Consider the following 115,343-nt stretch of genomic DNA (forward strand, 5'->3'; position numbering starts at 1 on the left):
GACGATCATCGCCGTCGACCGCGACAAAGGAAAACTCGACTGGGCTCTCGACCTCGGTGCCACCCACACCGTCGACGCCTCCGCCGTCGACGCGGTCGAAGCCATTCAGGAGTTGACCGGCGGGTTCGGTGCCGATGTCGTCATCGACGCCGTCGGTCGCCCGGAAACGTGGAAACAAGCCTTCTACGCCCGCGATCTGGCCGGGACCGTGGTCCTCGTCGGGGTCCCGACCCCGGAGATGACCCTCGAGATGCCGCTCATCGACTTCTTCTCCCGCGGCGGATCGCTCAAGTCGTCCTGGTACGGCGACTGCCTGCCCGAGCGCGACTTCCCGCAGTTGGTGGATCTGTATCAGCAGGGCCGGTTGCCGCTCGAGAAGTTCGTCTCCGAACGCATCGGCATCGACGACGTCGAGGCCGCGTTCGACAAGATGCATCAGGGCACCGTGCTGCGTCGAGAAGTTCGTCTCCGAACGCATCGGCATCGACGACGTCGAGGCCGCGTTCGACAAGATGCATCAGGGCACCGTGCTGCGTTCGGTCGTGGTCCTGTGAGCGGGACCTTCCGAGTCCAGAACGTCGTCACCTCCGGGACGTTCGCTCTCGACGGCGGCGAGTGGGATGTGGACAACAACATCTGGCTGATCGGCGACGACGACGAGGTAGTCATCGTCGACGCCGCCCACACCGCCGCACCGATCGTCGACGCCGTCGCCGGCCGAACCGTCCGCGCGATCGTCTGCACTCACGGTCACAACGACCACGTCACCGTCGCCCCGCAACTCTCGATCGAGTTGGATGCGCCGATTCTGCTGCACAGCGCCGACGACATGCTGTGGGAGCAGACCCATCCCGGCGTCGGGCACATGGTCCTCGAGGACGGCCAGCGGATCACCGTCGCTGGAACCGACATCCTGGCGCTGCACACCCCCGGGCATTCACCCGGCTCGACGTGCCTGTACCTACCCGAAGCAGGGGAGTTGTTCTCCGGCGACACCCTCTTCTCGGGCGGCCCGGGAGCCACCGGACGCTCGTTCTCGGATTTCCCGACCATCATCGGATCCATCCGCGATCGGCTCTTCGCGCTGCCCGTCGACACCCGCGTCAACACCGGCCACGGTGACGGAACCCGCATCGGCGACGAAGCACCGCACCTCGAGGAGTGGATCGCCCGCGGGAGCTGAATTCGCGACACCGCGGCGGGTCGCCTGCCGCGTTCGAGGTCGTCGGAATGAGACAGTGGTGGGGCGCCGGAGCGTGTGCTGCGGCGTCCCACCGACCCGAAGAGGACGTCTTGTGAGCCCCGCCGCACGCAGAACCCGCCTGTCCATCGCCGCGACCCCGGCAGCGATCGCAGCTCTCGTGCTGGTCGGCTGCAGCTCCACCGTCACGGGCACTCCCGAGCCCAGTGCGGGTGCCCCCACCTCGTCGTCGCAGTCCGGCGTGGATCTGAACACGTTGCTGATCGACCCGTCCAGCTTCCCGGCACCGTACGACGCCCTGGTGCTGCCCCAGCAGGCCATCTCGCAGGCCGCCCCCGACCTCAGCGGGATACCGGCCGGTGCCGAGGTCAGTCCAGCCGGATGCAAACCTGCCGATCAGGATTTCGGCCCCACCGGTACGGCCATGATCGTCGGCACCGACAACGACAGCCGGTCGACCATCTCGATCGAATTGACTGCAGTGGACGAACCGCTCTCGGCGCGCAAGGAGCAGCTCGAACAATGCGGCGAGGTCACGGCAACCAAATCGGGCGCAACCTCGACGGTGACCTCCACGTTGACCCCTGCACCCCCGATCGATGCGGACGACACGTTGGCCGTCCGTCAGACGGTGGCGTCGGGAGCCGGTGGCGACGCGGTCACGCAGTCGATGCTGACGCTCATGGCACAGATCGACAACGTCCGGGTGTCGGCGACCTTCATGTCGTTCGGTTCCGAGACGCCCGACGCGATGACGCTCGACGAGCTCTTCACTGCGGCGGTGCAGAAGGTCAAACAAAGCTGATGCGCGCCTAGCAGAAGTGGCAGACAGACAACGGTCGACAACTGCGCGTGGGCACGGTTCGTGCACAGGAGGCCGGTGCTCCACAGGGCAGTACGGAGGCCCAGCTCACGCCGAATTCTACGAAGCCGGTGCCGCGAGAATTTCGGTTCATGAACACACCGATGAATTCTCACGACAATGTCCACTCTCGCCGCCACGTCCGACTCGGCGACGCCGGCGATCTGATGGCGGCGGTACCGGCCATGCTCGGCTTTCATCCCCACCGTTCGATCGTGCTCATCGCGGTCGAGGACGGTGGCGCGGGCGTCGGACCCACGATGCGCCACGACTTGGTGCTGGCAGGTGAGCACATCGATCGTCGCGCCGGCAGCGGCACTCGTACGACCCCGGAGATGCTCGACGTCATCGGCTATCTCGCGGGCTATTGCGCGTCGGAGAACATCCCGGCCGTCATTGCGGTGTTCGTCGACGACCGGCTCGATCGGGCCGTCCGCGGTGTCCATCTGCTCGATGTCGAGGCCGTGGTGGGGGAGCTCGTCACCACTCTTGCATCGTTCGGGATAGAGCTCAGTTGCGCCCTCGCGACGGCGGAGATCGCCGACTCCGCCGTGTGGTGGTCGCTGTCCGGGCCCCAGCGGCACGGCCGGATGTCCGATCCGTCGACGTCGCCGCTGACCGTCGCCCGCGTACTCGACGGCTACTCGGTACGACGGTCGAGGCGAGAGCTGGCCGAGACCATCGCGCCGGGCCCCGAGGGCACAGTACGGGCCGTGGCCGCCGAAATCTCGCGGCTCGGTCGAAGCGGACGTTCTCGCAGCGACGAGTTGACGGCTGTCCTGTCCTACGTTGCGCGGGCCCCGTACGACACCGAATTGGACCCGGTCGACATTGCTCGGATCGCTGTCGCGATTCGTGTGGTTCAGGTTCGCGACGCGCTGCTTGCCTTGACGCTCGGCGACGATGCGGGGTTCGTCGAGGAGTTCTGGGCGATGATCTCCCGTGTGCTGCCCAGGCGCGAACGAGCGATTGCTGCAACGCTTCTGGCGTTCAGCGCGTATGTGCGCGGCGACGGACCGATGGCCCGTATCGCGATCGATGCGGCCCTGGAAGTGGATGAGAAGTACAGCCTGGCGCTCTTGCTGGACAGATCCCTCAGTGTCGGTGCCGGCCCGGAACTCGTTCGCGAAGTCGCCGAAAGTGGATTCGCCTGTGCACGTGCGTGCGGCGTTCGGCTACCCGGCGATCCGTTCGGCCGACGCTGATCGCGCTGCGAGCGCGTCAGTGTGCGGCGTGGGAACGATCGCCGAGTTGCTGCAGAAAGGCCCAGGCGTCGGCCACGATCCGATCGAGATCGGCGAGCTCGGGCGACCACTTCAGCTCCTCCATCGCTCGTGCGCTGGAGGCGATGAGAACGGCAGGATCGCCCGCGCGACGGGGAGCGTGGTCGACGGTGATGGGCAGCCCGGTGACCCTCTCGCAGGACGAGATCACCTCGTGCACAGAGAATCCGGTACCGCTACCGAGGTTGTAGACGGTGTGCTCACCCGGTTGCGCCGCGTCGACCGCAAGAATGTGCGCTTCGGCGAGATCAGCGACGTGTATGTAGTCGCGGACGGCCGTGCCGTCGGGAGTGGGCCAGTCCGTGCCGAATACCGAGATCTTCTCGCGCTGCCCGAGCGCAACCTGCAGCACGAGCGGGATCAGATGGGTTTCGACGACACGATTCTCACCGAAACCGTTGTACGCACCGGCGACGTTGAAATAGCGGAGGCTGGTGGCGGCCAGACCGTACGCCGACGCATAGGACGTGATCGCATGGTCGATCGCGAGTTTGGTGGCACCGTAAGGATTGGTAGGCCGGGTAGGAGCATCCTCGGTGATCGGCGTCTTCTCGGGTTCGCCGTACGTGGCAGCGGTCGAGGAGAACACCAGTTTCGGAGTGCCGGAGGCACGCATCGCGTCGAGCAGGGCCAGCGTGGTGACCACATTCCCGCTCCAGTACTTGTCGGGTGCGACCACCGACTCGCCCACGAGCGACTGCGCGGCAAAATGCAGAACGGCATCGAACCCGCCGCCGCTCAGCACCTCCGCAGCCACATCTCTGACGTCACCCTCGACGAACGTGGCACCATCGGGCACAGCGTCCCGGTTCCCGGTGGACAGGTTGTCCACGACGACGACGTCGTGGCCGCGCTCGAGGAGCACGGCTGCACACACACTGCCGACGTACCCTGCACCACCGGTAACCAGAAGCTTCACTGTTCGCTCTCCCTCACACGCTCGCGGCGCAGCCGGCAGTGTGAGGTCAGACCCTCTTCACCTGGACGGCATGCGCCATTTCGTCGGATATGTCGACACCGCTGTGTCCTGGCACGGTGATCGTGACGGACCCGGGCTTGGCCTCGACTGTAACCCGCGCGTCGGGAACGACGCCCGCTTCACGAAGCTGGGCTATCACTTCGGGATCGGACTGAACGTGCTCGGCCAGACGGCGTACGACCACTGCGGTCGGCTGGCCGACCGGCACATCGGTGAGACGGATGAGGGCCTCGGGTGCAAGGGTCGACTGACCGAGACCGAGCTCGGCCAACCCGGGGATGGGGTTCCCGTACGGCGATGTGGTCGGGTTGTTCAGCACGGCGACCAGACGACGCTCGACTTCCTCGCTCATCACGTGCTCCCAACGGCACGCCTCGGCGTGTACGTCTTCCCAACGCAGACCGATGATGTCCACCAGCAGCCGTTCCGCCAAGCGGTGTTTACGCATGACGGCAACTGCCAGACTGCGACCTTTCTCGGTCAGCTCGAGGTGCCGATCTCCTGCGACGGACAGCAGGCCGTCGCGCTCCATTCGCGCAACGGTTTGGCTGACGGTGGGACCACTTTGTTCTAGCCGTTCGGCGATTCGCGCGCGAAGCGGAATCACACCCTCTTCTTCCAAATCGTAGATCGTCCGGAGGTACATCTCCGTGGTGTCGACCAGATCCTTCACACTCAACCCCTTCGTCGGGCTCGATCCTACCGTCAGCGCCCCGAAATCGGCGCTGCACCCAACCGGCACGGGCGCGGCGCACCACAACGGTGCTCATCGTTTCCCGTGGCTTCTCACAGGGGGACATGAAGGACAACACCGGAACCGTGCCACACCATCCCACCCGACAACGTAGTTTTGTCCGTATGTCTGACAAGGCGACACGCGCCGCCGAGTACATCCCGAACGACCCCGCGGACATCGTCGTGTGGAGCAAGGATTATCTCGGCTACCGGTGGAGCGACGACCACCCGATGAATCCCACTCGACTCGATCTGACCATGGCACTGGCCACCGACATCGGAGTGCTCGCGGGAGTCGAACTCGTCGAACCCTCGGCCGCCCCGGATTCCGAGCTGCTCCGATTTCACACGAGCGCCTACATCGAGGCGGTCAAACGAGCACCGTCGCAGGGCCCGGCCCTTCGTGATCCCGACGATGTCGTCCATGGGCTCGGTTCCGACGACAATCCGGTGTTTCCGCAGATGCACGAGGCCAGCGCCATGCTCGCCGGTGGATCCCTCGCCGCAGCGCGCGAGATCGCGTCGGGTCGTGCTCGCCGCGCGGTGAGTATCGGTGGCGGCATGCACCATGCCATGGCGGACTGGGCCTCGGGCTTCTGCGTCTACAACGACGCCGCGATTGCCATCTCGTGGTTGCTGGACAACGGATTCGACAGAATTGCGTACATCGACGTCGACGCCCATCACGGTGACGGCGTCCAGGCAGCGTTTCTCGGCGACCCCCGCGTACTCACCGTCTCCCTGCACCAACATCCGGCGACACTGTGGCCGAACACCGGTTGGTCTACCGAGGTGGGAACCGAAGGCGGTGAAGGAACCTCGATCAACGTCCCGTTGCTGCCGGGCACCGCAGATCGGTTGTGGTTGCGTGCGTTCCACGCGATCGTCCCCGGCGCCATAGGGGCGTTCAAGCCCCAGATCATCGTCAGTCAATGCGGTGTCGACAGTCACCGCGAGGATCCCCTCGCGGATCTCGCCCTGACCGTCGACGGCCAGAATGCCGCATTCCTGGCCATGCGCGATCTCGCCGACAAGCACTCCGAGGGCAGATGGTTGGCCGTCGGCGGCGGCGGATACGGCCTCGTGCGTGTGGTCCCGCGCTCGTGGACGTACCTCATCGCCGCTGCGCTCGGCCGCGAGATCGATCCGACATCAGCGCTGCCGGACACCTGGCGTGAGCGAGTGCGGACGATGGCACCGAGTGTCGACCTCCCGCAGACCATGGGTGACGGGGGAGATGTGGACTATCCCGCCTGGGACGGACCCGGTGGGTCGCTCGCCGGAACCGACGGCACCGACAGGGCGCTCGAACGCGTCGACTCGGCGATCACAGCCACCCGTCGAGCAGTGTTTCCGCTGCTCGGACTCGATCCGGAGGACCCGCGTGACTGATCCGACCGGCACCTCGTCGCCGGATTCCCCGTCCGACGAACCTGCCGCTGAGCCCAGCGCACACGACCTGGCACGAGAGCGCGCGGAAACGTCGTTCCCGCGCCATTGGGTTGCCGACGTACTGACATCCGACGGTGGCGTCGTGCACCTTCGCCCTATCGTCCCGTCGGACTCCGAGCGCATCGTCGCCTTCCACGGGCGACTCTCCGAGCGGACCAGGTACCTCCGGTATTTCGGTCCCTACCCCACCATGCCCCAGCGCGACGTGCTCAACTTCACCACCGTCGATCACCACGACCGGGTTGCGTTCGTCGCCGTACTCGGTGACGACATCATCGCGGTCGGCCGGTACGAACGTCTGCCCGAGGGCGACGGCAACTCGGCCGAAGTGGCCTTCGTCGTCGCCGACGCACACCAGGGCCGCGGACTCGGACCGATTCTGCTCGAACATCTCGCAGGGGCTGCGGCCGAGAACGGCGTCGACATGTTCGTGGCCGAGGTGCTCGCCGAGAACCGGAACATGGTCACGGTCTTCCGAGAGGCGGGCTACCAGGTCAGCAGGTCCTTCGAGGGCGGCGTGCTGCGGCTGGAATTTGCCATCGATCCGAGCGAGGCACTGCTGTCGGTGCGCAATTCACGTGAGCGAGCCGCCGAGGCCCGCAGCGTCCGCAACGTGCTCAGTCCCCGTTCGGTGGCCGTGATCGGAGCGTCGACGGACAGCTCGAAGGTGGGCAATGCAGTGCTCGCGAATCTGTTGGCCGGCAACTTCACCGGCCCCGTCTATCCGGTCAACGCAGACCATCGATCGGTCCGCGGCGTTCGTGCCTACGCCACGGTGCACGACATTCCCGACCCCGTGGATCTCGCGATCGCCGCGGTTCCGGCCGACGCCATCGACGCAGTACTCGACGACTGTCTCGACAAAGGTGTGAAAGCACTGTTGGTGGTGTCGGGTGGATTCGGCGAGACCGGTCCTGCGGGGCAGGAGAGCGAGCGCCGACTGGTGCTCGCAGCGCGGGCGCACGGGATGCGATTGATCGGGCCCAACGCGCTCGGAGTGGCGAACACCGACCCCGAGTTCGGTTTGAACGCCACGCTCGCTCCGCATCTGCCGACGCCCGGCAACGTCGGTTTCTTCTGTCAGTCCGGCGCTCTCGGCATCGCGATCCTGGACGAGGCGGCCAACCGCAGGCTCGGTCTCTCCACATTCGTCTCGGCAGGCAACCGCGCCGACGTGTCCGGCAACGATCTGCTGCAGTACTGGGACTCGGACCCGGCTACCGAGGTGATCCTGCTGTACCTCGAGAGCTTCGGTAACCCCAGAAAGTTCACCAGAATCGCCCGTCGGGTGGCGCGTAGCAAGCCCATCATCGCCGTCAAGAGTGGACGCGGAGCCGTTCCGCCCGCACATGCGATCGGTGCCGACATCGACGATTCGATCGTCCGCGCTCTGTTCGCACAGGCCGGAGTCATCCAGGTCGACACGATCTCCGAGTTGTTCGACTGCGCCGTTTTGTTCGGTAATCAGCCTCTCCCGGTCGGGCCGAGAGTCGCAGTCGTCGGGAACTCGACGGCGCTCGGTGTGCTGGCGGTCGATGCTGCGCGGGCCAAGGGTTTGCACGCGAGTACACCCATCGATGTGGGGCCCCAAGCCGGTCCCGAGAATTTCGCCGAGGCCGTCTCGTCAGCGCTCGCCGCGTCGGACATCGACGCTGTCATCGTCGTGTTCGTGCCCCCTGTTGCCGTCGAGGTCGAACCGTTCGCGGCGGCCCTGGGAAACGCCGTCCGGGGATCCGACAAGCCCGTGCTGTCCACGTTCCTCGCCACCGAGGGTATTCCCGACGTACTGGCCGTACGAGGGCCGAGCGGTCATCCGATTCGTGGTTCGGTTCCCTCGTACTCGAGCCCGGAGCGGGCGGTTGCTGCTCTCGCCGCGGCATGGCGCTACTCCTCGTGGCGTTCGCGACCGGTGTCGAACCTGGTTCGGCCCAAGAGCATCGATTCCGAGGGTGCGAAGAACCTGGTCGAGCGATGGCGTTCGGCCGGTGATCGTGGACGCTGGCTCTCGGATGTCGAGACCGCAGAACTGCTTGCATGCTACGGGTTGGAGGTGGTCCCGTTCCGCGTCGTGACCGACGAGGACGAGGCCGTTGCCGCAGCCGACGAGCTGGGCTACCCGGTGGCGGTCAAGGCGACGGGGGAACGGTGGCGGCACCGACCCGATCTCGGGGGAGTGCGGCTGGATATGGCGGACGCTTCCGCAGTCCGGGTGGCGTACCGCAATCTGGCAGCCGATTCGGGCGAGCCGCTGCTGCACGTGCAGCGGATGGCGGTCAAAGGAATCGGCTGCGTCGTACGGGTTCAGGACGACCCGTCGTTCGGCTCGCTCATCTCGTTCGGTCTGGCCGGAGTCATCTCGGACCTGTTGGGCGACCGGGCGTTTCGGGTCCTTCCGTTGACCGAGGACGAAGCTGCCCAATTGATCGACGCGCCCAAGGCTGCGCCGCTGCTGTCCGGGTATCGCAATGCGGTGCCTGTCGACAAGAAGGCCTTGATCGACCTGGTTCAGCGGATATCCGCACTCGCAGAGGACATCCCCGACATTCGGGAAATTTCGTGCGAGCCGGTGCTGGCGTCCGCCGAAGGCGCGCACATCACCGATGCGCGCGTGCGCATAGGGCCAGAACCGACCAAGGCAGATCTCGGCCCACGTCGGCTGCGCTGACCGAGACCGGCTTCGAAACGGCGGAAGCCGAGTCGACGTCCCCGGGTGGGAAATGTCGACTCGGCTACCGCATGCGTCGGCTGGAACCGGGATGGTTACCGCTGCTCCACCGGTCGGTGGCTGCGCTCAGCTGGCGTAGGACCGCAGCTTCTCGGCGCGATCGCCCTGCCGCAGCTTGACCATCACCTCGCGCTCGATCTGACGAACACGCTCGCGGGAGAGCCCGAACAGTTTGCCGATCTGGTCGAGGGTGCGGGGCTGCCCGTCGTCCAGGCCGTAACGAAGCCGAATGACCTGCTGCTCACGCTCATCGAGCGTGCCGAGTACTACTCGAACATCGCTGTGCAGCAAACCGGCGATGACGGCATTCTCGGCCGACGTCGCTTCCGAGTCCTCGATGAAGTCGCCGAGGGGCGCTTCCTCGTCGCTGCCGACCGGCATGTCCAGGCTCACCGGATCGCGGCTGTGGTCGAGCAGGTCGGCGATCTTCTCGACGGCGATGCCCGATTCGCTGGACAGCTCCTCGTCGGTCGCCTCACGGCCGAGTTGCTGATGTAGCTCACGCTTGATTCTGGCCAGCTTGTTGACCTGTTCCACCAAGTGGACAGGTAGCCGGATCGTGCGACTCTGATCTGCCATGCCGCGGGTGATGGCCTGCCGGATCCACCAGGTGGCGTACGTGGAGAACTTGAATCCCTTGGCGTAGTCGAACTTCTCCATTGCGCGAATCAGGCCCAGGTTGCCTTCCTGGATCAGGTCGAGCAAAGGCATACCGCGACCGGTGTACCGCTTGGCAAGGGAGACGACCAGGCGCAGATTGGCCTCCAGCAAGTGGCTGCGTGCGGCGCTTCCGTCGCGAACGATGATGGCGAGGTTGCGCTTCTTGACAGCGCTCAGGCGCTTGGTGTTCTCGAGAACCTGCTTGGCGTACAGACCAGCCTCGATCCTCTTGGCGAGATCGACTTCTTCGGCAGCCGTCAGCAGTGCCGTGCGACCGATGCCGTTGAGGTAAACGCGAACGAGATCGGCTGCCGGGCTCTGGGCGTCCAGATCGGCATCGGTGGGCCGTGGACGAATCGTGGTGCTGGGGCTGGTCATGACTTGCCTCCTGGTCGGTGGTGTCTCACAGGGTTCAACGCTCGGGAGACTCCGATAAGTTCCCACGCCGATCCTTCTGATACCCGCGTGACCAGGGATTACGTCAGGGTTGTCCTGAGAAGTTGCTGAGAACTGAAGGCGGTGGGAACGGCACCTCGCACCACGCGGTCCGCGGCGGTCTCAGCGGACCGGCAGAACGAGACCGTGCCGGACGAGCCCCTGCATCATCGTCACGGCATGCGCAGCCAGATCTTCTGGATCTTCGTCGTGCGCAGCAGCGAGCAGCTCGACCAATTCACCGACCGGCAGGCCATCGGGTCGAAGCCCGGCGAGCAGTGCTGCACCGAGTTCGTCGACGTCGTGCTGCCACTGCGGGCCGTTGCCTCGGTGAACTCGCACCGCCACCTGAGCCCAACCCTCGTCGCCGGGTAGATAAACGCGTTCGAGTGCCGTGTCGGGGTCCAGTGTGAGCACCGAATCGAGAATGTCGTGCTCCCGCAGCCAATCCAACCGCGCGAAGTACTCGACCGATTCGTTACCGAGGGGGTCCGAGAAGCCATGAGTGAGCTCCTCGGCCAGAAGATCGCTCGGTGTATCGGTAGCGCGAAGATAGACGAAGCCGAAACCGATTCCCTCGACGTCGGCGGCAGCGAAATGGTCGAGCCAGGACTGTGCCACCTCGGCCGCGTCGGGATCACGAGGGTCGAGGCCTCCGTCGCGCATCCAGGTGCCGACGTAGAGAGCAGGATCGGCGACGTCGCGTTCGACCACCCAGGCGTCGACCCCGTGCGCAGGCAGCCACGACGCGACCCGTGTGCGCCAGTCCTCACCTCGGACATGGACCCAGGACGCCAGGATGGCAGCCGTGCCACCCGGGGCAAGGTGTGCCGGGGCCTGCCCGATCATCAGCGCGCTTGCACCGTCGAGATCGAGGCCGGAATCGCGATAGGAATGCTGCACCTCGGCGCGCCCGACGACGAACGGTGGATTGGCCACGATGCGATCGAACCTGCGCCCCGCCACCGGCTCGAACCACGACCCGTGGAGCAGCTCGACCCGAAGGCCGTTGAGCGCCATCGTCGCTGCGGCGAGATCCATGGATCTGGGGCTGATGTCGGTTGCAGTCACCTGCTCGGCATAAGCGCAGGCGTGGACGGCTTGGACGCCGCAGCCGGTGCCGACGTCCAGAACGGTCGAGACCGGTGACGTGGGCGTCCCCCGCAGCAGTGACAGGGAGGCCTGGCCGACGCCCAACACGTGGTCGGCTGCGGTCTCGGCCACTCGCATGCTGCCGTCCGGATCCGAGACGATCCACCGCGTACCGTGGCCGGCATCGAGCGGTCGAATGTCGAGCAATGTCCGCACCGTAGACCCGGTGCGGTGGAGAATGCCCGCCTCGATCGCGGCGCGGACAGTAAGCGGCGCAATGGCGTCGGCGACGTCCGATTCGGGACAATCGTCCACGAGAAGAAACAGGCGCACCAGAACGCCGAGCGGGCCGCCGTTCTGGCTGGCGTTGCGAACCGGCACCGGCTCACTGCGCCCCAGAGCGGCATGCGCGTCATCTCCCAGCAGCGCCAGGACGCCATCGGCGTCGTAACCTGTCCGCTCGAAGGCCTGCCTGAGTTCGACGGCTGCGGCGGCGAGCAAGGATCTGGAGTTCGATGCGGTCACGGGGCAAGTGTCGCATCGAGTGTCGCCGAGCTGTCAGTCGTCGCCTGGTTCGATCACGCGGTGGTTGCTCGACTCCAACTGCGGCGCGTCGATGGTTCGATAGTCGTACCGGCTCATTTCGTCCTTCGTGCGCGGCGGTCGATCGTTGGCGATCAGCACCGCCATCCACGGGAGCGGAATGGACACGCCGACTATCGCCATGGAGATCCACGGATTCATCCACATTCCGTAGGCGAGGGCAGCCAACACCAACGCCGGGATGCGGAAGGACATGATGAACATGTACTTGCGTACACGCTTCTTGTGTTGCTCTTCGACCGACTGCTGTGCCTCGGTGATCAGGACAGGCCCATCCGGCGAGTCGCTGTACGCGCTGCCGTCGAACCCTGGGGTTCTTGTCATAACTCCACTGTGGCACTACTGCTCACAGAATGCTTGCGACGAGCGTGTGCAACCGGTTACCCCTCGCTGGATCGACGGATTAATCTGTGTCCATGAGCACTCAGACGAAGGATCGTCCCGATATCGCACCGGACGAAACCACCGAGGACGACCGGCCGAAGTTCTTCCACTACGTCAAGAAGAACAAGATCGCCGAGAGCGCGGTCATGGGTACGCACGTCGTCGCTCTGTGCGGTGAGGTGTTTCCCGTCACCAAGTCCGCGAAGCCCGGTTCTCCCGTGTGTCCCGACTGCAAGAAGATCTACGAGGGCTTGAAGAAAGGCGAGTAACGACCTATTCGGCTGTGGTTTCGGGGCGATCCGGCCGAACTCTGTCTCCCGCCAGCTTGATCGGACCCGCGGCGAGCCGTCGAGCAACGGCCGTCACCGGTCCCGACGGCTTCTCGTCGGTGGCCGCCTGCGCGGCGATCCACTCGCGCATCTGATCCATCCGAGTTGCCCGAGCCGGCCAGAACTCCTGAATCGTGGCGTTGAACTCGGCTCCGAGGACGACGGCAAAGCCGAGGAAGAACGTGAACAGCAAGAATGCGATCGGCGTGGCCAGCGCGCCGTAGGTGTACCCCGTGCTGGTCACCCAGGTGAGGTATCGGCGGAGCACTGCACTGGCGATCATGAAGAACACGCCGGCGAGCAGAGCTCCACCGAGCAGCCGGTGCCACGGCAACGAGGTGTGCAGCGCGAGCTTGTACAAAGTGGTCAGTCCCACGATCAGCAGCAGCCCGACCGCCGGGTAGTAGAAGAAGTCGATCAGCTCGCTCCCGAAAGTGATCCACGAATCGGGCAATATCTGCTGGACGTAGACCGGCCCCAGTGCGACGAGCGGGAGCACGAACACCGCAATGATGAGAAAGCCGACGTACAGCAGCAGCGCAAAGAACCTTTGCCAGACGGGGTTTCGCGCGTCGGCCTGCCCGTGCGCCTCCACGATCGAGTCCACGAACGTCGATATCGCCGACGAGCCGGCCCACAGCGAGAGCAGGAAGCCGACCGAGACGATCTCGCCGCTACCCTGCGCGAGGACGTCTCGGACGGTCGGCGCGATGATCTGATCGACCACGCTGCTGCTGAACAGCGTGTTGCTGAAAGTGATGATCTTGGACTCGATGATGCCGACGGTGTTGGGCCCGAACCATCCGCCGACGAATCCCAGGCTGCCCAGCACACCGAGTAGGAGGGGCGGCAACGAGAGGGTCTGCCAGAATGCCGCCGTGGCGGCCTTGCTGAAGATCGAGTCGTCCCACGCTTTGCTCAGGGTGCGGAGCGTCACTTTCCACGCCGCACGTATCGGCTTTCTCGCCGACATCCGTTCCGGTGTCGGCGTAACCCCTGTTGACTCGGTCATGGTCACCCCAGCATTCCTGACCGATGGCGTCTTCGCCTAACGACCGACCCGCCGTGTCGCGTCCGATTCACCCCAGTGATGCGGGATCGGTCGGTGTGGAGCGATAGGCTCCTCCGCGGACACTGCAGGGCTACCGAGAGCGCGAGGAACTACATCGATGCCAGGAACCGGCGGCCAGTGAGCGCTGACATGTTCGATCCCACACCACGATCCGAGCAGGTGGCCGCCCCCGTGAGCGGGGGAGCGCCGCTGCGCGCGTGGCAGCGGCGTGCGCTGACGAAGTACCTGGTGGCATCACCGAAGGACTTCCTGGCCGTGGCGACACCCGGTGCTGGTAAGACGACGTTCGCTCTGCGCGTTGCTGCGGAGTTGCTGGCCCATCGCACGGTCGATCAGGTGACCGTCGTGGCACCCACCGAGCACCTCAAGCATCAGTGGGCGGAGTCGGCGGCGAGGGTGGGGATCGCTCTGGACTCACGCTTCTCGAACTCGACCGGGCAGACCTCCAGCGACTATCACGGCGTGGTCGTGACGTACGCACAGATCGCCTCGCATCCCTTCAAGCATCGGGTACGGACCGAGGCGCGCAAGACTCTCGTGATCCTCGACGAGATTCACCACGGAGGCGACGCGAAGAGCTGGGGAGAAGGCATCCGTGAGGCTTTCGGCGACGCCACCCGACGTCTCGCACTGACCGGTACGCCGTTCCGTAGCGACGACAGTCCCATCCCGTTCGTCAACTACGAACCGGACCAGGACGGGTTGATGCGGTCCAAGGCGGACCACTCGTACGGGTACTCCGACGCATTGGCCGACGGCGTCGTCCGGCCGGTGGTCTTTCTCGCGTATTCGGGTGAGGCGCGCTGGCGAGACAGTGCGGGTGAGGAATACACCGCCCGACTGGGCGAGCCGCTCAGCGCCGAGCAGACCGCACGGGCGTGGCGCACCGCGCTCGACCCGCAGGGCGACTGGATGCCTGCCGTGTTGTTGGCTGCCAACACACGTTTGGCTCAGCTGCGTGCGGGCGGAATGCCCGACGCGGGCGGGCTCGTGATCGCCACCGATCAGACGGTGGCGCGGGCGTACGCGAAGCTCATCGAGGTGATCACGGGGGAGACGCCGGCCATCGTGCTCTCGGACGATCCGACGTCCTCGGCCCGCATCGCCGAGTTCGGCAAGAGCGATCAGCGGTGGATGGTTGCCGTTCGCATGGTGTCCGAGGGCGTCGACGTTCCGCGTCTGGCCGTCGGCGTGTACGCAACCAGTGCGTCGACTCCGCTGTACTTCGCGCAGGCGATCGGTCGATTCGTGCGTTCACGTCGGAAAGGTGAGACGGCGAGTGTCTTCCTGCCGTCGGTACCGGTGCTGTTGGATCTGGCGTCGCAGCTCGAGGCGCAACGCGATCACATTCTCGGCAAGCCGCACCGTGAGAAGGACGGATTCGACGACGAGCTTCTGGCCGACGCGAACAAGCAGAAGGACGAACTCGGCGAAGAGGAGAAGGCGTACACCTCACTGGGCGCGGACGCCGAACTCGACCAGGTCATCTACGACGGTTCCTCGTTCGGAACCGCCACGTTCTCGGGTAGCGACGAGGAAGCGGACTACCTCGGATTGCCCGGTTTGCTCGACGCCACGCAGATGCGCGATCTGCTGCGTCAGCGCCAGCAGGAACAGATCGACAAGCCCGCGGCCGGCCCTGCCGTTCCGGCTCCTCCCGTCGTCAACGACAGGGCCGCCAGTGCCGGCCAGCTGGCCGGCCTGAGGCGTGAACTGAACAGTTTGGTCGCGGTGTACCACCATCGCACCGGAAAGCCGCACGGTGTCATTCACGGCGATCTGCGACGCATCTGTGGTGGCCCGCCGACGGCCATGGCGTCGGCGGATCAGTTGGGTGAGCGGATCGCCCAGCTGCGAAAGATGTAGAGCGCGATTGCGAAAAATGTGTCGCCGACACGAAAAAACGGACGGTCTGCAGACCGTCCGTTTTTTCGTGAGATTCGATCGTGGCGAACCTGCGGCCCCCGACGTCTCGGTGGGTTACACCGTGGAGTCCGATTCGGTCATCACCGTTGCGTTCACTTCACGCAGACGGGCTTCGTGCTCGGCGGCGTGGTGACCGCAGAAGAGAAGTTCTCCACCGGTCGAGAGCACGACTCGCGCGCGAGCCCCTGCACCGCACCGGTCGCACCGGTCCGCTGCTGTCAATTGTGGGCTGGTCAATGTTCCGGGCATGACTCCTCCGTACTGGCTTGCGGGTTGTCCCGTTCGCCTGGGGCCGGTCCGCCGCGTCGGTATGGCGCGGTTCGTTCACTCTGTCAGACGTATGGCGGTCACGCGTTGTTCCCGAGCGCGTTTCTTTGTGTTGTCACTAACACGAAACATGCCTCACGAGCTGGAACGTCGTGAAATCTGTTCGCTGAGAGCAGACACGGCTCGCAGCGAGCCGCGGCAGTAGGGTCGCCTTTGTGGCTTCGACTTCTCCTTCGCTCTCCGGCGCATCGAAGCTGGGTATTCCGTCGCTGTTCGTGATCGGCGCGGTGTGCATGTACGTGGGTGCGGCGATCGGTGTATTCCTGTTCGACACCGTCGACCCGGCCGCAGTGGCATGGCTGCGCGGTTTCGGCGCGGCTCTGGTGTTGGTGATCTGGCGGCGGCCCTGGCGGCACCGCGCGGGTGCGGGCGGCACGTGGTCCGGGCGGCGACTGTGCACGGCAGCCGCGTTCGGCGGTGCCACGATCGGCATGAACGCGATGTTCTACGAGGCCATTGCCCGGCTACCACTGGGTGCGGCCGTAGCGATCGAGTTTCTCGGGCCCATCGCGGTCGCAGCAGCCGGGTCGAGGAAGCCGGCCGACGTCTGTGCGCTTCTCCTGGTAGTCGGGGGCGTCGGTGCCATTGCCTCGGCGCAGTTCGAGGGCGGCGAAGTGGGCCTCGTAGGAATCGCCTTCGCGCTGGGATCGGCGGCGCTGTGGGCCGCCTACATCGTCCTGGGCAAGTCCGTTGCCGATGCGGGTCAGGGTCTCGACGACATGGCGGCCGGGTTCGGCATCGCCTCGCTGGTTCTGGCCGCGCCGTTGTTCGGTCCGTTTGCGCTGGCTCATGCCGATGCCCTGGGTGACTGGCGAATCTGGGTTCTGGGGTTGGGCGTCGGTCTGCTGTCGAGTGTGGTTCCGTACGTTCTCGATCAGTACGTTCTGGTGCGAGTCGGGAGGGCGCGATTCGCTCTGCTGCTGGCGCTTCTACCGGCGACGGCCACGGTGGTCGGCGCCGTGGTGCTGACTCAGATTCCCACGACCCTCGAGGCCGTCGGAATCGTGGCTGTCATCGCGGCGGTGGTGGTCGGTGGCCTCCCATCCGGCAGAGATCGAGGCGTTGTCGACGTTCCACCGCCCTGACAGGGGCGCAACCCGGCAGAATGAAACGGTGACAAGTAAGCAGGACGACCTCGTTCACATCTGCACTGCAGGGGAGTGGCTGTCGATGCGGGGGCAGTCCGAATACGTACCGGACTCGTACGGCGATGTGGGTTTCGTTCACCTGTCGACGCCGCAGCAGGTGCATCTGCCTGCGAATCGACTGTTCCAGGGGCGAGAGGATCTCGTTCTGCTTCGTCTGGATCCGACTCGACTGAATTCACCCGTTCGATGGGAACCCGGCGTGCCGTCCGATCCGGAGTCCATGCGCTTCCCACATCTCTACGGGCCACTACCGATCGCGGCCGTCACGGCGGTGCTGGACTACCGGCCCGGGCCGGACGGGACATTCGTAGAACCATCGATGTAACGCCGCCGACTGGGTGACGACGCCGACTAGGAGGCGACACCGCCGCCACCCACATACCGTCCCCCCCGAAAACGACGACGACCGCCGATCTCGAGGATCGACGGTCGACGTTCGTTGAATCGGGTCACTCAGTCCAGGTAGTCGCGGAGAACCTGGGAACGGGACGGGTGACGCAGCTTGGACATCGTCTTGGATTCGATCTGGCGAATTCGCTCACGGGTGACCCCGTACACCTGGCCGATCTCGTCGAGGGTGCGCGGCTGGCCGTCGGTGAGGCCGAACCGCAGACGAACCACGCCGGCTTCGCGCTCGGACAGGGTCTCGAGCACAGACTGGAGCTGGTCCTGCAGCAGCGTGAACGAGACTGCGTCGACGGCGACGACAGCTTCGGAGTCCTCGATGAAATCGCCGAGCTGGCTGTCGCCCTCGTCACCGATGGTCTGGTCGAGGGAGATCGGCTCACGCGCGTACTGCTGGATCTCCAGCACCTTTTCGGGCGTGATGTCCATTTCCTTCGCGAGCTCTTCCGGAGTGGGCTCGCGACCCAGATCCTGAAGCAATTCGCGTTGGATGCGGCCGAGCTTGTTGATGACCTCGACCATGTGAACCGGGATACGGATGGTGCGGGCCTGATCGGCCATGGCCCGAGTGATGGCCTGTCGGATCCACCAGGTGGCGTACGTGGAGAACTTGTAGCCCTTGGTGTAGTCGAACTTCTCGACCGCGCGGATGAGACCGAGGTTGCCCTCCTGAATGAGGTCCAGGAAAGCCATACCGCGACCGGTGTAGCGCTTGGCCAGGGAGACGACGAGTCGAAGATTGGCCTCGAGCAGGTGGTTCTTGGCGCGGTTGCCATCACGGCAGATCCACGTCATGTCTCGACGCTGCGCGACGGGGAGCTTCTCGCCCTTCTCCGCGGACTCGCGCATCTTCTCGACCGCGAACAGGCCTGCCTCGATGCGCTTGGCCAGTTCGACCTCTTCCTCCGCGTTGAGGAGGGCGACCTTGCCGATCTGCTTGAGGTACGCACGGACCGAGTCCGCCGACGCGGTGAGCTCGGCATCCTTACGAGCCTGACGCAGGGCCTCGGATTCCTCCTCGTCCCATACGAAGTCGCCCGACGCCTTGTCCTCGGCGGTCGGCTCGCTGGTGGCGTCTTCTTCGGTATCGTCACCCGCTGCAACGACCTCGACCACATCGTTGGCGGCAGCAGCCAGATCGCCTTCGGAGATGTCGATGTCCTCGATTCCGGGTGCGCTCTCGTCGGCGTCGTCCCCGGAAGCGGGAGATGTTGCTGTCTTCTTCGCTGCGGCTTTCTTCGCCGGTGCCTTCTTGGCCGCGGCGCGCTTCGCCGGAGCCTTCTTTGCCGGTGCCTTCGCAGCGGGTGCCTTGACAGCAGGTGCAGGTGCCGCAGACTCGGTCTCGGAATCTACGGTCTGACGGATATCGGTGGCTGCCACGTACGCCCTTTCGTGACGAAGTCGTGCGGCGTCACGCCAGAGTTGTTTCCGGCGGAGAGGTCTTCGGATTCTGGCCGGCTGCGTACCGGCACACACCATTGTAACGACCTCTCAGGAGTTTGTTACCGACCCTCGTCCTACGCGAGTGGCGACGCCGCGTGTCAGTGGGCCGATCCAGCGGATGTGCCGGTCTCTGCGGACGGCACGGCGCTGTCCGCAGCGAGGGCGGCACCGACGATCCCGGCAGTGTTCAGCAGGGTTGCGGGCACCACGGGAGTGCGGTTCGTCAGGTGCGGAATCCACTTCTCGCTCTTGCGACTGATGCCGCCGCCGGCAATGAACAAATCCGGCCACAGCAGCGCCTCGAACGTCTGCAGAACCTTCGAGACTTCCTTGGCCCATTCCTTGTACGACAACCCTTGATTTTCCTTCACCGACGACGCTGCCCGGTGCTCGGCTTCCTTGCCGTTGATCTCCATGTGTCCGAATTCGGTGTTGGGCAGCAGCACCCCGTTGTGCAGCACCGCCGAACCGATCCCGGTGCCGAATGTCAGGAGCACGACGACACCGTCCTTGCCCTTGCCGCCGCCGTACTTGTCCTCGGCGATTCCGGCCGCATCGGCGTCGTTGAGAACGGTGATGTTCTCTGTTCCGATGGCCTCGGCGAACAGTGCTCGGGCGTCGGTGTCGATCCAGGACTTGTCGATGTTGGCCGCTGAACGAGCCACGCCGTTGGTCACCACGGCGGGAAGTGTGACTCCGACCGGACCGGTCCACTCGAAGTGCGCGGCGATCTCCGCGACGGTACGAGCGACGGCATCCGGGGTGGACGGCTGGGGAGTCTCGATCTTGTAGCGGTCGCCGACGAGGTCCCCGGTGCTCAGGTCGACGATCCCGCCTTTGATGCCGCTGCCGCCGACGTCGACGCCGAATCCGTGGCGTGCTGCCCCGCCGAGGGGGTTGTCCGAACCTGCCTGTGTCATGTGGATGCCGCTCCTGGCCTGATCGAATCCGTGTGGTGCCGTCGCTTCCGAACAATAGTGCCGTTTCGTTCTTCGCGGAACGTCGACGTGTTCGGTGAGTCGCTGCAGTGGTGCTCGGCCGTCGGTGTGTGTTGCGATGTACGTGTGCCGAAATCAGACGGATCGCAGAACGACACCGCCAGTACGCAATTGCCCGGCACGACGGTGCCGCCGGGAGAGCTGGACACCGAATCGAACACGCGAGACGTGGACGTATTGCGCGAGGTTGCCGAACGCGTCGCGATGCGTGCCGCCGAGCACGTGCGACTGCGGCGACCGCAGGTGTTCGGTGACGGTTCGAGCGCCGATGACGACGCAGTGCAGTCCAAGAGCACGCCGACCGATCCGGTGACCGTCGTGGACACCGAGACCGAGCGTGTGCTGCGCGAGATGCTGGCGCAGGTGCGGCCGTCGGATTCCATTCTGGGGGAAGAGGAAGGGAGCGAGGACGAGTCGCTCGACGGTGTGCGGTGGGTACTGGACCCGATCGACGGGACCGTGAATTTCATGTACGGAATCCCGGCCTACGCGGTGTCGGTCGCCGTTCAGATCGACGGCGTCAGTGTGGCGGGGGCTGTGGTCGACGTTGCTCGCGATCTCGTCTACTCCGCGGCGAAAGGTCGCGGTGCCACCGTACGGGGGCCCGACGGCACACTGGAGCAACTGCGGTGCTCGGACGTGGCCGAATTGTCGATGACGTTGTTGGCCACCGGATTCGGCTACGGGTCGGGTCGTCGTGCCGTACAGGGCGCGATCATCTCGGAATTGTTGCCTCAGGTACGCGACATCCGCCGGATCGGATCGGCAGCATTGGATCTGTGCATGGTCGCGTCCGGAGCGGTCGACGCCCACTTCGAACACGGGCTCAGTCCGTGGGACTGGGCCGCTGGTGCGCTGATCGCCGCAGAGGCCGGAGCAGTGGTGCGGCTGCCCGCTGCCAACTCGACGAGTGCGCACGGCTCTGCGACCGTGGCCATGGCACCCGGAATATCCACCGCATTCCTGGCCGCGTTGCGCAGCGCAGGCGCGCTCGATCCGATTCCTGGTTGAGAAGTCGCGTCGACGTCAGCAGCGCGATTCGCGCGCTGCGGCGAGTAGGTCGGCATCGAGCGGCTGCGGCTCGGCATTCGGTGCTGTACCGGCAAGTGTGCGCAGCACTTCTTCGGCGTCGTCGTTGGGCTGGATCGCGCTGAAGTAGGTACCGAGAGCGAGATCGACCGAGTCGTCGGTGCGGGCATCCTCGATGAGCTCGGCGCAGGGCGCGACGAGCCACACCGCACTCGCCGCGGCGACTCCGGCTGCACCGAAGCGAATCTGGCCCTGGCACTGCATGTTCTGATCGACATAGACCGGATCGTTGCCCACCTGAACGTCCGGTGCGCTCGCGAAACCGTAATCGACGAGCTGGGCCGCCACCAGAGCTGCCTGGCCGCGCTCACCGTTGGCGTTGAAGACACGCACCTTCGATGCGGACAGAGCCGCGGGCGCGACGTCGAGCAGCGTGTCGGGGTCTACTTCGTCACCCAGGGGTGCGGGCTGCGTGCCGTCGGTGGCGGCCGTCGTGGTCGGCGTATTGCACTCGGCGGTTGCCGAGGTGGCCTCGGATGTGGTGAACACCTTGACCCAGACGACCACGCCGAGCAGTGCCAGCACCGTGAACACGGCGATGATGGGAAATGCCCGGCGGCGACGGAACGGACGACCTCGATCGTCGGTCGAACGGCCTTCGGTGATCAGAGAAACCACAGTTGATCTTCGCCTTTCCTTCGGCTGTCGCCGAGACCGGTCACAGGGTCGGTTCAACCGACGCGTGCCTACTGTAGATGCCCGCGCTGCCGGGCGGCGGCACACTCGGCCCAGCCCTTTCCGGATCCGGAGCGCAACTCCCGTTTCGGAGCCGAAAACCCGCACGGGGAAGCCTTCGATGAACCGGGAATGAAGACGGCCGCCTCGGTGTTGTTGCGGCGTGCATGCAGGTAAAGGACTGACCGGCGATTCGGTTTCGAGTTTGTGACCGGCTTCGGCTATTGTCTGGCGGCCGCGGTGCTTCGAGAAACGGACGCCGGTGCACCATCGATCTGGTGAGCGAGGTCTCGATCGGGTTTCAACCGGCGAGTATTGGGAACTACCCGGTGTAGTTTCGGGCACCGCGCGACGACGAACGATTCGATCAGTTACGAACAATCGGTGGGAGTGAGCAAGCGCCCTCTTCACAGCCGACGGCCACAAGCCGACCACAACGGCAGCTCCCACCACACACACGCACGAAGATGAGGGGTACGAGAACAATGGCAACCGACTACGACGCACCGAGAAGAACAGAATCCGACGACGTCTCGGAGGATTCGCTCGAAGAACTGAAAGCTCGGCGCAACGAGGCCCAGTCAGCAGTGGTCGACGTGGACGAATCCGATACCGCGGAGTCGTTCGAGCTCCCAGGAGCAGACCTGTCCGGTGAGGAGCTCTCGGTTCGAGTGGTTCCCAAGCAAGCGGACGAGTTCACCTGTTCGAGCTGCTTCCTGGTTCACCACCGAAGCCGGCTGGCCAGCGACGCCAACGGCGTGCTGATGTGCCGCGACTGCGCGGCGTGATCTTCTCCGCACAGACCTGATCAGCAGCTCGGGTCTGTGCGTCGGTTCCCCGGCCGTCGGTCGGGTACGAGGTCAGCGTGCCTCGACACCGTGAGCGGACAGCACCGCAAGTAACGCCTCGGGGCGTTTGGTGCTGACCAACCAGTACGGTGTCGGGTCGTCCGGATCGTCGAGAACCACGATCACCATCTGCTTCACCCAGGTGCGGTGCTGTACGAAAGCCAGCGGATCGAGCTGTCTGCCCAGTGCCGCACTTTTTGCTGTTCCAGGGACGATTGCTGCTTTGGCCGCAACAGCGAGCGGCAGGTGTGCTTTCCCTACCCGCAATTCGACGTCGGTCGAACCTGTTTCGGCCACCACCTCGACGCGCAGTCTGCTGAAGGCGAACAGCGCCCAGGCGACCAGCGGCAGCAACACGACGTACGGCAACCAAGCCCGGATTCCGGGTGCACCCATATGGATCTCCGCCGCCAGCAACACCGCTACGCCGGCCCCCGCCGCCCACCACCAGATCGGCACCCAGAGCCGCTCGGAGTAGAGCACCGAGTCGGCGGGCCCGCTGCTGGGAGTGGAGTTGCCGGACTCGGAGTTCGCGGGTTCGGTCTGTCGATCTGCAGTCACGAGCACCAGGGTAGTCGCCACACCGAGACACGAGCGGGCCAGCGTAGTCTCGTTCGACGTGAGCGACGAAGTCCCCGAGGCCGGCAAGGATCCTTCGGCCGACCCTAACCCGAATCCGGTGTGGCCTGCATCTCCGCTGACCGAGGTGCGGGTTCGCCGACTCGACCCCGAGCTACCGATTCCCGCCCGTGCGCACGAGGGTGACGCGGGTGTGGATCTGCGTATCACAGCTCCGGTCACGATCGCGCCGGGCGAACGAGTGCTGGTGGGAACCGGTATCGCGGTCGCTCTTCCGCTGGGAACCGTCGGGCTGATTCATCCGCGCTCGGGCCTGGCGGCGAAATCGGGTCTGTCGGTCGTCAACACCCCGGGCACGATCGATGCCGGATACCGCGGCGAGATCAAGGTCTGTCTGATCAACCACGACCTACATTCCCCGATCGTGCTCGACCGGGGTGACCGGGTCGCGCAGCTGATCGTCCAGCGAGTCGAGCTGGTGACGTTCGTCGAGGTCGACGAGCTGGACGACACAGTTCGGGGGGCCGGTGGTCACGGGTCGACCGGCGGTCATGCGAGTCTGAAGCAGTGAGTTCCGCCGCGGCGTCGGTGGCAGGCACCAAGGAAGCAATCGAGAAGAAGAGAGCTGAACATGTTCGGACGGCGTAAGAAGAACGACGCCGGCAGTGCCTCCGCACCCGATGCGGAGGCATTCGTCGATGGAGTCGAGGACGAGCAGCCCGCGGACACCAGCGCCGATGGGCCCCACGATCTGGAGGACCTCGACGACGATCGCGAGACCGTGGCAAAGACGCGTCTCGACCTCGGCTCGGTGTTGATTCCGCTTCCGGAAGGCGGCCAGCTTCAGGTCGAAATGTCCCAGGCGGGCAGCCCGCAGGCGGTGCACATCGTCACCCAGTTCGGTCGTATCACCATCGCGGCGTATGCGGCGCCTAAATCGCCCGGTCAGTGGCGTGAGGTGGCAGCAGACCTGGCGACATCGCTTCGCAACGACAAGGCCGAGACCACGGTCGAGACGGGCCCCTGGGGACGGGAGCTGCACGGCGTCACCGCCAATGCCGATCTTCGATTCATCGGAGTCGACGGCTATCGATGGATGGTCCGATGCGTGCTCGCCGGGCCGTCGGGTGCCGTGGGTGAGGGGCAGCCGCTCGTCCAACTCGCACATACGATTCTTCGGCAGACCGTGGTCGACCGCGGAACCGATCCGCATCCCGTTCGAACACCGCTGCCGGTGGTGCTGCCACAAATGCTGGCCGAGCAACTTGCTGCTGCCGCGCAACAGCAGGCGGCGGCACAACAATCGCCACAACCCCAGGCTGCGGAAACCGAACCCGCTGCGCCGCAGCAGAACTCGGTACCGCAGCAGAACTCGGTACCGCAGCAGAACTCGGTACCGGAGCCGACGGCGGCGGAGCGCGACCGAGCGCCGCGACGAGGAGCGTCGGGATCGGCCATTCAGCAACTGGGCGGTTGAGGGGAGAGTAGGTCGAGGCCGTCGACAGCCGCACGGCCCAGGCATCCTGCGTCGTGGCCGATCATCTCCAGCGTCACCGTTCTGAGCGCGCAATTCGGTAACGCCCGCGCCCAGTTCTGCGCCACGTCGATCGGATGTACTGCGTCGTCCACCGCGCCCACGACGACCGTCGGCAGCTCGATCCGCGCCAGCTCGTCCAGCTCGAGGCTTCGGTATTGCGCCGCCTCGTCCAAGGCGTCGGGAAGGGCCGGCCACTGAGTGGCCCAGGATCGACTCAAAGTGCGAGCAAGCCATGCGGGGCTCGACGACGTCATGGCCGCGGTGACGGCATCGAGCCCCACCTCGAGCAGCGATCGAGCGGTGAACTGTGCGCTGAGGGCTGCGGGAGAGCCGGCCGGGTCGCCTGTCCATGCCGGTAGAACGAGCGCCAGCGCTGCGGTGTTCGACGCGTTGGTCGCGGCCCATCGTGCCGCGACCGCGGCACCGAGGGAAATTCCTGCAACGACGATTCGGCCGTGTCGCCGCGTCGCCGCGTTCAACGCCGCGACGTAGCTTTCGACCACACCGGTGGGATCGGGTTCGACGGGGATGGTGGTCAATCCCACACTGGCGAACGCTGCCGAGAACGCGTCGCCGGCAAACTCGGCGTCCGATCCCGTACCAGGTAGAACGACCGCGGCGAGGGTGTCGAATCGGCTGTGCACGACACGATTGTGCACGGCTTCGGTTCCGTGCGTGGCGGTGGTTGGTCAGTGTGACACTTCGGGTCTACAGTGGCGAAGTACCCGCCCTGACGAGGCAAACCCCCACGTCGCCGCAGTTGCTTCCGGGAGTGGAGCCTGCGGCACGACCCAAGCCGCTGGCTCGTGGAGCCTGCGGAACGACTCATACCGCTGGAGCGCACAATGGCACCCGCTGCCGCAGGATACTTTCGCCGGTTGACGCGAAAGTTGACCGAGGACATCGATCAACTCGACGCCGAGGAGATGGCCGAATCTTCCGAAGCGTCCGGTGCCCGACGCGCATGTGATTGCTCGCGCGGCGAGGAAGTCACGATGCTGGGTCGGTTGCGCAGCGTGGAAGCGTGTTCTAAGGCCGCCAACGCAAACATCGAGGCGGAGTTCTTCGATGGCACCGATACGGTGACGCTCGTGTGGATCGGTCGGCGAAAGATTGCGGGTATCGAGCCCGGCAAGACCGTGCTCGTTCGTGGACGCGTCGGCGAGCGAGATGGACGCAAGATCGTCTACAACCCGTACTACGAACTGCGCGACGACAGCTGACAGTCGCAGGTATGGCACTCTCGTTGTCGTGACCAACAGTGACGATGCCGTGCCGCCTCCCGCGACGCCGGAACCTGCGACCGATGCGCCGACGTCGGAGAGCGTCGAAAAGGTGGCCCCGACCGTTCTGGAACAGCTCGGCGGTCTGAGCGGGCTCGTCTATTCCACGTTGCCGGTCATCGTGTTCGTTCCGGCGAACAGTTTCTTCGGCCTGGCCGTCGCCTTGTGGTCTGCACTCGGGGTCGCCGCTGCAGTTCTGGTGTGGCGTCTGATTCAACGCACTCCCATTCAGCCTGCGATTTCGGGCTTCTTCGGCGTCGGCATCTGTGCGTTCATCGCGTACCGCACCGGAGATGCCAAGGGCTACTTCCTGTTCGGCATCTACACATCGCTGGTCTACGGCGGGGCCTTCGTGATGTCGGTGCTCGCCCGCTGGCCGCTGGTCGGAGTCATCTGGGGCTACCTCAACGGCAAGGGAACCACGTGGCGTCGCAACCGATCGGCCGTACGTTTCTACGACGTGGCGACGATCGCGTGGGCAGCGGTGTTCGCTGCCCGATACGTCGTCCAGTCGCAGCTCTACGACTCCGATCAGACCGGCTGGCTGGCCGTTGCACGAATCGGCATGGGCTGGCCGCTCACCGGAGTGGCGCTGCTGGTCACGCTCTGGGCCGTGCGACGGGCCGATCACACGCTCGAGGTTGCCGCCAACGCCGATCGGACCGACGGAACCCTGCCGTCAGATCAGTCCGACCGCAGCACGTAGTTCGTTCTCCACTTCTTTGGCCGCGACGAACAGTAGTTCGTCGCCGCCCTCGAGTGGATCGTCGTGCTGCGGCACGATAACCCGGCCGCCGCGCAGAATCGTCACCAGCGCAGCGTCCCTGGGCAATTGGAGCTTGCGGACCGGCTTACCTGCGAGTGGCGTGTTCTCCGGCAGCGTGATCTCGACGAGGTTCGCCTGGCCCTTTCGGAACGTCATCAGATGCACGAGGTCTCCGACCGAGACTGCCTCTTCGACCAGCGACGCGAGCATCCGCGGCGTCGATACCGCGACGTCGACGCCCCATGCGGAATCGAACAGCCACTCGTTACGTGGGTCGTTGACTCGGGCGACGACACGATCGACACCGAACTCGGTTTTGGCCAGCAGGCTGAGCACCAGGTTGGCCTTGTCGTCGCCGGTAGCAGCGATCACCACGTCGTAGTTCTCGAGATGAGCAGCTTCGAGCAGGCTCAGCTCGCATGCATCGGCCAGCACCCATTCGGCTTCCGGCACTGCTGCCTGATCGACGTGGTCGAGTTTGCGTTCGAGGAGCATCACGTCGTGTTCGCTGCGGATCAGCTCGCGTGCGATGGACCTGCCGACTGCGCCGGCACCGGCGATGGCGACTTTCATGGCTTCCCGTTCGGGTCGATGGGGGAGATGAGGAACGTGCGGGCGTGCATCAGTCGTCCGACGGCGGCGGGTTGCCCGCCAACGCGATGGCCTCGGCGACTGTGCCCGAGACAGCGGCGACGTAGACCTCGTCACCGGCCTGGATGACGGTGCGCTTGTCCGGTAGCAATCCGACGCCGAAGCGGATGACGAATGCCGCCCGCGACCGCGTCGACTCTTCGAGAACCGAGAGCTTCTTGCCGATCCACCCGTCGTCGAAGTCGAGAAGAACGACGGCCACGCTGCCGGAAGGATCGCGCCACTTGGTGGTCGGATCGTCGCGCAGCAGGTTGTGCAGAAAACGGTCGGTCGCCCAGGGGACCGTGGCAACGGTGGGGATTCCGAGGCGCTCGTAGACAGCGGCGCGTTTGGCGTCGTAGATTCTCGCCACCACTTTGTCCACTCCGAAAGTCTCCCGTGCGACGCGCGCCGAAATGATGTTCGAGTTGTCGCCGGAGGACACCGCAGCGAAAGCCTCGGCCTTCTCGATTCCCGCGCTCACCAATACATCTCGGTCGAATCCCATGCCGACCACACGGTGTCCGCCGAAGCTCGGATCGAGGCGCAGAAAGGCAGACTCGTCGCGATCGATGATCGCTACCTCGTGGCCGATGCGTTCGAGCGCCCCGGCCAGCGATGCGCCGACGCGGCCACACCCCATCACAACTACGTACAACGCCCAGCTCCGTCCCGATCTCGATTGTCGACCACGCAGGATCGACACTGCCACGCCGTGCAGGCGTGCACCAACGTATCGGGGATTCGTCGCCGGATCGACCGGGGGTGGGCTCGGCACGTCACTTTCGGGCGCGTGGTTGAGACGGCCGCAGGCGGACGGCCTACGCTTCTGTCCGTGTCCAAGGTCTCGACTGCCGCCAAGCGGCTAGTGCTCGGTAAGCCGTTCCGAAGCGACAAGCTCGGTCACACGTTGCTTCCCAAGCGAATCGCATTGCCGGTGTTCGCCTCCGACGCCATGTCGTCGGTGGCCTATGCCCCCGAAGAGATCTTTCTGGTGTTGTCCGTCGCAGGTATCTCGGCAATTGCCTTCACGCCGTGGATCGGTCTCGCGGTCTGTGTGGTGATGGCCGTCGTCGTGGCCAGCTATCGGCAGAACGTGCACGCGTATCCATCGGGCGGCGGCGACTACGAGGTCGCGACCACCAACCTCGGTCCCGCGGCCGGATTGACGGTCGGCAGCGCGCTGTTGGTGGATTACGTGCTGACCGTGGCGGTGTCGATCTCGGCGGCCGCGTCGAACATCGGGTCGGCCGTCCCGTTCGTGGCCCAGCACAAGGTGCTGTTCGCGGTGGTGGCCATCGTCTTGGTCACCTCTGTCAATCTTCGCGGCATCCGGGAGTCCGGTACGGCGTTCGCGATCCCGACGTACGCCTTCATGGGCGGCATGGTGCTGATGTTGGGCTGGGGCCTGTTCCGGGTCTACGTACTCGGCGACGACATCCATGCGGAGTCGGCGGCCTTCGATCTGAAGGCCGAGGACTCGCACCTGTACGGCATCGCGTTCGCATTTCTCGTCGCTCGGGCGTTCTCGTCCGGATGCGCGGCGCTGACCGGAGTCGAGGCCATCAGCAACGGTGTGCCCGCGTTCGAGAAGCCGAAGTCTCGTAACGCGGCAACAACGCTGCTCCTGCTCGGTGCGATCGGAATCACGCTGTTGATGGGCATCATCGTGCTCGCGCAGAAGATCGGTATCAAATACGCCATGGACCCCGACTACCAGTTGGTCGGAGCACCGGACGGCTACCAACAGAAGACGCTCATCGCGCAGCTGGCGGAGGCAGTCTTCAGCGGATTCCCCATCGGGTTCTTCTTCATCACCACCGTCACGGCCCTCATCCTCGTTCTCGCGGCCAACACCGCGTTCAACGGCTTCCCGGTGCTCGGTTCCGTGCTGGCGCAGGATCGCTATCTCCCGCGACAGCTCCACACCCGCGGAGACCGCCTCGCGTTCAGCAACGGAATCCTCTTCCTGTCCGGAGCTGCCATCGTCTTCGTCGTCGTGTTCGGCGCGGAAGTCACCAAGCTCATCCAGCTGTACATCGTGGGTGTGTTCGTCTCGTTCACACTCAGCCAGACTGGCATGGTTCGACACTGGACCCGTTTGTTGTCCACCGAGACCGACCGTGATCAGCGTCGTCGGATGCACCGGTCGCGCGTGGTCAACGGCGTCGGTCTCGGCATGACCGGGACGGTGCTCGTGATCGTGTTGATCACGAAGTTCGCTGCAGGTGCATGGATCGCGATCGTCGCCATGGTGGCGATCTTCGTGCTGATGCGCATGATCCGGAAGCACTACGACACCGTGGCGCGCGAGCTCGAGGACGTGGAGTGGGACGGAGTTCTGCCCAGCCGCACACACTCGATCGTGCTGGTGTCGAAGCTGCACATGCCGACGCTGCGCGCGCTGGCCTACGCCCGAGCGACCCGACCCGACAACCTCGAGGCGGTGACCGTCAACGTCGACGAAGCCGATACCCGCGCGCTGGTGCGCGAATGGGAGGCCAGTGACGTATCGGTACCGCTCAAGGTCGTCGAATCGCCCTACCGGGAGGTGACCAAACCGGTCCTCGATTACGTCAAGCGCGTTCGACGCGACTCGCCCCGCGACGTCGTCACCGTCTTCATTCCCGAATACGTCGTGGGGCATTGGTGGGAGCAGGTTCTGCACAACCAGAGCGCGCTGCGTCTGAAGTCTCGACTGCTGTTCCAGCCTGGAGTGATGGTCACCAGCGTGCCCTGGCAGCTGCGTTCGTCCGAGAAGGCCAAACGCGAGGTGCTCGGCAATGCACCGGGGGCGTCGCGTCGAGGCTACGAGCCCCCGGCGGGCAAGTGACCGAGAGCTGGTTCGGGCTGCTGCTCGAGGTCGAACTGGGCGCACCGGGGCACGGGGGATTCTGCGTGGCTCGCCACGACGGCCGGGTGATGTTCGTTCGTCACGGTCTGCCAGGAGAGCGAGTGGTTGCCCGGGTGACCGAGGACCGAGGCGGATCGTTCTGTCGAGCCGATGCCGTGGAGATCCTGTCTGCGTCCGCGGACCGGGTGGATGCGCGCTGCCCCATCGCCGGACCGGGCGGTTCCGGATGCTGCGATTACTCCCACACGACTGCCGATGCGGGTCGTCGATTGAAGTCGTTCGTCGTCGCCGAGCAGCTTCGCCGCGTCGCCGGTCTCGAGCGCGAGGTGCGCGTCGAGGAATTGCCGGGGACCGGCGACGGCACCGGTTGGCGCACCCGCGTTCGACTTGCCGTCGATTCCGGCGGGCGGCCGGGCTACCACCGCTATCGCAGTAGTTCGATCGTCAACGAATTGTCCTGTCCGCAAATGGATGCAGCTGCGTTCGAGGGGCTGTCCGGCCAGCAGTGGCGGCCGGGCGCAGAACTGCAAGTGGTGCTCGACGGAGCCGGTACGCGGCACGTCGTGGAGATCGCACCGGCTCAGCTTTCGACCACCGGGCGCAGATCCCCGGGTCGCCGCGGGGCATCGGCCCGTCGGGCAGCGTCGTCTCGGGCGCGAGCGGAGAAGGCCGTGATCGGGTCGGGCCGGGTGACGGAATACGTCTCGGACAGGGCCTGGACTCTCGACGCCACCGGCTTCTGGCAAGCCCATCGAGGTGCTGCCCAGGTCTACACGGACGTGGTGGCGGAATGGGCGGACGCGTCTCCGGGCGACGGTGCCTGGGACCTGTACGGCGGTGTCGGGGTGTTCGCGGCGTCTCTCGCCGCCGGGGTAGGGCGGGAAGGACATGTGACCAGCGTCGAGTTCTCCCGCCGAGCGGCCGAGGACGGGCGTTCGGCTCTGGCAGACCTCACGCAGGTCTCGTTCGTGCCGGGACGCGTCGAGCGTTCGATGGATGCGTTGGCCGAACCCGTGGCGGTAGCAGTGCTCGATCCACCTCGCGCGGGAGCTGGACGCGACGTGATCGACGCCCTCGCCGCCAGAGGTCCTCGTTCGGTGGTACACGTCGGCTGTGATCCTGCGTCGTTCGCGCGAGATGTGAGCCTGTACCGCGGCGCGGGATACGAGCTCACCGACGTTCGCGCCTTCGACGCGTTTCCCCTGACCAGTCACGTGGAGTGCATCGGGCGTTTCGTCAAAAAATAGGGTTGGCTTACCAATTAACACGTTGGTGTCGTACCGTCTTCGCTGTGAAAATTCGTAGCACGATCGTCGTCGGCCTGATCCTCGCGCTGTCCTTCACGGGTGCCGTGTCGTGTAGTTCGAGCTCGGTCCAGACACCCGATCCGTCCGCCGACCAGGGTGTGACCGGAGCGGCGTTTCCCGCCACAGTCGAGACGAAGTTCGGTGCTGTGACCATCGACAACCCGCCGCAGCGCGTCGTGGCGCTCGGGTGGGGTGACGCCGAAACTGCACTGGCGCTGGGAGTCTCACCGGTCGGTGCCAGCGATTGGCTGGCGTTCGGCGGCGACGGTGTCGGGCCGTGGGCCGCCGGTCTCTACGACGCGCCGCCGCAGATCATCGGTACCCAGGAGCCGTCCTACGAGCAGGTGGCCGCACTGGCACCGGATCTGATCCTCGATACCAAGAGCTCGGGTGACCCCGAGCGGCATGCGACGCTGTCGGCCATCGCGCCCACCGTCGGTGTGCCCGAGGGATCGGACAACTATCTGACCTCGCTCGAGCAGCAGGTCACCATGGTGTCGACCGCGCTCGGTCAACGGTCGGACGGCGAGGCTCTGCTCGCCGGAATCTCCGATCGATTTCTGGCCGCCGCCGCTGCTCATCCCGAGTTCGCCGGCAGAACGGTCGTCGTGGGTGCGTACAGCGGTACCGGGTTCGGGGCGTATATCTCGTCGAACAGTCGACTCGAGTTCATGAAGAAGCTCGGGTTCGTCACCAGTCCGACCATCGATGCGCTGACGCCGAAAGGATTCTCGGTTCCGGTGTCGGGGGAGGAGCTCGATCTTCTCGACGCCGACCTACTCGTCGTGTTTCCGATCGAGAAGTCGCCGACGGAGGTGACCGACAACCCCTTGTTCCAGCGGATTCCGGCGGTAGCGGACGGACGGTCCATCGTGTTCGACGACCCGGTGATCGCGAGGTCCCACGCGACCAACTCGCCATTGTCGATCGGTTACGCCCTCGACACGGTGGTGCCCGAGGTGGCGCGCACTCTGCAGTGATCGGTCAGGCGTGACGGGCAACCTCGGCGACGGGTGCGAAGCGCTCGGTGGGGACCGAGACGATGCGTTGGGCTCCGCACCGGCAGCCCTGGTATCCGACGAGACCCTCGCTCGTGGGGTGGGTGGAGTGGGTGGTCCAGGTGTGTTCGGTGTGCATGCGTCCACTGTGATGTAATGGTCTTGTGCATATCAACCCTTACGGCGAATACGCGGTGAAACTCGGTATCGACCTGCTCAACGCGCCGCCCACCACGGCGACCGAACTGGGCGAACGCTGCGTCGATGCGGGCCTGGTTCCCGATTGGACGGCGACCGACGCCGATCTGGCCGACACACTGGACTTCCTGGGCCAGTGGGCGCGTGTCGTGGACGCGGACACAGAGACCGACCGGGCCGAGGCGCTCAACGTCCTCCTGGCGCAGGCGGCCGCGTACCCGAGATTGACCGACCACGCGGGAGACGGGTGGCACATGCACTATCGCGATCCGAACATCGCCCTCGGCGGGGTCATCAGAGCTCTGGTGAGCGTCGGCGCCGCGTTGCATCTGACGGGGCGCGGCATGTCCCGCCTCTCTCGCTGCGCTGCAACCGACTGCTCCCTCGCATTTGCGGACACGTCGCGAACGGGAACGCAGCGATACTGCGGAACGGTGTGTTCCAACCGCGACGCGGTGCGCCGGCATCGAGCGCGCGCAGCGTCCTGACCGGCTGAGATGTCGAACTGCCGCGTCAGGACTTTCTGTTGTACAGCCGCATCGTGATCGGTCCGAACACCGCCAGCAGAACGGCGCACAGCACCAGTGTCACTCCCAACTGGCCCGTGTCGAGATCGCCCTGCATCAAGCCGCGCAGAGACGTCACCAAGAAGCTGACCGGGTTGACGTCCACGAACGCACGCAGCCAACCCGGCATCGTGTTGGGGTCGACGAAGATGTTGCTCGCGAATGTCAGCGGGAACAGGATGAACATCGACACACCCATCACTGCGGCCTCGGTGCGCACGATCATGGCGATCATCGTCCAGATCCAGGACAGACAGAACGAAAACATCAGCAGCAGAGCTATCGAAGCGACGATGCCGACCAGGCCACCCTGCGGCCTGAACCCGAGGACGAAGCCCAGGATCAGCACGATCACCGAGGCGAGCGTATAGCGCACCACGTCGCCGAGCAGCGCGCCGACCAACGGTGACGGACGCCAGATCGGCAACGAGCGGAAACGATCGAACACGCCCTTCTCGATGTCCTTGTTCATCGTGACGCCGGTGTACATCGTGATCATCACCACGGTCTGCACCAGAATGCCGGGAAGCAGGAACTGAATGTATGCGTCGGTCGAGCCGGCGAGCGCGCCGCCGAACAAGTACGTGAACAGCAGCGTGAACATGATCGGGAAGGCCGTCACGTCGAACAACTGCTCGGGCACGTGCTTGATCTTGAGCAGGGCCCGCCACCCGAAGCTCAACGACGTGGACAGCGACGAGGGCCGCGGGGGACGGGGCCCACCGGCGCCGAGCACGTCGATGATGGTCGAGGCCTTCGGAGTCGACTGCTGCGCTTCGGCGGTCACGACGCCACCTCTCGGTCGGACGCGGACAAGTCGGTCGTTCCTGCAGGCTCCACTCCCGCCTGATGGGTCGTTCCTGCAGGCTCCACTCCCGCCTCATGCCCGGTGAGGGCAAGAAACACCTCGTCCAAGCTCGGTTGGCCGAGTGTGAAGGACGCGATGGAAATTCCCGCCGTCTCGAGTGCAGGCAACACGGGCGCAGCCTGTGCCGGGTTGTCGAGACGCGCCGTGACTGTCGACGGATCCAGATCCTCCGTGACGGTGCCGCCGAGCAGATCTCGCAGGATCTGCGCGGCCGCAGTTCGTTGCGCCGCATCGAGAACACGGAGGTGAAGCGAGTTCGATCCCACCGATGCTTTCAACTCGCCGGTCGTACCTTCCGCGATGACCTTGCCGTGGTCGATGACCGCGACACGCCCGGCCAATTGATCGGCCTCGTCGAGATACTGGGTTGTCAGAAGCACCGTCGTCCCGCCCGCCACCAATGCACGGATGATCTCCCACACGTGGTTTCGGCTGCGTGGATCGAGTCCGGTGGTGGGTTCGTCCAGAAATATCAGCTCGGGAGTGACGATGATGCTGGCGGCGATGTCGATGCGTCGGCGCATTCCGCCGGAGTAGGTTTTGACCTGCCTCGGCCCGGCGTCGGCGATATCGAACGCGGCCAGCAACTGCTCGGCCCGCGACCGGGCGGCGGGCCGTGAATATCCGAGCAATCGGGCGAGCAGAACCAGATTCTCCGTACCGGTCAGATCCTCGTCCAACGAGGCGAATTGGCCTGTCAGAGCGACCTTCTGCCGAACCGCCTCGGGTTCGCTCGCCACGTCGTGCCCCAATACGCGCGCGCTACCGCCGTCGATCGGGAGCAGTGTGGCAAGCATTCGGATGGTCGTGGTCTTGCCTGCACCGTTGGGCCCGAGGACGCCGTAGACCCCACCGGACGGGATGGACAGATCGACGCCGTCGACGGCGATATTCGCCCCGAATCGCTTGACCAGACCGCGTGTCTCGATGGCCGCCATGTCTCTCGTTTCCTCCGGTGGGCAGATCGCCCGATTACCCACGATTGTCCGATTCTCCACCAAGGATGAATTGCGGTCCAGTACGGTGCAAACGAATTTGTGTACCCGAACCATCCTTCGGCCGGTTTGTTCCGAATATGTACCGCGGCGGGAAAACGCGGAGGTTTCGATATGAGAGCACTATGACCACTAGTGTCGTGTTCGATGAACTCGATCATGAACCCGTCTGTTGGGACGACCTTTCGATGAGCGCGCCGTTGTCCGGATCGTCGGATGCCGGCCGTGACCGGGCGCCCGACGCTGCCAAGGGCTATACGGACGACAGCGCCGTCTGCGCTGTACCCAGTCCACAGTTGAAGAATTTGCGAGCCGACGAGACGGACCGTCTTCGGCGGTTGATGGCATCGGTTGCCCAGGGTGATCGAGCGGCATTCGCAGAGTTGTACGACGCCACGTCCGCGCGCGTCTACGGCATGGTGCTGCGAGTGCTTCGCGACCCGGGATACAGCGAGGAAACCGCGCAGGAGGTGTTCCTCCAGATCTGGCGCGCAGCACCGAATTACGACCCTAATCAGGGGAGTCCACTCGCCTGGATCATGACGCTGGCTCATCGCCGCGCCGTCGATCGAGTTCGCAGCGAGCAGTCGGGTACCGACCGTGAGGCGGCGTACGGCGCAGTGAGCCACACACCCGAACACGACGAAGTGCTCGAGACGGTGACTCAACGGCTCGAATCGGAGGCCGTGGTGGCCTGCCTCGAAACTCTGACCGATACGCAGAGCGAGTCGGTACGAATGGCTTACTACAGCGGTTACACCTATCGCGAAGTTGCGGAACGGCTCGGGGTCGCCGTTCCTACCATCAAGTCGCGCATACGAGACGGATTGATCAAATTGAAGAATTGCCTGGGGGTGATCCCGCAATGAGCGAATCGTCACGGCAACGGCTCCTCGACGACGCGGAGGTCTATGCCCTGTACGCGACCACCGAAACCGAGCGACGCGATATCGAAACCGAACGGCTGCGCGTCGACGACACCGCACGCGCTCAGTTCGACGTTCTCGTCAGCGAGATCCACGAGACACTGGCGTTGGCCGCCGCGGTCGACGCGGCACCTGCGCCGGCCCGACTACGTAGCGACGTGCTCGCTCGAGTTGCCTCGAGCGGGCAGGAACCCACGGTTCGTGAGCTCCCGCCGAATGTCACTCCGCTGCACCGGCATCGACGTGAGCGCTCGAAGTCCTGGCGCTATTCGATGATGTCGGCTGCTGCCGCAGTGGTTGTCGCTGTCGGCGGCGTGGTGGTCGTCACGCAGACGATGGGTAACGATGCCCAGCCGTCGCAGGCCGACCAGATCGTGGCTGCGCCCGATGCGCGTCAGGCATCGGCGGAGTTCCCCGGTGGCGGCTTGGCAACCGTGTCGTACTCGCTCTCCCAGGATGCTGTCGTCGTCGATCTCGACGGAGTTCCGCAGCCACCGCCCGGCCGCGTCTACCAAATGTGGTTCGTGGACGGTGCACCGAGATCCGCCGGTGTGGTGAGCGAGGATCAGCTCACCTCCGAGAACGGCACGGTGGTCGACGGTCTCGGATCGTCGACGAACTTCGCCTTCTCCCTCGAGCCGGCAGGTGGCTCCCCGCAGCCCACCGAAGTGCTCACCATGCTGACGCTGGGTGCCTGACCGACATCAGGCGCATTCCGGGCGGTTCGGCCTTCGGTCTCACATGCCGAAGTCGAACCGCCCGAGCGTTTTGATCACCGCGGCCATCTGGCCGTACGCACCGGTGGCCAGATTTTCCAACAGAGACAGTTTGACCTCGGGCGCGTCGCGAGTGAGTGCCTCGAAGTGCTGGACCGAGACCACCACCAGATCGACCGGTGTATCCGCGACCATATCGAGCAGAAACGGCACGGCCATCAGTAACGGCATCTCGCCGAAGCTCATTCCGGGCGACAGCGTGGTGATTCGATGTGTGCCGCCGTCGGCCGCCAGGGCCGTGGACGTCACTTCGCCGCGCAGCATGAGGAACAGGCCGGCGGCAGCATCGCCCCGCCGTACGATGACGTCTCCGCGGACATAGTGCCGTTTCTCCAAATACGGTTTCACGGCTTCCAGCTGAGCATCCGACAGTCCGGCCAGCAGCGGATGTTCGGCGGCTGTGATCTGGGTCGGCTGTCGCAGACCTGCGCAATGCCGATCCAGCAGGAGGTTCTCGGCCCACTGGATGGCCGAACCCAGGCTCGAATAGACCCGGCCCGCCGGATCGGCCGGGTCGAGACTAGAGCTGGTGTGTCCCATGATCGCCCTCGGATCCACCAGACACACCACGCAGCCGTGTTCGGCGAGATCCTGGCGCAGATCCTCGAACATCGTGCGCGCGATGGCACTGACCTCGTCGACACCACGCACATCGATCACGAGGGCGTCGAGTTCTCGGTCCAGGTCGCCGATCTCCCGCACGGCGGTCTCGGCACCGGAGAACAACAGATCTCCGTGCAGCTCGTACACGCGGGCGCGGTCTCCCACTGCGGCCAAGGTGGCTTGTTCGACGTCGGAACGCCGCTTTCGCGACGGTGCCTCGGTGAGTACGTACCTGCGGCGAATCGACGACTTCGCCGCGCGTGTGACATGAAGAAAGTGCAGTTCGAGGCGGTTCGACAATTCCCGGCAGGCGGCGACGCCGCGAACGCTGTTCCCGTGGGAGTCGAGCCGCGGTGAGTAGACGGCGATGCCCATCTGTCCCGGGAGTACCGCGAGGATCCCGCCCCCGACACCGCTCTTGGCGGGCATTCCCACTCGAGCCACCCAGTCGCCCGCGCCGTCGTACATCCCGCACGTCGTCATCACCGACAACACCCGTTCGACGAGAACCGGTGCCAGCGCGCGTTCTCGAGTCCGTGGATTGACACCGTTGTTGGCCATGGTGGCCGCCATCATCGCGAGGTCCGCCGCGGTCACGTCGATCGAACACTGTCGAAAGTAGAGGTCGACGGCCGCGTCCGGGTCGTGATCGATGATGTCGAAAGAACGGAGCATGTATCCGATCGCCCGGTTCCGATTACCGGTTCGCGCCTCCGAACGGTAGACGGCGTCGTTGAAGCTGAGGGACCTCCCTGCATATCGCGAGTACGAGGCGCGGATACGCTCGAATCGATCCTGCGGTGTCCGGCCGGCGATGAGAGATGCCGACGTGATGGCACCCGCGTTGATCATCGGGTTTCGCGGTCGCTCGGTGACGGGGTCGAGGCTGATCTCGTTGAACGGCTCGCCCGACGGCTCGATGTCGATCTTGTTCGCGACGGCGTCGAGCCCGCGGTCGGCCAACGCCAGCGCATAGGTGAACGGCTTGGAAATCGATTGGATCGTGAAGGGGAGTCGGGTGTCTCCGACCTCGTAGACGTAACCGTCGGTGGTAGTCAGTGCTATTCCGAAGCCGTCCGGCGTGACGGCGGCGAGCTCGGGGATGTAATCCGCCACCTGGCCGGTCGTGTCGTCTCGGCACATTTCGTGAACTCGGCACAGGATGGCATCGACGACGTTGCTCATGGTCGTCACTGTATGTGGTGTCCTGTGGATCACTGTCGAGGTTAGGGGCGGCTGATCTGGGGCACCTCGGAGTTCGACGGTAGTGTCACCGACACCACGCTGGGCGGAGCAGCGCGGGGACGACAACTCCGTAGACTGAATTGTCCAGTGTTTTTTCGGCCGGAGGGAGCGATCTCGTTGGGTGTCCTAGCGCGAATTCAGACGCCCGAGGACTTGCGCGACCTCGGTAGTACAGAGCTGGCCGAATTGGCCCGCGAGATCCGCGCATTTCTCGTGGAGAAGGTGTCTGCCACGGGTGGCCACCTCGGGCCGAATCTGGGCGTGGTGGAGCTGACGTTGGCGATCCACCGCATCTTCGATTCACCGCGTGATCCCGTCATCTTCGACACCGGTCACCAGGCCTACGTTCACAAGATGCTCACCGGGCGGACCGGCTTGTTCGACACACTCCGCAAGCAGGGTGGTCTGTCGGGCTATCCGTCCCGGACCGAGAGCGAACACGACTGGGTCGAGTCCTCGCACGCGTCGGCCTCCCTGTCCTACGCCGACGGGTTGGCCAAGGCGTTCGCGCTCAAAGGCGAGACCGATCGGCACGTGGTCGCCGTTGTCGGCGACGGCGCTCTCACCGGCGGCATGTGCTGGGAAGCGCTGAACAACATCGCAGCCGGGCACAATCGATCGTTGGTCATCGTCGTCAACGACAACGGCCGCTCCTACGCCCCGACCATCGGCGGACTTGCCGATCATCTCGCGGCGCTACGACTGCAGCCCGAGTACGAGAAAATGCTGGACAACGGGCGCCGTATCGTGCGCAAGATGCCCGTAGTCGGGCCCACCGCGTACCGGATGCTGCACGGCGTGAAAGCCGGCGTGAAGGACGCTCTCAGTCCCCAGGTGATGTTCACCGATCTCGGCATCAAGTACCTGGGCCCGGTCGACGGCCACGATCAGCACGCAATGGAATCCGCTCTGCGCCGAGCCAAGGCGTACGGCGGACCGGTCATCGTTCACGCAGTGACGCGCAAGGGTATGGGCTACGTCCATGCCGAGAACGACGTCGCCGATCAGATGCACGCCACCGGAGTCATCGATCCGGCGACCGGACTTGCTCGATCGAAATCAGCTCCGGACTGGACCTCGGTGTTCTCCGCAGCGCTCATCGAGCAGGGTGAGCATAACGAGGACGTCGTTGCGATCACCGCGGCAATGGCCGCGCCGACCGGGCTCGCTGCGTTCGGCGTTCGATTCCCCGACCGATTGTTCGATGTCGGAATCGCCGAGCAGCATGCAATGACATCGGCTGCCGGGCTCGCACTCGGTGGGATGCATCCAGTGGTCGCCATCTATTCGACCTTCCTCAATCGCGCGTTCGATCAGTTGCTGATGGATGTGGCCTTGCTCGGACTTCCGGTCACTGTGGTGCTGGACCGTGCGGGAGTCACCGGTGCCGACGGTGCCAGCCACAACGGCATGTGGGACATGTCTCTGCTCGGCATCGTTCCCGGAATGAAAGTAGCGGCGCCGCGTGACGCCGAGACTCTGCGCGAAGAGCTTGCCGAGGCGATCGCGACGTCCGACGGACCCACTGCACTGCGGTTCCCGAAAGGTGCTGTCACCGAGACCGTCTCGGCCGTCCGGCGACTGGACGGAATCGTCGACGTATTGGCCGAGCCAGCGGATGCGACCGGCGACGTCTTGATCGTTGCGGTCGGTGTGTTCGGTTCACTCGCCCTCGAGGCTGCGAAGAAACTTCGGCACGACGGTCTTTCGGTGGCCGTCGTCGATCCACGCTGGGTGCTCCCGATTCCGCAGTCGCTGCTGAAGCTGGCCGAGGACTACCGACTCGTCGTGACCATCGAGGACAGCGGTCTGCACGGGGGCATCGGCTCTGCCCTCTCGGCGGCTCTGCGAGGAGCAGGCGTCGACACTCCGTGCCGCGATCTCGGTGTGCCACAACGATTCTTGGATCACGCGTCGCGTGAACAACTGCACCACGAACTCGGTTTGACGTGCGAGGACGTCGTGCAGCGGGTCTCGGATTGGGCCAAGAGTATTTGATTGCCAGCGACGGGCTATGCGCCCGTCGCCCATTCGCTGACGCGAACGTGCTCGACGAGATGCGCGAGTGCGAACGGGTCGTGTGCGAACATGCGTTCCACGCTTTCCTTGTCCACACCCTCGACGATCATCGTTGCGCCACTGTGATCGGCGCGTGGGTTCGACGATCGAAGGATGTTGCGACGCTCCAGTTCTCGTAACCAGGCGCGGTGGTCGGTCCGGTGATCGTCACGGCCGGAGGATGTGTCGGGTGCGTAGTCGTATTCGACGACGAACGTAGGCATGTCAGATCACCATGTCCTCGAGCTCCATGCCCTTGGTCTCCCTTATCTTGTACTTGACGAAGAAGAACGACAGGATCGCAAAGAACGCGAAGAACGAATAAATGAATCCGAGTCCGATGGTGTCGGACAACGGGGGGAATGCCAGGGTGATGGCGAAGTTCGCGACCCAGTTCGCTGCGGTACTGATGCCGAGTGCCACGGCACGCATTCGGTTGGGGAACATCTCGCCGAGCATCACCCACATGATCGGTCCCCAGGTAGCGGCAAAGAAGACGACGAACAGGTTGGCCCCCACCAGCGCGACGGGACCCCAGGGCGACGGCAACTCCAGCTGGTCGCCGCTGCCTACGGCCTGAGTGAACGACACGGCCGCCAATACCAGTCCGACGAACATTCCGATCGAGCCGATCATCAACAGGTTGCGGCGTCCGAATCGATCGACGAACAAGATGGCGACGAACGTCATCGAGACGTTGATGACGGAGGTGATGACCGAGGTGACGAAAGATTGGTTTTCGCTGAATCCCACGGACTTCCACAGTGTCGTCGAGTAATAGAAGATTGCGTTGATTCCGACGAACTGTTGCAGTACGGCCATCGTGATGCCGACCCAGACGATGGGTTGCAAACCGAATTTGGGTCCACGGATATCGCCGAACGACGACTTGGATTCGCGGCGCAAGGTCAGTCGGATTTCTTTGACGCGCTCGTTCGGATTCACTTCTCCGGAGATTTCACCGAGGATGCGTGCCGCCTCCTCGTCGAGGTGCTTGCCGACGAGGTACCTGGGTGACTCGGGGATGAGGGTGGCGAGAAAGCCGTAGACGAGAGCGGGTGCCACGCCGACCAGGAACATCCATCGCCAGGCTTCGAGGCCGAACCACAGATCGTTCGACGGACCGCCGGCCGCGTTCTGGAGCACCGCGTCCGAGAGGAGAGCGGCGAAGATGCCGATTGTGATCGCGAGCTGCTGCAACGATGCCAATCCGCCGCGATAGCGAGCCGGCGCTATTTCCGAGATGTAAGCGGGTGCGATCACCGACGCGATGCCGATGCCCAGTCCGCCCAACACCCGCCAGAGCATCAGGTCCGGGACGCTGAAAGCAAACCCGGAGCCTACGGACGAGATGGTGAAGAGCGCGGAACCGAGCAGCATCACCTTCTTGCGGCCCCAGCTGTCGGCGAGCCGACCGGCGAACCACGCACCGACAGCGCAGCCGAGGAGCGCGATAGCTACGGCGAAGCCGGTGACGAACGACGACAGGGCGAAGTTTTCCTGGATGGAATCGACCGCACCGTTGACAACGGACGAATCGAATCCGAACAGGAAGCCGCCGACGGCCGCGGCAATGGTGACTCCGATAACTTTGGCGGTGTACCGATCTGTTGATTGCGTCATCGCACGACCCAGCTTTCGAGGTGAACCAGCGTCCATGGTGGTCGATCGCCATCATCGTCCTCGCGTCTGAGCCATGGGAGCGAAATGGGCTTCCATTTCCACTTCGGTCGGTCTGGGTTCACGAAAAGGGTGAATTGTCCGATATCGGTCCGCCGAACTCGAAATTATGGACGGTAATTCACTGAGATCCGTTCACAACGTCGAGTTCGGCGGCACGATCATTGTTCTCGAGCGGCCAACCATTGGCCGAAGGTCTGTCGACCGTGATCCGAATCGGTTGTGGTGACAAGGGTTCCGTCGCGCATGGCGCGACCGTACGCGCCGGGAATCGGAAGCTCGAGCACCAGACCTCGGGCACCGATCGTCCGTGCGTACCCACGAACCATCTCTGCCATTCGTTCTTCCCGCGGTCCACCGAGGTCGGCGACTCGGCCGGCCGGGGACTTCTCTGCCAAATCGATCAATCGCTCGGCTACCTCTCGCGCGGCGATCGGCTGGGAGACCATCTTCGGAATGATGCTCACCGGACCGAACGACATCTGCGAGCGGATCTGGCCGGCGAATTCGTGGAACTGAGTGGCCCGGAGAATTGTCCACGGCACTGTCCCGGCGTGAATAATGCGTTCCTGCTTCACCTTTCCGGCGTAGTACGCATGCGGAGCCTTGTCTATCCCCACGATGGACAGCGCCAGGTGATGGCCGACACCGGCCTCGAACTCCGCCGCCAACAGGTTGCCGGTAACGGCATCGAAGAACGCCGTCGACTCTTTCGCGGAGACGGTCTGCGTCGACGCGACATCGATCACCGCGTCGACGCCGGACAATGCGGCTGACAGTCCTGAGCCGTCGACCAGATCCACACCCGCTGATCGGGACAGAACGACGACCTCGTGTCCGCGTTCGTGAGCGACATCGACGACATGCGCTCCGACGGTGCCCGTTCCACCGGCTATGGCTAGTTTCATCGCGTTTCCACCTGTTCATCGATCGAGTTGTCGGACCCGACGAGTGGCGGGTCTCGACAGTACGACGATGCAGCCGTGGAGAACGTATGGCGGGGGTCAGGCCCAGTGTCGGAGTTTGTCCGGATTCAGCACGATCCAGACGTCGGCCACCACACCGTCCATGGTGTGGAACCCGATGACGCCGAACACCTGCCCGCTGCGCCGGATCACGATGCCGGAGAGGCCGTTCACGGTCTCGATATGCCAATCCAGATCGGTCGCCTTGGCGGTTATCCCTCGGATGAAACGAGCGACTCGATCGGAGCCGACCACAGGATTGCGGGCCGCGGAGACCTGCCCACCTCCGTCGCTGACCAGCGTGACATCGGGGGAAAGCAACGAGACGAGCGTGTCGAGGTCGCCGCCTCCCGAGGCGATCGCGAAGGCGCGGACGACGCGATCGTGGTCGATGGGGTCGGCGGGGACGAGGTGACGCTCGTGCAGACGCTGTCGGGCGGCAGACGCGAGTTGGCGGCAGGCAGCAGGGGAGCGGTCGAGCACGGCTGCGATCTCGTCGAACGGCAAGGCGAACGCGTCGTGCAGGACGAATGCGACTCGCTGCGCCGGAGAGAGCGATTCGAGAACGACAAGCAAGGCGAGAGTGACTGAATCCTGTTGTGCCACAACGTCGGCTGGGTCCGCGGCCGTCGAATCCACCGAGTGCAGGCCGGGGACGGGTTCCGGCAACCATCGGCCGACGTAGTTCTCGCGTCGCACGCGGGCCGATCCGAGGACATCGAGACAGATGCGGCTCACAACGCGGGTGAGCCACGCTGCGGGAACGTCGATGGCGTCCCGTTCGACATCGGTGAGTCGGTACCACCGGACCAAAGCCTCGGACGCAGCGTCTTCGGCGTCGCTGTAGGACCCCAGCATTCGATAGCCGATGCCGATCAGCCGACTGCGTTCGTTGTTCATCGGATCGCACCCTAGCGCGAGCGAGCAGTGCCGAGTTCGAGGTTATGGACGAAAATCCGGAGAAATCCGTCCACAACCTCGAACTCGTCGGGAAAAGCTAGACGCTGGCTACGCCCGGAGCCAGGAAGCGCTGACCGGTGGCGGCCTCGGAAGCGCCGCTGCGATCCAGGTACGGGGTGATGCCGCCGTTCCAGAATCCGAAGCCGCCGCCCAGGAGCAGGCAGAGGTCGATGTCCTCGGCCGCCGCGACGACGCCTTCGTCGAGCATGATCCGGATCTCGTCGGCGAATGCGTTGCGGGTGCGTTCGAGCACCTGCTCGGCGGTGGACGGCGAATCACCCTGTGGCCACAGGTCAGCGACCTCGGGATCGACGACCTGGCCCTCCGGACCGTACGTCCACACGCCCGGCTTCTTCGCCTCGACGAGCGCACGGAATCCGGGGGAGTCCTTGAACCGCTCCGGGTATGCCTCGCCGAGGGTTTCGGCGGTGTGCAGTGCGACGGCAGGTCCGACGAGAGCCAGCAACGTCAGCGGGCTCATCGGCATGCCGAGTTCGCCCACGGCACCGTCGGCGACATCGAACGGTGTGCCCTCGTCGATGGCACTGATGATCTCGTTCGACGCGCGCGTGACGAGACGGTTGAAGACGAATCCGGGGAGATCCGCCGACAACACGGCCGACTTCTTCAGGGTCTTGGCCGTCGCGAATGCCGTTGCGAGGGTGGCATCGTCGGTCTTCTCACCCTTGACGACCTCGAGCAGCGGAAGCACTGCGACGGGGTTGAAGAAGTGGAAGCCCACGACCCGCTCGGGGTGCTTCAGATCTGCCGCCATCTTCGTGATCGACAACGAAGACGTGTTGGTCGCGAGAATCGTTTCGGCAGAGACGAATTCCTCGACCTCGGCGAAAACCTTCTTCTTGACGTCGAGATTCTCGAACACTGCCTCGATGACGAAATCGGTCTTGGCGAAGGCGGACTTGTCGATGGAGCCGGAGACCAATGCCTTCAACCGATTTGCGGCGTCCGGGGACAGGCGCTTCTTGCCGAGCAGCTTGTCGATCTCGCCGTGGACGTAGCCGACACCCTTGTCGATACGCTCCTGATCGATGTCGGTGAGGATCACCGGCACCTTCAACTGGCGCACGAACAGCAGTGCCAGCTGGCTGGCCATCAAGCCGGCACCGACGATGCCGACGCCGGAGATCTTGCGTGCCAACGACTTGTCGGGTGCACCGGCGGGACGCTTCGCGCGCTTCTGCACCAGATCGAAGGCGTACAGGCCGGCACGGAGCTCGTCCTTGACCAGCAGCGTGGACAGGGCCTCGTCCTCGGCCGCGAAGGCCTTGTCGAGCGAGGCCGAGTCGGTGATGTCGGTGCTCTTGGCGAGCTCGAGCAGCTCCACCGCGGCGACGGGGCCGGGGGCGAAGTTGTTGGTCTTGCCGGCCACGATTCCCTTGGCTCGGGCGATGGCGTCGTCCCAGGCCTGGCCGCGGTCGATCTCGGGACGGTTGGGGACGATCTCACCCTTGATCACCTGAGCGGCCCACGCCAGGGACTGCTCCAGGAAATCGGCTCCGCCGAAGAGGGCGTCGGCGATGCCGAGGTCGAGTGCCTGCTGGGGCTTGAGTACGCGGTTCTGGTTCAGCGCGTTCTCGATGACGACGGTGACGGCGTTCGAGGCACCGATGATGTTGGGCAGCAACTGAGTTCCGCCCCATCCCGGTACCAGGCCGAGGAAGGCCTCGGGCAGGCCGAGGGCAGCGGCATTCTCCGCGACCGTCCGGTAGTGCGAGTGCAGTCCCACTTCGAGGCCGCCGCCGAGCGCGGCCCCGTTGATGAAGGCGAACGTCGGAATCGTCGACTCGCGCAGGCGGCGGAAGACCTTGTGGCCGAGCTGCCCGATCTGGAGCGCCTCATCCTTGGTCTTGATGTTCGGCACACCGTTGAGGTCGGCACCCACGGCGAAGATGAACGGCTTACCGGTGACGGCGATGGCCACCGGGTTCGCTGCGAATGCCTCGTCGAGTGCGGCGTCGAACTTGGCGAGTCCGCCGGGCCCGAAGGTCGACGGCTTGGTGTGATCGAAGCCGTTGTCCAGGGTCACCAGTGCGATGGAGCCGTCGAGCCCCGGTACGGACACGATCTTGGTGAAGGCGTTCGTGACTACCTCGTCGGTGAACGCTGTGGTGATGTCGCTCATGCCTTCGCTCCTGAGTAGTCAGCGTGGTTGGGGTTCTCCCAGATGACGGTGCCGCCCATGCCGAGACCGATGCACATGGTCGTCAGGCCGTAACGGACGTCGGGCTGCTGAGCGAACTGGCGGCTCAGCTGGGTCATCAGGCGGACGCCCGAGGATGCCAGGGGGTGGCCACATGCGATGGCGCCTCCCCACTGGTTGACGCGGGGATCGTCGTCGGCGATGCCGTAGTGCTCGAGGAATGCGAGAACCTGGATGGCGAATGCCTCGTTGATCTCGAAGAGGCCGATGTCGTCGATGCTCAATCCGGTTCGGCCGAGCAACTTTTCGGTGGCGGGAACCGGGCCGATGCCCATGACGGCCGGGTCGACGCCGGCGAAGCTGAAGCCGACCATTCGCATACCGATGTTCAGGCCGAGCTCGTGCGCCGTGTCCTCACCGGCGAGGATCGCGGCGGTGGCACCGTCGTTGAGTCCCGCGGCGTTGCCGGCGGTGACGCGACCGGCAGGACGGAACGGAGTCTTGAGCTTCGCGAGATCTTCCAGCGAGGTGCCGGGACGAGGCGGTTCGTCCTCGGTGGCCAGGCCCCACCCTGCGGCGGACTTGGTGGCGACGGGCACGAGGGTGTCGGCGATGTAGCCGGCCTTCTTCGCTGCTTCGTACTTGTTCTGACTCGCGACGGCATAGGCGTCGGTGCGGTCCTTGGTGATGCTCGGGAACCGGTCGTGCAGGTTCTCGGCGGTGTTACCCATCACCAGGGCACTGGGATCGACGAGCTTGTCGGCGAGGAAGCGCGGGTTGGGATCGACACCCTCACCCATCGGGTGGCGGCCCATGTGCTCGACGCCACCGGCGATGACGACGTCGTACTGGCCGAAGCCGATGCCCGAACCCGTGGTGGTCACCGAGGTCATCGCACCCGCGCACATGCGGTCGATGGCGAATCCGGGGACGCTGCGGGGGAGTCCGGCCAGCAGTGCGGACGTGCGGCCGATGGTCAGCCCCTGGTCGCCGGTCTGCGTGGTCGCGGCGATGGCGACCTCGTCGATGCGCTCGGGAGGAAGGTTGGGGTTCTTGCGAAGGAGTTCGCGGATTGCCTTGACGACGAGGTCGTCTGCGCGAGTGTCGGCGTACATGCCCTTGGGGCCTGCTTTGCCGAACGGGGTACGGATGCCGTCGACGAAGACAACATTCCTCTGTGAGCTGGTGGACGCGGGTACAGACACGCTTTTCGATCCTCCCGACAGATGCGGACGACTCGCCCGGGTGCCCGGACGCGCCACCTACTGTAGCGGGTATTACCCGTCGGTAACTTCGGAAGGGTGCAGTGCCTTTGCCAGAACCGGTACCACCAGCGACCGTTGCCAGGGGCGAGCGTGTCCCTCGATCAACCGGGCATCGATCGTCTCTTCGGAATCGGCCCCTTCGTCCTCGGGAGTCCGCCAATCCCACACCAATCGGCGTAGCAGGTCCGGCGTCAGGAGGTTTTCGACCGGAACCGACACCGACTCGCTGAGCTCGGTCATCGCCGCTCGTACCTCGGCCAGCCGGGCCGCCGCGTCGGGATCGCGGCGCGCCCATCGGTTGACCGGGGGCGGGCCGTCGAAAGATGCTGCCATGGAGGGTAACTCGGAGGTCGGGAGGGCCCGTGCACGTGTGAGCGCCGAGGCCCACAGCCGGGATGATCGACGCTGGCGAGGGCCGCCGAAGACCGGCAGTTGCTCGAGCTCACGAGAGGTCTTCGGGTCGGCTGTCGCGGCGGCCACGATCGCCGAGTCCGGCAGCACTCGGCTCGGTGCCACGTCACGTTTGGCCGCCAGTTCGTCTCGGGTGGTCCACAATTCGCGAACGGCAGCGAGTGTGCGGGGAGACTTGATCGCGTGAATCCCCGAGGTCCGACGCCACCTGTCGGTCTTGGGTTTGGGTGGTCCGAGAGCGAGGATGTGGGCGAATTCCTGTGCCGCCCACTCCGTTTTGCCTTGTCTTTCGAGCTCCGCGGCCATCTCGTCGCGAAGCTCGAGCAGAACTTCGACGTCGAGCGCGGCGTAGTTGAGCCAGGTGTCGGGCAGGGGACGAGTGGACCAGTCGGCAGCGCCATGACCCTTCTGGAGCGCCAGCCCCAGGGTGCGTTCGACTATGGCACCGAGCCCGACGCGTTCGAAACCGGCGAGACGGCCGGCGAGCTCGGTGTCGTAAAGCGTCGCAGGGACCAGACCGAGTTCGGCCAGTCCGGGGAGGTCCTGATCGGCGGAGTGCAGCACCCATTCGAGCGGGTTGATCACCTCGGCGAGTGGACCCAGATCTCCGGTGACCGGGATCGGATCGAGCAGAACGGTGCCGGCTCCACGCCGGCGAAACTGCAGCAGGTAGGCGCGCTGGGAGTAGCGAAAGCCCGACGCGCGTTCGGCATCGACGGCGAGAGGCCCGTGACCTGCGGCGAGGAGCTTCGCAGCGGCGAGAACGGCGTCCGGTGTGTCCACGACATCGGGCACGCCGTCGGCCGGGGCGAGCAACGGAACGGCGACCGGCTCGTTGACCTGCTCGTCCGACGTGGCGTCGTCCGACGTGGTGTCGGGGGAACTCTCGGCTGACATGGACAGTGACTCTAAGCCCTACGGTCGGTGGGTCCGGAGACTATGTCCGGCTGGAACTGCGTTGACCGAGGGTGGTGATGCCTGCCGGTGGCAGTCCAGCCGCGTACGCGAGAACTTCACAGAAGGCCTCGACGTGCGTCGAGAGGTCCTCGGACGTCGCTGTCCAGGAGGCGCGAAGTTCGAGCTGATGGGCCTTGGGGGGACCGGCGATGTCGCCGTACCGCACCGAGCTGGTCGAGGTGACGGTCCCGCCGAGTGCATTGAGTGGTTCGGCGCGCGACTCCAATGCGTCCACCAGCCAGCTCCACCCGACCTCGGGAAGCATGGGATCCTCGGCGAGCGATTCGTCGACGTCCGCTTGTATGTAGGCAACCAGTCGAAGCGTCCCGTTCCAGGCTTCTGCACCGTCGGGGTCGTACAGGAGAATCAGGCGGCCGAACGCGTCGCCGTCGCTCTGTTCGTCGACCTGCTCGGAATCCGGGTGCTTGACATCGGCCCCGATCGCGTAGCTGTACGGCGCGAGTCGTTGCGGCGGCCGGATCGGACCGATTTCGATCGCCGGGTGTACCTGGGCCCGATGCATCGCGTCGATGGCGGCGCGGAAAGGCGCAGGTTCGGCGGTGGATTCGGGTTCGGTCACGTGATCGGACGTTAGACGCGTCACGTTGTACTGCGGCGGAGGCGCGCCGAGCCGTGATGGAACCGAAGTGGGTGTGTTGCCCTTGGTGGCAGGAACCTTCCTGACGCGTGGCAGCATGGAACCCGATGAACGCCGAAGCGCAGACCACAGCCCCCGCCCGTCGAGAACTCCCGGACGCGCCGTTCTTGGCCGCGATCGCCGGCAAAGAGCCCTCGCGTCGGCCGGTGTGGTTCATGCGCCAGGCCGGCAGGTCGCTTCCCGAATACCGAAAGATCCGCGCCGGCATCGGCATGCTGGATTCGTGCTTCCGCCCGGATCTGGTGGCCGAGATCACGCTGCAGCCGGTCCGTCGTCACGATGTGGACGCGGCAATCCTGTTCTCGGACATCGTGGTTCCGCTCAAGGCTGCCGGGATCGATCTCGACATCGTCGCCGGCACCGGTCCGGTCGTGGCTCAGCCGGTGCGTTCGGCGGCCGATGTCGCGGCGCTGCCCACGTTGACCGCCGATCAGGTCGAGCCGGTTGCCGATGCGGTACGCATCCTCACTCGCGAGCTCGCGAACACGCCGCTCATCGGGTTCGCCGGGGCTCCGTTCACCCTTGCGTCCTACCTGGTCGAGGGTGGCCCCAGTCGCAATCACGAGAAGACCAAGGCGCTGATGCGCTCCGACCCGGCGACCTGGCATGCCTTGCTCGACGCGCTGGCGACCACGACGATCACGTTCCTGCAGGCTCAGTTGGCTGCCGGAGTGGACGCGGTGCAGGTGTTCGACTCGTGGGCGGGCGCGCTGTCCCTCGCCGACTACCGCGAGTACGTGCTGCCGCACTCGACGCGAGTGTTCGACGCCGTGTCCTCGGCCGGCGTGCCCAAGATCCATTTCGGGGTCGGTACCGGCGAGTTGCTCGGTGCGATGGGTGAGGCCGGTGCCGACGTGGTCGGTGTCGACTGGCGGATTCCGCTCGACGACGCCGTGCACCGAGTGGGCGGCGGCAAGGTGTTGCAGGGAAATCTCGATCCCGCGGTGCTGTTCGCCGGCTGGGATGCGGTCGAGGCCGAAGTTCGTCGCATCGCCGCCGAAGCGGACCGCGCGGTGGCGGCCGGTGCGCGCGGGCATGTGTTCAACCTCGGTCACGGAGTGCTCCCCGACACCGATCCAGAGATTCTGACCCGAGTGGTCTCGCTGGTGCATTCGTTGTGACGGCGCGGCGGTACGCCGTGGTCGGCGGCGGAATCTCCGGCCTCGTCGCGGCGTATCGCCTTCGACAGTCCTGTGGTCCCGACGCGGACATCACTCTCGTCGAGGCATCCCCTCGACTCGGTGGCACGCTGCGGACCACTGAGGTCGGTGCCGAGTCGCTCGATGTCGGCGCGGAAGCGTTCATCGGTCGTCGTCCGGAAGTACCGGCTCTGCTCGCCGAGCTCGGCCTGTCGGATCAACTGGTGCACCCGTCGTCGGCGCGTCCACTGGTCTACTCGGGCGGTCGGACTCACTCGCTTCCGCTCGGCACCTTGATGGGCATACCGTCCTCCGTCGACTCGGTGCGGGATCTGGTGGACCCGGAAGAACTGCACCTCATCGAGACCGAAACAACACGGCCGTTCACGTGGACCGCGGGCTCGGATGTCAGCGTGGCCGATCTCGTGGGCAGCCGGTTCGGCTCCCAGGTCGTGAGTCGTTCGGTCGACCCGTTACTCGGCGGTGTGTACTCCGGCTCGGCGAGTTCGATCGGCGTCCGGGCTGCATTGCCGACATTGGCAGCTGCATTGGACGCCGGTGCCGCGAACCTGACCGAGGCGGTGCTGGCCGCGCTGCCCACGCCGTCCCCGGGACCGGTGTTCGGAGGGCTGCGCGACGGCTATGCGGTGCTGCTCGACGCTCTGATCGCCGCGACCGATGCCCGAACGATCGTCGGAGCAGGCATCGACGAGGTACGCCGTGAGGCGACCGGCTGGTACGTCGATCGCGTGGGTGTAGTCGACGGTCTGGTCCTGGCGGTACCCGCGCCTGTCCTCGGCCATCTCATCGCCGCGGTGGCACCCGAGGCGTCCCGGGCCGCGCGCAGTATCGAGTTGGCGTCGTCTGTCGTCGTCGCGCTGGCTTTTCCGAAAGCGATCGAGCTGCCACAGAATTCGGGCATTCTCGTGGCGACGGACGCAGGCCTGGATGTCAAGGCATTCACGTTGTCGAGTCGGAAGTGGCCACACCTGGGGGAGCGTGACGCGGTACTGCTGCGGGCCTCGCTCGGCCGGTTCGGCGACTCCACGGCCACGGACCGATCCGACGAGGAGACCGTCGACACCGCGTTGAAGGATCTGCGCACGGTAGCCGGCATCGACGTGCGACCGCTGGCCGCGACCGTCCAGCGCTGGCCGGGCGGCTTGCCTCAGTACGCGCCCGGACACCTCGATCGCGTCGCCGCCGTCGAGTGCGGCGTCGCCGATCTACCCGGGCTCGAGGTCACCGGAGCCTGGCAGCGCGGCGTCGGTGTGCCCGCATGTATTGCGTCCGCCACCACCGCTGCCGCCCGTCTGGTCGAGGTGGCACGATAGGGGCCATGGCACGCCTCGATTACTCAGCGCTCAACTCGACTCTTCGCTACCTGATGTTCTCGGTCTACAAGGTCACGCCCGGTCTGCTGGGCGACGATCGGGCCGAGGCAGCCAAGGAAGCGAAAGTCTTCTTCGAAAGCCGCGAAGACAAGGGCGTCGCAGTGCGCGGTGTCTACGACATCGCAGGCATGCGCGCGGACGCCGATTTCATGGTCTGGACACACGCCGAGCGCATCGAGGACCTCCAGGCCACCTATTCCGATTTCCGGCGCACCACCGCTTTGGGCAAGGCAAGCACGCCGGTCTGGAGCAACACCGCTCTGCACCGTCCGGCGGAGTTCAACAAGAGTCACGTCCCGGCCTTCATCGCGGGCGAGGACCCGGGTGCGTACATCTGCGTCTACCCGTTCGTCCGGTCGATCGACTGGTATCTCCTGCCCGACGACGAGCGCCGCACGATGCTCGCCGACCACGGCAAGGCCGCCCGTGACTACAAGGATGTCCGCGCGAACACCGTGCCCTCGTTCGCACTGGGCGACTACGAGTGGATTCTGGCGTTCGAGGCTCCCGAACTCGATCGCATCGTGGATCTGATGCGTGACCTGCGTGCCACCGAAGCGCGCCGGCACGTGCGCGAGGAGACCCCGTTCTTCACCGGCCCTCGGGTCGAGGTGGACGCACTCGTCGAATCACTGCCGTGACGACATCGGGCAGCCAGACCATCGAGGCCGTCCTGTTCGACTTCTCGGGCACACTGTTTCGGTTGGAGGAGCACCCGACCTGGTTCGACGGCATCCACGACGCAGACGGCACCCCGGTCGACGGTGCAGGCGCTGCGGAGCTCATGCGACGTATGACGGCACCGGTGGGCGAAACAGTCGAGTTCGACGATGCAACGCGTCATGCGTGGCGAAACCGGGACCTCGATCCGGCACTACACCGGCAGGCCTATCTGCATGTGCTCGAGCAATCCGGGGTCACGGTTCCGGCGCAGGCGGAATCGGTCTACGGACGCGTGATCGATGCCGATTCGTGGACGCCGTACCCCGATACCGAATCGGTCCTGAAAAAGCTTGCTACCGAGTCCATTCGGGTCGGTGTACTCAGTAATATCGCCTTCGACATCCGTCCCGCGTTCGTCGATCGCGATCTGGATCGGTATGTCGACGAGTTCGTGCTGTCGTTCGAGGTGGGTCACGTCAAACCGCAACCGGAGATCTTCCGCCATGCCGTCACCGCGTTGGGTGTCGATCCGTCGCGGACGCTGATGGTGGGCGACAGCGCCGAGGCCGACGGCGCGGCTCAGGAGATCGGGTGCCGCTTCGCGCTCGTGGATCCGGTGCCGACGGTCGAGCGGCCGGATGGACTGTTGGCAGCGTTGAGCGCGTTCGGCATTCGATGACCGAGGTAGTTCGATGACCGGAGTGGCCGGCGTCCAGCACATGGGCCACTGGGGCATGTTTCGTGCCGAGTCGGACGGACGTGATGTCACAGCGGTCCATCCGCAGGCGTCGGACAGTAATCCGTCTCCGGTGCTGGGCAACATCGTCGGTTCGGTGACCCATCGGTCCCGCGTCACCGCACCGGCGGTGCGCCGAGGTTGGCTGGAGAACGGTCCCGGTCCGACCGACAGTCGCGGCATCGACGAGTTCGTCGACGTCTCCTGGGACGAGCTGACCGATCTGCTGTCGGCCGAATTGCGCAGAGTGGTCGGCACACTCGGCAACAACGCCATCTACGGCGGATCCTACGGATGGGCGAGTGCCGGACGCTTTCATCATGCCCAGAGCCAGGTGCACCGCTTTCTCAACTGCATCGGCGGTTACACCAGGTCTGTGCACAGCTACTCCCTGGGCGCGACCGGCGTCATCATGCCGCACGTGCTCGGTGCGCATTGGAAGATGTTCTCGCGCTCCACGTCCTGGAACGTGATCGCCGCACACACCGAATTATTGGTGGCGTTCGGCGGAGTTCCGGTGAAGAACACCGGTATCAATCACGGCGGTACGTCGGATCATCCGACGGTCGACTCGCTCGACGCGATGCGTGCCCGCGGTGGGCAGATCGTCAGCGTGAGTCCGCTACGAAACGACATGAGTGGCGACGCTCGATGGATTGCGCCGCGACCCGGTACCGACGTGGCGATGATGCTGGCTCTCGCATTCGTGCTTGCTGACGAGAAGCTGCACGACACAGCATTCCTCGACAGGTATTGCCAGGGCTACCCCGAATTCGAGCGGTACCTGCTCGGCGTCTCGGACGGTACTCCCAAGACCCCGCAGTGGGCGTCGACGATCTGCGGCATCGAGCCCTCGGTCATCGCGGATCTGGCGCGGGAGATGGCGTCGAAACGCACGATGGTGACGGTCACCTGGTCGTTGCAGCGGACGCGACACGGCGAGCAGGCTCCATGGATGGGCGTCACCCTGGCGGCAATGCTGGGTGGGATCGGTGTTCCAGGAGCGGGATTCGGTCACGGGTACGGGTCGATGAACGAGCCCGGGCTGGCCCCGGTGCCGTATCCGTTGCCGACTCTGCCGCAGGGGATCAATCCCGTTCCCGATCTGATTCCGGTGGCGGCGGTCTCGGACATGTTGCTGAACCCCGGCGCTGAATTCGACTACGACGGTAGGAGATTGACCTACCCGGACATCAAGGTCGTCTACTGGGCCGGTGGCAATCCGTTCCACCACCACCAGGATCTCGGACGGCTTCGTCGTGCCCTCGGCAGACCCGACACCATCGTGGTGCACGATCCCTACTGGACACCGATGGCCAAGCACGCCGACATCGTGGTCCCGTCGACCACATCATTGGAACGATCGGATCTGAGCTGCACGCGCAACGATCCTCTGCTCGTCGCCATGGAGCCGGCTGCCGGCCGGTACGCGGACGCTCGCGACGACTACGACACGTTCGCCGAGCTGGCCACGAAACTCGGTGTGGGGGAGCAGTTCACCGAGGGGCGCTCCTCCGAGCAGTGGCTCGAGCATCTGTACGGGCAGTGGCGCGGATATCTGCGCGCGGATGGCGTCGAGACTCCGGAGTTCGATGCCTTCCGCCGCGAGGGTTCGTTCCGTATGCAGACCGAAGACGATCTGACGTTCTTCGAAGACTTCAGACGCGATCCGGTCGGGAACGCGCTGCGCACCCCGAGCGGCAAGATCGAGATCTTCTCGGCCACGGTGGCGGGCTTCGACTACGACGACTGCCGAGGGCATCCGATGTGGTTCGAGCCGCAGGAGTGGCTCGGCGGGTCACGCGCCCAGCAGTTTCCGTTGCACCTGATCGCCAATCAACCACGTACCAGGCTGCACAGCCAGCTCGATCACGGTGCGGTGAGCCGAAACTCGAAGATTCAGGGCCGCGAGCCGCTACGCCTGCACCCGTCTGCGGCCGCGGCCAGGGGAGTATCCGACGGCGACGTCGTGCGGGTGTTCAACGACCGCGGTTCGTGCCTGGCGGGCGTTGTCGTCGACGACGCGATGCTGGAATCGGTGGTTCAGTTGTCGACCGGGGCCTGGTACGACCCGCTCGATCCGACCGATCCCGGTTCGATGTGCAAGCACGGCAGCGTGAATGTGCTGACCGCAGACGAGGGTTCGTCGGCGCTGTCGCATGGGTGCACCGGCCAGCATGTGTTGGTGGAGATCGAACGCTACGAGGAAGTGCTGCCGCCGATCACAGCGTTCGATCCACCTGTGCGTACGGAGGTCAGAACACCACCCGAGAGATGATCTCGGCGACGAGGGCCGGCTTGTCCTCGCCCTCGATCTGCAATGTTCCGGCTGTCACGATCTGGAGAGCCCCGCCGGATACCTCTTCGACCGAGACGAGGGTGGTCTGCAGGCGGACGTGGGCTCCGACCTTGACCGGGTTGACGAAGCGAACCTTGTTGGAGCCGTAATTGATTCCGAGCTTGGTGTTCTCGATGGTGTAGATCTGCCAGTTGAGCATCGACACCAGGGACAGGCTCAGGAATCCGTGGGCGATCGGAGCCCCGAACGGGCTTTCCTTCTTCGCCCGCTCGACGTCGACGTGGATCCATTGGTGATCGCCGGTGGCGTCGGCGAAGGTGTTGACCCGTTCCTGGGTTATCTGCAGCCAGTCACTGGTGCCGAGGTCTTCGCCGACGGCCGCTTTGATCTGCTCTGGTGAGGTGAAAGTGCGCATGCTCACAGTATGGACGAAGCAGCGCCGATCAGGATGCAGGCTTGAGTACCAACGAGATCGAGTTGATGCAGTAGCGCTGGTCGGTCGGTGTCGGGTAGCCCTCGCCCTCGAAGACGTGGCCCAGGTGACTGTGGCAGTTGCGGCAGACGACCTCGACACGGCGCATTCCGAGCGTGGTGTCCTCTTTCAGGATCACGGCGTCACTGTCGGCCGGGTCGAAGAACGACGGCCAGCCGCAGTGGGACTCGAACTTCTCGGTGCTGCGGAACAATTCTGCTCCGCAGGCGCGACACTCGTAGATGCCTTCGGTGGTGGTGTCGGTGTACTCGCCGACGCCCGGGCGTTCGGTGCCTGCTTGACGGAGCACCGCGTATTCCTCGGGGGTCAGCTTCTCGCGCCACTGTGCGTCGGTGAGCTGGACGGCGGGAGCGGAGTTGTTGTCGGTTGCTGAACTCATGCTCACACGCTAATACGATTTGTCGGGCTACGCCGTTTTCGCTGGTGGCGCGCTCGGCAGCAGATAGCTCGGTTCGATTCCGTCGTCGAGTCGTCCTTCGCTTCGAGCGGCGAAATAACGCCCGATGAGAACACCGAAGATGACGACGATCAGCAACGCCCACCCGAACGTGGTCCGGAGGTAGTCCAGGGCGCGGCCGGTTTCGATCCACCGTCCGGACAGCCATCGGTCGTAGTTCATGAACCCGTAGATCGCCAGCCAGGCGGGCCAGTTGCGAAGTAGCGAGTTCTTCAAGACCACGGTCATGAGCAGCGGGAACAGCATCATCGAGTAGTACATCTGGCCCAGGGAGCCCAGCAACCAATGTGCGGTGAGGATCAATCCCGAGGTGGTCGCGAAGAAGAACAGACGGTCTTCGCGGCAGTACCGGTACAGCAGCCACAGCGACACCAGAACCATGATTCCCAGAACCGCGCGGATGCCGAGGGTGAGCAGTTCGGGCACTCCGTAGTAGCGACCGTTACCCACGACAGCACTGTTGAAGTAGTCGCGAGTCTGCAGCAGGTACGGCAGTGTCCGGTCGATGAAGTTCATGGGGTCGACCGACAGTGGCCACGCGATGGCCATCATCACCACTGGGATCGCGATCGAGGTGACGAAGACCTTCCATTGACGCGTCATCAGAGGTAGTAGCAGCAGCGGCGCAAGCATCGGTTTGACCGCCAGAGTCAGACCCATGGCAACACCCGCCGACAGGTCTTTGCGCTGGAGGAGAAATCCGAGGAACGCTACTTCGCCGAGGAGTACGAAGCCGTTGAAGTTGGTGAACACCAATGTGTTCGTCACCGTCTCGCTGACGAATGCGGCGAGGAGCAGCGCGGGAGCGGCGACCGAATCGAGCCGGAATCCGAAGATGCGGAGCAGTATGTACAACGCCGCGAGAATTGCGATGGTGCTGGCGATGATGAACAACCAGCGAGATCGTTCCGGGTCGATGATGGCTATGGGGGAGAGCAACATCGTCGCGCTCGGTTGATACAGGTAGTGCGGGTCGACGGAGTCGAAGTTCGCCGTGTAGACCGGCTGTCGATTCAAGAACGCCAGGGCTGCGCTGTACACGGGATTGAAGTCGTTGGTGATATCACCGTTGACCGCCTTGATGACCACCCGATGGATCACGGTCATGATGGCGATGGGCCACAGGGCGTACTTGATTACCTCGGCGGTCGTCCGCCCTGAACGCGGCTCCAGAAAGCTAAGTGACACCCGCGAACGGTACCCGAGCCGCACCGGAGGAAAGACACCCCGCGCCGAAATCCGGTACCGCAATCAGGCGGGACAGACGGTGCCATCGGTCGGAAGCGCAGTATCGAGCGCGTACTTCACCGCAGCGCTCTGAAGACACTGTGATCCGCCGAGGCTCGGATGTCCGCTGCCTTGCCACGCAGCCGACGCCACGGCCGCCCCGGTTGCCCCGACCAGCCCGGTGACCGAGGACAGGCCTCCGTTGCCGACCATCGGGTCGCCCGCGTTCGACAGGACCAACACCGGAACGTCCAACGAAGTGGGTAAGGGGATCGACGGTGCTGTCGGCCAGGAGGAGCACAGCAATGCCTTCAAGGCGGCATCGGTGCCGTAGACCGGATAGCGGTCGGTCCATTGCGACGACAGGTCACGCACGCCCTGTGGAGACGGCCACTGTTGGCCGTCCGTGCAGCGGGAAACGAACTGTCCGTCGGTGCCGTAGGCATTTCGACCTCGTTCGGCGAGGGCGAGCAGAGCTGTGGTGTCGGCTCCAGCCGCTGCGGACAAGGTGGTGGACAGGTCGGTGGCCCGAGACGACGCGTCCCCGGCTGTCGATGCCAGCGCGAAGGTGATGCCGTCGAGAATTTCGTGAGTGGACAGTGGTGCGAATTCACCACCGGCGGCGCGCCGGAGCAACTGCTCGACAGCAGCCGTAGGGTCGGCCCCGAGAGAGCAGTTCAGCGCGACGCATCGTTGGGCGAACGCCGCGAAGGCGGCCTCCTTGCCCTGTGTCCGTTGCTCGGCCAGAGTGATCTGATCGGTGTCGACGCCGGGCGGCGAGTCGAGAATCAGACGCGAGATGTTGTCCGGGAACTTCGCCGCGTAGGCCAACGCGGTGAGCGCGCCGTTTCCCGATCCGATCACACCGATCTGGTTCACGCCCCAGAGCTGCCGCAGACGGTCGAGATCGTCCGCCGCGTATGTGGTTCCGAAGGCGAGTTCCTGCGGCTGGAGTGTGTCGGTGCACTCGATGGTGGCGTCCCGGCCTGCGTCGACCGCGCGGTCCACGGTGTCGGCATCGGACCTGGTGAACTGTCCCAGGGCATCGACTGCAGCCTTGGTGGGGGACTGGAGTGTGTCGTCGATGCAGTCCACCGCGGTGGATCGGCCGATCCCGCGTCGATCCACGGCGACGATGGGGTGAGCTGCGAGCAGAGTCGAGAGCGGACCGGCCGCCATCGTCGCCAGTGTGGCGATCGAGGATCGATCGGAGCCGGAGGTGAAGACCAGCGGACCCGCATCGGCCGGCGTTCCATCGAGCCGGGCGCGCAGTGCGCCGACGGCGAACGTACCGAACATCTGCCCGCTGGCATCGACGTCCGCCTCGTACTCCGCGCACTCCAGTGTCAGACCGGGCGTGGTGGAGGTGAGCCCGAACGTCCCGAGAGTGGCGGCGGTGCAGTCGGCCCAGTCGAGATCGGTTGTCGGTACGGCGAGTGCAGCCGGTTCCGGTGAAGCCTCCGAGGAAGGCTCGCCGGGTTGGCCGGGGGATTGTTGCTCCACTGCGACATCGGGCCGGAACGACGGCCCAGCGCCGCAGGCCGCGCACATCGTGGCCAGGACGAGGGCGGCGGCGAGCAACGTACGTTTCTGCGTCACCGTGCGAGGCTATCGACTTTTCGATCGATGCCGCGCCGCTCGGTGCTCATGGCCGACGCACCCAGCGTGTGAGCAGTGTGCCGTCCGCGTCGGCGAGGACGTGCGCGCGCTGCATCGGTGTATCGGAGGCACCGGCGGAGTGGGCGATGCGGCCCGCATCTCCGGCGACGAGCATGGGTGAGATCGTCAGGCACAGATCGTCCGCCGCCCCGTCCGATGCGAGTTGCCCGAACAGCCCTGGACCGCCCTCGCACAGGATGCGGCGAAATCCGAGGTTGTCCAGCGTCTCGACGATGTCGTCGGTCGACACCGATTCCCCGGCCACCTCGATCACCATTGCGCCCGCGGAACGCAGCGCCGCCACCTTCGAGCTGTCCGCTGCCGCCGAGGTCAGTACCACCGGCTGCACCTCGGCGTCGGTGACGAGCCGAGAATCGGAGTCGATCGAACCGGAGGCGGTCACCACCACGATCGTGGGAATCGGTGCCAGCCCGTTCGCTACTCGACGTGCCTTCACCTCGGCGGACAGCGAGACGCCGCCGTAGTTCTCGGCGCGAGCAGTTCCGGCTCCGACGAGAACCGCGTCGCACAGTTCTCGCAGAATTCCGAACAGTCGGCCGTCCGCGGGGGTCCCCAGGCCTGCCGACTTACCGTCGGCGGTCACGGATCCGTCGATGCTGGCGACGAAGTTCGTGCGGATCCACGGTCGGCCCAGGTCTGCGGGGTAGGCGTACAGGTCGCGGACGGCGTTGTCGTCGAGTACCGATCCGACGGGCGCGGACTCGGCTGCCTGCTCCGATGTGAAGTAGGTCCCAATATCGAGAAGCTGCATGAGAGAGATCAGACCACGTCGTTACGCTCGACGAATGCCCGCACGCCTTGTCGACCGAAATCCCGTGGTCCCCTCCGATCAGCTGATCGCTCAGATGGTGCCACCGGCGATGTTCGACGACGTCAGCTTCTCCTCGTACATTCCCGACCCCAAGGAGCCGACGCAGGCTGCTGCGGTCGCGAAGGCCGAGGAATTCGCGAACAAGGTGCAGAAGATCCGTGGCAAGGGCAAGCGTGGGCTCTTCGGCAAGAAGACCCCGGCCACCGGCGCGGGCCTGTACCTCGACGGCGGCTTCGGTGTCGGTAAGACCCACTTGTTGGCGTCGATCTACCACAGCGTTCCCGAGCCCAAGGCGTTCGGCACGTTCGTCGAGCTGACCCACGTCGTCGGCGCACTCGGCTTCAACAAAGCACTGGAAGAACTCTCGAACCACAGCGTGCTGTGCATCGACGAGTTCGAACTCGACGATCCCGGCGACACGATGCTGGTGTCGCGGCTGCTGTCCGAGCTGTCTCAGCGTGGAGTATCCATCGTCGCGACGTCGAACACCCTGCCCGGTCAGCTCGGCGAGGGGCGCTTCGCTGCCGAGGACTTTTTGCGGGAGATCAAGAAGCTCGGTTCGATCTTCGAGTCCGTCCGCGTCGACGGTCCCGACTACCGCCATCGCGATCTGCCTCCGGCCCCCGAGCCCACGTCCGAATCCGAGCTGGTCGAGCGTGCGGACACGGTCGACGGCGCAACCCTCGACGATTTCGACGAGCTGCTCGCACATCTGAGCACGCTGCACCCGTCGCGCTATGGAAAGTTGCTCGACGGTGTGCCTGCGGTGTTCCTGAAGAACGTGCACCCGGCATCGGATCAGGCCATTGCACTGCGCCTGGTGGTACTGGCCGACCGTCTGTACGACGCGGGCATTCCGGTGACGGCCTCGGGCGGCAAGCTCGACGAGATCTTCACCGAGGAGATGTTGGCAGGCGGCTACCGCAAGAAGTACCTGCGCGCCACCTCGCGCCTGCTCGCGCTGTCTCGTTTCGCCGCCGTCGGCTGAATCGGCGTCAGAGCCGTACCTGCATGACGTAGTCGTCGTGTGTCTGCACGCCGACAACGAATGTCTTGGTGCCGACGATCTCGAATCCGTGCTTGGCGTAGAACTTCTGGGCGCGCGCGTTGAGTTGGTTGACGCCCAGCCACGCTCCTGCGCAACCGGATTCACGCGCATGGGTCAATGCGAACGAGATGAGCCGCGCCGCAACTCCGCCGCCGTGCTCGGCCGGCCGTACGTACAGTTTGCTGACTTCCAGCGTCGGATGGTGAGACAGTGCGGCTCGGATGTCCGGGTCGGCTGGACTTCCCGACACGAGCATCGCGTACCCGACCACCTCGCCGGTGGGTGTTTCGTCGACCAGAACGGTTCGGTTGGGGTCGGCAACGTAACCCTGGAAATTGCTGACCGACAACACGTTCGAGACGAACTGTTCGATGTCCTCGGTGCGAGTACCCGGTGGGCAGGCGAGCGGAAAGGTCTGCGCGGCCAATTCGGCGACGTTGGGTACATCGGCATCTGTCGCCATCCGCACACTCACAGCAGATCCACCGCGTTCTTCGCCTCCCGCAACGACAAGCCGGTTCGGTCGCGCAACAGTTTGATGGCCGAGATGGCCTTGCCCTCCGACTTCAGGGACTGCAACCGCGGGATGAGGTCGTCCCAGGGTGTCGGACCGGACTGAGCCGCGTCGACGATGGTGGACGAGGACGGAAACGGTTCGCCTCGTTGAACGCCTTCGATCGTGTTCTTCGCGTCGAGGAGGCCGGCACCTGTCCGTTCGCGAAAGATCTTGATGGCCTGGATCTTCTTGTTCGCTGCCAACAACTGATGAATATCTGCACGGGCGGTGTCGTCGAGGCCGATCAGCCCGACGCTGCGCGATGTCTCCGGGCTCGAGCCAGGCTTCTTTCGGGCCAACAACCACGCTGCAAGTACCGCGGCATCGACGAGGACCAGAGCAACGATGAACCATCCCCAGGTCGGCATGCCTTAGTAGACCACTTCAGCGCAACGGGTCGAAGAGCGGGACGACTACCGAAGATTCGGCGAACAACGAGACTGCGCCCGCGAGGGTCTTCTTCGCCGCGTCGTACTTGACGGGAGCGAGGTCGTGGCCCGCGCCCTCGATGTCGACGAGCAGGGTGGCGGCCGGGACGAGTGCGAGCGCCGCGCTCAGTTCGGCAGTGGTGCCGAACGGGTCTTTCGTGCCGTGTAGCACCACCGTCGGTGTTCGCAGTTCGGGAAGGTGCTGAGTACGAGCCTTGTCCGGCTTGCCCGGAGGGTGCAGGGGATAGGAGGTCAGCACGAGGCCGTCGACGAGACCCGGGCGTTCGGCAGCGATCATCGACCCCTGTCTGCCACCGTAGGAATGCCCACCGAATGCGATGAAGCCCGAGGTCTCGGCGCGGAGGCGGTCGATCGCCGCGGCGATGCCCAGTCGATCCTCGGCCGACCGAGAAGGGTGCGGCGGGCCCTTGGGTTTGCGTACTCGAAACGGGAGATCGAACCGCAGCACCGTGAACCCGGCCGCCGCCCACACCTCGGCAATGCGCTGCAGCAGAAGCGACTCGCAGTTGCCGCCCGCGCCGTGGGTGAGGGCGAGTCCGCCACGTGACGGTATGGCCGGTGTGTGCAGATAGGCGACGCCCCCGCCGAGTTCGATATCGGCGGGGGCGTCGGGACCATCGAGTTCAGGCATCGTTCGAGGACGTTACCTTTTCGTCGGTGTCGGCATGATCGGTGTCGGTGGACCCGTCCGAGTCCGGGGAGTCCTGGTCCTCGGCGTCCACCATCTCACCGTTGTCGTCGACCATGTCGGCGAAGGCGGTGCCGGCAACCGTGCCGTTGGTTCCGGGTAGCGCCACGGTGGGCCGGGCACCGGGTCGATAGCGATCGTCGAGCCCTTCGACGGATTTCTTCGCATCCTCGAGGGTTGCGTCGTCGACTGTGGGTTCGCTCTGAGCATCGTCCGACACGTGAGTGTCCTTCCATCGAAGTGTGTGCGTCATCTCCACTGTGCACTTCTATGGCGTGAATCACCACAATTGATTCGTAAAGCACAAAAAAGACCCCCTAGAAAGGGGGCCTTATTTGTCTGACTCTGGTGCGCGATACTGGGATTGAACCAGTGACCTCTTCCGTGTCAGGGAAGCGCTCTCCCGCTGAGCTAATCGCGCATGTCCTCGCATCGATTCTGCAACCGATGCACTAGCGAGGTGGAGACGGGAATCGAACCCGTGTGCACGGCTTTGCAGGCCGTTGCCTCACCACTCGGCCACTCCACCATGGGTCGAGACCCTCGAGCGGATGACGGGATTCGAACCCGCGACCCTCACCTTGGCAAGGTGATGCGCTACCACTGCGCCACATCCGCATACCCCGGAGGCGTTCACTGCTGGGCAGTTGCTGTCTCCGTGGTGCGGGGAAAACATTAACCCAACGGGAGTGAAACTCACAAATCTGGTGGTCAGCTGCGGAATTCGAACGATTCGCGCATGTGAAAGATGTGAAAGCAGAGACGAGAGCAGCCCTGTGGAGGCAGTCCGGCGACGTATTCGGTGATCGGGCAGGCGATTCGGTTCGCCGTAGCACCTCGTGTTAATGTTTTGCCTCGTTCGGTCCCGTGGCTCAGTGGGAGAGCGTCCGCTTCACACGCGGAAGGTCGCTGGTTCGATCCCAGCCGGGACCACAGAAAAGAAGGCCCACACCGCCCGTCGGTGTGGGCCTTCTTGCGTTCGAGGCCGGTAACCTGAGCCGGTGAGCACCGAACAATCGAAGCCCGACGCCGTCGACGACCAGAATCCGGTGGACAAGGCGAAGGTGAAACACCGGCGCTTCCGGGCGCGTATCGCCGAGAACAAGTCTCTCGATCTCGGCTACCGAATCACGGTCGGTGTCGTCGGAACCATCGTGCTCATCTTGGGTGTGCTCGCCATCCCGTACCCCGGGCCGGGTTGGCTGATCGTGTTCGCGGGACTGGGCATCCTGGCGTCGGAATTCGCGTGGGCCAAAAGTGCACTCCGATTCGTCCGCAAGAGGTACGACGCTTTCATGGCCTGGTTCTCGAAGCAGTCGATGTTCGTCAAGGGTCTGGGCGTGCTGTTCACCACGATCGTCGTGCTCGCAACTCTGTGGCTGCTCGGAACCTTCGCGCTGGTCGGCGGCTGGTTCGGCCTCGACTGGACCTGGCTCGAAAGTCCGATCTGACGAACGCGCCGCGCTGAGGGCCGACGAGGGGCTCGATGCCGATAGGCTGTCGGAGGCCTTCCTGGCCCGAAGAACCGATCGAGGAGTACATCGCCGTGAGCATGCCCGTTGTCGCCGCAGTTCCACCCGCCCGCATCATGGTGCCGGCAGGAACGACGGCAGGTACGGCGCTCCGCGACACCGGCCTGCCGAACAAGGGACCCGACGCCATCGTCGTTGTGCGTGATCCCGACGGCAAGCTCCGTGACCTGTCGTGGGCACCGGAGGGCGACACCGAGGTCGAGCCCGTTCCGGCGAACACCGAGGATGGGCGAAGCGTCATCAGGCACTCGGCTGCGCACGTTCTGGCGCAGGCCGTTCAAGATCTCTTTCCCGACGCCAAACTGGGCATCGGACCGTTCATCAAGGACGGCTTCTACTACGACTTCGACGTGAAGCAACCGTTCACTCCCGAGGATCTGACCGCACTCGAGAAGAAGATGAAGCAGATCGTCAAAGCGGGACAGCGTTTCTCGCGTCGGGTCTACGAATCGGTCGAGCAGGCCCGCGAGGAGCTGGCGACCGAGCCGTACAAGCTCGAGCTGATCGACGACAAATCCGGCATCGACGATCCCGAGGTCATGGAGGTCGGCGGGGGAGAGCTGACCGCCTACGACAACCTCAATCCTCGTACCGGCGAGCGCATTTGGGGCGATCTGTGCCGCGGACCGCATATCCCCACCACCAAATACGTGCCGGCGTTCAAGCTGACCCGCAGTTCGGCTGCGTACTGGCGCGGTAATCAGGACAACGCAGATCTGCAGCGCATCTACGGAACCGCATGGGAGTCCACCGAGGCGCTCGATGCGCATCTCGAATTGCTGGCCGAGGCCGAGCGTCGCGATCACCGCAAACTCGGATCCGAGCTGGACCTGTTCAGCTTCCCCGATGAACTGGGCTCCGGTCTTCCGGTGTTCCATCCGAAGGGTGGTGTGATCCGCAACGAGCTCGAGAACTACTCCCGGCAGCGGCACATCGAAGAAGGCTACGAGTTCGTCAACACCCCGCACATCACGAAGGGCCATCTCTACGAGGTGTCCGGCCACCTCGACTGGTACCGGGACGGCATGTTTCCCGCCATGCATCTCGACGCCGAACTCGACGAGAACGGTGACGTGCGCAAGCCCGGCCAGGACTACTACCTCAAGCCGATGAACTGCCCGATGCACAATCTCATTTTCCGCTCCCGCGGTCGCTCGTACCGTGAGTTGCCGTTGCGGCTCTTCGAGTTCGGTTCCGTGTACCGGTACGAGAAGTCCGGCGTCATTCACGGTCTCACTCGGGTACGGGGCATGACCCAGGACGATGCGCACATCTTCTGCACGCGTGAGCAGATGCGCGGAGAGCTAACCAGCACACTCGAGTTCGTCCTCGGACTGCTCAAGGATTACGGACTCGACGATTTCTACCTCGAGCTCTCCACCCGTAATCCGGAGAAGTCGGTCGGCAGCGACGAGGTCTGGGAAGAGGCGACCAATACGCTCGCCGAGGTCGCGGCAGCGTCGGGTCTGGATCTGGTACCCGATCCGGGCGGTGCGGCGTTCTATGGACCCAAGATCTCGGTGCAGGCCAAGGATGCCTTGGGCCGTACCTGGCAGATGTCGACCATCCAGCTCGACTTCAACCTGCCCGAGCGGTTCGAGCTCGAATACACCGCCTCGGGCGGAGTCAAGGAACGCCCGGTGATGATCCACCGCGCACTGTTCGGTTCGATCGAGCGATTCTTCGGTGTACTCACCGAGCACTACGCCGGTGCTTTCCCGGCGTGGCTCGCGCCGGTTCAGGTTGTGGGCATCCCGGTTGCCGAGGTACACCAGGATCACCTGTTCTCGGTGGTGAAAGAGCTCAAGAAGCTCGGGGTGCGCGCCGAGGTCGATGCCAGTGACGATCGGATGCAGAAGAAGATCTTCAACCAGACTGCACAGAAGATCCCCTTCATGCTTCTCGCCGGCGAACGCGACGTCGAGGCCGGTGCCGTCAGCTTCCGATTCCGTGACGGAACCCAGGTGAACGGTGTTCCGGTTGCGGAGGCAGTAGCAACGATCACCGACTGGATCTCCCAGCGCAACAACGCATCACCGACCGCCGAACTCGTGCAGACCAGTACCGCAGGAGTGAGTTGACATGCCCGATCAGGACGAGTCGATCGTCGCCACCGGTGCCGGTGAGCCCGATCGGTTGCAGCGACTGTGGACCCCACATCGGATGTCGTACATAGCCGAGGCCCCGCAGGCCTCGGCCAAGTCGAGTGAGCCGTTCTCCGACATCCCGAAGATGAGCGACGAGGACGGGCTGGTGGTCGCGCGGGGTGAATCGGTCTACGCGGTACTCAATCTGTACCCGTACAACCCCGGCCACACGATGATCGTCCCGTACCGCCGAGTGGCGGCACTCGAAGATCTCACGCCCGCCGAGAGTGCCGAGTTGATGGCATTCACCCAGCAGATGATTCGCGTCATCAAGACGGTGTCGCGCCCGCACGGTTTCAACGTGGGCCTCAATCTCGGTGCCGCAGCAGGCGGATCCCTGGCCGAACATCTACACCAACACATCGTCCCGCGTTGGGGCGGCGATGCAAACTTCATCACGGTGATAGGCGGAGCGAAGGTGATGCCGCAGTTGCTCCGCGACACTCGGGCCCTGCTCGCGTCGGCCTGGAACGAATGAACCACACGCGAGAGGAGCACGCGCCGTGCTGAGTATTTTCGGCCGTGCGCCGGTGTCGAAGGTGACCGCCCCGCTCGGACGCGCCCTCAACAGCACCGGACTGACCCCCGACTCGGTGACCCTCATCGGCACTGTCGTCACCGTCACGGCGGCAGTGACGATGTTCCCCGCGGGCTATCTGTGGTGGGGTTCGATCGTCATCACGCTGTTCGTTCTCTTCGACATGCTCGATGGAGCCATGGCACGGGCCAGGGGCGGAGGCACCAAGTACGGGGCCGTCCTGGATGCGACGTGCGATCGAGTTGCCGACGGCGCGATCTTCGGTGGCCTGGCCTGGTGGGCCGTGTATTCCGAGCAGAACAAGCCCCTGCTCGTGGCCACGTTGATCTGCCTGGTCACCTCACAGGTGATCTCGTACGCCAAAGCGCGGGCCGAGGCCAGCGGACTCTCGGCCGACGGTGGTTGGATCGAGCGCCCGGACCGCCTCGTCATCGTTCTCGTCGGAGCCGGGTTCACCGGCGTGGGTAGGCATTTCGATATCCCGTGGTTGGACAGCCTCATTTACCCTGCAATGTGGGTGCTCGCAGCCTTGAGCATCGTGACGGTGTTCCAACGTGTGCTGGCCGTCCGCGGGTCGGACGGGGCCCGCGACATCATCGTGCCCCCGACCCCCACCCCCGGCGACGGTGACGTGGCTGCGTCGTGAATGTCTCCGACAGAGCCAGCGACCTCGGGTATGCAGCCGGGTGGCGTCTGGTCCGATCGCTGCCGGAGGGTGTGGCGCGAGGTCTCTTCGATCGCGGTGCAGATATCGCGGCCACCCGAAATGGTGGCCCGAACCAGTTGCGGCGCAATCTCGCTCGTGTCCTCGGAACCACCCCCGGCGAGGTGCCCGACGAATTGATTCGCGACAGCGTCCGCTCGTACGCCCGCTACTGGCGCGAGGCGTTCCGGTTGCCGTCGATGGATCTGGCCGCGCAGGCCGCGGTTATCGACCGGTGTGTGAACGGACAGGAGCATCTCGAGGCCGCGCTCGCGTCGGGCAAGGGTGCCGTGCTGGCGCTACCGCACAGTGGCAATTGGGACATGGCCGGAATGTGGCTGGTGCGCAAGCACGGTGGTCTCTCGACGGTTGCCGAACGGCTGAAACCCGAATCGCTGTACCAGCGGTTCGTTGCGTATCGCGAGAGCCTCGGCTTCGAGATCTTTCCGCTCAGCGGAGGTGAGCAACCGCCTCTGCGGGCGCTGAGCGAGCGCCTGCGCGAGAACAAGGTGGTCTGCCTCCTCGGCGAACGAGACCTGGCCAAGCACGGCGTTCCGGTGACGTTCTTCGGTGAACCGACCCGTATGCCTGCGGGGGCCGCAAAGCTGGCGATCGACACCGGGGCGACGTTGCTGCCGGTGCACGGTTACTTCGACGGTGACGGGTGGGGCTTCGACATCTCCCCGGCAGTGGATGTCTCGCAGGGAATCGATGTCGCCACACAAGCATTGGCGGATCACTTCGCTGCAGGCATTCGGTCGCACCCGGCCGATTGGCACATGCTGCAACCACTGTGGATGAGCGACTGGTCGGCCGAACGGCGCGCCCGAATCGAGGGCGCGTGAAGATCGGTATGGTCTGCCCGTACTCGTTCGATGTTCCCGGCGGGGTGCAGGCGCATGTCCAGCAGTTGGCGGAGGTGTTCATCGAGCGCGGGCATCGGGTGAGCGTGTTGGCGCCCGCGTCGGACGACGTCGAGCTGCCGGAGTTCGTGGTGTCGGCGGGGGAGGCGCTCGCCATCCCCTACAACGGATCGGTCGCGCGTCTCCGGTTCGGACCGGTGACGTATTCCCGAATCCGAAAGTGGATCTTGGACAACGATTTCGACGTTCTCCACATTCACGAACCGAACGCTCCCAGTCTGTCGATGCTCGCGCTCAAGGCCGCGGACGGTCCGATCGTGGCAACGTTCCACACCTCCACCACGAAGTCTTTGGTGCTCAGCACCTTCCAGGGCGTCCTGCGTCCGTACCACGAGAAGATCAGCGGCCGGATCGCCGTCTCGGAGCTGGCTCGACGCTGGCAGGTCGAGGCACTCGGATCCGATGCCGTGGAGATTCCCAACGGCGTCGACGTGCCCGCGTTCGCCGATGCCGCTGTGCTGGAAGGCTATCCGCGGGTCGGCCGTACGGTGCTCTTTCTCGGCCGATTCGACGAACCGCGTAAGGGAATGTCCGTTCTTCTCGGTGCGCTGCCGGCCCTGGTCGAGTCCCATCCCGATATCGAGATCCTCGTCGTCGGCCGCGGCGACGAGGACAAGCTCCGCAAGGATGCAGGCGCCCTGGCGTCACACCTGACCTTCCTGGGGCAGGTGGACGATGCGACGAAGGCCTCCGCAATGCGCAGTGCCGACGTCTACTGCGCCCCGAATCTCGGCGGCGAAAGCTTCGGTATCGTGCTCGTCGAGGCGATGGCCGCCGGAACACCGGTCGTGGCAAGCGAACTCGACGCCTTTCGCCGGGTGCTGAAGGACGGCACCTGCGGACTGCTGGTTCCGATCGACGACTCCGATGCCCTCGCCGTAGCCGTCACCTCGATCCTGTCCGACGAGTCCGTCCGAGACCGGCTGGCCGACGCCGCGTCGGTCGCTGTGTCCGCCTACGACTGGCCCGTCGTCGCCGAGCAGATTCTGCGGGTCTACGAGACCGTCACTCTCGGCGGGCAGAAAGTGCGAGCGTCGACCTGATGACCCTCTCTGCCGTCACCATCCTGGTGCTGGGGCTGATTGCAGTCCTGATTCTCGTTGTAGGTTTGTGGGCCTACGGGACGGCGAACCGACTCGATCGCCTGCATGTTCGTACCGACCTCGCCTGGCAGTCTCTCGACGCTGCCCTCGCGCGCCGTGCCGTCGTCGCGCGTACAGTGTCCGCCGCTACCCGCGACTCGGCACCGTCGAGCAGAGAACTTGCTGCGTTGGCCGATCGAGCCGAGCGTGCCGACCGGTCGGAGCGGGAAGAAGCCGAGAACGCGGTGTCCATGGCTCTGGCGGTCGTCGAACCGGATGCGCTTCCCCCGCAATTGGTTGCGGAACTGGCCGACGCCGAAGCGCGAGTTCTGATTGCGCGGCGCTTTCACAACGATGCCGTCCGCGACACTCTGGCGTTGCGAGTTCGTCGACCGGTCCGGTGGTTGCATCTCGGCGGAACTGCCGCGCTGCCGTCGTACTTCGAGATCGCGGAGCGCTCTGTCGCCGCTGCGTTCGGCAGCGCGAATCGGGCCACTCCGCGAACCTCGGCACGAGTGGTGTTGCTCGACGAGCGCGGCCGAGTTCTGCTGCTGCGCGGGCACGATCCGACAGTGCCCGACATCTTCTTCTGGTTCACGATCGGTGGAGCAGTGGAGAAGGGAGAATCACTTCGCGAAGCAGCTGTGCGAGAAGTGCACGAGGAAACGGGATTGCGCGTCGACGCCGCCGACCTGCGCGGTCCGCTGTGGCGGCGAGTTGCCACGTTCCCGTTCAACGGAACTCTGATCAGGTCCGAGGAACTGTTCTTCGCGCACCGTACGCAGGAGTTCGAGCCGGAGAGCGCCGGCTTCACCGATTTCGAGCGACGGACCGTGACCGGGCATCAGTGGTGCACCGAGTCCGACATCCGGGCTCTCAGCGCGCTCGGCGAGAATGTCTATCCCCAGGACCTGGCGGAACTTCTCGACGAGGTGAACGTGGCTCTCGCTCGACGCGGCGACCCGGACGTGCGCGCCATTCGGTAGTCATCTGGACCCTTTCGAGCAGTCCAGCAATCTCCAAGTGGTTATGGGAATTGCACTCTCGAAGGCCTACTGTTCTGGGCGCGACATCGCGCCGCGCGCGATCGCACCTATCAGCCCGTAGCGCCGCAACAGCGTCGAAGAACACAGGAGTTTCCCTTGACTACCCCACAGTCCTCGAACACGCCCGCCGCATCGGTCGACGGTGGATCCGGCGAGAACGGAGTCGGCACCGCGCGCGTCAAGCGGGGTATGGCCGAGATGCTCAAGGGCGGCGTCATCATGGACGTGGTCACCGCCGATCAGGCCAAGATCGCCGAAGACGCCGGAGCCGTCGCCGTCATGGCTCTCGAGCGCGTTCCCGCCGACATCCGCGCCCAGGGTGGGGTGTCGCGCATGAGCGATCCCGACATGATCGACAGCATCATTTCTTCGGTGAGTATCCCGGTGATGGCCAAGGCGCGCATCGGCCACTTCGTCGAGGCCCAGATCCTGCAGAGCCTGGGCGTCGACTACATCGACGAGTCCGAGGTGCTCACCCCGGCCGACTACGCCAATCACATCGACAAGTGGAACTTCACCGCTCCGTTCGTGTGCGGTGCCACCAACCTGGGTGAGGCCCTGCGCCGAATCACCGAGGGCGCGGCCATGATTCGCTCCAAGGGCGAGGCCGGCACCGGCGACGTCTCGAACGCGACGACACACATGCGCAAGATCCGCGACGAGATTCGCCGACTCACCTCGATGCCCGAGGACGAGCTGTACGTGGCGGCAAAGGAATTGCAGGCACCGTACGACCTCGTCGTCGAGATTGCCAGGGCAGGCAAGCTGCCTGTCACGCTGTTCACGGCCGGCGGTATCGCCACTCCCGCAGACGCGGCGATGATGATGCAACTCGGTGCCGAGGGAGTGTTCGTCGGATCGGGAATCTTCAAGTCCGGCAACCCGAAGGAACGCGCCGAGGCAATCGTCAAGGCGACCACGTTCTTCGACGACCCCGACGTTCTTGCGAAGGTCTCGCGTGGGCTCGGTGAGGCGATGGTCGGAATCAATGTCGACGACCTTCCCGTCGGACACCGGCTCGCCGAGCGCGGTTGGTGACTCGTATCTAGGGCCGGCGTTCCAAGGCCGGGCGGTCCGGATGGTCCCATCGGACCGAGAAATCCGGCCGGCCTGTGGAACGGTCCAACCGATCCAGGCTGTCGTAGTAGGTGATCAAAGGCTCGCAGGTCCACTCTTCGGCCGGGTCGGTTCTACGTCGCAGCGCAGTCTCGGACAATCGAAGGTGCACCGACAGATCGACGTCCAAGGCTCGCCCGAGCAGCATGGGACCGGCAATCAGCACGATCTCGTTCGGCGCGGCCGGCACGCTGCGGGCGCGAGCAGATCGATCGGTTGCCTCATTCCACAGACGAGGCAGGAAGTGACCTCGGCCACCGGGCCGTAGCGGCGCGATGACCTCCCGAGATATGGCCTCGTAGTCGAACCACAGTGTGCGATAACTCAATTCGTCGTGGCGTGAATACTCGAATCGGATCGACGCTGGTCGGACGTAGTCGTGCAGATCCACCACGGTTGCCGGACGTCCGCCGGTGCGGGCGTGTTCTGCTGTGCGCGAGGCGAACTCGACCGGCCGCGCAGCATCGGCACCGTCGATCACGACGATCGTTCGTACGTCGGCCGGACAGGATTCGACGATCGATTCCACGAGGAGATCGGGAAAGATCGGTACAGGTTGACCCACACCGACCATCTTGCCTGGTCGATCCATTGTTAGCCTGATCCACCGGAGAAAGGTGGGCATCAGCCATGGCCAGTATCGAGGACATTCTCGAATTGGAACGGATCGAGAACGACATCTATCGGGGACGGACGTTCCCCAGTCGTCTTCCCCGGACGTTCGGCGGCCAGGTTGCAGGCCAGGCGCTCGTCGCGGCGGTGCGTACGGTGGCACCCGAATTTCGCGTGCACTCGCTGCACGGCTATTTCCTGCGGCCGGGCAACCCCAACGAGCCGGCGGTCTTCATGGTCGATCGCGTCCGTGACGGACGTTCGTTCTGCACGCGCCGAGTCACCGGAATTCAGCACGGCAAAGCAATATTTACGATGTCCGCGTCGTTTCACGGCGACGACGACGGTATTTCTCACCAGGACCTGATGCCCGACGTCGTCGGCCCGGAGACTCTGCCCGACCCCACCACCCTCGCCGAGTACGACAGCTCGTACTACAAGGAGTGGTCGGAATGGGACATCCGTCTCATTCCAGATGACCAGACCGTCAAGCATCCGAATTTCGCTGCGCAGCAACGGGTGTGGTTCCGCTACCGGGACACGTTGCCCGACGATCAGGTGTTCCACGTCTGCGCTCTGGCCTACATGAGCGATATGACGCTCATCGGATCGGCCAAGGTGCCGCATCCGGATGCCGTCACGCAGACGGCGTCACTCGATCATGCGTTGTGGTTCCTGCGTCCGTTCCGGGCCGACGAGTGGTTGCTCTACGACCAGACGTCGCCGTCCGCCGACTTCGGGCGAGCACTGGCGCAGGGTCGAATCTTCGATACCTCCGGTCGGATGGTCGCAGCGGTGGTGCAAGAGGGATTGATGCGTTTCGAGAGGGACACCTCGAAGCAGCACGTCGATCCCTTCGGTGTGAAGTGAGTGCTCCGACCATTGGAGTTCTCGCACTGCAGGGCGATGTTCGCGAACATCTGGCCGCACTCGAGTCGAGTGGCGCGCATGGAGTCACCGTGCGGCGTGCATCCGAACTCGAACGGATCGACGGGCTGATCATCCCCGGTGGCGAATCGACGACCATGAGCAACCTGCTCGGGGTGTTCGACCTTCTCGAGCCGCTGCGTGCTCGATTGGCCGAGGGCATGCCCGCCTACGGATCGTGCGCAGGAATGATCTTGTTGGCGTCCGAGATTCTCGATACCAGACCCGACGCGCGGCATCTGGATTCCCTCGATATCACTGTGCGGCGCAATGCTTTCGGTCGTCAGGTCGACTCGTTCGAGACCGATCTCGACGTCGTCGACATCGACGGTGGCCCGGTGCGAGCGGTGTTCATCAGGGCACCCTGGGTCGAGCGTGTGGGCGAACACGTCGAGGTCCTCGCCACCGTGCCGCATGGACCGGCCGCGGGGCGTGTGGTGGCCGTTCGGCAGAACTCGGTGCTGGCAACGAGCTTCCATCCCGAGGTCACCGGAGACAATCGTGTGCACCGACTGTTCGTCGACATGGTGCGCCGTAGTCGGTGACGGTGTGCGGTCGTGGGACCGGCTGGAGCCGGTCGGTCCCGAGCGCGGTACCGGGCGAGTAAAGTCGACAACACTGATTTCGAGCAGGAAGGGGCTCTATCGCATGAGCGGCCACTCAAAATGGGCCACCACCAAGCACAAGAAGGCGGTGATCGACGCCCGACGCGGCAAGTCTTTCGCCAAACTCATCAAGAACATCGAGGTGGCGGCCCGCACGGGTGGCGGTGACCCCACGGGCAATCCGACTCTCTTCGATGCCATCCAGAAGGCGAAGAAGACCTCGGTTCCGATCGACAACATCGAGCGGGCCCGCAAGCGAGGAGCAGGCGAAGAGACCGGTGGAGCCGATTGGCAAACCATCATGTACGAGGGCTACGGCCCCAACGGCGTGGCGATCCTCATCGAATGCCTCACCGACAACCGCAACCGCGCCGCCGGCGAGGTACGCGTGGCGATGACGCGCAACGGCGGAAACATGGCAGACCCGGGATCGGTGTCGTACCTGTTCTCGCGCAAGGGCGTGGTGACGCTCGAGAAAAACGGTCAGAGTGAGGACGACGTCCTGATGGCCGTCCTCGAAGCCGGTGCCGAAGAAGTGAACGACAACGGCGACACGTTCGAGATCGTCAGCGAACCCACGGACCTGATCGCAGTGCGCACCGCACTGCAGGAGGCCGGATTCGACTACGACTCGGCCGAGGCGAGCTTCCAGGCCTCGGTCAACGTTCCGGTGGACGCGGACGGCGCACGCAAGGTGTTCAAGCTCATCGACGCGCTGGAAGACAGCGACGACGTGCAGAACGTGTGGTCCAATGTGGACCTGTCCGACGAGGTCATGGCCGAGCTCGACGCAGAGGACTGACCTTCTCGGTTCGATCGAACCAACAGGCCGGGTGTCGTATCCCTGATCCGTCGGTGCGCTCCGCTACGCTATCGAACAACAGTTCGTAAGCGGAAGGTGTGGTGGCGTGCGGGTGATGGGTGTCGACCCCGGCCTGACCAGGTGTGGGCTCAGTCTGATCGAGGGTGGCGTGGGTCGATCGGTGGTTGCTCTCGACGTGGATGTGGTGCGTACGCCCGCGGACATGGATCTTGCGCAGCGGTTGCTGCGTATCTCCGAGGCAGCCGAATACTGGCTCGATACCCACAAGCCCTCGGTGGTGGCGATCGAGCGAGTGTTCGCGCAGCACAACGTGCGCACTGCCATGGGTACCGCGCAAGCCGGTGGAGTGATCGCGCTGGCGGCGGCCCGGCGCGGAGTGGATGTCTGCTTCCACACTCCCAGTGAAGTCAAGGCCGCGGTCACCGGCAACGGTTCGGCCGACAAGGCCCAGGTCACCGCGATGGTCATGCGCATCCTCGGTCTGCAAACGGCCCCGACCCCCGCGGATGCCGCCGACGCACTCGCACTCGGGATCTGTCATTGCTGGCGAGCTCCGATGATCGCCCGGATGGCGAAGGCAGAAGCCATGGCGGCAGAACAGAAGCGCAAGTACGACGCGCGTCTGGCCGAGGAGCGTAAGGCTCGTGCCGTCGTTGCACGCAGAATCGAGAAGATGGCCAAGAAAGAGGCGGGCGCACGATGATCGCATCGATCAGAGGCTCGGTGATCGACATTGCGCTCGATCACGCCGTGCTCGAGGCGGCCGGCGTCGGCTATCGCATCAGCGCCACCCCGGCGACGTTGGCCACGCTGCACCGCGGAAGTGAGTCGACGCTCCTGACCACGATGATCGTGCGGGAGGATTCGCAGACGCTGTACGGATTCCCGGACAAGGAGTCGCGCGAGCTGTTCGAGTTGCTTCTCACCGTATCGGGCGTCGGGCCGCGGATCGCAATGGCCACGCTCGCCGTCCACGAACCGGACGCGCTGCGAACAGCGTTGGCGGACAGTGATATCGGAGCGCTGACGCGGGTTCCTGGAATCGGCAAGCGGGGCGCAGAGAGAATGGTCGTCGAACTACGGGACAAGGTGGACGCAGTGGTCGGACGCGCAGGTACGTCCGTTCTACCGGGTTCGGGTGCCGGAAACTCGATGCGCGACCAAATCGTCGAGGCGCTGATCGGACTCGGCTTCCCAGCGAAGCAGGCCGAGGAGGCCACCGACGCGGTACTCGCCCAACAGCCCGAGGCCACGACGTCGATTGCCCTGAGGTCGGCGCTCGCGTACCTCGGGAAGTCCAGGTAGGCCGGCGTGGACGAGGACGACCAGTTCGCCGAATCTCAGGTGGGCGCGGACGCGATGTCCGACGACCTGGATGTCGAGACGAGCCTGCGTCCGAAGAACCTCACCGATTTCATCGGCCAGCCTCGGGTACGTGAGCAACTCCAGCTCGTACTGTCCGGTGCAAAGATGCGCGGCGGCACTCCCGACCACATTCTGATGTCCGGGCCTCCAGGGCTCGGCAAGACGAGTATGGCGATGATCATCGCCGCCGAGCTGGGAACCTCGCTGCGGCTCACGTCCGGGCCGGCGCTCGAGCGGGCCGGGGACCTGGCCGCGATGCTCAGCAACCTGGTCGAGGGAGACGTGCTGTTCATCGACGAGATTCACCGCATCGCCCGTCCGGCCGAGGAGATGCTGTACCTGGCGATGGAGGACTTTCGCGTCGACGTCATCGTCGGTAAGGGGCCGGGAGCGACGTCGATTCCGCTCGAGGTGGCTCCGTTCACGCTCGTCGGAGCGACCACCAGGTCGGGTGCACTCACCGGTCCGCTGCGTGACCGGTTCGGGTTCGTCGCGCACATGGACTTCTACGAGCCGAGCGAGCTCGAACGCATTCTCATGCGGTCGGCGGGGATCCTGGGGGTGCCGATCGACCGAGACGGCTGTGCCGAGATCGCCGGCCGTTCGCGTGGCACACCGCGTATTGCGAACCGATTGCTCCGGCGGGTGCGCGACTACGCGGATGTGCGGGGCGACGGCACCGTCACCCGGGAGACGGCAAAAGCCGCTCTGGTGGTGTACGACGTCGACAAACTCGGCCTCGACCGACTCGACCGGGCCGTCCTCAGCGCGCTCATCCGCAGCTTCGGTGGGGGACCGGTCGGTGTATCGACGCTGGCCGTCGCCGTCGGTGAAGAACCATCGACGGTCGAGGAAGTCTGCGAGCCGTTCCTGGTGCGAGCAGGCATGATCGCCCGTACACCGCGAGGTCGCGTCGCAACTGCCACCGCGTGGCAACATCTCGGTCTGACCCCGCCGCCGGACCTCGCGGTAGGGGGAATTTCGGTCCGATCCTCCGAGGCTGCGCAGGGATTATTCGACTGAATCGGGCAGAACAGGACACGAAGGGACCGGACCGGTTCCCGGTGATGGCACACTGGGTAGCTGCGAGGCCCACACCCACGGCGTTCTCGCACGAGACAATGACGATTTTCGACCCGAACTTCGAGGACTGACCTTCCGATGGATTTGCTGTTTCCGCTGCTGATCGTGGCCCTTCTGGTACCGCTGTTTCTGAATGCGCGTCGACAGAAGAAGGTGCTGGCCAAAACCACGGAGATGCAGGACTCGCTGAAGGTCGGCGACGAGGTCGTCACCACGGCGGGCCTGTACGCCCGCGTCGTTCTGGTCGAGGACGACACGATCGACCTCGAGATCGCGGACGGCGTCATCACCACCTGGTCTCGCGCGGTGGTGCGCGAGGTACTGCCCGATGGCTCCGAATTCGACGACACCGAGTTCGAGACCACCACCGACGCGGACGTCTCGGCAATCGACTCGAGCCCGACCGCAGGGCCGTCGTTGCACAAGACCGACGTCAGCGGGCCCGACGAGACCGTGGAACAGACGTCGAAGCGGCTCGAAAAAGAGTGAACGGCCGTTGATCCGAACCGCTGTCGGAGAGAGAATCCGGCAGCGGTTTCGTATGCAGTGACCGATGTGGTGCACAATCGCACCGCCCGCCGCTGACGCATCGAGCCGGCAGGCCCCGCAGGAACCGACACTTTCATCGCCTCAGAGGAGAAACACAGACCGTGGCAGCTTCCAGCGGACCGGTGCGTCCCGCGCGCTATCTCGCCGTTTTCGCGGTGCTGATCGCAGCGGTGTACGCCATGGTCTTCTTCACCGGAGACAAAGACCCCTCGCCGAAGTTGGGGATCGACCTGCAGGGTGGCACGCGTGTGACTCTCACCGCGCGCACCCCCGACGGCAACGCACCGACACAGGACAGCCTGAAGCAGGCACAGCAGATCATCGAGACTCGCGTCAACGGTCTCGGTGTCTCCGGGTCCGAGGTGGTCATCGACGGTGACAACCTGGTCATCACGGTGCCCGGTGACGACAGCTCGCAGGCGAGAACCCTCGGCCAGACCGCGCGTTTGTTCATCCGCCCGGTCGTGGGGTCGGTGGCCCCGTCGGCGGGCCAGGGTGCCAGTGGTTCGGAGCAAGCGCCGGTGGATCCGGCCGCACCGGCTGATCCGGCCGTCCCTGCGGATCCTGCCGCGCCTGCGGCACCACAGAGTCGAGTGTTCCCAGCTCAGGATCCGACCACGGTCGATCCGACTCCGGCACCCGCCACGGAGGCACCCGCCACGGAGGCACCTGCCACGGACGCGCCCGCTGCGGAGGACCCTGCGACCGACGCGTCGTTGTCCGATGCCGATCGCGCTGCCCAGGAGATCGCAGACGCCAAGACGTTGCGACAGAGCGAGGATCCACAGATTCAGCAGCTGGCGATGCAGTCTCTCGATTGCAACGCGGCCGACCCCCTCGCAGGCAACGACGATCCGGCTCTGCCGCTCGTCGCGTGCTCCACCGACGGGACGGCCGTCTACCTCCTGGGCCCGACGATCATCGACGGTCAGCAGATCGCCGACGCCACCTCCGGATTCGACAGTCAGCAGGCTCAGTTCCAGGTGAGCCTGACGTTCGACTCGGACGGCTCGAACACCTGGGCGCAATTCACCGCGGCGAACCTGCAGAAGCAGGCAGCATTCGTGCTGGACTCGAAGGTGATCAGCGCGCCGGTCATCCAGGGTGCTACCCCCGCGGGCAGCGCTACCTCGATCACCGGCAACTTCAACGCACAGAGCGCCTCGGAGCTGGCCAACACCCTCAAGTACGGCTCGCTGCCGCTGTCCTTCGTCTCCTCCGAGGCCGAAACCGTCTCGGCCACGCTCGGGTTGGCTTCGCTGGAAGCCGGTCTCATCGCCGGAGCCATCGGACTGGCGCTGGTGCTCGTCTACTGCCTTCTCTACTACCGCGCCCTGGGTCTGCTCACTGCCCTGTCGTTGGCACTGGCGGGTCTCGTCGTCTACGGCATCATCGTTCTGTTGGGCAGGTGGATCAGCTTCACCCTCGATCTCGCAGGCATCGCCGGACTCATCATCGGCATCGGTATGACCGCCGACTCGTTCGTGGTGTTCTTCGAACGCATCAAGGACGAAATTCGCGAGGGTCGAAGTTTCCGGTCGGCGGTACCGCGAGGCTGGGCTCGCGCACGCAAGACGATCCTGTCCGGTAACGCGGTCAGCTTCATCGCGGCCGCCGTGCTCTACGTACTCGCGGTGGGGCAGGTCCGTGGATTCGCCTTCACCCTCGGTCTGACGACGATCCTCGACATCATCGTCGTGGTCTTGGTCACCTGGCCACTGGTGTACCTGGCTTCCAAGTCGAAGTTCTGGTCCAAGCCGTCCGTCAACGGTCTCGGTGCCGTCCAGCAGATCGCGCTCGAACGCAAACGTGCAGCCAACAAGGCGCTCGCCGTGAAGACCGGCATCACGCCGTCGAAGGAGGCATGACATGTCGGATACGACCACGTCGACCCCATCGCCCCTCGACGACTCGGGTGTCGATCAATCGACTCAGCCCAAGCACAGCTGGCTGTCCAGGCTCTACACCGGAACCGGTGCTTTCGACATCGTCGGGCGTCGCCGCTTCTACTACATCCTCACCGGTGTCATCGTGTTGGTGTGCCTGCTGAGCTTCCTCGTGCGCGGCTTCACGCTCGGCATCGATTTCGAGGGCGGGACTCGGATCGCTCTGCCGGCCGCGGACAACATCTCCACCGAGCAGGTCGAGACCGTCTACGACGACTCGCTGGGTATGCCCCCGGTGTCGGTGCAGACGGTCGGCTCGGGTGCGGCAGCAACGGTGCAGATTCGTTCCGAAGCTCTCGACCCCGGTCAAGTGGACAGCTTGCGTCAGGCGTTGTTCGAGGCGTTTCAACCCCAGGACAACAGCGGCACTGCAACTCCCAACGCGATCAGCGTGTCCGACGTCAGCGAGACCTGGGGCGGCCAGATCACTCAGAAGGCGTTGATCGCCCTGGCTGTGTTCCTGGTCATCGTCAGCATCTACATCGCTGTCCGATACGAACGGGACATGGCCTTGGCAGCGCTGGCCGCTCTGGGCTTCGACCTCGTCGTGACGGCAGGGGTGTATTCGCTCGTCGGATTCGAGGTGACTCCGGCGACAGTGATCGGGCTGTTGACGATCCTCGGTTTCTCGCTGTACGACTCGGTGGTGGTGTTCGACAAGGTCGAGGAGAACACTCGCGGCATCTTGAACCTGCATCGCAAGACGTTCGCGGAGCAGGCGAACCTGGCCGTCAACCAGACCTTGATGCGCTCGATCAACACGACAGTCATCGGTGTCCTGCCCGTGATCGCGCTCATGATCGTGGCTGTGTGGCTGCTCGGCGTCGGCACACTCAAGGACCTGGCGCTGGTGCAGCTCGTCGGCATGATCGTCGGTGCCTACTCGTCCATCTTCTTCGCTACTCCGCTGCTGGTGACGCTCAAGGAGAAATGGGGACCGGTCGCTGTGCACACACGCAAGGTCCACTCCAAGCGGGCCGATGCCGCCGCCCGCGCGGCAGGTCTCGCTCCCGAACCGGTGGCCGTCGGAGTGTCCACCACCAAAGCGTCGACTCCGCAGCCGGGTAATCGGCCCACCGGAAAGCGAAACAAGAAGCGACGGTAGGCATGCACGCTCGACCGGAACGGAGAGTGCACGTGAAACGCAGGTGGAGCGCGGCACTGGTGGCAGCTGGTGTCGCTGCGGTGTCCATCACCGCGTGTTCGGCACCCGAGGACAAGGTTCCCTCGATCGGCTACTCGTTCGACAACGTCGTCGACACGTACAACGCACGAACGGTCGACGGCGCGGCGTCGGGAGCCCGGCAGGCGTTCACCCGGGTGCAGGTGGGCTTCAGCTACCTCGGGCCCGAGGGAGATGCGTTGTCGGACAACGATATCGGTACAACGGCCATCGTTCCCGGTGACACGTTGACCGTGCAGTACTCCATTGCCCCGGCAGCGAAGTACTCCGACGGTGCACCGATGGCCTGCGACGACCTCGTGTTGGCCTGGGCAGCGAACAGCGGCCGATTCGCCGCCGACGGTCCCGTGTTCGACGCGGCGTCGTCGGCCGGGTACTCGGACATCCAACGCATCGACTGCGTACCGGGGGCCAAGGAGGCCACGGTCGTGTTCGCTCCGGGGCGGAGTTACCAGAACTGGCGCGCCCTGTTCGGTGCCACCGATCTGTTGCCTGCGCACGTGGCTGCCCGGGCTGCCGGGGTACCGAACGTCGTCGATCCCATCCTGGCCGGTGACAACGACGTCGTCGGCCGGATCGCCGAGTTCTGGAACACCGGGTGGACCCTGACTCCGGGCGCGATCGATACCTCGTTGTTGCCCTCGGCGGGGCCGTACCGTGTCGAGTCGTACACCGTCGACGGGGGTCTCGTTCTCGTCGCGAACGAGGCCTGGTGGGGAATTCCGCCCGAGACCGAGCAGGTCGTCGTCTGGCCCAAGGGCACCGACCTGGCTGCGAAGGTGGCGGACGGCTCGCTCGACGTAGTCGACCACGGTGCTGGTGCCGTCGATCTCGGCTCGACCGAGGGATTCGCCACCAGCGAGGAACCGTCACGAGGCCTCGAACAGCTGACCTTCGCAACGCAAGGGGTGCTGGCCGACGCGAGCGCGCGACGCGCGGTGGCCGCGTGCATCCCGAGATCTGATCTGTTCGACACGCTCGGGCATCCGGGATCGGACGCACCGGAGGCAGGGCTCGGCTCGGGCATCGTCGATGCTCGACTCGTTCAGTTGGACACCCTCGAATATCCGGCGGTCGCCACGGTGGTCGGCGATCGGTATCGGCGCTCGGACCTGGATCAGGCAGGGAAGGAACTTGCCGCTGCCGGCGAGAGCGCCCTCACCGTTCGCGTCGGCTACCGGGGACCGGATGCTCGCCGCGCACAGGAAGTCGGCCGCATGGCTGCCGACTGTGCCGCTGCCGGTATCACCATCGTGGATGCGAGCTCGCCGGAGTTCACGCCGGCCGCTCTGCGCGACGGTGCCGTCGACGCGGTTCTGGGCAGCAGTGGCTCTCTGCCCGGGCCATCGGGGTCTGCAGGTGGAGCCGTCGCACGCTATGCGCTGAGGACGGGAATCGGACTGAACGTCGGCGGCTACAGCAACGGCAGGATCGATTCCATCGTCGACCAGCTGGCGGTGACCGATGACCCGGAACGGATATTGGCTCTCGCCACGGAGGGTGAGAACATCCTGTGGAACGACATGCCGTCGCTTCCCCTGTACAACGAGCCGCGCACCACCGTCGTCAGCGACGGTATGCAGGACGTGGTGCCCAACCCCACGGCCGCTGGTGCCGGATGGAACATGGATCGGTGGGTTCTTCTTCGATGAACGACGCAGGTGATCGGACGGATGCAGTCGCTGCCGTGGCTCGGCTGACGCGGTGGGTCGACGACTTTCCCGTTCCTGGAGTGCGTTTCGGCGATCTGACGCCGGTGTTCGCAGACGGCAGTGCGTTACGCAGCGTCGTGTCGGAGTTGGCGCAGGGCCAACACGACGTCGACCTGGTTGCGGGAATCGACGCGCGCGGCTTTCTGCTGGGGGCTGGTGTGGCTCTGGAGCTGGGCTGCGGTGTGCTGGCGGTGCGCAAGGCGGGCAAGCTGCCGCCACCGGTTCATTCGCGGTCCTACGACCTCGAATACGGCACCGCCGAGTTGCAGATTCCGACGGCGATCGATGTTGCGGGACGGCGGGTGTTGGTGATCGACGACGTGCTCGCGACGGGCGGTACCGTCGACGCGACCGCACGGTTGTTGGCCGATCAGGGTGCGGTGATAGTCGGTGCCGCCGTCGTTCTCGAGATCACAGCCTTGCGTGGGCGCGAAAGGTGCACTGACTACCCGCTTGCCTGCCTGGTTCGAGTATGAGGACTAAAGTCTCTACGTAATGCGTTCTCCGGATGCGTCCGGCGACAGCGTGGAGCGCGTGGCAGGAGGTGATGAGAGTGACCCGATACATCGATCAGCCCTTGCCGGATGGGTCGGCCGTCCCCGACAGGCCCGACGTTCCCGATCGGACCGAAGTCGACGTGGTGCCCACGGGCGAGACCGGTTCCGGTGATACCGGCCCCGGTGCCGAGTCCACAGTTACTCCCGGCCCTGCCAACCCTGGTGTTGCGCAGAACGACGCCCAGGCTCCGTCCGGTACGCGCAATTCGGCACCGGTGCCGACATCGGCGTCGCGACGGGTGAGGGCCCGTCTTGCGCGCCGCATCACCGCCGGACGCAGCGCTGCCGTCAAGCCGGTGCTCGAACCTCTCGTCAGCCTGCACCGCGAGCTCTATCCCAAGGCCGATCTCGCGTTGTTGCAGCGGGCCTACGACGTCGCCGATGAGTTGCATGCCTCGCAGATGCGTAAGTCGGGCGATCCTTACATCACCCATCCACTCGCCGTGGCGAACATCCTGGCCGAACTGGGGATGGACACCACGACGTTGGTGGCGGCGCTGTTGCACGACACCGTCGAGGACACCGGGTATTCGCTCGCCAAGTTGACCGAGGAATTCGGCGAGGAGGTATCCCATCTCGTCGACGGGGTCACCAAACTCGACAAGGTCGTTCTCGGAACCGCAGCCGAAGGCGAGACCATTCGCAAGATGATCATCGCGATGGCGCGAGATCCGCGAGTGCTCGTCATCAAGGTGGCAGACCGACTGCACAACATGCGGACCATGCGGTTCCTGCCGCCCGAGAAGCAAGCCCGTAAGGCCAAAGAAACGCTCGAAGTCATTGCGCCGCTTGCTCATCGGCTCGGAATGGCCACGGTCAAGTGGGAGCTCGAAGACCTGGCGTTCGCAATTCTTCATCCCAAGAAGTACGACGAGATCGTGCGTCTCGTCGCCGATCGTGCGCCGTCCCGCGACACCTATCTCGAGAAGGTTCGGGCCGAGATCAACGCGACGCTGGCCGCGTCGAGAATCAGTGCCGTCGTCGAAGGTCGCCCGAAGCACTACTGGTCCATCTATCAGAAGATGATCGTCAAGGGCCGCGATTTCGACGACATCCACGACCTCGTCGGCGTCCGGATTCTGTGCGACGAGATCCGCGACTGCTACGCCGCTGTCGGCGTGGTGCATTCGTTGTGGCAGCCGATGGCGGGCCGATTCAAGGATTACATCGCGCAGCCCCGTTACGGCGTCTACCAGTCTCTGCACACCACGGTGATCGGACCCGAGGGCAAGCCTCTCGAGGTGCAGATCCGTACCCGGGACATGCACCGGACTGCCGAGTTCGGCATCGCTGCGCACTGGCGTTACAAGGAAACCAAGGGCAAGCACTCTCAGGACAACGCCGAGGTCGACGACATGGCGTGGATGCGCCAACTGCTCGACTGGCAGCGTGAAGCCGCCGATCCGGGGGAGTTCCTCGAGTCGTTGCGGTACGACCTCGCGGTCAAGGAGATCTTCGTCTTCACGCCCAAGGGCGACGTTGTCACCTTGCCTGCCGGATCGTGTCCGGTCGACTTCGCCTACGCGGTACACACCGAGGTCGGCCACCGCTGCATCGGCGCACGCGTCAACGGTCGGCTGGTCGCACTCGAACGCACCCTGGACAACGGTGAAGTGGTCGAGGTGTTCACGTCCAAGGCCGCCACCGCCGGACCGAGCCGGGACTGGCAGGGGTTCGTCGCGTCCCCACGAGCGAAGACCAAGATTCGCCAGTGGTTCGCCAAGGAGCGCCGCGAGGAAGCACTCGAGGCCGGCAAGGACGCCATCGCGAAGGAGGTGCGCCGAGGCGGATTGCCGTTGCAGCGGTTGATGAATGCCGAATCGATGTCGGCCATCGCGCACGAATTGCGGTACGTCGACGTCTCGGCGCTCTACACCGCGGTCGGCGAAAATCACGTGTCCGCTCGCCACGTGGTGCAGCGTCTCGTTGCTCACCTCGGGGGTGTCGGCGATGTCGAGGAAGAACTCGCCGAGCGGTCGACTCCGTCGACCATTCCGACCCGGCCGCGGCAGGTCGGCGATGCTGGAGTGTTGGTGACCGGGGCGGACGGCGTCGTCGCCAAACTCGCGAAGTGCTGTACTCCGGTGCCCGGAGACGAGATCCTCGGATTCGTCACCCGCGGAGGTTCGGTCAGCGTGCATCGCACCGACTGCACCAACGCGCGTTCACTCGAGGAGCAGTCCGAGCGGTTCATCGAGGTTCAGTGGGCACCGTCCGCGTCCTCGGTGTTCCTGGTGGCCATTCAGATCGAGGCACTCGACCGCCACCGACTGCTCTCCGATGTGACCAAGGCGCTGGCCGACGAGAAGGTCAACATTCTCTCGGCGTCCGTCGCCACGTCGGGTGACAGGGTTGCGATCAGCAAGTTCACGTTCGAGATGGGCGATCCGAAGCATCTCGGTCACGTGCTGAACGTGGTCCGCAATGTCGAGGGCGTCTACGACGTCTACCGGCTGACTTCGGCCGCCTGAGCGGTCCCGAGAACGACGAGAGGGTGAGCAGAGATTCTCTGCTCACCCTCTCGTGTTTCGAACCGATCTACGCCGTTGCCGACTCCACGATCACCGGGTTCGCAGGCGCGCCGTCCTCGGAGCCTCCGGTCACTCCTCCCGCCGCGATGGCGTCGAGGGTGGCCAGTCCGCTCTCGGAGATGGTGCCGAACACCGTGTACTGCGGCGGCAGCACAGAATCGGCGTACACCAGGAAGAACTGGCTGCCGTTGGTGTCCGGGCCGGCATTGGCCATCGCGAGCGTCCCGCGGGGATACACCACCGGATTCTCGGCCTGCGCGGGATCGGTGTATGCCGTCGTGGGGTACTCGTTGGCGAAGCTGTATCCGGGTCCGCCCCGGCCGGATCCGGACGGATCGCCGCACTGGAGCACCTCGAGGCCCGGTGACGTCGTCAACCGATGGCACGGAGAGCTGTCGAAGTATCCCTGCTGGGCGAGGCTCACGACGCTGTTGACCGTGCACGGTGCCTGCGTCCGGTCCAGCGTGATGTCGATGGGCCCCTGGCTGGTGGCCAGCGCCACGTCGACGGTTCCGAACACGTCCACGGCGTCGACCGGTGGCGGATTCACCTCTTTCGCGGCGGGAGTCTCCGCCGGATAGGCGCAGGAGACCGTGTCGGTCGCCGGCTGCGGTACGGCCGGCAGCGCACCGAAACGAGACAGGTCCAACGCCGGCCGCTGTGTTGTCGTTGCTGCCGGTGTCGACGAGGTTGTTGCCGGAGGCTGGGCAGCGGGTTCGGCCGAGCCGGAGCAGCCGGCCAACACCAACGCGGTAGCCGAGAGCCCGGTCAGGAGGGCAGCGGTGCGGTTCACAGATCGCTCTGCATCGTCGTGATGTCGACCGGCTCGGCGGGAGCCCCGTCGGATGCGCCGCCCTGCGCTCCCTTGGCCGCGATGGCGTCGAGGGTGGCGAGGCCGGTCTCGTCGATCGTGCCGAACGCGGTGTAGGCCGGCGGCAGCTCCGAATCTCCGTACACGAGGAAGAATTGGCTGCCGTTTGTTCCCGGCCCTGCGTTGGCCATCGCCAGCGTTCCGCGCGGGTAGGAGATCGGCGTCTGCGCAGCGGGATCGCCCTCGGCGAACGTGTCGGCGGGGAATTCGTCGGCGAACTGGTACCCCGGTCCACCGCTGCCGGTGCCGGTAGGATCGCCGCACTGCAGCACCTGAAGTCCGGCACCGGTGGTGAGTCGATGACAGGTGGTGCCGTCGAAGTAGCCCTGGTTGGCGAGCGAGACGAAACTGTTCACCGTGCACGGCGACTCGGGGTTGTTCAGAGTCAAACCGATGTTGCCTGCCGTCGTCTCCATGCTGTAGCTCAGCGGCTCGTCGCTGGTGGGGACGTTGTCGGTGCGTGGGGGAGTGTTCTCCTTGGCCGCAGGCTGTGCCGCAGCGAGATAGGAGCAGTTCACCGTTTCGGGCAGGGGCTCGGAACGTCCCGCTGCGATGAGGGAGTCGGCGGGTGCCGACGTCGTCGATCCCTGAGCGGTACTCGCGTCGTCGTCACCGCGGGTCACCACGTACACGACCGAGACGACGGCCACGACTGCGACGACACCGAGAATGGAACCTGCAATCGTCAATTGCTTACGACGCCGCGCTCGTTCCGCGCGCCGTACGAGTTGGCGTTCGAGCTTTCGTTTGGCAGCCTCGCGCCGTTGCTCGTTGCTGGGCAATTCGTGTTCCTCCCGCTTGTCCGAAAATCGACCTCGCCCGCTCGCTGTACGGACCGATCGTGTGGTGACAGGCCGAAAATCGGCCAACGCGAGTGTGCCATCACTGCCTGAGAGCATGCTGGGGGGACCCGATCGGGACGACCCCACTAAGCTTGCTCGGTACTTCGGCCTCAGCCTTTAGGAGCGATTGGTTTGCTCGTCACCGGATTCCCCGCAGGCATGTTTCAGACGAATTGTTACATCCTGGCCCAGGACGACGCGTCCGAGTGCGTCGTCGTCGATCCCGGTCAGGACGCCGCGGATCCGCTGATCGACTTTCTGACACGATCCTCGCTCACTCCCACCGCAGTGCTGCTCACGCACGGCCATCTCGACCACACGTGGTCGGTCGAGCCGATCTGCGCAAAGTACGGCATTTCTGCGTACATCGCACCCGAGGACCGATACATGCTGTCGGACCCGATCAAGGGAACGGGTCCAGCGTTGGCTGCCGTGCTCGGTGACATCGAGTTCCGCGAACCGAACGACGTGATCGAACTCGCCGACGGCGTGGAGCTCGATCTCGCCGGAATCGAGTTCACCGTGGTGCACACGCCCGGGCACACCCAGGGTTCGGTCGTGTTTCTCACCCGGGCCGACGGGCCGGAGGGCGCGGTTCCGCTGGCTCTGACCGGAGACACCCTGTTCGCGGGTTCGATCGGTAGGACAGATCTGCCCGGCGGCGACCACGACCAACTACTTCGTTCCATCGCGACCCGGTTGCTGCCGCTCGGTGACGACACCGTTTTACTGCCCGGGCACGGCGGCCAGAGTTCGATCGGTCAGGAACGGGCGTCCAATCCATTCCTCGTTGGACTCGGCGGCCCCGAGCAAGGGAAGCTGTGAACGTGAGCAAGCCGACCACCTTTTCTGCGCCCAAGGGCATTCCCGACTACTTTCCACCCAACTCGGCCGAGTTCGTCGCCGTGCGAGAGGGGCTGCTCGACGCCGCCCGCAATGCCGGCTACGGACATATAGAACTCCCGATCTTCGAGGACACCGGGCTGTTCGCCCGCGGGGTCGGAGAGTCGACCGATGTGGTGAGCAAGGAGATGTACACGTTCGCCGACCGAGGAGATCGGTCGGTGACGCTGCGTCCCGAGGGCACCGCGGGGGTCATGCGTGCGGTGATCGAGCACGGATTGGATCGGGGCGCACTTCCGGTCAAGTTGGCCTACGCCGGCCCGTTCTTCCGCTACGAGCGCCCCCAGGCCGGGCGGTATCGGCAGCTGCAGCAGGTCGGGGTCGAAGCGATCGGCATCGACGACCCAGCGTTGGACGCCGAGGTCATCGCCGTGGCCGACGCCGGATTCCGAGCCCTCGGGCTCACCGGGTTCCGGCTGGAGATCACCTCGCTCGGTGACGATACCTGCCGCCCCCAGTATCGAGAGTTGTTGCAGCAGTTCCTTTTCACGCTTCCACTGGACGAGGAGACGCGTCGACGCGCCGAGATCAACCCGCTACGGGTTCTCGACGACAAACGGCCGGACGTGCGCGAGATGACCGCGGACGCGCCGTTGATGCTCGATCACCTGTCCGATTCGGCGAAAGAACACTTCGACGAGGTGCTGGCGTATCTGGACGTGATGAACGTTCCGTATCTGGTGAACCCGCGGATGGTGCGCGGGCTGGACTACTACACCAAGACCACGTTCGAGTTCGTGCACGACGGGCTGGGGGCGCAATCCGGCATCGGCGGCGGCGGCCGATACGACGGGCTGATGGAACAGCTGGGCGGGCAAGCGCTGTCGGGCATCGGATTCGGGCTCGGCGTCGACCGCACCGTCCTCGCCTTGGCCGCCGAGGGAAAGACTGCGGGGGCCACGTCTCGGTGTCAGGTGTTCGGCATCCCGATGGGTGCCGCAGCCAAACTGGCGATCGTCGATATCAGCGCGCAGCTACGCGAACGGGGTATCGCCGTGGACATGGCGTTCGGAAATCGCGGTATCAAGGGAGCGATGAAGGCAGCCGATCGATCGGGTGCCCGTTACGCATTGGTGCTGGGCGATCAAGAACTGGCAGCGGAATCGGTTGTGGTGAAGGACCTCTCGAACGGCGAGCAGAGCACTGTCGATTTGGCCGACGTGGTCGACGACCTCGGGGCTCGCCTTGCCCGGTGATTCCGGGTCCAAGGACCCTCGACCAGGCGGGGGCGCGGTAGCCCTCGATCTGGTGTCTGCAGAGTTCCTGGCTCCGCGCCTCCGAAAGATCGCGTTGATCTCGGTGGCGATCGGAATCGTGCTCGCCGTGGTACTCGCACTGGTTGTGCCGGTGTGGGTGGCAGTCCTCGTCGGAGTCGTGGTCGGTGGACCGGCCGCGTTGTCCGGCTGGCTCGGCCTTCGGCGGCGGGTGTGGCTCGACGGTCCGCAACTGTGCGCGCGTGGCGTGCGCACTCGCCGACTGCAGATGCCCGAGGTGGTGACGGCCGAGCTGACGATTCGCACGGCCGGGATCGATCAGATCTCGTTGCGGCTCTACGACGGTCGCACTCGCGTAGTACTACCACTGGCGCTCTACACGAACGGTGGAGGTCGCGAACTGCCGATCCTCGCACTACGCACCCTCGCCGATTCGCTGTGGACCACCGAGCTCGTCCCTGCGGCGGCCATCGCGTCGGTCCTGGTGGATCAGCTACGGGCCGAGGCACGTGACGCCGGACTCGACGAAAGACCCCTCTACCGAGCGATCGAACTGGTTCGCAGCAAGGGCCGCACTCCGCATGCGACGCTGACCGACCGCGAGGTTGCACAGCTGATCCGGTGAGTGAACCGGTATCAAGTCACCAGGAACGCGTCGAGGACCACGGCCTCGGCTGATCGCGAGCCGGAGGTGACGACCAGCGCACGGTTGAGGTAGGTGAACTTCGGAACAGCCGTCGACACACGCAGCGTGCCACGGAAGTAGTAGGTGGCGGGGTCGACTTCCCGATCGGGATCGTCGAGCGCGTCGATGACCTCGGCCGGACCGAACTGAACCCCGCGGTAGTCGAGCGAAAGGTAACCGCCGGTTGCCAATTCGAGGACGAGATCACTGCTGAACTCGGTGCATCCGTCGGGTCGGGTGACGCTGACGACGGTCGATCGGGCAGCCAGAGTGCCCTCGATATCCGGGCCGGGGGCGGCGCCGCCGAGGACGGTGGTGACGACTCGGTCGCCCTCGGGCACCGAACCGATCTCGATGGCCGGTCCCAGTGTGAGTCCCAGGCGCAGAATGGGTTCGAGGGTCGGTGTGTTCGGGGCGGTCACGTGCGGTGCACTCCTTGGATCGGCTTCGGGCCCTACGCTAGCGCTTGTCGCCTGCCGGAACCGAGCGGGGATGCGGGGGAACGATCCGACCTTGACACCGCATAGAACAAATGTTCGACTGTGTGCATGCGATGGGCCGGTCAGACTCTCGATGCCGCGGACGAAGGCGCGCTACCGGGACTCGAACGGTCCGGGCTCGTCCGCAGCGTACAGACTCCGGAATTCGATGGAATCACCTTCCACGAGGTGCTGTGCAAGAGCGCCCTGAACGAGGTTCCCGGTGAATCGCAGGTGCCGTTCTCGTGGACCGTCAATCCGATGCGGGGATGCTCGCATGCGTGCCGATACTGCTTCGCCAGGCCGACACACGAATACCTGGACCTCGATTCCGGCAACGACTTCGACTCGCAGATCGTCGTCAAGACGAACGTTGCGGCCGTCCTACGCAAAGAGCTCGCACGCCGATCCTGGAAGCGGGAGCCGGTGGCGCTCGGTACCAATACCGATCCGTATCAGCGCGCCGAGGGACGGTACCGGTTGATGCCCGGCATCATTCGCGCGTTGACGGAGTCCGGTACGCCGTTCTCGATTCTGACCAAGGGCACCTTGCTGCGTCGCGACCTTCCCTTGTTGACGTTGGCTGCCCAGAACGTCGATGTGCACGTGAGCATCAGCCTCGCCATTCACGACAACGACCTGCAGAAGCAGCTCGAGCCCGGAACCCCCAGTCCGCGAGCGCGATTGGATCTCATCCGTGCGGTCCGCGACGCGGGTCTCGACTGTGGAGTGCTGGTCGCTCCGGTGATTCCCTTCCTCACGGACGGTGCCAAGCAGCTCGACGGGCTGATCGGCGCGCTGGCCGACGCGGGCGCAACGAGTGTGACGGCGTTGCCGATGCATCTACGGTCCAGCACCAAGGATTGGTACATGAGCTGGCTGGTGAAGGAGCATCCGGCGTTGGTTCGGCGCTACCGTCAGCTCTACGGTCATGGGGCTTACGTGACGCCGGAGTACAAGCAGTGGCTACGTAGCCGTATCGACCCGTTGCTCGAGCAGTACGGTTTCGCCGCCGAGCAGACCCGTTCCATGCCCCCCAACGAGCCTGCCGAACCCCGAGCACTGGTCGCCTCGGGACCGGCTCTCACCTTGTTCTGATCGGCATCGGTTCAGGGATTGTTGAGGTCGCGCGCCGAGAAGGTATCGCAGGCCGAGATCTGTCCGGTCTCGTAACCCGCGGTGAACCAGGCCTGGCGCTGAGCGGACGAGCCGTGCGTCCAACCTTCGGGGTTGACCCGGCCGGTCGACGCCTGCTGAATCCGGTCGTCGCCCACCGACGATGCGGCGGAGAGGGCGTCGTCGATGTCGGTGGAGGTCAGCGGTTCGAGGAACGGGACCCCGGTGTCCGGGTCGACGGTCTCGGCTGCGTAATGCGCCCACATTCCCGCATAGCAATCGGCCTGCAATTCCACTTTGACGCCACCGGATTCGGGGCCCTGTGGGTCGGCTTGCGCGCGTCCGATGTCACCCAGCTGATTCTGGATGTGGTGACCGATCTCGTGCGCTACGACGTACTCCTGCGCGAGTGGCCCACCGCTGGAGCCGAATTGATCGACGAGGACCTGAAAGAAGCTGGTGTCGAAATACGCGGTGGAATCTGCCGGGCAGTAGAAGGGTCCGACGGCACTGGTCGCATTGCCGCACCCGGTGTTCGTCGCGCCGGAAAACAGTCTGACGGCGGGTTGGACGTAGGCGACACCGGTCTGTGATTGCAGCTGCGATTCCCAGACTGTGTCCAGGCTCGCCACCGTGAAATCGACTCGGCAGTCGACGTTGCTGTTCGCCTCTGCGACATCACAGTCGAGCGTTCCCGACGCTCCGGAGTCGTTCTGTCCGGCGGAACTGTCGCCGCCGCTGATCTGATTCAGGATTGCGCCGGGGTCGCCGCCGAACAGCAGGGCCAGGACGATGACGACCAGGCCGCCCGCACCGCCTCCGATGGCCAACTTGCCGCGTCCGCCGCCCCCTCCGCTACCGCCGACGGATACTCGGCCCGGTTCCGATTGCGAACCTTCTCTGAACGTCATGCTGGAGTTCCCCTCCGCCGAGCGCGCATCTGTGATGCGAACCGATACCGCCACTGTCGGCCTTAGCTTCGCATGCCGGGACGGGATCTCGTTTCCTTCTGGGGTGATGTGCTCCGTAGGATCGGTGAGCGAAGAACACGATCAGCGGATTTTTCTCGAAAGGACACCCGTGCTGCGCACCCACCTCGCCGGCTCATTACGCCCCGAGCACGTCGACCGAACCGTGACGCTGACGGGATGGGTGGCCCGTCGACGCGATCATGGCGGCGTCATCTTCATCGATCTTCGTGACGCCTCCGGTGTGTCTCAGGTCGTCTTCCGCGAGGGAGCAGCACTCGAGCAGGCACACCGACTGCGCGCCGAGTACGTGGTGAAGGTGACCGGCAAGGTCGAGGGTCGCCCCGAGGGCAACGCGAACTACGAGATCCCCACCGGTGCCATCGAGGTCGAGGCGTCCGAGATCGAGGTCTTGTCCGAGGCCGCTCCGCTGCCGTTCCAACTCGACGATCAGCCCGGCGAGGAAGCGCGACTCAAGTACCGCTACCTCGACCTGCGTCGTGAGGGTCCCGGCCATGCCATTCGGCTGCGTTCGCACGTCAATGCTGCCGCCCGGTCGGTTCTGGCGCACCACGAGTTCGTCGAGGTCGAGACCCCGACGCTGACGCGTTCCACGCCCGAAGGCGCCCGAGACTTCCTCGTTCCTGCTCGTCTGCAGCCGGGTAGCTTCTACGCTCTGCCGCAGAGCCCGCAGCTGTTCAAGCAGTTGTTGATGGTCGGCGGTATCGAGCGGTACTACCAGATCGCCCGGTGCTACCGAGACGAGGATTTCCGCGCCGACCGTCAGCCGGAGTTCACTCAGCTCGACGTCGAGATGAGCTTCGTCACCCAAGATGACGTCATCTTGTTGGCCGAGGAAATTCTGGCGTCGCTGTGGAAGCTCGTCGGGCATCACTTCACCGCACCGATTCCGCGGATCACCTACGCCGAGGCCATGCGCCGTTACGGCTCCGACAAGCCCGATCTTCGGTTCGACATCGAACTGGTCGAGTGCACGGACTTCTTCTCCGAGACCACCTTCCGGGTGTTCCAGGCTCCCTACGTCGGCGCAGTCGTCATGCCCGGCGGTGCGTCGCAGCCCCGTAAGCAGCTCGACCGTTGGCAGGAATTCGCCAAGCAGCGTGGGCACAAGGGCCTGGCCTACGTGCTGGTCGGTGAAGACGGCACCCTCGGCGGCCCGGTCGCGAAGAACCTGACCGACGCCGAACGCGACGGCTTGGCCGCACACGTCGGCGCGAAGAACGGCGACGCGATCTTCTTCTCCGCCGGACCCGTCAAGGCCTCCCGCGGGCTGCTCGGCGCAGTGCGCGGCGAGATCGCCCGCAAGCTCGACCTGATCGATCCGAAGGCCTGGGCATTCGTCTGGGTCGTCGACGCCCCACTGTTCGAGCCGACGTCCGACGCCACGGCCAGCGGTGACGTAGCCGTCGGATCCGGCGCGTGGACCGCTGTGCACCACGCGTTCACCTCGCCGAAGCCGGAGTCGATGGACACATTCGACACCGATCCCGGGTCTGCTCTCGCCTATGCCTACGACATCGTCTGCAACGGCAACGAGATCGGCGGCGGCAGTATTCGTATCCACCGCAAGGACATTCAGGAACGAGTGTTCGCGATCATGGGTATAGGCAAGGAAGAAGCTCAGGAGAAGTTCGGCTTCCTCCTCGATGCCTTCTCCTACGGCGCACCGCCGCACGGCGGAATTGCATTCGGCTGGGATCGCATCACCGCGCTGCTCGCCGGAGTCGATTCCATCCGTGAGGTCATCGCATTCCCGAAGTCCGGTGGCGGCATCGACCCGTTGACCGACGCGCCTGCTCCGATCACGCCGCAGCAGCGCAAGGAATCGGGCGTCGACTTCAAGCCGGAGAAGAAGGAAGAGTCTCCGGCTGCGACCGAGACTGTGGCCGACGCGTAACTGTCGTCCTGCGAACGTCGATGTCCCCGTAACGCCGAGCGTTACGGGGACATTCGTTCTTGGTGGAGCGGTTGGATCAGCGGGCCGGGGACACCGGCGCGCCGGTGAGCACGCGGTAGGCGTAGTTGATGGCGACCACCGAGACCGGGATTGTCACCAGGAGACCCAGGCCGCACAGCAACCCGCCGACTATGTTGATCGCGGCAAGTGCCAGAAGGAGCAACACGAGTGGTCCGAAATTCTTGACGGTGAGGTCGAAGCTGGACTTGATTGCAGTGACAGCTTGCTCGTTTCGATCGAGCAGAAATGTCAGCGAGAAGGACAGTAGGAAGCCGAACACGATGGTGAGCAAGGTTCCCAGGAACGGAATGAACGACAGGACGACAGTGAGCACCGTCCAGATCAACGCCAGCACGGCAATCTGTGGAACGTTGGTGAGCTGGAAGAATCGCCCGAACGCAGGCTTCTCGGGACCGCCGGTTTCATCCAACGCTCCACGCACGAATGCTGCGTTGACGAAGTAGGACACAAAGGTCCCGAAGGCCGTGACCACGATGAACACGCCGGACGTCGTGGCGACGGCCGCGCTTTCACCTCGGTCCGCGGCTGCGATTGCGGCAGTGAGGGTCGACGCGAACGTGAAGATGAACACGGCCACGCCGACGGCCCATACGATTGCTGTGATTCCCAGCCACGGTCCGGCGTTGGCCTTGAACTTGTCGAAGCCGTAGCTCAGCGCCGCACCGACGTCGAGGCGCCCAGGATTGGGGGCCATCGGTGCCGGACCGTAGCCCTGGTTTCCGTAATTCCCGTAGTTTCCGGGAGGCGGTGGGTAGGCACCTGGCGGCGGTGGGTATCCACCAGGAGTGCCACCGGGGGGTGGGTATCCACCAGGAGTGCCACCGGGGGGTGGGTAGTTTCCGGGCGGAGGGGGATATTGACCGGGTGCGCCGCCCTGGGGTGGGTAGTTCCCAGGAGGTGGGTAGCCGCCAGGAGGGGGATAGCCACCGGGAGCTGGGTAACCGCCCGGTGTGGGATAACCACCGGGCGGCGGGTAGCCGCTGCCAGGCGGCTGGGGTTTGTTCAGGTTCGGCTGGTCCGGGTTGGGGTCGCCACCGTATTGCGGTCCATCGGGCGGGTTTTCATTCACGTTTTACCCTTCGGTGTCTAGCGAAGTACGTCGACGATTCGTCGTTTTTCAGGCTGAGCGAACCGTAGACAGTTCTGGGTGTCAAGGCGTCGATATTCGGACGGTGCGGGGCTCGGAAATGTTCCAGTACGCGTGCACCGATCGCGAATTCTTGCCGAGCGGACCCGGCTCGGCCCTACTAGGGTTGGGTGTTCCACCCATACCGGGACTATCACGAGGGGCTCGCCGTGGGCATCAAGGTTGCACTCGAACACCGCACCAGCTACCAGTTCGACCGCACTGTCAAGATCTTTCCGCATGAAATCCGGTTGCGCCCGGCGCCCCATTCGCGCACACCGATCGAGGCGTACTCGCTGAAAATCGAACCAGCGGAACATTTCGTCAACTGGCAGCAGGACGTCTTCGGCAACTTCCTTGCTCGGGTGGTGTTTCCCGAACGCACCGACCGGATGTCGATCACGGTGGGTCTCGTCGCAGACATGGCGTCGATCAACCCGCTGGACTTCTTCGTCGAAGAATGGGCCGAACACTTCGGATTCGCGTACGAGGAGCACGACCTTCCTGATCTGGAGCCGTACCTGCGTCCGGTGGACGAGGACAAGGCCGGCTCGGGCCCGGGTCCCGTGGTCTCGGCCTGGGTGGAGAAGCTGCAGGCGGCCGTAGTCGAACGCGGAGAGTCGTTGCGCACCATCGACTTTCTCGTCATGGCAAATCAGGCCGTGATGAGTGACGTCGGGTACTCCGTGCGGATGGAGCCCGGGGTGCAGACGCCCGATCTGACACTGACGTCCGCTGTCGGGTCGTGCCGTGACTCGGCGTGGTTGCTGGTTTCGGTGCTGCGCCAGATGGGTCTTGCCGCGCGTTTCGTCTCCGGGTATCTCGTTCAGTTGTCCTCGGACGTCAAGTCGTTGGACGGTCCGTCCGGTCCTGTCGAGGACTTCACCGATCTGCACGCGTGGACCGAGGTGTACCTGCCCGGGGCGGGTTGGGTCGGGATGGATCCGACGTCGGGTCTGTTCGCGGGCGAGGGACACATCCCACTGTCGGCGACCCCGCACCCGTCGACGGCCGCCGCGATCTCCGGTGCGACGAGCAAATGCAAAGCCGAACTGGACTTCTCGAACACTGTTGTCCGCGTGCACGAGGATCCGCGAACGACGTTGCCCTACACGGCCGATCAGTGGGAATCGATCAAGGTCACGGCGGAGAAGATCGACAAGCGGATGCATGATCAGGACATTCGGTTGACGGTCGGTGGTGAACCGACGTTCGTGGCGATCGAGAATCAGGAAGCCCCGGAGTGGAACACCACAGCCGACGGCCCACACAAGCGAAAACTGGCCAGTGTCTTGGCCGAACGCCTCCGGACCATCTACGCACCGGACGGATTGGTACAGCGCAGTCAAGGCAAGTGGTACCCCGGCGAGCCGCTGCCCCGATGGCAGGTGGGATTGTTCTGGCGTACCGACGGCCAAGCCCTCTGGCACGATTCCGACCTGATCGCAGATCCCTGGTTGGCCGAGGACCTTCGCCCGGAGCCGGTGAACAATTCGGCGTCACAGGAACTGATCGACGAGTTGGTCAAGGCACTCGGACTGCCTGCCTCACAGGCGCGTCCTGCCTACGAGGATCCGTTGGTGAAGCTGCTGGACCTGGTTCGTCAGCCCTACGGGGACCCGCCCGCCGACGACGAGGACCTCGAACCCGGAACCGATTCCGCGGACGCGAGACAGCGACTGCTCGAGCGGCTCGATTCCAGCACCGACGAGCCCGCCGCGTTCGTGTTACCGATATCACGGACCGACGACGGCTCCGGCTGGGAGAGCGCTGACTGGAAGTTGCGCCGAGGCCGAATAGTGTTGTTGGAGGGTGATTCTCCCGCTGGTCTACGTTTGCCGCTCCGCGCGATCTCCTGGGACGGCGGTCCGGTCGAGAATCCGTCCGATCCCACCGCACCGACTCCCGATCTACCCGTCCCGCAATTGATGCAACAACCGCCGCGTGCAGTTGACCCGGCCGAGTCGCGGTACGCGCAGTTGGTGAACGAGACGTCCGGGGTGGGCGGCACAGCCGTGACCGCGTTGGTCGCCGAGGTCCGCGACGGCGTGCTGCACGTGTTCATGCCGCCGATGGATCGTCTGGACGATTTCGTCGACCTCGTCTCGCGCGTCGAGCACGCGGCCTCGGCCATCGACACACCGGTCGTCATCGAAGGTTACGGTCCGCCGTCGGATCCGCGCATCCAAACCCTTACCGTCACACCGGATCCCGGTGTGATCGAGGTCAACGTTCAGCCGACGTCTTCGTGGGCCGAACAGAACGAGCTCATGGAACGCCTGTACCTCGAGGCGCGAAAGTCCCGGTTGAGTACCGAAGGATTCGACAACGACGGCACCACTCGCGGAACCGGCGGTGGCAACCACATCACCCTCGGCGGGGTCACACCCGTGGACTCGCCGGTGCTACGTCGACCTGACCTGCTGGTGTCGTTGCTGACACACTGGCAACGGCACCCGTCGTTGTCGTACTTGTTCTCGGGACGTTTCATCGGAACCACGTCGCAGGCACCTCGTGCCGACGAGGGTCGTGAGGAATCGCTCTACGAGCTCGAGGTCGCGTTCAGCGAGATCAAGCGACTGACCGATGCAGATCGATCCGCGTCGCCCTGGGTCGTCGACCGCGCGCTGCGGCACCTGCTCACCGACATCACCGGGAACACGCACCGTGCCGAGTTCTGCATAGACAAGCTCTACAGCCCCGACTCCACCCGAGGCCGACTGGGACTGCTCGAACTGCGCGGGTTCGAGATGCCGCCGCATCATCAGATGGCAATGGTGCAGTCTTTGCTCGTGCGTTCGATGGTGTCCCGGTTCTGGGACACCCCGCTTCAGGCACCGCTGATTCGGCACGGTGCGAATCTGCACGGGCGGTACATGCTGCCGCACTTCGTCATCAACGACATCGGCCGCGTGGTCGAGGACCTTCGCGAACACGGGATCGAGTTCGACACCAGCTGGCTCGACCCGTTCACCGAGTTCAGATTCCCCAGGATCGGAACCACGGTGGTCGGCGATGCCGAGATCGAGTTACGAGGGGCGATCGAGCCGTGGAACACCCTCGGTGAGGAATCGACGTCCTCGGGAACGGCGCGCTACGTGGACTCCTCGGTGGAGCGAATCCAGGTGCAGGTGGCCGGAGCCGATGCGGGTCGTTATCTGTTGACGTGCAATGGGGTGCCGGTGCCACTGCTGCGCACCGATCGACAGGATGTTCAGGTCGCTGGGGTGCGGTATCGCGCATGGCAGCCGCCGAGCGCTCTGCACCCGACGATCGAGGTACAGAGTCCGCTGCGTTTCGATCTCGTCGAGATGCAGACCGGACGTGCGGTGGGCGGTTGCTCGTACCACGTCGTTCATCCGGGTGGGAGGTCGTACGACGGCCCACCCGTCAACTCCGTCGAGGCCGAAGCACGCCGTAACGGCCGCTTCGAGGAGGGGGGGTTCACCTCGGGCAAGGTGGACGTAGCAAGATTGCTCGAGATACACGCTCGACAGGCGATCGATGTGAGTGCTCCCGGCATGTTGGACCTGCGCCGAACAGGAGTTCACACGCCCTGACGCGTGCCTGCACAACAGAACGAGTCGACCGGTAGCGATCTCGGTCCGACGCGCATCGGAAGAATTCGGTCACGAACTCGTCCGGTGCCGGAGGGTGATCGACCGACGGAAGGAACAGCGGCTCGATGGTGCCCGTAGATACTGCCCTCAGTGGTGCCGGTCGGAACGAACCTGTGACGGGCGAAGCCGGGTCGCCCTGGCTTGCTTATCGGGGTCGGCGTGAGGCCGTGATCGGTCGGGCAGATCGTTTCGACGAGATGCTCGATCCCGACGGCACCGTGCGTCCGCATTGGGCGGGGTTGATCGACGGGATGCGCGAGGCCGGTTCAGGCGCCATGCAGACGTTGCAGTCACGTGTCAGCCGACTCGTCGATGACCATGGCATCACGTACAACCCCATTCCGACCGGCGGTTCCGAGTCGGTGCCCAGTGCAGTTCGGTGGGGTTTGGACAGCGTTCCGTTGGTGGTCGCGGCCGACGAGTGGGACCGTCTGGAAGCCGGTTTGGTTCAGCGGTCGATGTTGCTCGATGCGGTGCTCACCGATATCTACGGTGCCCAGGAGACCGTCAGGCAGGGGTTGATTCCACCGGAGCTGATCTTCGGCAACCCGGGCTATCTGCGGACGGCGCACGCGATCACCATCCCGGGTCCGCATCAATTGTTCATGCATGCCGCCGACGTCGCCCGCGGCTCCGACGGTCGATTCCAGGTCGCCGCGGACCGAACTCAGGCACCGTCCGGTGTGGGGTACGCGCTGGCGGATCGGCGAGTGATGTCGCGCGCAATGCCCGAGCTGTTCCAGGAGAGCAACCCCAGGCCGCTCTCGACGTTCGCGCGCGCGGTTCGGTTGGCACTGCGCGATGCTGCTCCCGCGTCGGCCGAGGATCCGGTGGTGGTTGTTCTGAGCCCCGGTTCGCATTCGGAGACTGCATTCGATCAGGCTTATCTCGCAACGGTTCTCGGCTTCCCGCTGGTGGAGAACGCCGATCTCGTCGTTCGGGACGGATGCCTGTGGATGCGATCGCTCGGCAAGCTCCGCAGGGTCGATGTGGTGCTCCGTCGGGTAGATGCCGAGTTCGCCGATCCACTGGACCTGCGTCCGGACTCGCATCTGGGTGTGGTGGGCCTGGTCGAGGTGCTGCGACGCGGTGCTGTCAGTGTGGTCAACACACTCGGCAGTGGGGTGCTCGAGAACCCTGCACTGCTTCCGTTGCTGCCTGCGCTGAGCCGGGCGCTGCTGGACGAAGATCTGGTTCTCGGCTCGGTTCCCACCTATTGGGGCGGTGACCCGAATCAGCTCTCGCACATCGGCAATCGGCTGCGTTCGCTCGTGCTGCGGTCGACCACATCGCGTCGCACGGTGGTAGGACACGACCTCACGGACGCAGGAGCTCGCGACTTGTGGGATCGAATCGTGGCCGAGCCCTGGAAGTGGACCGGCCAGGAAGTGCCGGAATTCTCGTTGGCTCCCGTCGGTGCGTCGATCGGCGGGGCAGCGGGAGAACAGTTGGCCGTTGCCCCAGCTCAAGTGGGGATGAGACTGTTCACCGTCGCTCAGCGCGGTGGATACACCCCGATGCGCGGTGGATTGGGTCAGGTGGTGATCACGGCTCCGGTCACCGACCCGCTCATCACGGTGGCCTCGAAGGATGTCTGGGTCAAGTCTTTGGAACGGGTCACTCCGGCCGATTCTGCGCCGCACACCCCGCCTGCGACGGCGGAAGAGCTGCCGCAGTACGCCGCGTCGAACGTCGATGTGGTCAGCTCACCACGTGTGCTGGGCGATCTGTTCTGGTTCGGTCGCTACACCGAACGTGCCGAGGACATGACTCGCCTGCTGATCGCGGCACGCGAACGTAATCAGGACTACCGCTCCATGCCGTGGTTGGAGGGCAGCGAAAGCCTGCCGATTCTGCTCGAAGCGGTCACCAAGGTCTCGCGGACCGGACCGGGATTTCTCGACGAGAAGACCCGCGCCGACGCGATGATCGAGATGCGTTCACTGATGCTGTCCGCGGCCCGCCTCGGATCGCTGGCGCAATCGGTGGACCGGATGCAGCAGGCGGCACGAGCGGTGCGCGATCAGCTCTCGAACGACACCTGGGCCGTGCTCAACCGCATCGACACCGCGCTCGAAGAATTGGCGGAATCACCGGTCAACAACGGTGCCCAACTGGCCGCGTCGCAATCGAGCGTGTTGCGAGGACTGCTCGCAGTGTCCGGATTGGCGTCGGAGTCGATGGTTCGCGATGCCGGCTGGTACCTGATGGACGCCGGTAAGCGGATCGAACGTGGTCTGCAGCTCACAGCGTTGGTTTCTGCAACACTGAGCCACGCCCTCACTCCGTCCACCGAACAGGCCGTCATCGATTCGGTGTTGTCGGCGGCCGAGTCCTCGGTGATCTATCGCCGACGCAACAGTGGCCGCGCACGTCCGGCAGCTGTTGCGCAGCTGCTGCTGTTCGACGAGGGAAACCCGCGAGCGCTGGTGTATCAGCTCGATCGTCTTCGCGACGACCTGGGATCGCTGCCCGATGCCTCGGGTACCTCACGGCCCGAGCAACTCGTCGAACAGATGCGGGTGCGGTTGCGCCGCGTGGACCCGGGCGATCTCGAATCGGTCGACGCCAACGGTCGCCGGGTAGACCTGATCGAGTTGGTGGACGGCATCCACGATTCCCTCGAGGAACTCTCTCGCGTCGTGCTAGCAACTCACATGTCGTTGCCGGGTGGCACGCAGCCGTTGTGGGGTAGCTCGAACATCCGGACTGCGAACGGGGTGCGGTGATGAGTCGTCGGTACCGAATCAAGCACATCACGACCTACACCTACTCCGATCGCGTGTCCTCGTCGTACGGTCGAGGATTTCTCGCGCCGCGAGACATGGACGGCCAACACTGCATGGAGAAATCCGTCATCGTGGAACCTGCGCCGACCGATCAGTCCTTCGGGGTCGACGTTTACGGCAACGAGGACGTGTACTTCCACGTGACGCACGATCACGAGAAGTTGGTGGTGACGGCGGACTCTCTGGTGGAGGTATATCCGCGGCCGGCGGACGAGACCACGTCGTGGCCGGCAACCGCGCCGTGGGAGTCCGCTCGGATGGCGCGGTTCGACCCCACCGTGCCGGCGGATCCGGCCCGCGCGTGTGCAGTGGAATTCGCTCTGGATCTTCCCTCTCCGGAGATCACCGACGACGTGCGTGCGTATGCGGCACCCAGCTTCTGGCCGGATCGACCGCTGGCGGACGTCATCGTCGATCTGACGCATCGTATTTTCACCGACTTTCGGTATCTGTCCGGTTCCACGACGGTCTCGACCACCGTGGCCGATGTACTGGCCGCACGGTCGGGCGTGTGCCAGGATTTCGCTCGACTGGCCATTGCGTGCCTGCGTTCGCAGGGTCTGGCTGCGAGGTACGTGTCGGGATATCTTGCAACCGAACCCCCGCCCGGCAAGGAACGCATGATCGGGGTCGATGCAACCCACGCGTGGGCCGCGGTGTGGATGCCGAACGATCGGTGGCTCGCGTTCGATCCCACCAACGACCAGTTGGTCGACGAGCGGTACGCGACGGTGGCGTGGGGGCGTGACTACGCCGACGTGCCGCCCCTGCGCGGGATCATCTACACCGAGGCGGAGGAGAGCACCATCGCCGTGTCGGTGGATGTTGCACCCCAGTAGCGAACCCTGCATAATTCGATGGTTCGGGGGTAACCGACCATCTGGTCGAATCTGGGGATGTGACGTGCGAAAAGCCGCAAACAGGACAATCGTGTCTCATTCGTAGTCGTCGACACAGCACGGAAAATCGCAGCGAACAGGTAGCTTGGACATCGATGACCGCAACACTGGCAGACCCTGTATCAGAGGTAGTAGCAGCAGCGCAGCGCCTCCTCGCCAAGCGCACCGGAGCTCCGGTGACGCTGATCGACCCGGTGAACCTGGGCGGTAGCGGCCAGGCGATCGTATTGCGAGTCAAGGTCTCGGAGAACCCCTTTCAGCTGCCTCGGACCCTGGTGCTCAAGCAGGTGCGGGACGTGACCGGCGAGTCGGAACTGCATACCGAACTGGCCCACATCGCAGGGTCGAGTGCATTCCTGCGGGAGGCAGCCTCGTACCAGTTCGCCAATGCTCTGGCCACCGACAGCAGGCCGGGGCCGGAACTGCACGCATACGACCTCGACGCACGGTTGCTCGTACTCAGCGACCTCGGTGACGCCAGCCCCATCACATCTCTGTTGCGAAATTCGGACGAGGCGGCAGTGACCAACTCGCTGATGGCCATGGCCCAGGCGCTCGGCCGAATGCATGCCGCGACCGTCGGCCGAGAGGACGATTTCGCAGCCCTGCTCCGGCGCGTAGGGCAGCCCGACACCACGGACGGAATCTCCGCGCAGATCCCCGATGCACTGGCCGAAGTTCCCGAATTGTTGGCCGGCTTGCCGGGGGTGGGTCCCACCCCGGCTGCGCTGCTCGATCGGGTGTCTCGCAGTGGACGGCTGTTCGCGCACGGGGCCTTCCGGGCTTTCAGTCCGTCCGATCTGTGTCCCGACAACATCATCGTCAACGACGAAGGTGTCCGTTTTCTCGACTACGAGTGGGGCGGATTCCGCGACGCCACCCTCGACATCACCTACGCGCTGGCCTCGTTCCCGGGCTGCCTGTGCAGCTTCGAGCTCACGCACGAACGCGAGCAGGCGATGATCGATGCATGGCGTTCGGAGGTCGTCGGGATCTGGCCTGCGCTGGCCGACGACACCGCCCTGGCGAGCAAGATCCTCGACGCGCGGCTGATCTGGGTATGGCTGACCACGTACTGGTTCCTCCCGGACGACCACACGCGCATTGCCGCGGCGCGGGCACATCACCTCTCGGTTCCGCGGTCGCAGGCGCTCGTTTCCCGATGGTCCGTGTTGGCCGACAGTGCCGAACGGGCCGGTGAGACCGGCATCGCCGAGTACGCGGCATCCGTCGTGACCGCGTTGCGGGCGAAGTGGGAGCGGTAGCCACGACGTCGTTCGCCTTCTCGGCAGCACGATCGGTAGCGTTCGACCGGTGAGTGGCGGCTTCGGAAGTGACATGTCGGGCAGTGATGTTTCGAGCAGCGACGACCCCGGCGATGGTCTCTTCGATACCCCGGCACCCCCGGAGGCGACGATCGCCGAGTCCCGGCCGACCTCGACCTACGTCCGGCCCGACGCGCCGCTGGCGGTGAGGATGCGTCCGACAACCCTCGACGAGGTGGTCGGACAGTCTCATCTACTGGCTCCCGGTGCACCGTTGCGTCGGTTGGTCGAGGGATCCGGTGCGTCGTCGGTGATGCTCTACGGTCCGCCGGGAACCGGAAAGACGACGCTCGCGTCGTTGATTTCCGGAGCCACTGGACGAAAGTTCGAGGCGTTGTCGGCCCTGTCGGCAGGTGTGAAGGAAGTGCGTAACGTCATCGAACTCGCGCGACGCCGGTTGCTGTCCGGCGAACAGACCGTGCTGTTCATCGACGAGGTGCACCGCTTCTCCAAGACGCAGCAGGACGCACTGCTCGCAGCCGTCGAGAACCGAATCGTGTTGCTGGTGGCGGCGACCACCGAGAATCCGTCGTTCTCGGTGGTGTCGCCTCTGCTGTCGCGGTCGCTGGTGTTGCAACTCCAACCGTTGGGATCCGACGACATCGAGTTGCTGTTGACGCGCGCCGCCAACGACCCGCGCGGTCTGGACGGTGCGGTGACGATCGCCGAGGACGCGATGGATCACCTGGTGCGTCTCGCGGCCGGTGACGCCCGCCGAGCGTTGACGGCCCTCGAGGCGGCAGCGGGTGCCGCGACCGACGGAACGCTGGACCTCGCGACGGTCGAGGCCAGTGTCGACAAGGCCGCCGTCCGCTACGACCGCGACGGAGACCAGCACTACGACGTCATCAGTGCGTTCATCAAGTCGATCAGAGGGTCCGACGTCGACGCCGCTTTGCATTATCTGGCGCGCATGATCACCGCGGGAGAGGACGCGCGGTTCATCGCCCGACGTTTGGTGGTGCACGCCAGCGAGGACATCGGAATGGCCGATCCGACGGCACTGCAGACGGCGACGGCTGCGGCGAACGCCGTACAGATGATCGGCATGCCCGAGGCGAGGTTGGCGCTTGCGCAGGCCACCATCCACCTGGCCACCGCGCCGAAGTCGGGCGCGGTGATCGCGGCTCTCGGTGCGGCCATGGCCGATGTTGCGGCCGGAAAGTCGGGCTCGGTACCGCCGCATCTGCGCGACGGGCACTACAAGGGAGCTCAGGGGTTGGGGAATGCCGTCGGATACAAGTACCCGCACAGCAGTCCGGGCGGCGTGCTGGGGCAGCAGTATCCACCGGATGAATTGGTGGGCGTGAACTATTACGAGCCCACCGAACACGGTGCCGAGCGGGAAATTGCGACCCGGGTGGGGAAACTGCGCCGCATCATCCGAGGCCGATAGGCCCTCGATTCGGCACAGGGTCTCGGACGCTAACCTGTAGCAGTGCAGACCCATGAGATCCGCAGGCGTTTCCTCGACCATTTCGTGAAGGCGGGACACACCGAAGTACCCAGTGCGTCGTTGATCCTCGACGACCCGAACCTGCTGTTCGTCAACGCGGGCATGGTTCCCTTCGTGCCGTTCTTCCTCGGTCAGCAGACGCCGCCGTACAAGACTGCGACGAGTGTCCAGAAGTGCGTGCGCACCCTCGACATCGAGAACGTCGGCATCACCACTCGGCACAACACCTTCTTCCAGATGGCCGGCAACTTCTCGTTCGGCGATTACTTCAAGCGCGACGCGATTCGCTACGCGTGGACTCTGCTGACGAACAGCGTCGAGGACGGTGGGTACGGGTTCGACCCCGAGCGCATCTGGGCCACCGCGTATCTCGACGACGACGAGGCGATCGAGCTCTGGAAGGAGATCGCCGGTCTGCCCGACGAGCGCATCCAACGGCGCGGAATGGCCGACAACTACTGGTCGATGGGCATTCCCGGACCCTGCGGCCCGTGCTCGGAGATCTATTACGACCGCGGACCCGAGTTCGGCGTCGACGGCGGTCCGGAGGCCGACGAGGATCGGTACATCGAGATCTGGAACCTCGTGTTCATGCAGAACGAGCGCGGCAAGGGAATCAGCAAGGACGACTTCGAGATTCTCGGTCCGCTGCCGAAGCAGAACATCGACACCGGCATGGGCGTCGAGCGCGTCGCGTTCCTGCTGCAGGGCGTGGACAACGTGTACGAGACCGATCTCGTTCGACCGGTGATCGCCAAGGCCGAGGAACTCTCGGGGCGCGCATACGGTGCGAATCACGACGACGACGTGCGCTTCCGCGTCATCGCCGATCACGCACGCACCGCTGCACTGCTCATCTCCGATGGCGTCAACCCAGGCAACGACGGTCGCGGCTACGTGCTGCGTCGGTTGCTACGCCGCATCGTGCGCTCGGCGCGTCTGCTCGGTGCTCCCGACGAGACGATGGCGCAGTTCGTCACCGTCGTGCGAGACACGATGGCGGAGTCCTACCCGAACCTGGTCACCGACTTCGATCGCATTCTGACCGTGGCGGTGGGGGAGGAGACGGCATTCCTCAAGACCCTCACCTCGGGTTCACGGTTGTTCGAGAGCGCGGCAGAGACGGTCAAGGCGTCGGGCGCGAAGAAGATCGGCGGCGCCGAGGCGTTCGCGCTGCACGACACGTACGGCTTCCCGATCGATCTGACGCTCGAAATGGCCGCCGAGGCGGGTCTGTCGGTCGACGAGGACGGTTTCCGTTCGTTGATGGCCGAGCAGCGAAACCGAGCCAAGGACGACGCCCGCGCGCGCAAGCATGCACACGCCGACCTCACGGTCTATCGGGATTTCGTCGACGGTTCGCCGACCGAGTTCACCGGCTTCGATGAACTCGGTTCCGACGCAACGGTATTGGCCTTGATCTCCAACGGTGTCCGCGTTCCGACCGCGGTTGCCGGAGACAGCATCGAGATCATCCTCGACCGCAGCCCGCTCTACGCCGAGTCCGGTGGACAGATCGCCGACATCGGCACCATCACCGCTCCCGGCCTCGGCGTCAAGGTCAACGATGTGCAGAAGATCGCCAAGAAGGTCTGGACGCACAAGTCGGTGGTCGAGTCGGGTCAGATCACCGAGGGCGACACCGTCCACGTCGACGTCGACCACGCCTGGCGCAAGGGCGCTACCCAGGGCCACTCGGGTACCCACATGGTGCACGCGGCACTGCGACAGGTGCTCGGGCCCAACGCAACTCAGGCCGGTTCGTTGAACAAACCCGGCTACCTCCGGTTCGACTTCTCCTGGCAGGGCGCGCTCTCGGATGCCCAGCGTGACGACATCGAGAACGTGGCCAACGACGCGGTGGGCTCCGACTTCGAGGTCAACACCATGGTCACCGATCTCGACAGCGCCAAGAAGATGGGTGCGATGGCGCTGTTCGGCGAGAACTACGGAGACGAAGTGCGAGTGGTCGAGATCGGTGGGCCGTTCTCGATGGAATTGTGCGGTGGTACCCACGTACAGCACTCGTCGCAGATCGGCCCGGTCACCATCCTGGGCGAGTCGTCGGTCGGATCCGGCGTGCGCCGCGTCGAAGCCTTCGTCGGCCTCGATTCGTACCGCTATCTCGCCAAGGAACGTGCTCTGCTGGCCGGCGTCGCGTCGTCGCTCAAGGTGCCTTCCGAGGAAGTGCCCGCGCGCATCGAGAACCTGGTCGAGCGCCTTCGCGTCGCCGAGAAGGAGCTCGACGCGGTCAAGGCCGCGGCGGTACTGGCCTCGGCGGGCGAGTTCGTCGGAAAGGCCGAGCGGTTCGGCGATGTTCGCGCGGTGGTCGCCCAGGCCCCCGAGGGCGTCGGCGGTAACGATCTGCGCACCCTGGTGACCGATATTCGAGGACGACTGGGTGCGGATCCGGCCGTCGTGGTGCTGCTCGGCACGGTCGGCGACAGGGTCCCGTTCGTGGTGTCGACCAACAAGGCTGCCCAGGACGCGGGCGTCGCCGCCGGTGACCTGGTAGCGGCCTTCGGTCCGAGCATCGGTGGGCGGGGTGGCGGCAAGCCGGAATTGGCGCAGGGGTCGGGATCGGACGTTGCCGGAATCGCTGCCGGTATCGACGCCGCCCGGGCTCGACTGTCCGAACTCACGACCCGCTGACGACAATGGCCAACCAGGGGCGTGGCCCCGATCGGCCCGGCGTGGACGATCCGGGCCGGGGACGACGAATCGGTATCGACGTCGGCAGCGTTCGCATCGGAATCGCGTCCAGCGACCCCGACGGTGTGCTCGCGACGCCGGTCGAGACGGTGCCGCGTTCGAAGGTCAAGGGTCCCGATGCCCCCGACGTGGTGCGCGTTGCGGAGATCGTGGCCGAATACGAGGCTGTCGAGATCGTGATCGGTCTGCCCCGGACGCTGCGCGGCGAGCGCGGTAGTGCGGTCGATGCGGCCGAGAAATTCGGTCGGTCCCTCCACCGACGGTTGGACGACGTGCCGATTCGAATGGCCGACGAGCGACTGACTACCGTAAGTGCGTCGCGTGCACTACGGGACAGCGGTGTACGGGCCAAGAATCAGCGATCGGTGATCGATCAGGCTGCGGCGGTGGCGATATTGCAGGGCTGGCTCGACGAACGTCGTGCCGTGTCGACTCGCGCAGCTGCCGATCACGCGGTCTCGGATGACGCGGTCTCGAATGACGCAGGGACGAATTCAGGATCGACGGAGGTCGACGAGTGAACAACCATGGGTCCTTCGATCGGGACCGGCGACATGCGCGCTCCGACGAGGCGCACACCGATCCGATCGGGTATCGCGTGGACGAGGGCAGCGACTTCGATCGCCGTATGCACGGCCGTCCGCACCCGCCGCAACGGCACGAACCACACCCGACACCTGCACCCGGCGCTGATCGTTCGCTCCCTGACGCCGAACGCGACGCGGAACCGCGCGAGGTGGGCCGGAGCCGAGCTGCGAGCCGCAAGGACCGTGCTGCCTCCACGCGAAAGCGTCGGGGCCGGATCGTGGCGCTGGTACTGGGGTTGGCGCTGATCGTCGCAGTGGCAGGCGGAGGGTATTTCGCAGTGAGCAAATTCAGCAATCGCACCACCCCGAACGCGGACTTTGCGGCCGGGTCGCCCGGTGACGGCGTGGTCATTCAGGTACACCCCAACGACACCGCCCAACAAATCGGTACCGAAGCAGCAGACAAGGGTGTCGTCGCCAGCTCGGGGGCATTCCTCGAAGCCGCGATCGCGAACAATGCCATCACCTCGGTCCAGCCGGGCTTCTATCTGCTCACCAGTAATGTGCCTGCCTCACGAGCAGTGAGCGAACTGGTGGACCCCGCCTCCAGGGTGGGAAACATGGTCATCTCGGAGGGACGTCAGCTGCACGACGCGCGTGACGTGAACACCGGTGCGGTCAAGAAGGGCATCTACACGCTGATCTCCGAAGCCAGCTGTGTGGACCGAACCGGCAGCGGTAGCCCGACCTGCGTGAGTTACGACGACCTCAACGCGGCCGGAGCCGTGGACGACCCAGCGGCACTCGGCGTTCCCGACTGGGCCACCGATCGCGTCGAGGGAGTTCCGGACCGCGATCGGCAGCTCGAGGGCCTGATCGCCGCGGGGACCTGGGATTTCGATCCCAGTGCTGCACCCGCCGACATCCTGAACCAGCTGGTTTCCGAGAGTGCCACCCGCTACGAGGACACCGGGATTCTCACCGCGGGCACGAACTCCGGGCTCACGCCCTACGACACTCTGGTGGCTGCATCTCTCGTCGAGCGGGAGTCGCTGCCGCAGGATTTCAGCAAGGTGGCCCGGGTGATTCTCAACCGGCTTGCGGTGCCGCAGAAACTCGAGTTCGATTCGACGGTCAACTACTCACTCGACACGACCGAGGTGGCCACCACCGACGCCGACCGGGCGCGCGTGACCCCGTGGAACACCTATGCCAGCGAAGGTTTACCGGCAACCCCGATCTCCTCGCCGAGCATCGGTGCGGTGCAGGCCGTCGAGGCACCGGCCGACGGTGACTGGCTGTACTTCGTGACCATCAATCAAGCGGGTGAAACGCTGTTCACTCGCAGCTACGAGGAACATCTCGCGAACATCGGGAAGGTCGAGCCGGGCTTTCTCGACAGCGGTCGCTGACGTGCGGGCCGCGGTACTCGGAAGCCCCGTCGCACACTCGAAGTCGCCGCTGCTGCACCGCGCTGCGTACCGCGCTCTCGGTCTCGACGACTGGAACTACGACCGGATCGAGTGCACCGGTGAGCAGTTGCCGGGCATGCTCGACGGTTTCGGTCCCGAATGGGTCGGCGTTTCCGTCACGATGCCGGGCAAGGTCGCTGCTCTGAACTACGCCTCCGAACGCACCGACAGGGCCGTGCTGGCCGGCTCGGCGAACACCCTGGTGCGCACGGCGTCAGGCTGGCGGGCCGACTGCACCGACGTGGACGGGGTCGTCGGCGCCCTGCGCGGGGCCGGGGTCGTCGACCTGACGGGCAGAGCCGTCATGGTGGTCGGAGCGGGGGGAACGTCGCGGCCGGCGATCGTCGCATCGGCCGCACTGGGGGCTGCCGCCGTCACCGTCGTCGCGCGTTCGGCCGACCGGGCAGCGGACACTCTGCACTGTGCCGCGGCCGCGGGTCTGCATGCGGAGTTCGTACACACGACCGACCCCCGCCTCGCCGAGATCGCGGGTGCGAGCGCTGTCTTGGTCAGCACCGTGCCCGCGGCCGCGGCCGCAGACATAGCTGCTGCACTGGCCCACGCTCCCGTGGTGCTCGACGCCATCTACGATCCCTGGCCGACGCCGCTGGCAACTGCAGTGGAGCTGGCCGGCGGAACCGTTATCAGTGGCCTGGCGATGCTGCTCGAGCAGGCGTACGGGCAAGTCGAGCAATTCACAGGCCGGCCTGCGCCGCGGGAAACAATGCGCGCCGCGTTGACCATTACCGAGTGAGCACGCCTCGCCCGTAGTCCACAGGCAAAGGTTTGTCCACAGGCGTTGGGTTGTCCACAGGGCAATGTGCGACCACGTGTTTCTCCAGTGGCCGGCCACGGTTGGGATGCGACCCTTCGGGCCATGTTCGGTCTGTGTGCAGCATCGGTGGTCGGTGCCCTTGCCGGGGTAGCGATGCGGTTCGGTCTGGTCCGATGGGATCCACGGTTCCTGCCGCTGTTGTCCGCGGTGGGCACCGGATGGGTCTGGTGGCGGTTCGGCGGCTCCCCGTTCGTGGGTCCGATGTGCATGCTGACCTGGTGGTGTGCGGCGCTCAGTGCTGTCGACCTCAGACGTCGCCGGTTGCCGAACGCCCTGACGATCCCGGGTGCGATCGTGGTCACGACGGTGCTCGTGTCGGCGGGTTCGGCGAGAGCATTGCTCGGCGGGGCCCTGCTGTTCGCGATCTACCTCGTCGTACACGTTCTCGCGCCGTCTGCGTTCGGTGCCGGGGACGTGAAGCTGGCCTGGTCGGTGGGCTCGATCGCAGCTCTCGGCGGTGGGGAAGGGTGGGTGATCGCGGCGCTGTCGGCACCACTGGCAACTGCCGTGGTGGGATCGATGGTCGCGGCCTCGGGGCACAGGCGGGCACGTATTGCGCACGGCCCGTCCATGTGCGCGGCGACCCTGCTGGCATCCGCAGCTTGCCTGCCGTGAAAAGATGTTCGAGTGCTGCGCTGGATAACTGCCGGAGAATCCCACGGACCCGCTCTCGTCGCCATTCTCGAAGGAATGGTCGCGGGAGTCGAGGTGACCTCGGACGATATTGCCTCCCAACTGGCCCGTCGTCGTCTCGGTTACGGCCGCGGGGCCCGAATGAAGTTCGAGGCCGACAAAGTCACGCTCACCGGCGGTGTACGGCACGGCCGCACCATGGGTGGACCTGTCGCTATCGAGGTCGGCAACACCGAATGGCCCAAGTGGGAACAGGTGATGTCGGCCGATCCGGTCGACGACGCAGTGCTTGCGGATCTTGCGCGCAACTCGCCGTTGACCCGCCCACGCCCCGGGCACGCCGATTTCTCCGGAATGCTCAAGTACGGCTTCGACGATGCGCGCCCGGTTCTCGAACGCGCGAGCGCACGCGAGACCGCGGCCAGGGTTGCCATCGGCACGGTTGCGCGACTCTTCCTGAAGCAGGCGTTCGGCGTCGACGTCGTGTCCCACGTGATCTCCATCGGAGCATCCGATCCGTACGTCGGTCCGCCGCCTGTCGGTGATGACCTCGACGCAATCGATGCCTCCCCGGTGCGCGCATTCGACAAGGCCGCAGAGGAGTCGATGATCGCCGAGATCGAGGCTGCGAAGAAGGACGGCGACACCCTCGGCGGCATCGTCGAGGTGGTCGTGCACGGACTCCCCGTCGGTCTCGGGTCGTTCGTCTCCGGGGAACGCAAGCTCGACGCCAGGTTGGCTGCCGCGCTGATGGGAATCCAGGCCATCAAGGGTGTCGAGGTCGGTGATGGTTTCGAGACCGCCCGCCGCCGCGGCAGCGTCGCTCACGACGAGATCAAGCCCGGCCCCGACGGGGTGCTCCGCTCGACCAACCGCGCAGGCGGCATCGAGGGCGGGATGACCAACGGGGAACCATTGCGAGTGCGGGCCGCGATGAAGCCGATCTCCACTGTGCCGCGCGCGTTGTCGACCGTCGACATGACCACTGGAGACGAGGCGGTCGCCATTCATCAGCGCTCGGACGTCTGCGCCGTTCCGGCTGCCGGTGTCGTCGCCGAGACCATGGTTGCCCTGGTGATCGCTCAGGCAGCGTTGGAGAAGTTCGGTGGGGATTCGCTGGCGGAGACGACGAGCAACGTCGACCACTATGTGAAGGGCACCGCCGCCCGACCTCCACGATGAGCCCGTACGCGGTCCTCGTAGGACCGCCGGGTGCAGGCAAGTCGACCATAGGCAGACGCCTGGCGCAGGCCTTGCATCTGGAGTTGTTCGACACCGACGTGGCCATCGAACGAGAGACCGGTCGCACGATCGCCGATATCTTTTCCCACGACGGTGAGCCGGCCTTTCGGCAGATCGAGGAGCGGATAGTGGCGGGAGCGCTTGCCACGCACGACGGCATCGTCTCTCTCGGAGGTGGCGCGGTGCTGTCCGCTTCCACGCGCGCTCTGCTGTCGAAACACACAGTTGTCTACCTGGAAATCAGTGTGGCAGAAGGTCTTCGGCGGACGGGAGCGAACACCGTGAGGCCACTGCTCGCCGGTCCCGATCCCCGCGCGAAGTACCAGGAACTGATGCGATATCGGCGTCCCCTCTACCGCTCGGTGGCCACGGTGCGTGTGCGAACCGACAGTCGCAGCCCCGCCCGAGTGGTGGGCCAGCTGGTCTCGAAACTGACGGCGATCGCACCGGTGCCCGCGCGCGACGTGAACGACGAAACCCCCAGTAGATGAAGGTGATTCGATGACAGAGCCAGTGCGCGTCCAGGTCGAGACCGCCAACCCGTACCCGGTGATCATCGGTCGAGGTCTGTTGACGGACCTCGTCGACGAGCTTGCCGGAACCGCCACCGTGGCGATTTTCCATCAGCCACCGCTGGCCGAAACGGCCGAGGCTGTGCGAGCGGCATTGGCCGAGAAGGGAATCGACGCACACCGCATCGAGATTCCGGATGCCGAGGACGGTAAGGACCTCGCCGTTGCGGGATTCTGCTGGGAGGTGTTGGGCCGTATCGGTCTCACCCGCAGCGATGCCATCGTCAGTCTCGGCGGCGGAGCCGCGACCGACCTGGCCGGATTCGTGGCAGCAACGTGGATGCGCGGGGTCCGCATCGTGCATGTACCGACGACGCTGCTCGCCATGGTCGACGCCGCCGTCGGCGGCAAGACGGGCATCAACACGGACGCCGGAAAGAACCTCGTCGGGTCCTTCCACGAACCGGCTGCCGTGCTGATCGACCTCGCCACACTCGAGACCGTGCCTAAGAACGAGATCGTCTCGGGCATGGCCGAAGTGATCAAGACCGGCTTCATCGCCGATCCGAAAATTCTGGACA

107 protein-coding genes, 4 tRNA genes and 1 pseudogene (1 of these 112 running past the window's edge) are annotated in these 115,343 nt (G+C 64.9%); 68 read left to right on the forward strand and 44 right to left on the reverse strand.

What is annotated here, in order from left to right; translation table 11 throughout:
- From ASG84_RS27145 to ASG84_RS19030, 4 genes and pseudogenes are all read left to right on the forward strand, one after another.
- A pseudogene (locus ASG84_RS27145) lies at positions 1-469 on the forward strand (zinc-binding dehydrogenase); the annotation flags it as partial.
- 81 nt (positions 470-550) lie between these two features.
- A complete protein-coding gene (locus ASG84_RS19020) occupies positions 551-1,183 on the forward strand; it encodes an MBL fold metallo-hydrolase (RefSeq protein WP_057478766.1) in 633 nt (210 codons plus the stop codon).
- A gap of 112 nt (positions 1,184-1,295) precedes the next feature.
- The gene (locus tag ASG84_RS19025; RefSeq protein ID WP_082521093.1) at positions 1,296-2,006 is read left to right on the forward strand and encodes a DUF5642 family protein; all 711 of its coding nucleotides are present in this window, start codon (positions 1,296-1,298) and stop codon (positions 2,004-2,006) included.
- A 149-nt stretch (positions 2,007-2,155) separates the two neighbouring features.
- Positions 2,156-3,268: a DUF4192 domain-containing protein gene (locus ASG84_RS19030; RefSeq protein WP_156399619.1), complete on the forward strand. Its 1,113-nt coding sequence runs from the start codon at positions 2,156-2,158 to the stop codon at positions 3,266-3,268.
- A 16-nt stretch (positions 3,269-3,284) separates the two neighbouring features.
- Here ASG84_RS19030 and galE read toward each other — a convergent pair whose 3' ends face one another.
- Entirely contained in the window at positions 3,285-4,265 is a 981-nt protein-coding gene (galE, locus tag ASG84_RS19035) for a UDP-glucose 4-epimerase GalE (RefSeq protein ID WP_057478593.1), read from the reverse strand.
- A gap of 46 nt (positions 4,266-4,311) precedes the next feature.
- Positions 4,312-4,998, reverse strand: coding sequence for a metal-dependent transcriptional regulator (locus ASG84_RS19040; protein ID WP_032377729.1), 687 nt, complete (start codon positions 4,996-4,998; stop codon positions 4,312-4,314).
- A gap of 185 nt (positions 4,999-5,183) precedes the next feature.
- Here ASG84_RS19040 and ASG84_RS19045 point away from each other — a divergent pair, with 185 nt between their 5' ends.
- Together ASG84_RS19045 and ASG84_RS19050 are read left to right on the forward strand one after the other, a co-directional pair.
- Positions 5,184-6,452, forward strand: a complete 1,269-nt coding sequence (locus ASG84_RS19045; protein WP_057478594.1) for an acetoin utilization protein AcuC — start codon at positions 5,184-5,186, stop codon at positions 6,450-6,452.
- A 67-nt stretch (positions 6,453-6,519) separates the two neighbouring features.
- Entirely contained in the window at positions 6,520-9,177 is a 2,658-nt protein-coding gene (locus ASG84_RS19050) for a bifunctional acetate--CoA ligase family protein/GNAT family N-acetyltransferase (protein WP_057478768.1), read from the forward strand.
- Positions 9,178-9,303: 126 nt separating this feature from the next.
- On the opposite strand, the gene ASG84_RS19055 is transcribed toward ASG84_RS19050, so the two are convergent.
- The 3 genes from ASG84_RS19055 to ASG84_RS19065 all read right to left on the reverse strand — a co-directional run bounded on the left by ASG84_RS19055 (position 9,304) and on the right by ASG84_RS19065 (position 12,351).
- Entirely contained in the window at positions 9,304-10,275 is a 972-nt protein-coding gene (locus ASG84_RS19055; protein WP_032377730.1) for a sigma-70 family RNA polymerase sigma factor, read from the reverse strand.
- 180 nt (positions 10,276-10,455) lie between these two features.
- A complete protein-coding gene (locus ASG84_RS19060; RefSeq protein ID WP_057478595.1) occupies positions 10,456-11,949 on the reverse strand; it encodes a DUF7782 domain-containing protein in 1,494 nt (497 codons plus the stop codon).
- A gap of 33 nt (positions 11,950-11,982) precedes the next feature.
- Entirely contained in the window at positions 11,983-12,351 is a 369-nt protein-coding gene (locus ASG84_RS19065; protein WP_057478596.1) for a DUF3099 domain-containing protein, read from the reverse strand.
- A gap of 92 nt (positions 12,352-12,443) precedes the next feature.
- Here ASG84_RS19065 and ASG84_RS19070 point away from each other — a divergent pair, with 92 nt between their 5' ends.
- Positions 12,444-12,680: a DUF3039 domain-containing protein gene (locus ASG84_RS19070; RefSeq protein ID WP_032378432.1), complete on the forward strand. Its 237-nt coding sequence runs from the start codon at positions 12,444-12,446 to the stop codon at positions 12,678-12,680.
- A gap of 4 nt (positions 12,681-12,684) precedes the next feature.
- On the opposite strand, the gene ASG84_RS19075 is transcribed toward ASG84_RS19070, so the two are convergent.
- Complete coding sequence (locus ASG84_RS19075; protein WP_057478769.1) at positions 12,685-13,752, reverse strand: YihY/virulence factor BrkB family protein; 1,068 nt, start codon at positions 13,750-13,752, stop codon at positions 12,685-12,687.
- Between the two features lie 189 nt (positions 13,753-13,941).
- On the opposite strand from ASG84_RS19075, the gene ASG84_RS19080 reads away from it, so the two are divergent.
- Positions 13,942-15,678, forward strand: coding sequence for a DEAD/DEAH box helicase (locus ASG84_RS19080; RefSeq protein WP_057478597.1), 1,737 nt, complete (start codon positions 13,942-13,944; stop codon positions 15,676-15,678).
- A gap of 114 nt (positions 15,679-15,792) precedes the next feature.
- On the opposite strand, the gene ASG84_RS19085 is transcribed toward ASG84_RS19080, so the two are convergent.
- The gene (locus ASG84_RS19085) at positions 15,793-15,987 is read right to left on the reverse strand and encodes a DUF7455 domain-containing protein (RefSeq protein ID WP_032377734.1); all 195 of its coding nucleotides are present in this window, start codon (positions 15,985-15,987) and stop codon (positions 15,793-15,795) included.
- A gap of 233 nt (positions 15,988-16,220) precedes the next feature.
- On the opposite strand from ASG84_RS19085, the gene ASG84_RS19090 reads away from it, so the two are divergent.
- Positions 16,221-17,150, forward strand: a complete 930-nt coding sequence (locus ASG84_RS19090) for an EamA family transporter (protein ID WP_057478598.1) — start codon at positions 16,221-16,223, stop codon at positions 17,148-17,150.
- A 28-nt stretch (positions 17,151-17,178) separates the two neighbouring features.
- Positions 17,179-17,538, forward strand: a complete 360-nt coding sequence (locus tag ASG84_RS19095) for a DUF952 domain-containing protein (RefSeq protein WP_057478599.1) — start codon at positions 17,179-17,181, stop codon at positions 17,536-17,538.
- 128 nt (positions 17,539-17,666) lie between these two features.
- Here the strand turns inward: ASG84_RS19095 and ASG84_RS19100 are convergent, their stop codons facing one another.
- Positions 17,667-18,998 carry an RNA polymerase sigma factor gene (locus tag ASG84_RS19100; RefSeq protein ID WP_057478600.1) on the reverse strand — a complete coding sequence of 444 codons (1,332 nt, stop codon included), beginning with the start codon at positions 18,996-18,998 and terminating at the stop codon, positions 17,667-17,669.
- Positions 18,999-19,159: 161 nt separating this feature from the next.
- Positions 19,160-19,981, reverse strand: coding sequence for a polyphosphate--glucose phosphotransferase (gene ppgK, locus ASG84_RS19105; protein WP_057478601.1), 822 nt, complete (start codon positions 19,979-19,981; stop codon positions 19,160-19,162).
- A gap of 204 nt (positions 19,982-20,185) precedes the next feature.
- On the opposite strand from ppgK, the gene ASG84_RS19110 reads away from it, so the two are divergent.
- Positions 20,186-21,070: an inositol monophosphatase family protein gene (locus tag ASG84_RS19110; protein WP_442970996.1), complete on the forward strand. Its 885-nt coding sequence runs from the start codon at positions 20,186-20,188 to the stop codon at positions 21,068-21,070.
- A 15-nt stretch (positions 21,071-21,085) separates the two neighbouring features.
- On the opposite strand, the gene cei is transcribed toward ASG84_RS19110, so the two are convergent.
- Entirely contained in the window at positions 21,086-21,766 is a 681-nt protein-coding gene (cei, locus tag ASG84_RS19115; RefSeq protein WP_057478602.1) for an envelope integrity protein Cei, read from the reverse strand.
- A gap of 542 nt (positions 21,767-22,308) precedes the next feature.
- On the opposite strand from cei, the gene ASG84_RS19120 reads away from it, so the two are divergent.
- Positions 22,309-22,611 carry a DUF4193 domain-containing protein gene (locus tag ASG84_RS19120; RefSeq protein WP_027496891.1) on the forward strand — a complete coding sequence of 101 codons (303 nt, stop codon included), beginning with the start codon at positions 22,309-22,311 and terminating at the stop codon, positions 22,609-22,611.
- 72 nt (positions 22,612-22,683) lie between these two features.
- On the opposite strand, the gene ASG84_RS19125 is transcribed toward ASG84_RS19120, so the two are convergent.
- Positions 22,684-23,154, reverse strand: coding sequence for a DUF3093 domain-containing protein (locus tag ASG84_RS19125; protein WP_057478771.1), 471 nt, complete (start codon positions 23,152-23,154; stop codon positions 22,684-22,686).
- Positions 23,155-23,368: 214 nt separating this feature from the next.
- Here ASG84_RS19125 and dut point away from each other — a divergent pair, with 214 nt between their 5' ends.
- Both dut and ASG84_RS19135 read left to right on the forward strand, forming a co-directional pair.
- Positions 23,369-23,821, forward strand: a complete 453-nt coding sequence (gene dut / locus ASG84_RS19130; RefSeq protein WP_156399628.1) for a dUTP diphosphatase — start codon at positions 23,369-23,371, stop codon at positions 23,819-23,821.
- Between the two features lie 60 nt (positions 23,822-23,881).
- On the forward strand, positions 23,882-24,727 hold the full coding sequence (locus tag ASG84_RS19135; protein ID WP_057478603.1) for a DUF3710 domain-containing protein: 846 nt from the start codon (positions 23,882-23,884) through the stop codon (positions 24,725-24,727).
- Here ASG84_RS19135 and ASG84_RS19140 read toward each other — a convergent pair.
- A complete protein-coding gene (locus ASG84_RS19140) occupies positions 24,709-25,431 on the reverse strand; it encodes an alpha/beta fold hydrolase (protein ID WP_057478773.1) in 723 nt (240 codons plus the stop codon). The genes ASG84_RS19135 and ASG84_RS19140 overlap by 19 nt on opposite strands.
- Positions 25,432-25,632: 201 nt before the next feature.
- On the opposite strand from ASG84_RS19140, the gene ASG84_RS19145 reads away from it, so the two are divergent.
- Entirely contained in the window at positions 25,633-26,010 is a 378-nt protein-coding gene (locus tag ASG84_RS19145) for an OB-fold nucleic acid binding domain-containing protein (RefSeq protein ID WP_032378440.1), read from the forward strand.
- A 28-nt stretch (positions 26,011-26,038) separates the two neighbouring features.
- The gene (locus ASG84_RS19150) at positions 26,039-26,776 is read left to right on the forward strand and encodes a DUF3159 domain-containing protein (RefSeq protein WP_442970986.1); all 738 of its coding nucleotides are present in this window, start codon (positions 26,039-26,041) and stop codon (positions 26,774-26,776) included.
- On the opposite strand, the gene ASG84_RS19155 is transcribed toward ASG84_RS19150, so the two are convergent.
- Positions 26,750-27,409 carry a potassium channel family protein gene (locus ASG84_RS19155; RefSeq protein WP_032377739.1) on the reverse strand — a complete coding sequence of 220 codons (660 nt, stop codon included), beginning with the start codon at positions 27,407-27,409 and terminating at the stop codon, positions 26,750-26,752. The genes ASG84_RS19150 and ASG84_RS19155 overlap by 27 nt on opposite strands.
- Positions 27,410-27,458: 49 nt before the next feature.
- Positions 27,459-28,124 carry a potassium channel family protein gene (locus ASG84_RS19160; protein WP_057478775.1) on the reverse strand — a complete coding sequence of 222 codons (666 nt, stop codon included), beginning with the start codon at positions 28,122-28,124 and terminating at the stop codon, positions 27,459-27,461.
- Between the two features lie 177 nt (positions 28,125-28,301).
- Here ASG84_RS19160 and ASG84_RS19165 point away from each other — a divergent pair, with 177 nt between their 5' ends.
- The 3 genes from ASG84_RS19165 to ASG84_RS19175 are packed head-to-tail and all read left to right on the forward strand — an operon-like array spanning position 28,302 to position 32,607.
- Complete coding sequence (locus ASG84_RS19165; protein WP_057478776.1) at positions 28,302-30,299, forward strand: APC family permease; 1,998 nt, start codon at positions 28,302-28,304, stop codon at positions 30,297-30,299.
- Entirely contained in the window at positions 30,296-31,567 is a 1,272-nt protein-coding gene (locus ASG84_RS19170; protein ID WP_057478604.1) for a class I SAM-dependent RNA methyltransferase, read from the forward strand. The genes ASG84_RS19165 and ASG84_RS19170 overlap by 4 nt, the downstream gene beginning before the upstream one ends.
- 44 nt (positions 31,568-31,611) lie before the next feature.
- Positions 31,612-32,607, forward strand: a complete 996-nt coding sequence (locus ASG84_RS19175) for an iron-siderophore ABC transporter substrate-binding protein (RefSeq protein ID WP_057478605.1) — start codon at positions 31,612-31,614, stop codon at positions 32,605-32,607.
- Between the two features lie 4 nt (positions 32,608-32,611).
- Here the strand turns inward: ASG84_RS19175 and ASG84_RS28005 are convergent, their stop codons facing one another.
- Positions 32,612-32,764, reverse strand: a complete 153-nt coding sequence (locus ASG84_RS28005; protein WP_200936629.1) for a hypothetical protein — start codon at positions 32,762-32,764, stop codon at positions 32,612-32,614.
- Positions 32,765-32,789: 25 nt separating this feature from the next.
- Here ASG84_RS28005 and ASG84_RS19180 point away from each other — a divergent pair, with 25 nt between their 5' ends.
- Positions 32,790-33,311 (forward strand): CGNR zinc finger domain-containing protein, encoded by a 522-nt coding sequence (locus ASG84_RS19180; RefSeq protein ID WP_057478606.1) that lies wholly within the window; start codon positions 32,790-32,792, stop codon positions 33,309-33,311.
- Positions 33,312-33,336: 25 nt separating this feature from the next.
- Here ASG84_RS19180 and ASG84_RS19185 read toward each other — a convergent pair whose 3' ends face one another.
- A complete protein-coding gene (locus tag ASG84_RS19185; protein ID WP_057478607.1) occupies positions 33,337-34,176 on the reverse strand; it encodes an ABC transporter permease in 840 nt (279 codons plus the stop codon).
- Positions 34,173-35,195, reverse strand: coding sequence for an ATP-binding cassette domain-containing protein (locus ASG84_RS19190; RefSeq protein WP_082521097.1), 1,023 nt, complete (start codon positions 35,193-35,195; stop codon positions 34,173-34,175). The genes ASG84_RS19185 and ASG84_RS19190 overlap by 4 nt, the downstream gene beginning before the upstream one ends.
- A gap of 182 nt (positions 35,196-35,377) precedes the next feature.
- Here ASG84_RS19190 and ASG84_RS19195 point away from each other — a divergent pair, with 182 nt between their 5' ends.
- Together ASG84_RS19195 and ASG84_RS19200 are read left to right on the forward strand one after the other, a co-directional pair.
- The gene (locus ASG84_RS19195) at positions 35,378-36,121 is read left to right on the forward strand and encodes a sigma-70 family RNA polymerase sigma factor (protein WP_057478608.1); all 744 of its coding nucleotides are present in this window, start codon (positions 35,378-35,380) and stop codon (positions 36,119-36,121) included.
- Positions 36,118-36,876, forward strand: a complete 759-nt coding sequence (locus ASG84_RS19200; protein WP_057478609.1) for an anti-sigma factor — start codon at positions 36,118-36,120, stop codon at positions 36,874-36,876. The genes ASG84_RS19195 and ASG84_RS19200 overlap by 4 nt, the downstream gene beginning before the upstream one ends.
- 39 nt (positions 36,877-36,915) lie before the next feature.
- Here the strand turns inward: ASG84_RS19200 and glsA are convergent, their stop codons facing one another.
- Positions 36,916-38,742, reverse strand: coding sequence for a glutaminase A (gene glsA, locus ASG84_RS19205; protein ID WP_057478777.1), 1,827 nt, complete (start codon positions 38,740-38,742; stop codon positions 36,916-36,918).
- Positions 38,743-38,919: 177 nt separating this feature from the next.
- Between glsA and dxs the strand changes: the two genes are divergently transcribed.
- Positions 38,920-40,800, forward strand: coding sequence for a 1-deoxy-D-xylulose-5-phosphate synthase (gene dxs, locus ASG84_RS19210; protein ID WP_057478778.1), 1,881 nt, complete (start codon positions 38,920-38,922; stop codon positions 40,798-40,800).
- Positions 40,801-40,814: 14 nt separating this feature from the next.
- Here the strand turns inward: dxs and ASG84_RS19215 are convergent, their stop codons facing one another.
- From ASG84_RS19215 to ASG84_RS19250, 8 genes are all read right to left on the reverse strand, one after another.
- Positions 40,815-41,084 (reverse strand): YciI family protein, encoded by a 270-nt coding sequence (locus ASG84_RS19215; RefSeq protein ID WP_057478610.1) that lies wholly within the window; start codon positions 41,082-41,084, stop codon positions 40,815-40,817.
- Position 41,085: 1 nt separating this feature from the next.
- Positions 41,086-42,483 (reverse strand): sugar porter family MFS transporter, encoded by a 1,398-nt coding sequence (locus ASG84_RS19220; RefSeq protein ID WP_057478779.1) that lies wholly within the window; start codon positions 42,481-42,483, stop codon positions 41,086-41,088.
- A gap of 218 nt (positions 42,484-42,701) precedes the next feature.
- On the reverse strand, positions 42,702-43,448 hold the full coding sequence (locus ASG84_RS19225; protein WP_057478611.1) for an SDR family oxidoreductase: 747 nt from the start codon (positions 43,446-43,448) through the stop codon (positions 42,702-42,704).
- Positions 43,449-43,544: 96 nt separating this feature from the next.
- Positions 43,545-44,405, reverse strand: a complete 861-nt coding sequence (gene sigJ / locus ASG84_RS19230; protein ID WP_057478612.1) for an RNA polymerase sigma factor SigJ — start codon at positions 44,403-44,405, stop codon at positions 43,545-43,547.
- 97 nt (positions 44,406-44,502) lie between these two features.
- Positions 44,503-46,608 carry a 3-hydroxyacyl-CoA dehydrogenase NAD-binding domain-containing protein gene (locus ASG84_RS19235; protein ID WP_057478613.1) on the reverse strand — a complete coding sequence of 702 codons (2,106 nt, stop codon included), beginning with the start codon at positions 46,606-46,608 and terminating at the stop codon, positions 44,503-44,505.
- Complete coding sequence (locus ASG84_RS19240; protein WP_057478614.1) at positions 46,605-47,831, reverse strand: thiolase family protein; 1,227 nt, start codon at positions 47,829-47,831, stop codon at positions 46,605-46,607. Before ASG84_RS19240 ends, ASG84_RS19235 begins: the two co-directional genes overlap by 4 nt.
- A 72-nt stretch (positions 47,832-47,903) precedes the next feature.
- The gene (locus ASG84_RS19245) at positions 47,904-49,199 is read right to left on the reverse strand and encodes an HRDC domain-containing protein (RefSeq protein ID WP_057478615.1); all 1,296 of its coding nucleotides are present in this window, start codon (positions 49,197-49,199) and stop codon (positions 47,904-47,906) included.
- A gap of 40 nt (positions 49,200-49,239) precedes the next feature.
- Positions 49,240-49,839, reverse strand: a complete 600-nt coding sequence (locus ASG84_RS19250) for a DUF3000 domain-containing protein (protein ID WP_057478780.1) — start codon at positions 49,837-49,839, stop codon at positions 49,240-49,242.
- A gap of 125 nt (positions 49,840-49,964) precedes the next feature.
- On the opposite strand from ASG84_RS19250, the gene hemE reads away from it, so the two are divergent.
- The 5 genes from hemE to ASG84_RS19275 are packed head-to-tail and all read left to right on the forward strand — an operon-like array spanning position 49,965 to position 56,127.
- Positions 49,965-51,038, forward strand: a complete 1,074-nt coding sequence (gene hemE, locus ASG84_RS19255; RefSeq protein WP_057478616.1) for a uroporphyrinogen decarboxylase — start codon at positions 49,965-49,967, stop codon at positions 51,036-51,038.
- Positions 51,035-52,390 (forward strand): protoporphyrinogen oxidase, encoded by a 1,356-nt coding sequence (locus tag ASG84_RS19260; RefSeq protein WP_057478617.1) that lies wholly within the window; start codon positions 51,035-51,037, stop codon positions 52,388-52,390. The genes hemE and ASG84_RS19260 overlap by 4 nt, the downstream gene beginning before the upstream one ends.
- Before the next feature lie 5 nt (positions 52,391-52,395).
- On the forward strand, positions 52,396-53,091 hold the full coding sequence (hemQ, locus tag ASG84_RS19265; RefSeq protein WP_057478618.1) for a hydrogen peroxide-dependent heme synthase: 696 nt from the start codon (positions 52,396-52,398) through the stop codon (positions 53,089-53,091).
- Positions 53,088-53,792 (forward strand): HAD family hydrolase, encoded by a 705-nt coding sequence (locus ASG84_RS19270; RefSeq protein ID WP_057478619.1) that lies wholly within the window; start codon positions 53,088-53,090, stop codon positions 53,790-53,792. Before hemQ ends, ASG84_RS19270 begins: the two co-directional genes overlap by 4 nt.
- Positions 53,793-53,805: 13 nt before the next feature.
- The gene (locus tag ASG84_RS19275) at positions 53,806-56,127 is read left to right on the forward strand and encodes a molybdopterin-dependent oxidoreductase (protein WP_162248363.1); all 2,322 of its coding nucleotides are present in this window, start codon (positions 53,806-53,808) and stop codon (positions 56,125-56,127) included.
- On the opposite strand, the gene ASG84_RS19280 is transcribed toward ASG84_RS19275, so the two are convergent.
- The 5 genes from ASG84_RS19280 to ASG84_RS19300 all read right to left on the reverse strand — a co-directional run bounded on the left by ASG84_RS19280 (position 56,105) and on the right by ASG84_RS19300 (position 60,756).
- A complete protein-coding gene (locus ASG84_RS19280; protein WP_200936630.1) occupies positions 56,105-56,563 on the reverse strand; it encodes a MaoC family dehydratase in 459 nt (152 codons plus the stop codon). The genes ASG84_RS19275 and ASG84_RS19280 overlap by 23 nt on opposite strands.
- 28 nt (positions 56,564-56,591) lie before the next feature.
- Entirely contained in the window at positions 56,592-57,020 is a 429-nt protein-coding gene (gene msrB, locus ASG84_RS19285) for a peptide-methionine (R)-S-oxide reductase MsrB (RefSeq protein WP_057478620.1), read from the reverse strand.
- A 27-nt stretch (positions 57,021-57,047) separates the two neighbouring features.
- Positions 57,048-58,286, reverse strand: a complete 1,239-nt coding sequence (locus ASG84_RS19290) for a glycosyltransferase family 87 protein (RefSeq protein WP_057478783.1) — start codon at positions 58,284-58,286, stop codon at positions 57,048-57,050.
- A 63-nt stretch (positions 58,287-58,349) separates the two neighbouring features.
- Complete coding sequence (locus tag ASG84_RS19295) at positions 58,350-59,924, reverse strand: alpha/beta hydrolase (RefSeq protein ID WP_057478621.1); 1,575 nt, start codon at positions 59,922-59,924, stop codon at positions 58,350-58,352.
- A gap of 46 nt (positions 59,925-59,970) precedes the next feature.
- A complete protein-coding gene (locus tag ASG84_RS19300) occupies positions 59,971-60,756 on the reverse strand; it encodes a pyrimidine reductase family protein (RefSeq protein WP_057478622.1) in 786 nt (261 codons plus the stop codon).
- Positions 60,757-60,790: 34 nt separating this feature from the next.
- Here ASG84_RS19300 and zapE point away from each other — a divergent pair, with 34 nt between their 5' ends.
- The gene (gene zapE, locus ASG84_RS19305) at positions 60,791-61,804 is read left to right on the forward strand and encodes a cell division protein ZapE (protein ID WP_057478623.1); all 1,014 of its coding nucleotides are present in this window, start codon (positions 60,791-60,793) and stop codon (positions 61,802-61,804) included.
- A 7-nt stretch (positions 61,805-61,811) separates the two neighbouring features.
- Here the strand turns inward: zapE and ASG84_RS19310 are convergent, their stop codons facing one another.
- From ASG84_RS19310 to ASG84_RS19340, 7 genes are all read right to left on the reverse strand, one after another.
- Positions 61,812-62,327: a GNAT family N-acetyltransferase gene (locus tag ASG84_RS19310; protein WP_057478784.1), complete on the reverse strand. Its 516-nt coding sequence runs from the start codon at positions 62,325-62,327 to the stop codon at positions 61,812-61,814.
- A gap of 8 nt (positions 62,328-62,335) precedes the next feature.
- Complete coding sequence (locus ASG84_RS19315) at positions 62,336-62,788, reverse strand: hypothetical protein (RefSeq protein ID WP_057478624.1); 453 nt, start codon at positions 62,786-62,788, stop codon at positions 62,336-62,338.
- A gap of 16 nt (positions 62,789-62,804) precedes the next feature.
- A complete protein-coding gene (locus ASG84_RS19320; RefSeq protein WP_057478625.1) occupies positions 62,805-63,500 on the reverse strand; it encodes an alpha/beta hydrolase family protein in 696 nt (231 codons plus the stop codon).
- On the reverse strand, positions 63,493-63,777 hold the full coding sequence (locus ASG84_RS19325; protein WP_235581743.1) for a hypothetical protein: 285 nt from the start codon (positions 63,775-63,777) through the stop codon (positions 63,493-63,495). The genes ASG84_RS19320 and ASG84_RS19325 overlap by 8 nt, the downstream gene beginning before the upstream one ends.
- Before the next feature lie 126 nt (positions 63,778-63,903).
- Positions 63,904-63,978: transfer RNA gene (locus ASG84_RS19330), tRNA-Val, on the reverse strand.
- A gap of 37 nt (positions 63,979-64,015) precedes the next feature.
- A tRNA-Cys gene (locus tag ASG84_RS19335) sits at positions 64,016-64,086 on the reverse strand.
- Positions 64,087-64,103: 17 nt separating this feature from the next.
- Positions 64,104-64,175 (reverse strand) — tRNA-Gly (locus ASG84_RS19340).
- A 243-nt stretch (positions 64,176-64,418) separates the two neighbouring features.
- On the opposite strand from ASG84_RS19340, the gene ASG84_RS19345 reads away from it, so the two are divergent.
- From ASG84_RS19345 to pdxS, 9 genes are all read left to right on the forward strand, one after another.
- Positions 64,419-64,490, forward strand: a tRNA-Val gene (locus tag ASG84_RS19345).
- 116 nt (positions 64,491-64,606) lie between these two features.
- On the forward strand, positions 64,607-65,008 hold the full coding sequence (locus tag ASG84_RS19350; RefSeq protein ID WP_442970997.1) for a TIGR02611 family protein: 402 nt from the start codon (positions 64,607-64,609) through the stop codon (positions 65,006-65,008).
- Positions 65,009-65,109: 101 nt separating this feature from the next.
- Positions 65,110-67,170, forward strand: coding sequence for a threonine--tRNA ligase (gene thrS / locus ASG84_RS19355; protein WP_057478627.1), 2,061 nt, complete (start codon positions 65,110-65,112; stop codon positions 67,168-67,170).
- A 1-nt stretch (position 67,171) separates the two neighbouring features.
- Entirely contained in the window at positions 67,172-67,714 is a 543-nt protein-coding gene (locus tag ASG84_RS19360; protein WP_057478628.1) for an HIT family protein, read from the forward strand.
- A gap of 25 nt (positions 67,715-67,739) precedes the next feature.
- Positions 67,740-68,420 carry a phosphatidylinositol phosphate synthase gene (gene pgsA, locus ASG84_RS19365; protein ID WP_057478629.1) on the forward strand — a complete coding sequence of 227 codons (681 nt, stop codon included), beginning with the start codon at positions 67,740-67,742 and terminating at the stop codon, positions 68,418-68,420.
- Positions 68,417-69,322, forward strand: coding sequence for a phosphatidylinositol mannoside acyltransferase (locus ASG84_RS19370; protein ID WP_057478630.1), 906 nt, complete (start codon positions 68,417-68,419; stop codon positions 69,320-69,322). The genes pgsA and ASG84_RS19370 overlap by 4 nt, the downstream gene beginning before the upstream one ends.
- Complete coding sequence (locus ASG84_RS19375; RefSeq protein WP_057478631.1) at positions 69,319-70,443, forward strand: glycosyltransferase family 4 protein; 1,125 nt, start codon at positions 69,319-69,321, stop codon at positions 70,441-70,443. The genes ASG84_RS19370 and ASG84_RS19375 overlap by 4 nt, the downstream gene beginning before the upstream one ends.
- Complete coding sequence (locus ASG84_RS19380; RefSeq protein WP_057478632.1) at positions 70,443-71,468, forward strand: NUDIX hydrolase; 1,026 nt, start codon at positions 70,443-70,445, stop codon at positions 71,466-71,468. The genes ASG84_RS19375 and ASG84_RS19380 overlap by 1 nt, the downstream gene beginning before the upstream one ends.
- Positions 71,469-71,624: 156 nt before the next feature.
- Positions 71,625-72,566 carry a pyridoxal 5'-phosphate synthase lyase subunit PdxS gene (gene pdxS / locus ASG84_RS19385; RefSeq protein ID WP_082521098.1) on the forward strand — a complete coding sequence of 314 codons (942 nt, stop codon included), beginning with the start codon at positions 71,625-71,627 and terminating at the stop codon, positions 72,564-72,566.
- A 7-nt stretch (positions 72,567-72,573) separates the two neighbouring features.
- Here the strand turns inward: pdxS and ASG84_RS19390 are convergent, their stop codons facing one another.
- Entirely contained in the window at positions 72,574-73,236 is a 663-nt protein-coding gene (locus ASG84_RS19390) for a hypothetical protein (RefSeq protein WP_235581744.1), read from the reverse strand.
- Positions 73,237-73,274: 38 nt separating this feature from the next.
- Here ASG84_RS19390 and ASG84_RS19395 point away from each other — a divergent pair, with 38 nt between their 5' ends.
- The 12 genes from ASG84_RS19395 to ASG84_RS19450 all read left to right on the forward strand — a co-directional run bounded on the left by ASG84_RS19395 (position 73,275) and on the right by ASG84_RS19450 (position 86,477).
- Positions 73,275-74,126 (forward strand): acyl-CoA thioesterase, encoded by an 852-nt coding sequence (locus tag ASG84_RS19395; RefSeq protein ID WP_057478634.1) that lies wholly within the window; start codon positions 73,275-73,277, stop codon positions 74,124-74,126.
- Entirely contained in the window at positions 74,123-74,728 is a 606-nt protein-coding gene (gene pdxT, locus ASG84_RS19400; RefSeq protein WP_057478635.1) for a pyridoxal 5'-phosphate synthase glutaminase subunit PdxT, read from the forward strand. Before ASG84_RS19395 ends, pdxT begins: the two co-directional genes overlap by 4 nt.
- Before the next feature lie 103 nt (positions 74,729-74,831).
- Complete coding sequence (locus ASG84_RS19405) at positions 74,832-75,590, forward strand: YebC/PmpR family DNA-binding transcriptional regulator (RefSeq protein WP_057478636.1); 759 nt, start codon at positions 74,832-74,834, stop codon at positions 75,588-75,590.
- Positions 75,591-75,696: 106 nt separating this feature from the next.
- Positions 75,697-76,314: a crossover junction endodeoxyribonuclease RuvC gene (gene ruvC, locus ASG84_RS19410; protein WP_032403327.1), complete on the forward strand. Its 618-nt coding sequence runs from the start codon at positions 75,697-75,699 to the stop codon at positions 76,312-76,314.
- Positions 76,311-76,916: a Holliday junction branch migration protein RuvA gene (gene ruvA, locus ASG84_RS19415; RefSeq protein ID WP_057478637.1), complete on the forward strand. Its 606-nt coding sequence runs from the start codon at positions 76,311-76,313 to the stop codon at positions 76,914-76,916. The genes ruvC and ruvA overlap by 4 nt, the downstream gene beginning before the upstream one ends.
- 54 nt (positions 76,917-76,970) lie before the next feature.
- A complete protein-coding gene (gene ruvB, locus ASG84_RS19420) occupies positions 76,971-77,999 on the forward strand; it encodes a Holliday junction branch migration DNA helicase RuvB (protein ID WP_057478785.1) in 1,029 nt (342 codons plus the stop codon).
- Positions 78,000-78,137: 138 nt separating this feature from the next.
- Positions 78,138-78,548 carry a preprotein translocase subunit YajC gene (yajC, locus tag ASG84_RS19425; protein WP_057478638.1) on the forward strand — a complete coding sequence of 137 codons (411 nt, stop codon included), beginning with the start codon at positions 78,138-78,140 and terminating at the stop codon, positions 78,546-78,548.
- 161 nt (positions 78,549-78,709) lie between these two features.
- A complete protein-coding gene (gene secD, locus ASG84_RS19430; RefSeq protein ID WP_057478639.1) occupies positions 78,710-80,476 on the forward strand; it encodes a protein translocase subunit SecD in 1,767 nt (588 codons plus the stop codon).
- 1 nt (position 80,477) lies between these two features.
- Positions 80,478-81,659, forward strand: coding sequence for a protein translocase subunit SecF (secF, locus tag ASG84_RS19435; protein WP_057478640.1), 1,182 nt, complete (start codon positions 80,478-80,480; stop codon positions 81,657-81,659).
- Positions 81,660-81,661: 2 nt separating this feature from the next.
- Complete coding sequence (locus ASG84_RS19440) at positions 81,662-83,389, forward strand: ABC transporter substrate-binding protein (RefSeq protein ID WP_057478641.1); 1,728 nt, start codon at positions 81,662-81,664, stop codon at positions 83,387-83,389.
- On the forward strand, positions 83,386-83,925 hold the full coding sequence (locus ASG84_RS19445; protein ID WP_057478642.1) for an adenine phosphoribosyltransferase: 540 nt from the start codon (positions 83,386-83,388) through the stop codon (positions 83,923-83,925). Before ASG84_RS19440 ends, ASG84_RS19445 begins: the two co-directional genes overlap by 4 nt.
- Before the next feature lie 77 nt (positions 83,926-84,002).
- Positions 84,003-86,477 (forward strand): RelA/SpoT family protein, encoded by a 2,475-nt coding sequence (locus ASG84_RS19450; RefSeq protein ID WP_200936631.1) that lies wholly within the window; start codon positions 84,003-84,005, stop codon positions 86,475-86,477.
- Between the two features lie 67 nt (positions 86,478-86,544).
- Here the strand turns inward: ASG84_RS19450 and ASG84_RS19455 are convergent, their stop codons facing one another.
- Positions 86,545-87,330: a peptidylprolyl isomerase gene (locus tag ASG84_RS19455; protein ID WP_057478643.1), complete on the reverse strand. Its 786-nt coding sequence runs from the start codon at positions 87,328-87,330 to the stop codon at positions 86,545-86,547.
- The gene (locus ASG84_RS19460) at positions 87,327-88,190 is read right to left on the reverse strand and encodes a peptidylprolyl isomerase (protein ID WP_057478787.1); all 864 of its coding nucleotides are present in this window, start codon (positions 88,188-88,190) and stop codon (positions 87,327-87,329) included. The genes ASG84_RS19455 and ASG84_RS19460 overlap by 4 nt, the downstream gene beginning before the upstream one ends.
- 192 nt (positions 88,191-88,382) lie before the next feature.
- On the opposite strand from ASG84_RS19460, the gene ASG84_RS19465 reads away from it, so the two are divergent.
- From ASG84_RS19465 to ASG84_RS19475, 3 genes are read left to right on the forward strand one after another with little or no spacing between them, the layout of a single operon-like run.
- Positions 88,383-89,075 carry an MBL fold metallo-hydrolase gene (locus tag ASG84_RS19465; RefSeq protein WP_057478644.1) on the forward strand — a complete coding sequence of 231 codons (693 nt, stop codon included), beginning with the start codon at positions 88,383-88,385 and terminating at the stop codon, positions 89,073-89,075.
- Between the two features lie 2 nt (positions 89,076-89,077).
- On the forward strand, positions 89,078-90,349 hold the full coding sequence (gene hisS / locus ASG84_RS19470) for a histidine--tRNA ligase (RefSeq protein ID WP_057478788.1): 1,272 nt from the start codon (positions 89,078-89,080) through the stop codon (positions 90,347-90,349).
- Between the two features lie 52 nt (positions 90,350-90,401).
- A complete protein-coding gene (locus ASG84_RS19475) occupies positions 90,402-90,992 on the forward strand; it encodes a hypothetical protein (protein WP_235581746.1) in 591 nt (196 codons plus the stop codon).
- A gap of 11 nt (positions 90,993-91,003) precedes the next feature.
- Here ASG84_RS19475 and ASG84_RS19480 read toward each other — a convergent pair whose 3' ends face one another.
- Entirely contained in the window at positions 91,004-91,474 is a 471-nt protein-coding gene (locus tag ASG84_RS19480) for a DUF3237 domain-containing protein (RefSeq protein WP_032377784.1), read from the reverse strand.
- A 126-nt stretch (positions 91,475-91,600) separates the two neighbouring features.
- Between ASG84_RS19480 and ASG84_RS19485 the strand changes: the two genes are divergently transcribed.
- Positions 91,601-92,629, forward strand: a complete 1,029-nt coding sequence (locus ASG84_RS19485; protein ID WP_057478646.1) for an Rv2578c family radical SAM protein — start codon at positions 91,601-91,603, stop codon at positions 92,627-92,629.
- A gap of 11 nt (positions 92,630-92,640) precedes the next feature.
- Here the strand turns inward: ASG84_RS19485 and ypfJ are convergent, their stop codons facing one another.
- A complete protein-coding gene (ypfJ, locus tag ASG84_RS19490) occupies positions 92,641-93,558 on the reverse strand; it encodes a KPN_02809 family neutral zinc metallopeptidase (RefSeq protein ID WP_057478789.1) in 918 nt (305 codons plus the stop codon).
- Positions 93,559-93,727: 169 nt separating this feature from the next.
- Between ypfJ and aspS the strand changes: the two genes are divergently transcribed.
- Entirely contained in the window at positions 93,728-95,533 is a 1,806-nt protein-coding gene (gene aspS, locus ASG84_RS19495; RefSeq protein ID WP_057478647.1) for an aspartate--tRNA ligase, read from the forward strand.
- Positions 95,534-95,609: 76 nt separating this feature from the next.
- On the opposite strand, the gene ASG84_RS19500 is transcribed toward aspS, so the two are convergent.
- The gene (locus ASG84_RS19500) at positions 95,610-96,620 is read right to left on the reverse strand and encodes a hypothetical protein (RefSeq protein ID WP_442970998.1); all 1,011 of its coding nucleotides are present in this window, start codon (positions 96,618-96,620) and stop codon (positions 95,610-95,612) included.
- 290 nt (positions 96,621-96,910) lie between these two features.
- On the opposite strand from ASG84_RS19500, the gene ASG84_RS19505 reads away from it, so the two are divergent.
- The 13 genes from ASG84_RS19505 to aroB form a co-directional block, all read left to right on the forward strand.
- Positions 96,911-100,300: a transglutaminase family protein gene (locus ASG84_RS19505; protein WP_057478649.1), complete on the forward strand. Its 3,390-nt coding sequence runs from the start codon at positions 96,911-96,913 to the stop codon at positions 100,298-100,300.
- A gap of 125 nt (positions 100,301-100,425) precedes the next feature.
- Entirely contained in the window at positions 100,426-103,089 is a 2,664-nt protein-coding gene (locus tag ASG84_RS19510) for a circularly permuted type 2 ATP-grasp protein (protein ID WP_057478650.1), read from the forward strand.
- Positions 103,089-103,988: a transglutaminase family protein gene (locus ASG84_RS19515; protein WP_057478651.1), complete on the forward strand. Its 900-nt coding sequence runs from the start codon at positions 103,089-103,091 to the stop codon at positions 103,986-103,988. Before ASG84_RS19510 ends, ASG84_RS19515 begins: the two co-directional genes overlap by 1 nt.
- Before the next feature lie 155 nt (positions 103,989-104,143).
- Positions 104,144-105,313, forward strand: a complete 1,170-nt coding sequence (locus ASG84_RS19520; RefSeq protein WP_057478652.1) for a phosphotransferase — start codon at positions 104,144-104,146, stop codon at positions 105,311-105,313.
- A 73-nt stretch (positions 105,314-105,386) separates the two neighbouring features.
- Positions 105,387-106,769 (forward strand): replication-associated recombination protein A, encoded by a 1,383-nt coding sequence (locus ASG84_RS19525; RefSeq protein ID WP_057478653.1) that lies wholly within the window; start codon positions 105,387-105,389, stop codon positions 106,767-106,769.
- 42 nt (positions 106,770-106,811) lie between these two features.
- On the forward strand, positions 106,812-109,481 hold the full coding sequence (gene alaS, locus ASG84_RS19530; RefSeq protein ID WP_057478654.1) for an alanine--tRNA ligase: 2,670 nt from the start codon (positions 106,812-106,814) through the stop codon (positions 109,479-109,481).
- A gap of 5 nt (positions 109,482-109,486) precedes the next feature.
- Positions 109,487-110,062 carry a Holliday junction resolvase RuvX gene (gene ruvX, locus ASG84_RS19535; RefSeq protein WP_057478655.1) on the forward strand — a complete coding sequence of 192 codons (576 nt, stop codon included), beginning with the start codon at positions 109,487-109,489 and terminating at the stop codon, positions 110,060-110,062.
- The gene (locus tag ASG84_RS19540) at positions 110,059-111,480 is read left to right on the forward strand and encodes an endolytic transglycosylase MltG (RefSeq protein WP_057478656.1); all 1,422 of its coding nucleotides are present in this window, start codon (positions 110,059-110,061) and stop codon (positions 111,478-111,480) included. The genes ruvX and ASG84_RS19540 overlap by 4 nt, the downstream gene beginning before the upstream one ends.
- A 1-nt stretch (position 111,481) precedes the next feature.
- Positions 111,482-112,294 carry a shikimate dehydrogenase gene (locus ASG84_RS19545; protein WP_057478657.1) on the forward strand — a complete coding sequence of 271 codons (813 nt, stop codon included), beginning with the start codon at positions 111,482-111,484 and terminating at the stop codon, positions 112,292-112,294.
- A 123-nt stretch (positions 112,295-112,417) separates the two neighbouring features.
- Positions 112,418-112,990 (forward strand): prepilin peptidase, encoded by a 573-nt coding sequence (locus tag ASG84_RS19550; RefSeq protein WP_082521100.1) that lies wholly within the window; start codon positions 112,418-112,420, stop codon positions 112,988-112,990.
- Positions 112,991-113,002: 12 nt separating this feature from the next.
- Positions 113,003-114,190, forward strand: coding sequence for a chorismate synthase (gene aroC / locus ASG84_RS19555; RefSeq protein WP_057478658.1), 1,188 nt, complete (start codon positions 113,003-113,005; stop codon positions 114,188-114,190).
- Positions 114,187-114,741, forward strand: a complete 555-nt coding sequence (locus ASG84_RS19560; protein WP_057478659.1) for a shikimate kinase — start codon at positions 114,187-114,189, stop codon at positions 114,739-114,741. The genes aroC and ASG84_RS19560 overlap by 4 nt, the downstream gene beginning before the upstream one ends.
- 10 nt (positions 114,742-114,751) lie before the next feature.
- Positions 114,752-115,343, forward strand: partial view of a 3-dehydroquinate synthase gene (gene aroB / locus ASG84_RS19565; RefSeq protein ID WP_057478660.1) — the 5' portion only. The gene runs 521 nt beyond the window's last position; the window shows 592 of its 1,113 coding nt (coding positions 1-592); the start codon lies at positions 114,752-114,754; its stop codon lies off the right edge, out of view.

Source organism: Rhodococcus sp. Leaf278 (assembly GCF_001426085.1).
Lineage (GTDB): Bacteria > Actinomycetota > Actinomycetes > Mycobacteriales > Mycobacteriaceae > Rhodococcoides.

Bases quoted from the DNA above. Each gene is read 5' to 3' on its own strand.
- ASG84_RS19030 (WP_156399619.1), top strand. From the start codon at position 2,156: ATGAACACACCGATGAATTCTCACGACAATGTCCACTCTCGCCGCCAC.
- ASG84_RS19045 (WP_057478594.1), top strand. From the start codon at position 5,184: ATGTCTGACAAGGCGACACGCGCCGCCGAGTACATCCCGAACGACCCC.
- ASG84_RS19055 (WP_032377730.1), bottom strand. From the start codon at position 10,275: ATGACCAGCCCCAGCACCACGATTCGTCCACGGCCCACCGATGCCGAT.
- ASG84_RS19065 (WP_057478596.1), bottom strand. From the start codon at position 12,351: ATGACAAGAACCCCAGGGTTCGACGGCAGCGCGTACAGCGACTCGCCG.
- ASG84_RS19070 (WP_032378432.1), top strand. From the start codon at position 12,444: ATGAGCACTCAGACGAAGGATCGTCCCGATATCGCACCGGACGAAACC.
- ASG84_RS19075 (WP_057478769.1), bottom strand. From the start codon at position 13,752: ATGACCGAGTCAACAGGGGTTACGCCGACACCGGAACGGATGTCGGCG.
- ASG84_RS19080 (WP_057478597.1), top strand. From the start codon at position 13,942: ATGTTCGATCCCACACCACGATCCGAGCAGGTGGCCGCCCCCGTGAGC.
- ASG84_RS19085 (WP_032377734.1), bottom strand. From the start codon at position 15,987: ATGCCCGGAACATTGACCAGCCCACAATTGACAGCAGCGGACCGGTGC.
- ppgK (WP_057478601.1), bottom strand. From the start codon at position 19,981: ATGACACAGGCAGGTTCGGACAACCCCCTCGGCGGGGCAGCACGCCAC.
- ASG84_RS19120 (WP_027496891.1), top strand. From the start codon at position 22,309: ATGGCAACCGACTACGACGCACCGAGAAGAACAGAATCCGACGACGTC.
- ASG84_RS19135 (WP_057478603.1), top strand. From the start codon at position 23,882: ATGTTCGGACGGCGTAAGAAGAACGACGCCGGCAGTGCCTCCGCACCC.
- ASG84_RS19145 (WP_032378440.1), top strand. From the start codon at position 25,633: ATGGCACCCGCTGCCGCAGGATACTTTCGCCGGTTGACGCGAAAGTTG.
- ASG84_RS19155 (WP_032377739.1), bottom strand. From the start codon at position 27,409: ATGAAAGTCGCCATCGCCGGTGCCGGCGCAGTCGGCAGGTCCATCGCA.
- ASG84_RS28005 (WP_200936629.1), bottom strand. From the start codon at position 32,764: ATGCACACCGAACACACCTGGACCACCCACTCCACCCACCCCACGAGC.
- ASG84_RS19190 (WP_082521097.1), bottom strand. From the start codon at position 35,195: ATGGCGGCCATCGAGACACGCGGTCTGGTCAAGCGATTCGGGGCGAAT.
- ASG84_RS19195 (WP_057478608.1), top strand. From the start codon at position 35,378: ATGACCACTAGTGTCGTGTTCGATGAACTCGATCATGAACCCGTCTGT.
- ASG84_RS19200 (WP_057478609.1), top strand. From the start codon at position 36,118: ATGAGCGAATCGTCACGGCAACGGCTCCTCGACGACGCGGAGGTCTAT.
- glsA (WP_057478777.1), bottom strand. From the start codon at position 38,742: ATGAGCAACGTCGTCGATGCCATCCTGTGCCGAGTTCACGAAATGTGC.
- ASG84_RS19215 (WP_057478610.1), bottom strand. From the start codon at position 41,084: ATGCCTACGTTCGTCGTCGAATACGACTACGCACCCGACACATCCTCC.
- ASG84_RS19220 (WP_057478779.1), bottom strand. From the start codon at position 42,483: ATGACGCAATCAACAGATCGGTACACCGCCAAAGTTATCGGAGTCACC.
- ASG84_RS19225 (WP_057478611.1), bottom strand. From the start codon at position 43,448: ATGAAACTAGCCATAGCCGGTGGAACGGGCACCGTCGGAGCGCATGTC.
- sigJ (WP_057478612.1), bottom strand. From the start codon at position 44,405: ATGAACAACGAACGCAGTCGGCTGATCGGCATCGGCTATCGAATGCTG.
- ASG84_RS19235 (WP_057478613.1), bottom strand. From the start codon at position 46,608: ATGAGCGACATCACCACAGCGTTCACCGACGAGGTAGTCACGAACGCC.
- ASG84_RS19245 (WP_057478615.1), bottom strand. From the start codon at position 49,199: ATGTCAGCCGAGAGTTCCCCCGACACCACGTCGGACGACGCCACGTCG.
- hemE (WP_057478616.1), top strand. From the start codon at position 49,965: ATGAACGCCGAAGCGCAGACCACAGCCCCCGCCCGTCGAGAACTCCCG.
- hemQ (WP_057478618.1), top strand. From the start codon at position 52,396: ATGGCACGCCTCGATTACTCAGCGCTCAACTCGACTCTTCGCTACCTG.
- ASG84_RS19275 (WP_162248363.1), top strand. From the start codon at position 53,806: ATGACCGGAGTGGCCGGCGTCCAGCACATGGGCCACTGGGGCATGTTT.
- ASG84_RS19280 (WP_200936630.1), bottom strand. From the start codon at position 56,563: ATGCGCACTTTCACCTCACCAGAGCAGATCAAAGCGGCCGTCGGCGAA.
- msrB (WP_057478620.1), bottom strand. From the start codon at position 57,020: ATGAGTTCAGCAACCGACAACAACTCCGCTCCCGCCGTCCAGCTCACC.
- ASG84_RS19300 (WP_057478622.1), bottom strand. From the start codon at position 60,756: ATGCAGCTTCTCGATATTGGGACCTACTTCACATCGGAGCAGGCAGCC.
- zapE (WP_057478623.1), top strand. From the start codon at position 60,791: ATGCCCGCACGCCTTGTCGACCGAAATCCCGTGGTCCCCTCCGATCAG.
- ASG84_RS19310 (WP_057478784.1), bottom strand. From the start codon at position 62,327: ATGGCGACAGATGCCGATGTACCCAACGTCGCCGAATTGGCCGCGCAG.
- ASG84_RS19315 (WP_057478624.1), bottom strand. From the start codon at position 62,788: ATGCCGACCTGGGGATGGTTCATCGTTGCTCTGGTCCTCGTCGATGCC.
- ASG84_RS19320 (WP_057478625.1), bottom strand. From the start codon at position 63,500: ATGCCTGAACTCGATGGTCCCGACGCCCCCGCCGATATCGAACTCGGC.
- thrS (WP_057478627.1), top strand. From the start codon at position 65,110: ATGCCCGTTGTCGCCGCAGTTCCACCCGCCCGCATCATGGTGCCGGCA.
- ASG84_RS19360 (WP_057478628.1), top strand. From the start codon at position 67,172: ATGCCCGATCAGGACGAGTCGATCGTCGCCACCGGTGCCGGTGAGCCC.
- ASG84_RS19380 (WP_057478632.1), top strand. From the start codon at position 70,443: ATGACCCTCTCTGCCGTCACCATCCTGGTGCTGGGGCTGATTGCAGTC.
- ASG84_RS19390 (WP_235581744.1), bottom strand. From the start codon at position 73,236: ATGGATCGACCAGGCAAGATGGTCGGTGTGGGTCAACCTGTACCGATC.
- ASG84_RS19395 (WP_057478634.1), top strand. From the start codon at position 73,275: ATGGCCAGTATCGAGGACATTCTCGAATTGGAACGGATCGAGAACGAC.
- ASG84_RS19405 (WP_057478636.1), top strand. From the start codon at position 74,832: ATGAGCGGCCACTCAAAATGGGCCACCACCAAGCACAAGAAGGCGGTG.
- ruvA (WP_057478637.1), top strand. From the start codon at position 76,311: ATGATCGCATCGATCAGAGGCTCGGTGATCGACATTGCGCTCGATCAC.
- ruvB (WP_057478785.1), top strand. From the start codon at position 76,971: ATGTCCGACGACCTGGATGTCGAGACGAGCCTGCGTCCGAAGAACCTC.
- yajC (WP_057478638.1), top strand. From the start codon at position 78,138: ATGGATTTGCTGTTTCCGCTGCTGATCGTGGCCCTTCTGGTACCGCTG.
- secF (WP_057478640.1), top strand. From the start codon at position 80,478: ATGTCGGATACGACCACGTCGACCCCATCGCCCCTCGACGACTCGGGT.
- ASG84_RS19440 (WP_057478641.1), top strand. From the start codon at position 81,662: ATGCACGCTCGACCGGAACGGAGAGTGCACGTGAAACGCAGGTGGAGC.
- ASG84_RS19445 (WP_057478642.1), top strand. From the start codon at position 83,386: ATGAACGACGCAGGTGATCGGACGGATGCAGTCGCTGCCGTGGCTCGG.
- ASG84_RS19485 (WP_057478646.1), top strand. From the start codon at position 91,601: ATGCGATGGGCCGGTCAGACTCTCGATGCCGCGGACGAAGGCGCGCTA.
- ypfJ (WP_057478789.1), bottom strand. From the start codon at position 93,558: ATGACGTTCAGAGAAGGTTCGCAATCGGAACCGGGCCGAGTATCCGTC.
- ASG84_RS19510 (WP_057478650.1), top strand. From the start codon at position 100,426: ATGGTGCCCGTAGATACTGCCCTCAGTGGTGCCGGTCGGAACGAACCT.
- ASG84_RS19515 (WP_057478651.1), top strand. From the start codon at position 103,089: ATGAGTCGTCGGTACCGAATCAAGCACATCACGACCTACACCTACTCC.
- ASG84_RS19520 (WP_057478652.1), top strand. From the start codon at position 104,144: ATGACCGCAACACTGGCAGACCCTGTATCAGAGGTAGTAGCAGCAGCG.
- ASG84_RS19525 (WP_057478653.1), top strand. From the start codon at position 105,387: ATGTCGGGCAGTGATGTTTCGAGCAGCGACGACCCCGGCGATGGTCTC.
- ruvX (WP_057478655.1), top strand. From the start codon at position 109,487: ATGGCCAACCAGGGGCGTGGCCCCGATCGGCCCGGCGTGGACGATCCG.
- ASG84_RS19550 (WP_082521100.1), top strand. From the start codon at position 112,418: ATGTTCGGTCTGTGTGCAGCATCGGTGGTCGGTGCCCTTGCCGGGGTA.
- ASG84_RS19560 (WP_057478659.1), top strand. From the start codon at position 114,187: ATGAGCCCGTACGCGGTCCTCGTAGGACCGCCGGGTGCAGGCAAGTCG.